Source organism: Streptomyces sp. 11-1-2 (genome assembly GCF_003595545.1).
Taxonomy (GTDB): Bacteria; Actinomycetota; Actinomycetes; order Streptomycetales; family Streptomycetaceae; genus Streptomyces; species Streptomyces hygroscopicus_B.
This window is the reverse complement of the sequence record NZ_CP022545.1, coordinates 9,267,031-9,382,373: the sequence shown is the minus strand read 5'-3', so window position 1 is coordinate 9,382,373 and position 115,343 is coordinate 9,267,031. Positions and strand designations below refer to the sequence as shown.

Annotated in this window: 86 protein-coding genes and 4 pseudogenes (2 of these 90 only partly in view); 34 read left to right on the top strand and 56 right to left on the bottom strand. The window is 71.5% G+C overall.

All coding sequences use genetic code 11. The annotated features are described in order from the left end of the window. Positions 1-4,365 carry the 5' portion of a type I polyketide synthase gene (locus CGL27_RS40390; protein ID WP_119992486.1) on the bottom strand. It extends 3,882 nt beyond the left edge of the window, so only the first 4,365 of its 8,247 coding nucleotides appear in the window; it begins with the start codon at positions 4,363-4,365; its stop codon lies beyond the left edge, outside the window. Between the two features lie 469 nt (positions 4,366-4,834). Here CGL27_RS40390 and CGL27_RS40385 point away from each other — a divergent pair, with 469 nt between their 5' ends. Further along, the gene (locus CGL27_RS40385; RefSeq protein WP_119992485.1) at positions 4,835-5,989 is read left to right on the top strand and encodes an SDR family oxidoreductase; all 1,155 of its coding nucleotides are present in this window, start codon (positions 4,835-4,837) and stop codon (positions 5,987-5,989) included. Positions 5,990-6,141: 152 nt separating this feature from the next. Here the strand turns inward: CGL27_RS40385 and CGL27_RS40380 are convergent, their stop codons facing one another. Further along, positions 6,142-7,473, bottom strand: a complete 1,332-nt coding sequence (locus tag CGL27_RS40380; protein WP_119992484.1) for a WS/DGAT domain-containing protein — start codon at positions 7,471-7,473, stop codon at positions 6,142-6,144. A 249-nt stretch (positions 7,474-7,722) separates the two neighbouring features. Here CGL27_RS40380 and CGL27_RS40375 point away from each other — a divergent pair, with 249 nt between their 5' ends. Beyond that, positions 7,723-8,319: a hypothetical protein gene (locus tag CGL27_RS40375; RefSeq protein WP_119992483.1), complete on the top strand. Its 597-nt coding sequence runs from the start codon at positions 7,723-7,725 to the stop codon at positions 8,317-8,319. Here the strand turns inward: CGL27_RS40375 and CGL27_RS40370 are convergent. Continuing rightward, positions 8,296-10,536, bottom strand: coding sequence for an MMPL family transporter (locus tag CGL27_RS40370; protein WP_119992482.1), 2,241 nt, complete (start codon positions 10,534-10,536; stop codon positions 8,296-8,298). The two genes, CGL27_RS40375 and CGL27_RS40370, sit on opposite strands and share 24 nt — an antisense overlap. A 419-nt stretch (positions 10,537-10,955) precedes the next feature. Between CGL27_RS40370 and CGL27_RS40365 the strand changes: the two genes are divergently transcribed. After that, complete coding sequence (locus CGL27_RS40365; protein WP_240450811.1) at positions 10,956-11,867, top strand: VC0807 family protein; 912 nt, start codon at positions 10,956-10,958, stop codon at positions 11,865-11,867. A 116-nt stretch (positions 11,868-11,983) separates the two neighbouring features. Further along, a complete protein-coding gene (locus CGL27_RS40360) occupies positions 11,984-12,781 on the top strand; it encodes an SAM-dependent methyltransferase (protein WP_119992481.1) in 798 nt (265 codons plus the stop codon). A gap of 38 nt (positions 12,782-12,819) precedes the next feature. Here the strand turns inward: CGL27_RS40360 and CGL27_RS40355 are convergent, their stop codons facing one another. The 7 genes and pseudogenes from CGL27_RS40355 to CGL27_RS40325 all read right to left on the bottom strand — a co-directional run bounded on the left by CGL27_RS40355 (position 12,820) and on the right by CGL27_RS40325 (position 23,411). Continuing rightward, entirely contained in the window at positions 12,820-13,413 is a 594-nt protein-coding gene (locus CGL27_RS40355; RefSeq protein WP_119992480.1) for a TetR/AcrR family transcriptional regulator, read from the bottom strand. A gap of 43 nt (positions 13,414-13,456) precedes the next feature. Next, positions 13,457-14,398 (bottom strand): zinc-binding dehydrogenase, encoded by a 942-nt coding sequence (locus tag CGL27_RS40350; protein ID WP_119992479.1) that lies wholly within the window; start codon positions 14,396-14,398, stop codon positions 13,457-13,459. Positions 14,399-14,742: 344 nt separating this feature from the next. After that, a pseudogene (locus CGL27_RS40345) lies at positions 14,743-15,126 on the bottom strand (MBL fold metallo-hydrolase); the annotation flags it as partial. A 270-nt stretch (positions 15,127-15,396) separates the two neighbouring features. Continuing rightward, positions 15,397-16,092, bottom strand: a complete 696-nt coding sequence (locus CGL27_RS40340; protein ID WP_078639644.1) for a rhodanese-like domain-containing protein — start codon at positions 16,090-16,092, stop codon at positions 15,397-15,399. 248 nt (positions 16,093-16,340) lie between these two features. After that, positions 16,341-17,930 carry an ABC transporter substrate-binding protein gene (locus CGL27_RS40335; protein WP_119992478.1) on the bottom strand — a complete coding sequence of 530 codons (1,590 nt, stop codon included), beginning with the start codon at positions 17,928-17,930 and terminating at the stop codon, positions 16,341-16,343. 6 nt (positions 17,931-17,936) lie between these two features. Further along, the gene (locus CGL27_RS40330) at positions 17,937-19,997 is read right to left on the bottom strand and encodes an ATP-binding protein (RefSeq protein ID WP_119992477.1); all 2,061 of its coding nucleotides are present in this window, start codon (positions 19,995-19,997) and stop codon (positions 17,937-17,939) included. A 195-nt stretch (positions 19,998-20,192) separates the two neighbouring features. Then, complete coding sequence (locus CGL27_RS40325) at positions 20,193-23,411, bottom strand: NACHT domain-containing protein (RefSeq protein ID WP_119992476.1); 3,219 nt, start codon at positions 23,409-23,411, stop codon at positions 20,193-20,195. A gap of 146 nt (positions 23,412-23,557) precedes the next feature. Here CGL27_RS40325 and CGL27_RS40320 point away from each other — a divergent pair, with 146 nt between their 5' ends. The 4 genes from CGL27_RS40320 (at position 23,558) to CGL27_RS40305 (ending at position 26,803) form a co-directional block, all read left to right on the top strand. After that, a complete protein-coding gene (locus CGL27_RS40320) occupies positions 23,558-24,286 on the top strand; it encodes a TetR-like C-terminal domain-containing protein (protein WP_119992475.1) in 729 nt (242 codons plus the stop codon). Between the two features lie 29 nt (positions 24,287-24,315). Then, the gene (locus tag CGL27_RS40315) at positions 24,316-25,470 is read left to right on the top strand and encodes an MAB_1171c family putative transporter (RefSeq protein WP_119992474.1); all 1,155 of its coding nucleotides are present in this window, start codon (positions 24,316-24,318) and stop codon (positions 25,468-25,470) included. Positions 25,471-25,779: 309 nt separating this feature from the next. After that, the gene (locus CGL27_RS40310) at positions 25,780-26,220 is read left to right on the top strand and encodes a helix-turn-helix domain-containing protein (RefSeq protein WP_119992473.1); all 441 of its coding nucleotides are present in this window, start codon (positions 25,780-25,782) and stop codon (positions 26,218-26,220) included. Between the two features lie 13 nt (positions 26,221-26,233). Further along, positions 26,234-26,803, top strand: a complete 570-nt coding sequence (locus CGL27_RS40305) for a toxin (RefSeq protein WP_119992472.1) — start codon at positions 26,234-26,236, stop codon at positions 26,801-26,803. Positions 26,804-26,825: 22 nt separating this feature from the next. On the opposite strand, the gene CGL27_RS40300 is transcribed toward CGL27_RS40305, so the two are convergent. The 15 genes from CGL27_RS40300 to CGL27_RS40230 all read right to left on the bottom strand — a co-directional run bounded on the left by CGL27_RS40300 (position 26,826) and on the right by CGL27_RS40230 (position 49,333). Continuing rightward, complete coding sequence (locus tag CGL27_RS40300) at positions 26,826-30,272, bottom strand: aminotransferase class I/II-fold pyridoxal phosphate-dependent enzyme (RefSeq protein WP_276147896.1); 3,447 nt, start codon at positions 30,270-30,272, stop codon at positions 26,826-26,828. Positions 30,273-30,298: 26 nt separating this feature from the next. Continuing rightward, complete coding sequence (locus CGL27_RS40295; protein WP_119992470.1) at positions 30,299-31,240, bottom strand: NAD-dependent epimerase/dehydratase family protein; 942 nt, start codon at positions 31,238-31,240, stop codon at positions 30,299-30,301. A 144-nt stretch (positions 31,241-31,384) separates the two neighbouring features. Continuing rightward, positions 31,385-32,950: an amidase family protein gene (locus CGL27_RS40290; RefSeq protein ID WP_119994784.1), complete on the bottom strand. Its 1,566-nt coding sequence runs from the start codon at positions 32,948-32,950 to the stop codon at positions 31,385-31,387. Positions 32,951-33,092: 142 nt separating this feature from the next. After that, the gene (locus CGL27_RS40285; protein ID WP_119992469.1) at positions 33,093-34,247 is read right to left on the bottom strand and encodes an ABC transporter substrate-binding protein; all 1,155 of its coding nucleotides are present in this window, start codon (positions 34,245-34,247) and stop codon (positions 33,093-33,095) included. A gap of 43 nt (positions 34,248-34,290) precedes the next feature. Beyond that, a complete protein-coding gene (locus CGL27_RS40280; protein WP_078647199.1) occupies positions 34,291-35,121 on the bottom strand; it encodes an ABC transporter permease in 831 nt (276 codons plus the stop codon). 71 nt (positions 35,122-35,192) lie between these two features. Further along, positions 35,193-36,020, bottom strand: coding sequence for an ABC transporter ATP-binding protein (locus CGL27_RS40275; RefSeq protein ID WP_078639655.1), 828 nt, complete (start codon positions 36,018-36,020; stop codon positions 35,193-35,195). Positions 36,021-36,132: 112 nt separating this feature from the next. After that, a complete protein-coding gene (locus CGL27_RS40270; RefSeq protein WP_119992468.1) occupies positions 36,133-38,061 on the bottom strand; it encodes a cellulase family glycosylhydrolase in 1,929 nt (642 codons plus the stop codon). A 127-nt stretch (positions 38,062-38,188) separates the two neighbouring features. Further along, entirely contained in the window at positions 38,189-40,483 is a 2,295-nt protein-coding gene (locus tag CGL27_RS40265) for a glycoside hydrolase family 3 N-terminal domain-containing protein (protein WP_119992467.1), read from the bottom strand. Beyond that, positions 40,480-42,414: a cellulase family glycosylhydrolase gene (locus CGL27_RS40260; protein WP_119992466.1), complete on the bottom strand. Its 1,935-nt coding sequence runs from the start codon at positions 42,412-42,414 to the stop codon at positions 40,480-40,482. The genes CGL27_RS40265 and CGL27_RS40260 overlap by 4 nt, the downstream gene beginning before the upstream one ends. 62 nt (positions 42,415-42,476) lie before the next feature. Continuing rightward, a complete protein-coding gene (locus CGL27_RS40255; protein ID WP_078639659.1) occupies positions 42,477-43,520 on the bottom strand; it encodes a LacI family DNA-binding transcriptional regulator in 1,044 nt (347 codons plus the stop codon). Continuing rightward, the gene (locus tag CGL27_RS40250; RefSeq protein ID WP_078639660.1) at positions 43,517-44,344 is read right to left on the bottom strand and encodes a carbohydrate ABC transporter permease; all 828 of its coding nucleotides are present in this window, start codon (positions 44,342-44,344) and stop codon (positions 43,517-43,519) included. The genes CGL27_RS40255 and CGL27_RS40250 overlap by 4 nt, the downstream gene beginning before the upstream one ends. A 17-nt stretch (positions 44,345-44,361) precedes the next feature. After that, positions 44,362-45,300 carry a sugar ABC transporter permease gene (locus CGL27_RS40245; protein ID WP_119992465.1) on the bottom strand — a complete coding sequence of 313 codons (939 nt, stop codon included), beginning with the start codon at positions 45,298-45,300 and terminating at the stop codon, positions 44,362-44,364. Between the two features lie 52 nt (positions 45,301-45,352). Beyond that, positions 45,353-46,642, bottom strand: coding sequence for an ABC transporter substrate-binding protein (locus CGL27_RS40240; RefSeq protein ID WP_078639662.1), 1,290 nt, complete (start codon positions 46,640-46,642; stop codon positions 45,353-45,355). A gap of 227 nt (positions 46,643-46,869) precedes the next feature. Further along, positions 46,870-48,363 carry a carboxylesterase family protein gene (locus CGL27_RS40235; protein ID WP_119992464.1) on the bottom strand — a complete coding sequence of 498 codons (1,494 nt, stop codon included), beginning with the start codon at positions 48,361-48,363 and terminating at the stop codon, positions 46,870-46,872. A 67-nt stretch (positions 48,364-48,430) separates the two neighbouring features. Beyond that, the gene (locus tag CGL27_RS40230) at positions 48,431-49,333 is read right to left on the bottom strand and encodes an MBL fold metallo-hydrolase (protein ID WP_119992463.1); all 903 of its coding nucleotides are present in this window, start codon (positions 49,331-49,333) and stop codon (positions 48,431-48,433) included. Positions 49,334-49,704: 371 nt separating this feature from the next. Here CGL27_RS40230 and CGL27_RS40225 point away from each other — a divergent pair, with 371 nt between their 5' ends. Beyond that, a complete protein-coding gene (locus CGL27_RS40225) occupies positions 49,705-51,078 on the top strand; it encodes an endo-1,4-beta-xylanase (RefSeq protein ID WP_119992462.1) in 1,374 nt (457 codons plus the stop codon). A 170-nt stretch (positions 51,079-51,248) separates the two neighbouring features. On the opposite strand, the gene CGL27_RS40220 is transcribed toward CGL27_RS40225, so the two are convergent. The 5 genes from CGL27_RS40220 to mhpD form a co-directional block, all read right to left on the bottom strand. Continuing rightward, positions 51,249-52,274, bottom strand: a complete 1,026-nt coding sequence (locus CGL27_RS40220; protein WP_119992461.1) for an LLM class flavin-dependent oxidoreductase — start codon at positions 52,272-52,274, stop codon at positions 51,249-51,251. Positions 52,275-52,563: 289 nt separating this feature from the next. Continuing rightward, on the bottom strand, positions 52,564-53,235 hold the full coding sequence (locus tag CGL27_RS40215; protein WP_162953179.1) for a TetR/AcrR family transcriptional regulator: 672 nt from the start codon (positions 53,233-53,235) through the stop codon (positions 52,564-52,566). Positions 53,236-53,410: 175 nt separating this feature from the next. Beyond that, positions 53,411-54,475, bottom strand: coding sequence for a 4-hydroxy-2-oxovalerate aldolase (dmpG, locus tag CGL27_RS40210; protein ID WP_119992459.1), 1,065 nt, complete (start codon positions 54,473-54,475; stop codon positions 53,411-53,413). Beyond that, entirely contained in the window at positions 54,472-55,437 is a 966-nt protein-coding gene (locus tag CGL27_RS40205; RefSeq protein WP_119992458.1) for an acetaldehyde dehydrogenase (acetylating), read from the bottom strand. Before CGL27_RS40205 ends, dmpG begins: the two co-directional genes overlap by 4 nt. Further along, positions 55,434-56,267, bottom strand: coding sequence for a 2-keto-4-pentenoate hydratase (gene mhpD / locus CGL27_RS40200; protein ID WP_205587831.1), 834 nt, complete (start codon positions 56,265-56,267; stop codon positions 55,434-55,436). The genes CGL27_RS40205 and mhpD overlap by 4 nt, the downstream gene beginning before the upstream one ends. A 311-nt stretch (positions 56,268-56,578) precedes the next feature. Between mhpD and CGL27_RS40195 the strand changes: the two genes are divergently transcribed. Continuing rightward, the gene (locus CGL27_RS40195; protein WP_078639670.1) at positions 56,579-57,379 is read left to right on the top strand and encodes an alpha/beta hydrolase; all 801 of its coding nucleotides are present in this window, start codon (positions 56,579-56,581) and stop codon (positions 57,377-57,379) included. Between the two features lie 13 nt (positions 57,380-57,392). On the opposite strand, the gene CGL27_RS40190 is transcribed toward CGL27_RS40195, so the two are convergent. Both CGL27_RS40190 and CGL27_RS40185 read right to left on the bottom strand, forming a co-directional pair. Then, the gene (locus CGL27_RS40190; RefSeq protein ID WP_078639671.1) at positions 57,393-58,514 is read right to left on the bottom strand and encodes a 50S ribosomal protein L11 methyltransferase; all 1,122 of its coding nucleotides are present in this window, start codon (positions 58,512-58,514) and stop codon (positions 57,393-57,395) included. A 550-nt stretch (positions 58,515-59,064) separates the two neighbouring features. Further along, positions 59,065-59,562 (bottom strand): annotated as a pseudogene (locus CGL27_RS40185) (3-beta hydroxysteroid dehydrogenase); the annotation flags it as partial. A gap of 287 nt (positions 59,563-59,849) precedes the next feature. Here CGL27_RS40185 and CGL27_RS40175 point away from each other — a divergent pair. From CGL27_RS40175 to CGL27_RS40160, 4 genes and pseudogenes are all read left to right on the top strand, one after another. Beyond that, positions 59,850-61,723, top strand: a pseudogene (locus tag CGL27_RS40175) (LamG-like jellyroll fold domain-containing protein). Between the two features lie 287 nt (positions 61,724-62,010). Continuing rightward, a complete protein-coding gene (locus CGL27_RS40170) occupies positions 62,011-63,567 on the top strand; it encodes an alpha/beta hydrolase (RefSeq protein WP_119992457.1) in 1,557 nt (518 codons plus the stop codon). After that, complete coding sequence (locus tag CGL27_RS40165) at positions 63,564-64,775, top strand: serine hydrolase domain-containing protein (protein ID WP_119992456.1); 1,212 nt, start codon at positions 63,564-63,566, stop codon at positions 64,773-64,775. The genes CGL27_RS40170 and CGL27_RS40165 overlap by 4 nt, the downstream gene beginning before the upstream one ends. 174 nt (positions 64,776-64,949) lie before the next feature. Continuing rightward, a complete protein-coding gene (locus CGL27_RS40160; RefSeq protein WP_119992455.1) occupies positions 64,950-66,074 on the top strand; it encodes an alpha/beta hydrolase in 1,125 nt (374 codons plus the stop codon). Between the two features lie 19 nt (positions 66,075-66,093). Here CGL27_RS40160 and CGL27_RS40155 read toward each other — a convergent pair whose 3' ends face one another. The 4 genes from CGL27_RS40155 to CGL27_RS40140 form a co-directional block, all read right to left on the bottom strand. Then, a complete protein-coding gene (locus CGL27_RS40155; RefSeq protein WP_119992454.1) occupies positions 66,094-66,714 on the bottom strand; it encodes a class I SAM-dependent methyltransferase in 621 nt (206 codons plus the stop codon). 390 nt (positions 66,715-67,104) lie between these two features. Then, positions 67,105-67,305: a DUF397 domain-containing protein gene (locus CGL27_RS40150; RefSeq protein ID WP_078639677.1), complete on the bottom strand. Its 201-nt coding sequence runs from the start codon at positions 67,303-67,305 to the stop codon at positions 67,105-67,107. Continuing rightward, positions 67,295-67,519, bottom strand: a complete 225-nt coding sequence (locus tag CGL27_RS40145) for a DUF397 domain-containing protein (protein WP_078639678.1) — start codon at positions 67,517-67,519, stop codon at positions 67,295-67,297. Before CGL27_RS40145 ends, CGL27_RS40150 begins: the two co-directional genes overlap by 11 nt. Position 67,520: 1 nt before the next feature. Continuing rightward, positions 67,521-68,384 carry a helix-turn-helix transcriptional regulator gene (locus CGL27_RS40140; protein WP_078639679.1) on the bottom strand — a complete coding sequence of 288 codons (864 nt, stop codon included), beginning with the start codon at positions 68,382-68,384 and terminating at the stop codon, positions 67,521-67,523. Between the two features lie 222 nt (positions 68,385-68,606). Between CGL27_RS40140 and CGL27_RS40135 the strand changes: the two genes are divergently transcribed. Continuing rightward, positions 68,607-68,918, top strand: a complete 312-nt coding sequence (locus tag CGL27_RS40135; RefSeq protein ID WP_119992453.1) for a hypothetical protein — start codon at positions 68,607-68,609, stop codon at positions 68,916-68,918. A gap of 7 nt (positions 68,919-68,925) precedes the next feature. Next, on the top strand, positions 68,926-70,029 hold the full coding sequence (locus CGL27_RS40130) for an NAD(P)-binding domain-containing protein (RefSeq protein WP_119992452.1): 1,104 nt from the start codon (positions 68,926-68,928) through the stop codon (positions 70,027-70,029). Here the strand turns inward: CGL27_RS40130 and CGL27_RS40125 are convergent. After that, positions 70,000-71,010 carry a LacI family DNA-binding transcriptional regulator gene (locus CGL27_RS40125; protein ID WP_078639682.1) on the bottom strand — a complete coding sequence of 337 codons (1,011 nt, stop codon included), beginning with the start codon at positions 71,008-71,010 and terminating at the stop codon, positions 70,000-70,002. The two genes, CGL27_RS40130 and CGL27_RS40125, sit on opposite strands and share 30 nt — an antisense overlap. Positions 71,011-71,359: 349 nt before the next feature. Here CGL27_RS40125 and CGL27_RS40120 point away from each other — a divergent pair, with 349 nt between their 5' ends. Together CGL27_RS40120 and CGL27_RS40115 are read left to right on the top strand one after the other, a co-directional pair. Continuing rightward, a complete protein-coding gene (locus tag CGL27_RS40120; protein ID WP_119992451.1) occupies positions 71,360-72,796 on the top strand; it encodes a sugar porter family MFS transporter in 1,437 nt (478 codons plus the stop codon). Between the two features lie 45 nt (positions 72,797-72,841). Further along, a complete protein-coding gene (locus CGL27_RS40115) occupies positions 72,842-73,201 on the top strand; it encodes a universal stress protein (protein ID WP_119992450.1) in 360 nt (119 codons plus the stop codon). Between the two features lie 84 nt (positions 73,202-73,285). On the opposite strand, the gene CGL27_RS40110 is transcribed toward CGL27_RS40115, so the two are convergent. The 8 genes from CGL27_RS40110 to CGL27_RS40075 form a co-directional block, all read right to left on the bottom strand. Next, a complete protein-coding gene (locus CGL27_RS40110) occupies positions 73,286-74,305 on the bottom strand; it encodes a LacI family DNA-binding transcriptional regulator (RefSeq protein ID WP_119992449.1) in 1,020 nt (339 codons plus the stop codon). Between the two features lie 155 nt (positions 74,306-74,460). Then, the gene (locus CGL27_RS40105) at positions 74,461-75,486 is read right to left on the bottom strand and encodes a LacI family DNA-binding transcriptional regulator (RefSeq protein WP_119992448.1); all 1,026 of its coding nucleotides are present in this window, start codon (positions 75,484-75,486) and stop codon (positions 74,461-74,463) included. 3 nt (positions 75,487-75,489) lie between these two features. Continuing rightward, positions 75,490-76,920, bottom strand: coding sequence for a BNR repeat-containing protein (locus CGL27_RS40100; RefSeq protein ID WP_119992447.1), 1,431 nt, complete (start codon positions 76,918-76,920; stop codon positions 75,490-75,492). Positions 76,921-77,013: 93 nt separating this feature from the next. Then, positions 77,014-77,334, bottom strand: coding sequence for an L-rhamnose mutarotase (locus CGL27_RS40095; protein WP_119992446.1), 321 nt, complete (start codon positions 77,332-77,334; stop codon positions 77,014-77,016). A gap of 13 nt (positions 77,335-77,347) precedes the next feature. Beyond that, on the bottom strand, positions 77,348-78,427 hold the full coding sequence (gene rhaS / locus CGL27_RS40090; protein WP_119992445.1) for a rhamnose ABC transporter substrate-binding protein: 1,080 nt from the start codon (positions 78,425-78,427) through the stop codon (positions 77,348-77,350). Between the two features lie 29 nt (positions 78,428-78,456). Next, a complete protein-coding gene (locus CGL27_RS40085; RefSeq protein WP_078639690.1) occupies positions 78,457-79,428 on the bottom strand; it encodes an ABC transporter permease in 972 nt (323 codons plus the stop codon). Further along, the gene (locus CGL27_RS40080) at positions 79,425-80,468 is read right to left on the bottom strand and encodes an ABC transporter permease (RefSeq protein WP_119992444.1); all 1,044 of its coding nucleotides are present in this window, start codon (positions 80,466-80,468) and stop codon (positions 79,425-79,427) included. Before CGL27_RS40080 ends, CGL27_RS40085 begins: the two co-directional genes overlap by 4 nt. Beyond that, positions 80,465-82,036 carry a sugar ABC transporter ATP-binding protein gene (locus tag CGL27_RS40075; RefSeq protein ID WP_119992443.1) on the bottom strand — a complete coding sequence of 524 codons (1,572 nt, stop codon included), beginning with the start codon at positions 82,034-82,036 and terminating at the stop codon, positions 80,465-80,467. The genes CGL27_RS40080 and CGL27_RS40075 overlap by 4 nt, the downstream gene beginning before the upstream one ends. A 285-nt stretch (positions 82,037-82,321) precedes the next feature. Between CGL27_RS40075 and CGL27_RS40070 the strand changes: the two genes are divergently transcribed. The 11 genes from CGL27_RS40070 (at position 82,322) to CGL27_RS40020 (ending at position 100,628) form a co-directional block, all read left to right on the top strand. Continuing rightward, positions 82,322-85,525, top strand: a complete 3,204-nt coding sequence (locus CGL27_RS40070) for an alpha-L-rhamnosidase (RefSeq protein WP_119992442.1) — start codon at positions 82,322-82,324, stop codon at positions 85,523-85,525. Positions 85,526-85,555: 30 nt separating this feature from the next. Next, the gene (gene rhaI / locus CGL27_RS40065) at positions 85,556-86,716 is read left to right on the top strand and encodes an L-rhamnose isomerase (RefSeq protein WP_119992441.1); all 1,161 of its coding nucleotides are present in this window, start codon (positions 85,556-85,558) and stop codon (positions 86,714-86,716) included. 620 nt (positions 86,717-87,336) lie between these two features. Then, positions 87,337-89,376 (top strand): bifunctional aldolase/short-chain dehydrogenase, encoded by a 2,040-nt coding sequence (locus CGL27_RS40060; RefSeq protein ID WP_119992440.1) that lies wholly within the window; start codon positions 87,337-87,339, stop codon positions 89,374-89,376. Between the two features lie 225 nt (positions 89,377-89,601). Further along, on the top strand, positions 89,602-91,170 hold the full coding sequence (locus CGL27_RS40055) for a rhamnulokinase family protein (protein WP_119992439.1): 1,569 nt from the start codon (positions 89,602-89,604) through the stop codon (positions 91,168-91,170). Continuing rightward, complete coding sequence (locus CGL27_RS40050; RefSeq protein WP_119992438.1) at positions 91,161-91,913, top strand: (Fe-S)-binding protein; 753 nt, start codon at positions 91,161-91,163, stop codon at positions 91,911-91,913. Before CGL27_RS40055 ends, CGL27_RS40050 begins: the two co-directional genes overlap by 10 nt. Before the next feature lie 115 nt (positions 91,914-92,028). Then, positions 92,029-93,498 carry a lactate utilization protein B gene (locus CGL27_RS40045; protein WP_078647201.1) on the top strand — a complete coding sequence of 490 codons (1,470 nt, stop codon included), beginning with the start codon at positions 92,029-92,031 and terminating at the stop codon, positions 93,496-93,498. 128 nt (positions 93,499-93,626) lie between these two features. After that, complete coding sequence (locus CGL27_RS40040; RefSeq protein ID WP_078647202.1) at positions 93,627-94,286, top strand: LUD domain-containing protein; 660 nt, start codon at positions 93,627-93,629, stop codon at positions 94,284-94,286. 165 nt (positions 94,287-94,451) lie between these two features. Then, complete coding sequence (locus tag CGL27_RS40035; RefSeq protein ID WP_078639698.1) at positions 94,452-94,643, top strand: hypothetical protein; 192 nt, start codon at positions 94,452-94,454, stop codon at positions 94,641-94,643. Between the two features lie 48 nt (positions 94,644-94,691). Continuing rightward, complete coding sequence (locus CGL27_RS40030) at positions 94,692-96,293, top strand: penicillin-binding transpeptidase domain-containing protein (protein WP_119992437.1); 1,602 nt, start codon at positions 94,692-94,694, stop codon at positions 96,291-96,293. Positions 96,294-96,465: 172 nt separating this feature from the next. Continuing rightward, positions 96,466-97,701 (top strand): ROK family protein, encoded by a 1,236-nt coding sequence (locus CGL27_RS40025; RefSeq protein ID WP_119992436.1) that lies wholly within the window; start codon positions 96,466-96,468, stop codon positions 97,699-97,701. Next, positions 97,698-100,628 carry a glycoside hydrolase family 2 TIM barrel-domain containing protein gene (locus tag CGL27_RS40020; RefSeq protein WP_119992435.1) on the top strand — a complete coding sequence of 977 codons (2,931 nt, stop codon included), beginning with the start codon at positions 97,698-97,700 and terminating at the stop codon, positions 100,626-100,628. The genes CGL27_RS40025 and CGL27_RS40020 overlap by 4 nt, the downstream gene beginning before the upstream one ends. Before the next feature lie 249 nt (positions 100,629-100,877). Here the strand turns inward: CGL27_RS40020 and CGL27_RS40015 are convergent, their stop codons facing one another. The 6 genes and pseudogenes from CGL27_RS40015 to CGL27_RS40000 form a co-directional block, all read right to left on the bottom strand. Further along, positions 100,878-101,333, bottom strand: coding sequence for a peroxiredoxin (locus CGL27_RS40015; RefSeq protein WP_119992434.1), 456 nt, complete (start codon positions 101,331-101,333; stop codon positions 100,878-100,880). 62 nt (positions 101,334-101,395) lie between these two features. Then, positions 101,396-101,704, bottom strand: coding sequence for a hypothetical protein (locus CGL27_RS40010; protein ID WP_119992433.1), 309 nt, complete (start codon positions 101,702-101,704; stop codon positions 101,396-101,398). Between the two features lie 37 nt (positions 101,705-101,741). Then, positions 101,742-102,179 carry an amidase family protein gene (locus CGL27_RS53670; RefSeq protein ID WP_346345765.1) on the bottom strand — a complete coding sequence of 146 codons (438 nt, stop codon included), beginning with the start codon at positions 102,177-102,179 and terminating at the stop codon, positions 101,742-101,744. After that, the gene (locus tag CGL27_RS53665) at positions 102,176-102,379 is read right to left on the bottom strand and encodes a hypothetical protein (protein ID WP_346345764.1); all 204 of its coding nucleotides are present in this window, start codon (positions 102,377-102,379) and stop codon (positions 102,176-102,178) included. The genes CGL27_RS53670 and CGL27_RS53665 overlap by 4 nt, the downstream gene beginning before the upstream one ends. Before the next feature lie 59 nt (positions 102,380-102,438). Beyond that, positions 102,439-103,014: pseudogene (locus CGL27_RS53660) on the bottom strand (amidase); the annotation flags it as partial. A gap of 28 nt (positions 103,015-103,042) precedes the next feature. After that, on the bottom strand, positions 103,043-104,125 hold the full coding sequence (locus CGL27_RS40000) for an AraC family transcriptional regulator (protein WP_119992432.1): 1,083 nt from the start codon (positions 104,123-104,125) through the stop codon (positions 103,043-103,045). A gap of 80 nt (positions 104,126-104,205) precedes the next feature. Between CGL27_RS40000 and CGL27_RS39995 the strand changes: the two genes are divergently transcribed. Continuing rightward, the gene (locus tag CGL27_RS39995) at positions 104,206-105,435 is read left to right on the top strand and encodes an MFS transporter (protein ID WP_240450808.1); all 1,230 of its coding nucleotides are present in this window, start codon (positions 104,206-104,208) and stop codon (positions 105,433-105,435) included. A gap of 75 nt (positions 105,436-105,510) precedes the next feature. Beyond that, on the top strand, positions 105,511-106,548 hold the full coding sequence (locus CGL27_RS39990) for a serine hydrolase (RefSeq protein WP_240450807.1): 1,038 nt from the start codon (positions 105,511-105,513) through the stop codon (positions 106,546-106,548). A gap of 46 nt (positions 106,549-106,594) precedes the next feature. On the opposite strand, the gene CGL27_RS39985 is transcribed toward CGL27_RS39990, so the two are convergent. The 4 genes from CGL27_RS39985 to CGL27_RS39970 form a co-directional block, all read right to left on the bottom strand. Continuing rightward, positions 106,595-107,464 carry a glycoside hydrolase family 16 protein gene (locus CGL27_RS39985; protein ID WP_119992431.1) on the bottom strand — a complete coding sequence of 290 codons (870 nt, stop codon included), beginning with the start codon at positions 107,462-107,464 and terminating at the stop codon, positions 106,595-106,597. Between the two features lie 100 nt (positions 107,465-107,564). Then, entirely contained in the window at positions 107,565-109,007 is a 1,443-nt protein-coding gene (locus CGL27_RS39980; RefSeq protein ID WP_119992430.1) for an ROK family transcriptional regulator, read from the bottom strand. Positions 109,008-109,136: 129 nt separating this feature from the next. Then, a complete protein-coding gene (locus tag CGL27_RS39975; protein WP_119992429.1) occupies positions 109,137-110,390 on the bottom strand; it encodes an ROK family transcriptional regulator in 1,254 nt (417 codons plus the stop codon). A gap of 186 nt (positions 110,391-110,576) precedes the next feature. Further along, the gene (locus CGL27_RS39970; protein ID WP_119992428.1) at positions 110,577-110,999 is read right to left on the bottom strand and encodes an ankyrin repeat domain-containing protein; all 423 of its coding nucleotides are present in this window, start codon (positions 110,997-110,999) and stop codon (positions 110,577-110,579) included. A 241-nt stretch (positions 111,000-111,240) separates the two neighbouring features. Here CGL27_RS39970 and CGL27_RS39965 point away from each other — a divergent pair, with 241 nt between their 5' ends. Both CGL27_RS39965 and CGL27_RS39960 read left to right on the top strand, forming a co-directional pair. Next, on the top strand, positions 111,241-111,435 hold the full coding sequence (locus CGL27_RS39965) for a hypothetical protein (protein ID WP_059146566.1): 195 nt from the start codon (positions 111,241-111,243) through the stop codon (positions 111,433-111,435). A gap of 1 nt (position 111,436) precedes the next feature. Then, on the top strand, positions 111,437-113,047 hold the full coding sequence (locus CGL27_RS39960; RefSeq protein ID WP_119992427.1) for a hypothetical protein: 1,611 nt from the start codon (positions 111,437-111,439) through the stop codon (positions 113,045-113,047). Positions 113,048-113,126: 79 nt separating this feature from the next. Here CGL27_RS39960 and CGL27_RS39955 read toward each other — a convergent pair whose 3' ends face one another. Continuing rightward, the gene (locus CGL27_RS39955; RefSeq protein WP_078639711.1) at positions 113,127-114,650 is read right to left on the bottom strand and encodes a PLP-dependent aminotransferase family protein; all 1,524 of its coding nucleotides are present in this window, start codon (positions 114,648-114,650) and stop codon (positions 113,127-113,129) included. Positions 114,651-114,746: 96 nt separating this feature from the next. Here CGL27_RS39955 and CGL27_RS39950 point away from each other — a divergent pair, with 96 nt between their 5' ends. Next, positions 114,747-115,343, top strand: the 5' portion of a protein-coding gene (locus tag CGL27_RS39950) for a hypothetical protein (protein ID WP_119992426.1). The gene runs 60 nt beyond the window's last position; only the first 597 of its 657 coding nucleotides appear in the window; its start codon is at positions 114,747-114,749; its stop codon lies beyond the right edge, outside the window.

The window sequence follows — 115,343 nt, the reverse complement described above, 5'->3', positions numbered from 1 at the left end:
CAGGGGTTCGAGCAGGGCGATCAGGGGGCGGTGCCGCTCCTCCATACCGGCCGCCACGAGGTCGTCGGCGGTGAACGGCGCGGCGGGGTCGGGCAGCAGGCGGGCCAGCGCGGCGGCGGCCGAGCGCGCGGTCAGCTCCTCGTCGTGCCGCGAGGTCAGGTCGTAGCGGGTCGTGCGCCACCGCTCCCGTACGGCGTCCAGGCGCGCTGCGGCGTCCCGGAGGATGGCCTCGGGGGGCGGCAGGGGTGAGGGCGCGGCCGGGAGGTGGGCGCGGGGAGCGGCTCGCGGAACGGTGTGGTGGAGAGTGACGGGGGTGGTGCGGGCGATCGGGAAGAGGCGCAGCCGGCACTCCTCCAGGCGGGCCGTGACGGTGCCGTCGGCGTCCGCGACCGTGATGTCCCAGCAGACCTCGCTGTCGGTGGCGTCGCGTTCGGTGACCCACATGATCCCGGTGGGCGACGGCGCCGACCACACCCGCACCGCGCCGATGGACGCGGGCAGATAGGCGCCCCGCTCCCGCAGCCGGTCGTAGAGGAGGGCGACACCGGTCTGGAGGGCTCCGTCGAGCAGCGCCGGATGTGCGGTGTACGGGGCGCCCGGGGCCTCGTGGCGGTAGGTGGCGACCGAGGTCCGCGCCCCCAGGCGCACCTCGTCCAGCGTGCGGAAGGCGGGCCCGTAGACGAGCCCCACCTCGGCGCAGGCGGCGTAGTGTTCCTCGCCGCTGACGCGCGTCGCGCACCGGGCGCGCAGCCGCTCCGGGTCGACCGGCTCGGGCCGGGGGCTCAGCAGCGGGCGCACCCGGGCCCGCGCGTGCGCCCGTGGCTCCGGGCCGCGCTCGTCGGTGCTGGTGACCGTGGCGAGCGTGGTGTCGGGGTCGAGGCCGACCCGCAGCCGTACGGCGGAGGCGTCGGCCCAGGGCACCACGAGGCTGGCGCTGACGTCGAGGTGTGCCACCTCCACCGGCCGTCCGTGCACGGCGCGCCCCGCGGCGAGGAGCGCTTCGGCGTATCCGGTGGCCGGCATGACGACGGATCCGCCGAGCCGGTGGTCGGCGAGCCAGGGCACGAGGACGGGCTCGATCGCGCCCTCCCAACTGGGGACGGCGGTGGGCATGCGCTCGCCGAGCAGGGGGTGGACGATGACGCCGTCCCCGCTGGAGTTGGCCCAGGAGCGGGGGGTGCCGGACCAGTGGGGCTCGTACTGCCACGGGTAGGCGGGGAGCCGGGTGACCCGGCCCGGCACCGGGAAGTGCCGGGTGAGATCGGCCGAGGCCCCGGCCGCGAGCGCTCCGGCCGCCGCCGCGCCGAGGGCGGCGGGACCGTCCGCCCCGCGGCGCAGGGTGGGCAGGACGACAGTGCCGCCGGTGCGAGTGCCGACGCCGGTCCCCATGCCGGTCCCGATGCCGTTCGCGATGCCGGTCCCGATGCCGGTCCCGATGCCGGTCCTTCCGCGCCGGGACGCCACGCGCCGGAGGTAGGCGCGCAGGACGGGATGGGGGCCGATCTCCAGGAGGATGCCGGCCCCGTCCGCGAGGGCGCGCCGCACCGCGTCCGCGAAAAGCACCGGGCGGCGCACGTTCTGCCACCAGTACGCCGCGTCCAGATCGGTGCCACGGGCGCGGAAACCGGTGACGGTCGAGTAGAACGGCACCCGGACCGGCGACGGCGTCACGTCGGCCAGGCGGGTGCGGAGTTCGTCCTCGGTGGGGTCCATGTGGCGGCTGTGAAAGGCGTAGTCGAGGCCCAGGTCGCGGAAGAAGACGCCCTCGGCGGCGAGTTCGGCGCCGAGCAGGTTCAGGGCCTCGGCGTCACCGGCCACCGTGACGTCCTCGGCGCTGTTGACACCGGCGATCTCCAGCTTCTCCCCGTATCCCGCGAGGGCCTTCGCGGCCCGGTCGGCGGACAGCCCGACGGCGGCCATCCGGCCACTGCCGACGGTGGTCCCTTGCACCCGGCCACGTTCGGCGATCACCCGCGCCGCGTCCGGCAGGGACAGCGCTCCGCAGATGTGGGCGGCGGCCACCTCCCCGACGCTGTGGCCGACGACCATGGCGGGCTCGATACCCCGGGCGCGCAGCACCGCGGTGATGCCCAACTGCACGGCGAACAGGAGGGGCTGGGCCACCTCCGTCGCGGCCAGGTCCGCCTCCCCGGCGTGCGCGGTGAGGCGATCGGCCACCGACCAGCCCAGACGGGGCGCGAGCTCGGCGTCGGCCTCGCACACCGCGCGACGAAAGACGGCGTCGGCGGAGAAGAGGTCCGCGCCCATGCCCGCCCACTGTGAGCCATTGCCGCAGAACACGAAGGCGACGCGCCCGCTATCGGCGGCGGCACTCACCGCACCGGGGGCGGCTGGCGCGTGAGTGGGGGCGGTCGGCTCTCCGCCGGACGCGGCCGATTCTCCGGTGGGGGCGGTCGGCTCGCCGGTGGGGGCCGTCGGCCCCGCGGTCAGCGCGACCAACTCCCCTTCGGACGCGATCGGTTCACCGGTCGGCGCGGCCGAGACCCTGCCGGGCGCGACCGGCTCCGCGATGGAGGCGACCGTCCCAACGATCGGCGCGACCGACTCCCCGCCGGACGCGATCGGTTCACCGGTCGGCGCGGCCGAGACCCTCCCGGGCGCGACCGGCTCCGCGATGGAGGCGACCGTCCCAACGATCGGCGCGACCGACTCACCGCTAGGCGCAGCCGATTCTCCGGTGGGCGCGGTCGGCTCCGCGGCGAGCGCAGTCGACTCCCCGGGCGCGGCCGACGCCCCACCGGGCGCGGTCGGCTCCCCGCCAGACCCGTCGACACCCGGCCGCCCCGGCTCGGGCTCCGGCGCCGTCAAGGCGCGCAGTGCGTCTGCCGCCTCACCAGGCGTGGTGGCCCAGACGACGGCGCGGTGTTCGTGGCGGCCGCGGCGGAGGCAGGAGGTGTGGGCCAGGTCGTAGAAGTCGGCGGGGGTCGTTTCGTCCAGGTGCGCGGCCGTGGCCTCGGCCGCCTCCGACAGCGCCTTGGCGGTGCGGGCGGAAACGAGCAGGGGCACCGGTGAGCGCGGGGGTCGCGGACGGTCCGGCGCGGGCGGCGGTTCGGCCACGATGGCATGGGCGTTGGCGCCGCCGAAGCCGAAGGAGTTGACCCCGGCGACGGCGCGCCCGCCGCTCGTGGCGGGGGCGAGGGCCGTGGACCGGGTGGTGAGCCGCAGCCCGAGGCCCTCGAAGTCGATGTCGGGGTGCGGCGGTTCGGCGTGGAGCGAGGCCGGTGCGGTGCGGTGCCGCAGCACCAGGAGGGCCTTGAGCAGCCCGGCCATGCCGGACGCCGGCTCCAGATGGCCGAGGTTGGTCTTCACCGAGCCGAGCGGGAGGGCGCCGGAGATCCGGCGTACGCCGAGGGCCCGGCCGATGGCGAGGGCCTCCAGCGGGTCGCCGACCGGAGTGCCGGTGCCGTGCGCCTCGAAGTACACCAGCTCGTCGGGGTGCACCCGGGCGCGGTCGTAGACCTCGCGCAGCAGCCGCTCCTGCGCGTCGGAGCTGGGCAGTGCCAACCCCATGGTCCTGCCGTCGCTGTTGCTGCCGGTGCCCAGGACGAGCCCGTGGATCCGGTCGCCGTCGGCCAGGGCGTCCGACAGCCGTTTCAGCAGCACCACGCCGCCGCCCTCGGCCCGTACGAACCCGTCCGCCTGTGCCGAGAAGGAGGCGCACCGGCCCCGCTGGGAGAGCATCGACGCCTGGGAGAACCCCACGTAATGGAACGGGCTGAGCAGCACATTGACCCCGCCGCAGACGGCAGCCCGGCCGCCGCCCTCCCACAGGGTGCGGCAGGCGCGGTCGAGGGCCACCAGGGAGGAGGAGCACGCGGTGTCGATCGCCATGCTGGGGCCGCGCAGATCGAAGGCGTGCGAGACCCGGTTGGCGGCGATCGACGAGGCGGCGCCCGACATGGTGTAGGCGCCCACCGTGCGCAGCGCGGACATCTGGAGCGCGCCGTAGGAGGCGTCGGAGATGCCGACGAAGACCGCGGTGTCCGAACCGGCCAGCATGGCGGGGTCCACGGCGGCGTCGTCCAGCGCCTCGGCGGTCATCTCCAGCAGCAGCCGGTGCTGGGGGTCCATGTGGGCCGCTTCCTTGGGGGAGATCCCGAAGTAGGCGGCGTCGAACCCGGCCACGTCGTCGAGGAAACCACCGGCCGCGGTGTACGACTTGCCCCGGCGCGGCACGGCGGGGTCGGTGAACAGGCGGGCGTCGAACCGGTCCGCTGGCACCTCCCCCACCAGGTCCCTGCCCTGCTCCAGGGCGTCCCAGAGCCCGTCCAGGTCCCGGATGCCACCGGGAAGCCGGCAGGCCGCCCCCACCACCGCGATCGGTTCGGCCTCGTCCTGACGCATACCGGGGCCTTTCTCAAGTCACTTCGCGACACCGGCGGGAAGCCCGCGTCACGCTCTCGGCAGCGACGCACACTAGGCCAGACGGGCCACCGCCGAGGCCGTCTGTACACCCGTTGGAGGGAACGGCGGCGAAGTGCACTCGGTGAGGTGAACGGCCCCGGCCCGGGCCGCTTAGCCCATTCGGGTGATGTGTGTCGACGGGGCCTGTGCAGAAGGCGCGTACAGAGCGCGTGTACGGCGGGCCCGGCGGCGCGGCGGGGTGCGGTCGGTGTGGTGTCCTCGGCACGCGCCCCGGCGGCGGTCCCGGCACGCGCCCCGGCGCGGTCCCGGTGCGGTTCCGGTGCGGTTCCGGCGCGGTTCCGGCGCGTTGGGATCCGCCGCCGGATCGCAAGGACCCTCGGATCCGCCGCCGGATCGCGCCGCCGGATCCCCATGCCCCTCACCCGCCCTTCGACGTCTGGAGCCCGCCATGGCCGTACTCCTCACCGGCGCGACCGGTTTCCTCGGCAGCCGCATCCTGCGCCACCTGCTCGCTGAGGACGGCGACGACCGGCCGGTCACCGTCCTCGGCCGGGGCGGGGGAGAGAGTCTGCGGGCGCGGGTCGAGACGGCCCTCGACGGGCTCGACGGCCTGGCGGGCGCCGCGACGCCGCGCGGGCGCCTGCGGTACGTGTCCGCCGACCTCACCCTGCCCGGCCTCGGCCTGACCGACGGCGAGCGCCGCGCCCTCACCGACATGTGCTCGGTGGTCTGGCACTGTGCCGCGCACCTCGCGCTGCACGACGACCCGGTGCCGCTGTTCAAGGCGAACGTCCTCGGCACCCGGCGCGTCCTCGACCTGGCCACGGAAGCGGCCGGGGCGCGGGTCGTCCACCTGAGCACCGCGTACGTCGCCGGGGGACGCGCCGAGGGGCACATCCGCGAGGACGACCTGGACGGCGGCCACGGCTTCCTGACGCCGTACGAGGAGAGCAAGTACACCGCCGAACGCGCGGTGCACGCCTGGAGCGCCCGCACCGGCCGGGGCGCCACGATCCTGCGGCCGTCGCTGCTCGTCTCGGACCGGCCCGTTCACGGCAGCGGGCAGCGCCAGCCGCTGGCGGTGCTGGCGTTCCTCATCCACGAGGCGCTGCGCCGCAGGGCCGAGGACGACCCGGCGCTCGCCTCCCTCCTCGACGGTGGCGACGCCCACGGCAGCGGTCTGCGGGTGCGGGTCCGCGCGGGGGTCGGCGGGGCGCTCAACCTGGTCCCGGTGGAGTACGCGGCCCGCGCGGCGGTGTGCGCCGCGCGGGCGGCGGCCCGTCCGGGCGCCACGGCGGGGGTGCGCACGGTGCACCTGACCCATCCGCACAACACGCCCTTCGCGACGGCGGTGAAGGTCCTGGAGCGGCTGTACCCGGGGCTGTCCCTGGACCTCGTGGACGACCTGGACGACCCGGATCCGTACGAGTCGCTGTTCGCTCACCACCTGGCCTCGCTCCTGGTCTTCACCGCGCAACGCAGGACGTACGACCGGAGCAACTTGCTCCAGGACACGGCGGGCCTGTCGGACCCCAAGCCCCTGGACGCCACCTACCTCGCCGACGCCGCCGGAGAGACGGTCGCCCCCGCCCCGGCCGCCTGACCAGTCCCCCACGACTCGGCGGCCCGGCGGGGCGCGGAGGTGGTGAAGCCGACGCTGCTCAACTCCACCGCCCCAGCCCGAGACGTACGACCGGAGCAACCTGCTCCAGGACACCCACTGGCCACCCGACCCCAAGCCCCCCCGGACGCCACCTACCTCGCCGACGCCGCCGGAGAGACGGTCGCACCCGCCTCCGCCGCCTCACCCCTCCCCCGCGGCCCCGCCGTGGCCAGCACTCGCAGCTCCCCCAGCCAGGCAGCGGCGAACGACTCGGCGGCCCGGCGGGGCTCGGTGGTGGTGAAGCCGGCCACGGCCTGGTCCTGGGCGGTGGCCAGGACGGCGGACAGGTGGTGTCCGGCCGGGAGGAAGTTCAGCGGCAGCACGCGCCGGACCCGCCGCCCGGCCACCACCAGCGGGGACGAGGGGCCCCGCACATTGCTGGCGAGCAGGGTGGCGCGGGCCGGGTCGAAGTACCGCTCGAAACACCATCCCCCGGCCGCGGCGGGGACGGACCGGAACACCGCGCGCACCAGCGGATGGCGCAGCGCGCGGGCCCGGCCCGCCGTGCGGGCGGCGACCAGGGCGAGGCGGCGTCCGGCGTCGGGCTCCGCCACGGGGAGCGGGATACGGAGCGGGATGTGGCGGTTGCGCAGCACGGCCGCGTCTCCCGGGCCCCGGACGTTCACCGGGACCAGGGCGCGCATCTGCCCGTCGGGGCCGTGGAGTTCGGGCCGGGTGCGCAGCGCCCCGCTCAGCGCGGCCAGGTATACGTCGTTGACGGTCGTGCCGTGGCGGCGGGCGATGCCACGCAGCAGGCCGAGGTCCGTCTCCGCGCAGGCGTAGGAGAGGGTGGCGGGCGGGCCACTGCCGGCTTCCGCCGCGCTGCCCCGGTGCCGCTCCAGCAGGGGCGTCCCGCACAGCCAGGCCGCGCGCAGCGGATCGGTGACGGCACGGTGCGGGGCGCCGCGCGCCCGCCATGGTTCGGCCCGCGCGGGGGACGCCGTGGCGGCGTCCGGGCCATGGGCGCCCGGGCCATGGGCGCCCGTCCAGGCGGCCAGTACGCCGACCACTCCCGCCCCGTCGAGCAGCCGGTGGTCGGCCCGCCAGACCAGGGCGGACGTGTCGCCGGGCAGCCCCGCCACCATGGAGCAGGACCAGCGGTGCGGCTCCAGCGGCCTGGCCAGCGCCTCGTGCGCCACGTCGGACAGGCCCCGCTCCGGACCCGCCTCGGCGTACCCGTCCGCGCCACTCCACGGGCCGTCGTCCGAGGGCCCGGTGCCCAGCGACTCCGCCACCGGCCGCAGCGAGGCGGCGAGTTGGCGCCGGTCGGGAGGAGGACCCTCCAGCTCCAGCACCACGCCGATGGTCAGTCCGGTGTCGGGATGCGCCTTCCCGTACGCCACGAGCGCCGCGTCCGGAAACGGCAGTTTCCCCGTCGGCTTCCCGGTCGGCCTCCCCGTCGGCTTCTCAGGCTTCCCCGTCATCCTCCACCACCCCTCCGCCGGTGACACCGACCGGCAGCCGGAACAACGCCCGGGCGGCGCCCAAGTCACCGCCAGGGGCTGCCGCGTCAGCGGCCGACGAGCGCCTTCACGACAACGGGTACACCTTGGTGACCGTGCGGGTGAATCACCCGCACGGACCAACGGCCACCGCTCCCCGGGCCGCCATCATCGGACGGATCAATCATCGGAAGTGGCCACTCTTCGGGTGGCCCGACCTGGGAGAAGTGCGTGACTTCAGCGAACGGGCGCAGGCGCGCCCTCGTCCATACGGCAGCCCTGGGGCTGCTGGCGGCCTCGGCGACCGCCGTGGCCTTACTGGGGCAGCAGCCCCCGGCCCGCGCGGCCGCCGAACCACCGGCCGTTCCCCTGCCGTTGACCTGCAAGGGCACGGCCACGGTGGAACCCACCAACCCCGACCTGGTGCTCGTACGCGACGAAAGCGGCGTCGCGGGCTACCGGGCCACCATCACCGGAAACTGCCTCGGCTCCGCCGTGGTCTCCAAGGTGCGGGTCACCCTGGAGGGCATGGCCGAGGGAACCTGCGGCGCGGCCATCGGCACCGGCACGGGAACGGCGGAGTGGATCGGGCCGGGCGGTGCGCGGGTCGGCACCAGCACCGGCGGCGGCAAGCTCCGCTTCACCAATGACGCCGACGGCAACGTCACGTTCAGGGCCGAGAACGTGCAGATCGCCAGGGGCCTCTTCGCGGGCTCCGTGGGCGTCGACATCACGGTGGACGACCACGGTGTGGGCCGGGACTGCTGGACGCAGGGCAGGCTGGCCGGCGGCTCGGGCAGCGGCTCAGCGCGGCTGACGTTCGGCTGACGCCTCGGCGGGGGCCGGAAGCCGTGCCGCGTGTTCCGGGGCGGCCTCCGGTCGCCCGCCCTTGCCGGTACGCGATTTCCGCCCGCCCCTGCCCGAGCGGGACTTCCCGGACTCGCCGGAGTTCCGGGAGAAGCCGGGCCACCACCAGTTCGCCGCGCCGAGCAGCCGCATGACGGCGGGTACCAGGACCGCCCGTACCAGCACCGCGTCGATCAGCACCGCCAGGAAGACACCGACGCAGATCTCCTTCACCATGACCACGCTGCTGGTCGCGAAGCAGGCCGTCACCACCAGAACGGCCGCCGCCGCGGCGCTGATCACCCGTCCCGAGCGCTCGATCCCCACCGCCACCGACTCCCGGTCGTCCCCGAGCAGGCGGTACTGCTCACGGATGCGCAGCAGCAGGAACAGCTCGTAGTCCATGGACACCGCGATGAGGAGGAACAGCATGACGATGGGTGCCAGCGCGTCCACGTAACCCGTCGGTTCGGCTCCGAGCAGCCTGCTGGCGTGTCCGTCCTGGAAGATCCAGGTGAGGGCGCCGAAAGAGGCGCCGATGGACAGGCCGTTCATCACCAGCGCCTTGAGGGGAAGCACGAGCGAGCGCAGCGCGACGGTGAGCAGCACGAAGCTCGTGACCACCATGAACGCGAGCACCCGGGGCAGCAGCCGGTAGAAGGTGTCCATGGTGTCCACGGCGAGGGCCGACGCGCCGCCCACCAGCACACCGCTGCCGCCGGGTACGGGCAGCGCGCGCACCGCCCGTACCAGTGACTTGGCCGAGTCGCTCTCCACCCGGTGGTCCTGGCCGACGTAGATGACGGCCTTGGTCCCGGTGGTCCCGGCCACCAGCACCCCCCGGGCGCCGGGCAGTTCGGAGACGTTCCGCGTCCAGGCCAGCAGGTCGGCATGGCCCCGGCCGCGGTCCACGGGGTGGTCGAAGGTGGCGATGGCCTGCAGGGTGCCGAGGCCCGAGACGGCGAAGTCGTGTTCCATGCGTTCGGCCGCCACCCGGGCCGGCGCCCCGGCGGGCAGCATCCGCTGGTCGGGGAAGCCGATGACGGTGTGCAGGAACGGCACCGCGAGGGCGAGCAGCAGCGCGGAGACGGCACAGGTGTAGGCGATGGGCTTCCGCATCACCGCACGGGCCACGCGGCCCCACAACGCGCCGTCCCGGCCACCGCCCTGGCGCCGCAGCCAGGCCGGTGAGAGCGCGTCCACGCGCTCGCCCAGGCAGAACAGCAGCGCGGGCAGCACCGTCACCGTCACCAGGGCTCCCACCAGCAGCCCGGCCGCCGCGCCGATGCCCAACGCGCGGACGAAACCGAGCGGGAAGAAGGCGAGGCCCACAGCGATGAAGGTCATGACGACGCCGGACAGTGCCACCGTCCGCCCGGCGGTGTCGACGGTGATGGCGACGGCCTCCGCCGGGGTGCGTCCCGCCCGCAGCTCCTCCCGGAATCTGCTGACGATGAGCAGACCGGCGTCGACGCCTGCCGCCAATCCGATGGCCACCACGAGGTTGACCGTCACATACGGGACCTCGATGACATCGGCCACGGCGCGCAGCGCGGCGAGGGCCGCGGCCGTCGCCAGGACTCCGGTGACCACCGGCAGCAGTGCGGCGACCACCCCCCGGAAGACGAACACCATCAGCAGCATCATCAACGGCAGCACCATCAACTCGGTCCGCACCAAGTCGCGTTGGGACCGCTGGACGATCTCCGAGATGATCGCGCTCGGCCCGGTCCAGGTGACCTCGAACCCCGGTGCGCGCAGGGTGTCCCGCAGCGCCAGATAGCTCTGGGTGCGGCCGGTCTCCCCGTCGCCCTTCAGCAGGATGGGCACCACGGTCGCGTGCTGGTCGAGGGAGACCAGCAGCGGATTGGCCGAGGACCAGGCCGTCGTCGCCCGGTCCACCGTGCCATTGGGCGCCCGGCGCAGCGCGTCCTCCACCGCTTCCCGGAAGGCGGGCCGGGCGGCGGTCAACTCCTTGCTGCGGAAGGTGACCAGGACATCCGCGCCACCCTCCCCCACCTCGGTCCGGATCGCGTCCGCCGCCCGGGTCGCCTCGGCGGCCGGTGCCATGAAGCCGCCGTAGCTGAGCCGCCCGGACAGCCCGGAACACGCCCAGCAGGAGACCACCAGCACCAGCACCGCCCCCGCGAGCACCCAGACCCTGCGCGCGACGTCGAAACGCCCCAGCCGGACGAACATGCCACCCTCCCTGGCTCACCGCGCCGGCGCCCACGGTGGGACGACCCGCGCAGGACGCCCAACGAACGACACTCCTCCAGGTCACCCAGGTGTACGGAGAAGCCCTGCAATGACCCGATATCAGGGGTAGCGGCCGGATTTTCCGGTGCACCCGTACACAACGGAAACTGTCGTTTACCGGATCGTGTTCGCAAAGGTCTTTTCTCAGGGCCTCTCACCACAATGGCCTTTGACGCCCCAAAACACCGGAGGGAGTTACGGAATACCGCTCCGAGCAGCCACTTGACCGATACCGGCCCCTTGAAACAACCTTCTGCCGAGATTTTGGCGACATTTGATGTCCCGACACTGTCCTCTTACGACATGGCTGCTTTACGTTTCTCTTTTCTCGCACCACCAGAAACGCTTACAGGGGAACCGTGCTCACTCAGGACACCACCACGCAAGGCGCTTCGAGCGCATCGGATCCACAAGCACCACCGATCAGCGACCGGCCGGCCGCGCCCGCCCGGTCCAGGGGCGCCGCCATTCTCGGCTGGGTCGTCACTCTCACCCTCAACGTCGCCGCACCGATCCTCACCTACAACGCGGTGCGCGACCACGGCTGGAGCGAATTCGCCGCACTGCTGCTCAGCAGCGCCTGGCCGGTGGTCGACGGCGCCGTCCACATCGCCTGGCGCCGGCGCCTCGACGAACTCGCCATCGTCACCCTGGTGTTCATCGTGATCACCGCCGTGGTGTCGACCGTCGGCGCGCACTCGGCCCGCGCCCTGCTGATCAAGGACTCGGCCGTCACCGGGCTGTTCGGGCTGCTGTGCCTGGCGACGCTGCTGACGCCGCGCCCGCTGATGTTCTACTTGGGGCGCAAGTTCGCCACCGACGGCACCGAGGCGAGCACCGCCTGGTGGAACGGCCTGTGGAAGGTCGATGGCTTCCGCAAGGCCATGCTGACGATGACGGCCGTCTGGGGCGTGGCCTACTGCATGGAGTCCGCGGTCCGGATCGTGCTGTCCTACACGCTGAGAACCGACACCATGGTGGTCCTGAGCCCGGTCCTGATCTACGCCGTGCTCGCCTCCCTCGGCGTGTGGACGGGCGTGTACGGCAAGCGGTCGCGTCGCAAGGGCCAGGCGCGCGCCGCCGCGGCAGCGGCAGCAGCGGCCGAGGCTGAGGCAGCAGCCGAGGCGGAGGCGGAGGCTGAGACAGTGGCCGAGGCTGAGGCTGAGACTGCGGCGGTGGCCGAGGCGGAGGCAGAGACCGAGGCAGCGGCGGCTGAGGGAACGCCCGCCGACGCAAAAGCCGCTGAGGCAAAGGCGGCCGAGCCCGCCTGACACCGCGTAGCCGGCCGCGGGGTGAACTCCGGCGGCCGGGCGCGGCGATATGGGAAGCTGTTCGACAGCCGGACACGCATGCGGGGGCCGTGACGGCCGTCGAGAGGAGCAACAGCGTGACGGAGAACGGCTTCCGCGCCGAGGAGATCGATACCAGCAGGCCGCACCCTGCCCGGATCTACGACTACCTGCTGGGCGGCAAGAACAACTACGAGGTGGACCGCGAGGCGGGTGACCGGCTCGCCACCGCGGCGCCCGAGGTGTGGAGCGGCGTACGGGCCAACCGCGCCTTCCTGCGGCGCGCCGTGCGCTACGTGGTCGGCAGCGGCATCCGGCAGATCCTCGACATCGGCACGGGGCTGCCCAGCTCCCCCAACGTGCATGAGATCGCCCGGGAGTTGGCGCCGGACGTGCGCGTCGCGTACGTCGACAACGACCCGATCGTCAACACCTACGCCAATGTGCTCCTCCGCGGCTCCGCCGCGACCAGCATCGCACTGGCCGACCTGCGCGACCCGCGGGCCATCCTGGACCACCCCGAGGTCCGCCAGGTCATCGACTTCGACGAGCCGGTGGCGTTGCTCCTGGTCGCCATCGTCCACTTCCTCACGGAGGCGGAGGAGCCCGAGCGGGTCCTCGCCACCCTGCGCGACGGGCTGCCGGCCGGGAGCTTCCTGGTGCTCTCCCACGCCACGGGCGACTTCGCCGACCGCAGCGCGGCCCAGGCCGTGTACGACAACGCCACCGCCACCCTGAACCTGCGGTCCCACGCCGAGGTCGAGCGGCTCTTCGACGGCTTCACCCTGGTCGAGCCCGGTCTGGCCGAGGTGCCGTTCTGGCGCCCGGACGCCCCGCCGCAGACCGGGCCCGGCGAGATCGGCTACTACGGGGGCGTGGCACGCAAGACGGGCTGACCGCCCGCGGGTGGCGCGCGGCTCGGCGTCGGCCGGTGTCAGCCGCGCTCCGCACAGCGGTGCGCGTCGTCCGTTCCCACCCCGCGGAGCACGGCGCGCGCGACGTCCTCGGGGAACTCCGGTCCGAGTCCGGAGTGGCCGAAGAGCGACCGGAAGACGATGGGGGCGGCGAACAGGTCCAGCACGAGGTCGACGTCGAGGCCGGGGCGGAGGTCGCCGCGTGCGACTCCCTTCCGCAGGGACACCTCGCACGCTTCCCGGCGAGGCGCCCAGACCGCGGTGAGGAAGGTGTCCCGCAGCTCCGGATCGTCCGCGAGGTCGGCCACGAGCGCCGGGAGCACATGGCCGAGGACCGGGTCGTCCATGGCGACCCGGAGCGCTTCCAGATGGCCGACGATGTCGCAGTGTGTGCATCCGGTGTCCATGTCCACGACTCCGGCCCGGTCCCGCGCCATGGCCTCGACGACCAGGTGTTTCTGGCTCTTCCAGCGGCGGCGGATGGCGGGTTTGGTGGTGCCCGCCCGCTGCGCGATGGCTTCCATGGTCAGGGCCGGGTAACCGACCTCCGCCACGAGTTCGGTCACCGCGGCCAGCACTGCGTGGTCGATCCGCTCGTCCCGCCGGCGTGCCATCGAACTCTCCTGGAACCACACGAAACCCTGTTGTCCAGCCACCCTACCGGGGAGCCAGGACGACCTTGCCGAACGGCTTTCCGCTCTCCACCAGCCGGAGTGCGGCATCGGCCTCGGTGAGCGGCAGACGACGGTCGAGCACAGCCGAGAGCCGGCCGTCCGCCAGCAGCGTCACGATCCTCGCCCAGGAGGCGCGAAGGTCCTCGGGGGACAGCGAGTTCAGGCTGAAGGCGTACAGCGTCGGCGCTGCGTGGAAGTGGCTCAGCAGCGGTGCGAACGCTTCCGGTCCGGGAGATCCACCGGCGCCGCCGCACAGGACGTAACGCCCGTTGGGCCGCAGGAGTTCGAGGTGCTTACCCAGGTCCGGTCCGGCGACCGTGTCCACGACGACGTCGTACTTCCCGCCGGGAAGGGCGGACCCGGTCCGGTCGACGACCTGTGCGGCGCCCAGCGCCCGCAGTCGTTCGCCGCGGGCCGGGGACGAGGTGACGACGGTGACCTCGGCTCCGCGCGCGTGGGCGATCTGCGTGGCGAGCACGCCGATCCCGCCCCCGGCGCCGCGCACGAGCACACGCTCTCCCGCGGCGGCTCCCGCCCGGTGCAGCGCGCCCTCGGCGACCAGCGCGTTCATTCCCAGCGTGACCACGTCGGCCGCGTCGGTGCCCGGCGGTGCCGGAAAGACCCGGTCGGCGTCGGCGACGACCTTCTCGGCGTAGCCGCCGAAGGCGGGCAGGGCGAGAACTCGCTGCCCGGCCAGTGCCTCGGGCGCGTTCGGCCCGACCGTCGTCACGCGGCCGACGACTTCCAGGCCCGGCACCGAACCCGCGCCGGGAAAGTAGGCGTACTCGCCCCGCCGGGCCATCACGTCCACGTAGCCGACGCCGATCGCGTCGATGTCGATGAGCACCTGGCCCGGTCCGGGACCGGGTTCCGGGGCGTCGACCACGGCGAGATCCCCGGACGACCTGACGATGACGGCCTTCATGGGCAGCTCCGTTCACCCTAACGTTCCGATCCGGATCGGAACGTTAGGGTGGAATCCGTCGAGCGTCAAGAGGTGTCGGTAAGAACCGCGTGACCAGCCGCAAACGGTGGTGATCTGGCGATGGCGTCACCCGTGTGGGTGAGTCCGTGACCGTACGGCTGCGGTGGGTGGAGCCCCGCGAGGACCATCGACAATCGTGGCCCATACCCCATTGGACCTGGATGAACTGCTGGAGCACTGGATGCTGCTGAAGGACGAGCAGGCGCTCGTGTCCGGCAAGCGGGGGCGACTAGGGGCCACGCAGAGAGTGCGGTTCGGTGTCACGCGATTTGACACTCGGGTTGAACCGCGCGGCCGTCCTCCTCCAGGACGTAGGAGGTGTGGTGCGGGGTGTGGCCCGGGGTGGCGATCGTTCGCAGCACCAGGTGCTCGTCCACCTCGGAGGTGTCGCCGTCTGTGACGGGAGTGCGAGGGAAGGAGACGTCGGCGCCGGCCGGGACCAGGTAGCGAGCGCCGGTGAGGCGGGCCAGTTCCAGCCCGCCGGTGACGTAGTCGTTGTGCACGTGCGTCTCCGCCACGTAGGCGATGCGCACCCCCCGCCGGGCGGCGGTGGCGATCACCTGGTCGACGTCTCGCGGCGGATCTACCACGACCGCTGTCTGCGGGCCGCCGACCAGGTAACTGCGGTTGCCCAGGCCCTCGAACTCCAGGGTGTCGACGAAAAACACGGTATGGCTCCTTTCTGGAATGGTGTAGCCGGGTGGGATTCCCGTCTCGGGAAATCGCCGACCACCGCCACCCCGACGCCACAGCTCCGAGACACTCGCACCACTCCGAGCCGGTCGTGACATCCACGGCTCTCACGCCATAGTCCATTTCACAAACGATCACCGTCTGAAATGGCGTAGGGAATTTCCCGAAGGATGCGAGGCGGATGGCGTGTCCGGACAGCCTCATGCTGGGGCGGGTGCGACGGTTATCCGCCGGTTCTGCTCTCGTCAGCCCTCGCGTACCGCGGCTTTGGCACAATCGCCGTTGTTCACCGCGCCCTCGCGGTCGGGGAGGGTGACCGGCAGCCCTGCTGCCTCCCATGCCTCAAGGCCGCCTGCCACGCTGTAGACGGAGGACCGGCCTGCGCGAATCGCCTGCGCGCCGCCTTGCACGCTGCGTGTTCCCGTGCGACATACGAAGGCCAGTGGGCCGTCAGGCAGATCTGACAGCGAGGCCGGCAACGTGCTGAGCGCGGCGTGGACGGCGCCGGCCGGGTGACGCGCTGTCCATTCATCGTCTTCGCGGACATCGACCAGCGTGAGTTTCCCGTCTACGGCGCGACGACGCGCCTCGGCAGGAGACAGGTCAGCGGGAGTGTGACCGTCGCCGGAGCCCAGGCTCTGCTTCGTGGCGGGCAGGACCGTCCGGATCGCCTCGTAGTTCGAGGCATGGGCGACGGCTATCTGCTGTCCCAGCATCGGGCAGACGTTCATCGCCTCTTCCCAGTGCGAGGTGGACTCCCATTCCGCCACGTTGACGAGAAAGAATTTGCTCCCCGGAACGATCGTGCGGAACATGTACGTCCGAATGAAACCGGGCTGAGCGGCCATCACTTCCGCGGCGTCCTGCCAGGCGTCGAGATACGAGCTTTCCTTCTCCTCGTCGATCTCGATCGGAATGATCACGACATGGCGATTTTCCATCTGCTGCTTCCTCGGGTATTTTGACTACCGACGTGCTGCTCGAGCCGGAGGTGCTCCCAGTGAATGCGGGAACACGACCGAGTCCGAGAGGTACCGGCTTTCGGCTGTGAGTCAAAACCTTCTGGAAGCAGCCTGCGCACACGTGTCCATGGGCGGCTAATTTCCTTGCTGAACTGGCAAGGCGGCGGCGTGTTGTTGTTGTGACAGGAGGTGTTGTGGCAGGAGGTGTTGTGGCAGGAGCTGTCGCGTCAGGAGGGGCAGGCGCTCTTGGAGCCGCCGCGGTAGGTGCGGTAGAGGGCGGCCGCGCCCGGGGCGCCGGAGCGGGCGCTCGACGGGTACTCGACCACGGGTACGGGTTTGCAGACGGCCCATTGGTCGTTCTTGCCCGGGCCCTCGAAGCCGTAGGTGCCTCCGGCGCCGACCAGGCAGGAACTGCACGAGTTGCCGCCGATGCTCGGGATGATGAGGGTGTTGTACACATCGTCCTTGGTCGGAATTCTCATCGCCTCCGGGGCCTTCTTGCCGCCCTCGTTGATCTCGGCGAAGGTGCGGTCCACGGCGCCCGCGAGCAGCGCGAAGGCGTCGTGGTACATCACGGCGTAGCCGTCATTCAGCGGGTCCCTGCCCAGCTTGTGCTGCTTCTGTATCTCCTCGAAGCGGTCGAGGAAGCGGCCGAGCGCCTTCTTGGGGTTGCTCTTCCCCGCCCACCAGGCGGGGTCGACGGAGGAGGCGTCCACGATCGTGGCCCGTGCCTCGTCCAGCCACCGGGTGGGCGCGTCCGCGGTGAGGGTGGGCTCCAGACCGATGCCGACCTTCAGGATGCGCAGCGTCGTGGTGCGCCCGCAGCTTCCCTCCTGCGCCAAGCGCTCCATGAACGCGGGCAGGTCCTGGTCGCGGCCGGCGAAGAAGACGGTGTCGGGCTTCTCGTTGCAGATCTTCTGCACGGCGTCGGTGAACCGCTGGGGGATGCCCTTGTCGGTTCCGGAGGTGCCGGTGAAGTTCGAGTTGTGGTTGGTCAGGTCGTACGCCGTGCCGAAGTGCCGCTCGAAGACGCTGCGCAGATTCTGGGAGTAGACGTCCTCGCTGCGGTTGTCCCAGACCAGGAAGCCCCGGTGCCCCGCCGGCTTCTTCTCCAGGTAGAGCTTGAGGGCGCGGGCGAACTGCTCGTTGTTCGGCGAGGTCTTGAAGAAGTACGGGGAGTTCATGTTGGCCGCGGTGATGACCGGGCCGACGGTGGGGATGCTGTGCTTGCTGAGCGCGGCGATCGCCTTCCGGGTATCCGGGGTGCTGCTCGGGATGCCGGTCACGCCGACCAGCGGCGCCCGGGTGTCCTTGGACAGCTCGGCGAGGCGATCGACGACGGGCTCCCAGCGGTCGAGGTTCCGGCCGTCGGGGGCGAGCAGGAGCTGGTAGTGCGGCCCGCCGAAGCGGTTGGCCTGCCGTTGGGCGGCCAGCGCACCGGCGAGTCCGCGGCGGATCATGTCCACCGTCATGGCGCTGTGGTCGTCCGCGGTGAAGGGCATCATCAGCGCGATCCGCACGTACGGGATCTTGGGTCCGCTCGGCGGATCCTCCCAGTCCTGCCGCACCCGCGCGTTCTCGTCCGCCACCGCCTCGATGAGGCTTTCGATGCCCGGGTCCGCCTCGAAGGCTTCCGCGGTGACGCCCACGCAGTCGCCCTCGATGTCCCGCAGATCGTCACCGCACCTGCCGGGGCCCTGCACCACGTTGACCACGATGGTGATCGCAAAGGCGACCAGGGCGCCGAATCCGACGACGGCCAGCCATTCGAGCGGCCCCCACTCGCGAGGGTGACGGCGGAACAGACGGAACAGCATGCTTCCTCACTGACCGGAGATAGGGAAGGGGCGCTTCTTCCGTGCCGCCGCGGGCCAACTGCGGGCGGCCTGACCCAGGACGGCGTGCCAGGACGGGTGGCGCGGGGAGAGGTAGGCCAGCTCTTCGCCGACCGCCTTGCACATATCGGGGTCCGGCTCGGCGTGCGGCTCGGACACATGCCACAGGGCGTGCAGCAGCCGGTTCACACAGCGCTCGATCTCATGCAGTTCGGCGTACCGGCCGTCGTGCGCGCCGAGGGCGATCTGCATCCGTTCGTCGGTCCACTCCGCGGCCGGTGGGGTGGGCGCGGTGGCGGCGTACCGCAGGCACAGCAGCCAGTGGGCGGCGGCCTGGGCGTCCTTCTCCGACTGGAACTCCTCCGTCAGCATGGCCACCACCGTCTCCGCGTTTCCGGCCGCGAGGGTGTGGCGCAGGGCGTCCGCCTCGCCGCTCTCCCCGCGCTGGGCGTGGTGCATCCGCAGAAAGCGGTGGATGTCCTGCCAGCTACGGCCGTCCTCGGCCCGTGACGAGGTGCGGCGCGCCTCGTGCACGAGCAGCGTCCGCAGCAGCGTGTCGGCGACCAACGGCTGGTCGGGCGGGGTGAGTTGCTGCCACTGCTGCTCTTCGAGGTAGTCGGTGGCGGAGTTGGCGGGGAGCTGGTCCGGGCCCTGGAGACGCAGATTCTCGGCCAGCGCCTCCGCCGCGGTGCTGTCGCGGGCGAGTGAGAGCAGGGTCAGCCGGTCGCGCTGGCGCCGGTTGGGAAGCAGCCGCTCCAGGAGCGCTTCGGTGACGGCGCGGCCGTCCTTGGCGTGCAGTTCGAGGAGGTCGCGCGGGCCCACGCCGCGGCCCCGCTTGGTGGCGTCCAGGACCGCCGCGCACAGCACGGTGGTCACCGCGGGATGCCCACCGGTCAGGGAGTGCACGGCGGAGGCCAGATAGGGGTGGAGCGGCCGGGCGGGCCAGTCCGGCACCAGGAGCGGAAGGATGTCGTCCCGGCTCAGCGGGGTGAGCGGCACGGCGAGCAGTCCGGCGGACGGGGCCAGGCCCTTGCGCTGCCAGCCGGAGGACTTCACCAGGTCGGGCAGGTCGCGGCGGATGGCGGCGGGCGCGTTCTCCGGTAAGCCGCCGAGGCGGGTGGCCACGACGACGAGCTCCTCGTGGTCGTGGCGTTCGGGCAGCGCGCGGTGCTCGAGCAGCAGGTCGAGGAAGTCCTGCCCCGGCGGGCAGTGGGCGTCGTCGAGCAGGATGAGCGGCCAGGGCTCCCGGTTCCACCGCTGCAGCCTGCCGTAGGAGGAGGCGACATCGTGGAGGAAGGCGGCCATCAGGCTCTGCTCGGCCGCGTGCCGGTAGTCGCCGCCCCGCTGGAACCACTCCCCGAGCAGCACCAGCGGATCCTGGCCGTCCGCGCCCCGTGGGAAGCGCCGCCGGTACCACTCCTGTGCCGCGGCCGGCTGATACCGGTCGGCGTACTCCGCCACCACCGCGGCGGTGACCGAATCCCGGCCCCACTCCGCGTCGGTCTGCGCGCCGATCGTCTCCAGACGGCCCTCGACGGCGGTGGCCCAGGCGTGTCTCAGCGCGTTCTCATCACCGTCGGCGAGGCGGCAGGCGAGCAGCAGCCGGGCGAACGTCAGGCACGCCACGTCGCGCTGCTCGCCATTGCCGCGGTACCAGCCGGAGACGGCGAACAGGCCGGGCACCAGGACCGGGAAGCGGCGGCGCACATCGGGGGCGAGCCCGCACACCAGCTCCGCGAGGATCTCGACGAGGGTCGAGGCGGTGGGGGCTCGGCCGTTGGCCGGGGCGGGCGGGAAGGTCTCGGGTTCGGTGGCCACGGCGCGGACGTGGGCCAGCGGCAGCCGGTCCCGGTAGCGCGCGGCGAGCTCTTCGAGCACCGCGCTGCGCCCCATGCCGTGGTATCCCGTCACCAGCACCACGGGCAGGTCGCCCTGGTGCTCCCGGCCCACCCGGGACCGCTCGTCGAAGGCCAGGCCGGTCAGCCGGGGAACGAGCGAGCGCAGCAGAGAGTCCCGGCCATAGAGCGGTGACCCTTCCGATACGCGCATCCTGCTGCGTCCCGCCTCAGTCGTCCTCTGCTGCCCGGCAGCCGTGACCTCGGAGACGGGCGGCACCGCTCCCCCGAGACATCAGCCGCTGACATCCGTACCAACTACGCCTACATTCATGAACTTACCCGTTGGGTAAACATCCCACCAGGTAATCGCGGCACCGGGTGTGAGCCGGGGGTGAGGTGGTGCCGGTCAGGGGTGCGGGTATATGTCGAGTTCCACGCTGTCGGGGAGCGAGTCCGCGCCACGGATCTCGCCCGGGTAGACGAGCCGCACCCGGCGCAGCCGGGGCAGCCCGGCGAGGGAGGCGAGATCGAGCTCCGCGACCTGCGACAGATGGATCTCCTCGAGCCCGGGAAGGCGCCGGGCGATCCGCCGCAGCGGTACCGCGGAACCGGCCCTGGCCCATACATCCAGGTGCGTGACCTGGGGGATCTCGGTGCGGGGGGCGAACAGCAGCATGCTGAGCTGCTGCGGCGAGAGCGTCAGCTTGCGCAACTGAGGCAACTCGGCGATGAGCGAGCCCCATTCGTCCGGCGCCAGGCGCTCGCTGGCGTCCTGCAGACGCAGCTCCTCCAGCCCCCGGCACTCCACGATCTCCGCGAGCTGCGCCGCCGACGACGGCAGGGAGAGCAGCCGCAGCTCGGCGGGGCGCGGGAGGTCGGGCAGACCGCGCCAGGGCACCTCCGGTCCGACGAGCAGCCCCTCCAGCCGGGGGCAGTCGGCCAGCTTCAGCAGGGGCTCGAACTGGGGGAGGTCCCGCAGCTCCAGCCTCCGCAGACGGGGCAGCCGGGTCAGCGGCGTGGGGTCCTTGACGTTCCGGCATCCCTGCAGGGCGACCGTCTCCAGCTCGGGGTAGGCGGAGAGCAGCGCGAGGTCCTCCAGTTGCAGAGTGCCCCGCAGGCGCAGCTCGCGCAGGTGGCGCGGGTCGAGCGCGGCGCGGATGTCCTCCGGGGCGAAGTCGCCGTGCAGGCCCACGCGTTGATAGCCGGAGATGGTGCGCAGCGCCTCCAGCTCGGCGGGTGAGCGCACCGTGACGATCTCCTCGGGGGCGGTGTCGAGGAGCGGCCGTACGATCTCCTCCGCGTACACCTTCGTGTCGAACCGGTCCCAGTGGGCGAGGAGTTGGGCGCGCACCGCGGGCTGGCCGGTGCCGAGGAACTCCCGGAGCCTGGGGATGGCGGCGTCCCCGCCGATCTGGCAGATCGCGTGGACGGTGGCCAGCTCCTCGTCGCCCTCCAGGTCCTTGGCGTCGGGCAGCAGGCCGAGGAGCAGCGGGCCCGTCTGCGCCAGTGACCTGGCCTCCCGCAGGCTGCGCGGCGGCAGCAGCCGAGCGGCCCGGTCCTCGATGGCCTCGCGCACCGTCGGCTCCAGGCGGGTGGCCTGTTCGAGGGAGGCGAGGGCGAGGAGCCGCAGCCGCGCCTGGACCGTGGCGTCCTGCTCCCGGTCGCCCCGCTCGCGCAGGCGGGTCAGCAGGTCGGCACGCTCTTGGTGTCGAGCCTGTGCGACGGCCATCTGCACCACGTCCTCCCACTGGTCCAGGTGTGCGTTGTTCACCAGCATGCCCATATCGCGCTCTTCCAGCACGGCCCTGGCGCCCAGGAAGTCCTGGAAGGTGCGGTGGATGAAGTCGACCGCGCCCGGGGCCGGTTCGCGCAGCAGACCGGAGCGCTCCAGCAGATGCTGCAGGGCCTCTTCCGCCGTTCCGACGTCCGCGAGGCGGGGGACGGAGGGCTGCAGCCGCCGCACCACGTTCACCGCGTCGGGGCGGTCCAGTTGCGTCCGCTCGTTGCGGATCAGCCAGTACGCGAGCCTCTGGAGCGGCTCGGTGGCCGACTTCTGGTCCAGCGCCGGACGGCCGCGGCCGTAGACCTCGCGCTCCAGGTCGCGGCGCTCCAGGAGCATGGAGAGCGCCGCCTCGTAGAGGGAGGCGCGGCCCTGGGGCAGGAAGCCGCGCCGCTCCCGGTGCAGGGCGCAGATCAGGCCGCACATCAGCGGATTGGTCGCCAGACGGCTCAGTTCGGGGCTGCTGCGCAGGGACAGTGAGAGGGACTCGCCGAGCTCCTGCGAGGCTCCGGCCGCGGTGTGCCAGCGCCGGATGAACTGCTTCATGTCGGCGGGCCGCATCGCGGCGAGCGCGAACTCCTGGAAGCCCTCGCGGGCCAGCCAGCCCCGTTCGAGGGCCGAGGGGCGGGAGGTGAGCAGCCACAGATTGCCGGGGAAGACGGCGAGCAGCTTCTTCAGCCAGGCCCGCACACGGCTCCGGTCGTCCTTCGGGATCTCGTCGGCCCCGTCGATCAGGAGCACGCCGCGCCCGTGCCGCAGCACCCGCGCGGCCCAGCCGTCGGGCTCGGTGCCCACCAGCGGGCAGCCGATCCAGCGCAGGAAGTCCTCGGGCATGGGCAGTTCGGTGTCCTTGCGCGCCAGGGTGCGCAGCGGCAGGACGAAGGGGACGCGCCCGAACAGCTGCGACAGGCCGCCCGGCACCCGTTCCTGCTGCGCCGTGGAGAGGGCCAGCCACTGGACGAGGGTGGTCTTGCCGGTGCCAGCGACGCCGCGCAGCAGGATGCGCTCATGGCTGGCGAAGACCGCCTCGGCGGGGCCCGCGGCCCGCTCGGCCTCGGTGTCCCGGTCGGCGCCGGGCTCGCCGTTGACCACCGGGACCCGGTCGGTGCCGTCGCGGTACGGCCTGGCCTCCAGGCTCAGATAGGCGGTCTCCAGCGGCCAGTCCTGGCCGTCCGGTTCCCGGAGGTCGACGCCGTAGATCGTGAGCCTGCCGTGGCACTCGACGACGTAGCGCGCGTACTCCTCCTCGAACTGGATGTCCTGGTGGCTGATGTCCGGCAGCCGCCGCAGGATTGAGTCCAATTTCTCGCTCTGCTCCCGGATCTCGCGGCTCTGCTCGATTTGGGCTCGGGCCGCGAATCCGGGCCGCTGGCTGAAGAAGCGCATGAGATGGAGGCAGGCCGTCTCCAGGAGCCGGTCGTGGAAGCGGGCGGCGTCGTCGCTCAGCAGCCTGCGCGTGTCGGGGCCCGCGCGCCGGGACAGCTCCGCGGCCAGCCGCTCGGGGCCGAGCGCGAAGGCGTGGACGTCGTCCATGTCGAGATCGCCGAGGGCGTGCAGGGTGCGGGTCAGCGCCTGCCCGACGGAGTCGTGCTCGTCGGCGCCGATCGGCGGATCGTGCGGCCCCGCGGCCCGCACGGCGCGGCGGACCAACTCGCGGGCGAGCTTGTGCAGATCGTCCTCGGTGAGAGTGCGGTGCTCCCGGGCGAAGGACACCAGCCGGCGGATCGGCACGGGCCGCTCGCCGTACTCCGCCCCCGGCGCGCTCGCGGGCGGCAGCAGCAGCCGTTTGACCACCGGCACGACCACTGCCGATGCGATCCGCAGCCCCACCGTGCCGCCGTCCACAGCAGCCCCTCCCTCGCGGCGTCGGCGCGCGTTCCCGGCCGAGCCCCGTGCAACCCCTCACCTCCCGCTCACCATAGCCGCGAAGACCCCTCCAGGGTGAGGGTCCACAGGGCGCGAAGCGCGGTCGCACCGGTACGGTTTGGCCCATGGATGTTTCCGGAACAGCTTCCGCCGATGAAAACACCAGGCCGCAGGCGGTCATCAAGACCACCGCGCGCCAACTGCTGGTGAAACTGGGGGCCGGAGGGCTGACCCTGGACGCCGTCGCCCGTGAGGGCGGACTCGCCGTCAGCGATGTGGAGGCCGTCTTTCCGCATCGGGACGACCTGCTGACCGCGCTGCTCATCGACGCCTACAACGACTCCGGCGCCGCGATGGAGCAGGCCGATCAGGCCGCCAGGGACGCCGGCGCGCCGGCGGGCGCGCGGCTCCTCGCGGCCACCCGCGCGCTACGGCGGTGGTCGTTCGCCAACCCCGCCGAGTTCACGCTGGTCTACGGCTCGCCCGTGCCGGACTACCACGCCCCGCAGGACACGGTCCCGCCCGCCTCACGCACCCCCGCGGTGCTGGCCGGCATCGTGCGTTCGGCGCTGGAGGCCGGTGAACTCACCGCGCCCCGGCGTCAGGTGCCGGGGCCGCCGCTGCTTCTGCCGGAGGCCGAGGCGCTCTTCGGCGGGGTGCCCGAGGCTCCGTTCTCGGACCTCATCGAGCGCGGCATCGTGCTGTGGAGCAGCCTGGTCGGGCTCCTGGTCTTCCAGGTCTTCAGCCGTACCCATGACAGCGTCCGGGACGAGACCGCGTTCTTCGACTACGCCATCGCGGTGGCGGCCGAAGGAATCGGGCTCGTGGTTCCCTTGGGCGAGCACACCGACTGAACCGTTCGGCACCTGTGGGGGAAAGGGCCGTGACCACCATCAAGACTCTCTGCTTCGTCATCGCGGCGCTCTCGTCGTATGCCGCGCTGATCTACCGACTGTTCCAGATCAGGCGCAGCTGGCGGGACACCGCCTACCGCACACTCGTGATCACCCTGCTGCTGCAGTGCCTCACCTTCACGATGGGTGCCTTCGCCATGGGGAGCGAGCGCTTCCTGGGCGTCGGCAACCTCGCGATCCTGGTGATGCATCTGTCGGCGGTCGCCTTCTGCGTCAGCGCGCAGATCATCCTGCTGCACTGGGCGTCCGCCACCGAGGAGTCGGGGCGCAAGGCCCGCTACTGGCTGATCATCGGCGTCGCCCTCGACGCGCTGCTGACGGCGCTGTTCTTCATCGCCGACGGCCCCGGGCGGCCGGCCGAGGACTTCAACACCGGGAGCGGCCAGCCGCTGATCCTCACCTACCTCCTGGTCTTCATGGTCTCCCAGGCGGTTCCGTGCCTGACCATCCTGCGCCAGTGCGTGCCCTACGCCCGGATGGCGGGCAGGACCTCGCTGGGGCAGGCGCTGCGGATGCTCTCCGTCGCCGCGGTGATCCTCTTCCTCTACTGCCTGGCCAGGGTGGTCAACGTCCTCACGGCCGCGGGCGGGCTCGACATCGGCGGCTGGACGCTGGCCGCCTCCGTCTTCAGCGCGCTGGGCATCGTCACCCTCTCGCTCGCCCTGACGATCTCCTCCTGGGGGCCCTCGGCCACCAGGCTGCTGGAGTGGGCGCGCGGTTACCGGTCCTACCGGGCCCTGTATCCGCTGTGGCGGGATCTGTACGAGTCCTCTCCGGACATCGTGCTGGAGCCGCCCGGGGCCGCGGTCTCCGACCTCAACTACCGGCTCCACCGGCGGGTCATCGAAATACGGGACGGCTGGCGGGAGTTGCGGCCCTATATCGACCGCACCTCGGGCGGGGACGACCAGGCGGGCTCCAAGGGGAGCGAGGAGTCCCGGCAGGCGTTCGCCGAAGCGGCGCAGATCAGGCAGGCGCTGCACGCCAAGCGCACCGGCACCATTCCCGATGACAACGCGGACACCGGCGACTTCGAGGACCGCGACACGGACAACTTCACCGCCGAGGTCGTCTGGCTCACCAAGGTGGCATCCGCCTACCGGCGGCTCGCCAAAGCGCGCTGAGAGAGGGATCCCGCCCGGTCTGCCCCCGTCAGGCCGAGCGGGATTTCCCCCGTGATTCCCCCGTTTTCCTCTTCCGGGCCGAGCGGGTGGCCCCCGCCCGGCCCAGCTCGGCACAGCCCCTGAGAGCCGGGCCGAGCCGGGCCGATAGGACTGACAACCCACTCGGCCACCCCCGTGAGCGGAGTTAGCTGGCAGCTATCGACGAGGTCCACGTTGGCGGAGTTGGGCCAGATTGTCAACTGACCGCTAATCTGCGAAACTGACGATTAGCCGGGGGCAAAGCCGAGGAGGTGAGGGAGGGAGATTCGCATGTCCGAGACTGACGACCGGCCCACGCTGGCAGTGCGTCTGGACAACCTCTTCAAGACGGTTCGTCCCAAAGGCAGGCACTGGACCAACGCCGAGGTGGCGGAGGAGCTGAAGCGGGCCAGCCCCGAGCTCAAGGTCGGGGGTGTGTATCTCTCGCAGTTGCGGACGGGCAAGCGCTCCAATCCCTCACCGGACCTGCTGGCCGCCCTGGCGCGCTTCTTCGGCGTGTCGGTGGCCTACTTCTTCGACGACCAGGTCGCCGAGTCGGTGCTCAGCGAGGTCGCCGCCATCGAGGCGCTCCGGCAGGCCGGGGTGCGCGCCGTGGCGATGCGGGCGGCCGGGATGAAGAAGGAGAACCTCGAGGCCATCACGACCATCATGGACCAGTACCGGCAGCTTCAGGGCCTTCCGCCCGTCACCGACACCTCGGACCAGGAATGAGGGGTGCGGCTGGGTGAGGGGCGCCAACAGGGGACGGTCGGCCGACCACGACCGGCGCAGTCAGCTCAAGAAGCTCCGGAAGGCCGGTGCGCGGCGGATCGCCGACCTCGACCTGCCGGAGGTGGCCGATGTGGCCGAACTCTGCCGCCATCTCGGCGAGGTCCGCGGCCGCCCCATCACGCTGGTCCCGATGCAGATGCCCGCGACGCACCCGTGCGGCATGTGGGTCGCCGCCCGCGACGAGGACCTCATCTTCTACGACGCCAACACGACCAGCGCGCATCAGGAGCACATCATCTTGCATGAGCTGGGCCACATCATCTGCTGCCATCGCGGGGCGGGTTGGCTGGACGAGGCGAGCGCCCGCCTCCTTTTCCCCAACCTCGACCCCGACCTCGTGCGTGACATGCTCCTGCGCGCGACCTACGACGACGTCCAGGAGCAGGAGGCGGAGATCATCGCCTATCTGCTCTCCCAGCGGGTGGGCGGCGCCGAGGAGCGGCATGGCACCGCCCCGGCCGAGAACTCCGGGGCAGCCGGACAGGACGCCATGCTCAGCCGGATCGAACGCACCCTGATCTGACATGGATCCGACGGTGTCCCCCTCATCCCCCGGCGGCTGCCACCTCCTCGGCGAGGATCGCCACGGTGCGGCGGATGTCGTCCTCACGGTGCTCGCTGGTGACGAAGAACCGCAGCCTGGCGAGCCCCTCCTCGACGGCCGGGTGGAAGATCGGATCGGCGATGACACCGCGCTCGAACAGCCGGTCCGCGACGCGCAGGGTCCGCGCCGAGTCGCCGAGGACACACGGCACGATCGGCGTGTGGGCGCTGGAGCCGGTCGCCAGACCGGCCGCGGCGGCCAGGCCCAGGAAGAGCTCCGCGTTGCGCCGCAGGGCGGCCACCCGGTGCGGTTCCGCGAGGATCAGCTCGGTGGCGGCCAGCGCCGCGGCCGCGTTGGCCGGGGTCAGGCCGACGCTGTAGACGAAGCCGGGCAGCGTATGCCGCAGCCACCGCACCATCCGGGCCGAGCCGCCGAGATATCCACCGCAGCTCGCGAAGGTCTTGGAGAGGGTGCCCATCCACAGATCCACGCCGGACCGGTCGACGCCGAAGAACTCGCCCACGCCACGGCCGCGTTCGCCCACGGTGCCGATGCTGTGCGCCTCGTCCACCATCAGCAGGGCGCCGTAGCGCCGCTTCAGCTCGATCACGGCGGGCAGGTCGACCAGGTCGCCGTCCATGCTGTAGGCGCCCTCGACGGCGATCAGCACCCGTCTGAACCGGGACCGGTTGCGCCGCAGCGCGTCCTCCAGCGCGTCGATGTCGTTGTGGGGGAACGGGCGCCGCGCCGCCCCGGACAGGGCGCAGCCCTGGAGGATGCTGTCGTGGGCGAGCGCGTCGTGCACCACGAGGTCGCGCGCGCCGACGAGATGCCCTATCGCGGTGACATTGGTGGCGTGGCCGCTCACCAGTGCCAGGCAGTCGGGGACGCCGAGGAAGTCGGCGAGCGCCAGCTCCAGCCGTACGGTCAGCTCCCGTTCGCCGGAGAGCACCCGGCTCGCGGAGACCGAGGTGCCGTACCGGTCCACCGCCTGGTGCACGGCCTCGTTGACCGCCGGATGGCCGGACAGCCCGAGGTAGTTGTAGCTGCCGAAGGACAGGTACGGCCGTCCGTCGATCATGGTCGTGTCGCGGATGTTGCCCTGATGGACCCGGAAGTACGGGAAGTCCGCGCCACTGCCGGCGATCGCGCTCAAGCGCTCCTCGAACTGCCGCACCTCGGGGAAGTCATCGGCGCGGGCACTCGCCGCGTCCCAGTCCGCCCGCGTCTGCTGGGGCAGCGGCGCACCGGCGGCCGGCTCCTGCGCGAGGTGCGGATCGACCAGCGCGACCAGCCGTTCCACGGTGAGATCGGGCGAGAAGATCTCCTCGGTGCGGAATCCCGGTATGCGCTTGCCGATGTTGACCTCCAGCTCCTGCAGCATCAGGGAGTCGAAGCCGAGATCGGTCACCAGCCCCATCCGCTCGGTCAGGTCGGCGAGCGGGAAGACGCCGGTCCGCGACAGCTCTTCGAGCACGATGGACCCGGCGGACGCCCCGTCGGCCCGCGCCGCCGCGGGCGAGCCCACCGGCCCCTCCCTCATCGCCCCGAGGTCGTGGGCGGTGCCCTCGTCCTCGGGAGCGCGCGCCGACTCGTCCACCACCCAGTGGTGGCGCGGGGCGAGCGGGCTCGGCGGCAGGGTGATGGGGGGTATGCGCTCCCGCACCGGGCGAAGCCCCTCGCCGGTGACCGCGCGCCGCGCGAGCTGGGCCAGTGCGGCCGAGTGCGCGTCGGCGGGCAGCGAGCCCGGCTCCGGTACGGCGGCCTCCGGCGGCTCACCGGGTGGCACGGTGCCGACCGCCAGCCCGGCCCCGAGATCTCCGGTACGGCCGGCCGCCACGGACTCGGCCGCCGCGGTCAGCCGGGTGGCGGCGTCGGCGGCGTCCTCCGCCACCAGGGCGAGGCGTTCGGCGAGGGGAGCCCGGCGGGCCAGGGTGTCCGCCACCCCGGCCAGCGGCGGCCGGTCATCGGCGAGGGTGTGTGCCAGCTCCCGGGCGTAACGGGCCAGCCCGGCCCGGTCGCGGGCGCTGAGCACCAGCAACTGCGGCCCGCCGTCCGGTGTGGGACGGGCCGGTGCCGTGGCGCACTCCTCCACCACCAGATGGACACCGGTGCCGCCGAAGCCGAAGGCGCTCACCCCCGCCCGGCGCGGCTGCCCGGCGTCGGGCCAGCCGGTCGGCTTCGTCGGGATGGTCAGCCGCGCGGCGTCGAGTCCGGAGCGGTCGGCCAGGTCGAAGTCCGGCTGCGGCGGTATCACCCCCCGGTGCACGGCCAGCACGGTCTTGACGAGTCCGGCGATCCCGGCGGCGTTGAGCGCGTGGCCGACGACCGCCTTCACCGCGCCGAGGAACGCAGGTGCGCCCCGCTCGCCCCGCAGCTCCCGCAGGACACCGACCTCGACCGGGTCGCCGACCGTGGTCCCGGTGCCGTGCGCCTCGAGGTATCCCACCGCCTCCGGGGCCAGGTCCGCGTCGCGGTAGGCCCGGCGCAGGGCTCTGAGCTGACCGGCCGCCTGGGGGTGCATACCGCCCTGCACGGTCCCGTCGTTGGCCGTACCCACGCCCCGGATCACCGCGTAGACCCGGTCACCGGCGGCCAGCGCGTCGGCCAGCGGGCGCAGCGCCAGGACCCCGGCGCCCTCCCCCAGGACGAAGCCATCGGCCTCCGCGCCGAACGGCAGGCATCTGCCGCTGCGCGAGATGGCGCCGATCCGGCACAGCCCCACCAGCAGGTCCGGGGCGAGGATCAACTGGGCGCCGCCCGCGAGCGCGATCCGGCACCGGCCCGCGCGCAGCGCGAACACGGCGTTGGCCACGGCCATGAGTCCACCGGAGCACGCCGAGTCCAGCGCATAGCTCTCGCCGTGCAGATCGAAGACCGAACTGACCGTGTTCGGCCCCATGTTGAGCAGCAGCCCGGCCACCGAGGAGCCGTGCAGCCCGTCCACCGCGCGGACCGTCTCCGGCCACCGGGGGTCGCTCGCCCGCGCCCCGAACTCGCCGCCGGTGAGCTGGCGCATCCGGATCTGCATGGTGCTGAGTTCGCGGTAGCCGCTCTCGGTGAGCGCCGTGATCACCGAGGTCTCCTCGCGATCGAAGCCCTCGGCCTCCCATCCGGCGTCCTGGATCGCCTCCCGGGCCAGGTCGATCAGCAGCCGGCCCTGCGGATCCATCGATCTGGCCCGCCGTGGCGGGATGCCGTAGTGCGCCGCGTCGAAGTGGCCCACGTCCGGCAGCAGGGCCATGGTGTCCGTATAGGCCGCGGACGAGTCACGTAAGTTGTCGCTGAGGAAGGTGGCGGTGCGCCACCGCGAATCGGGGACGGTGGCGAACTGCGCCCGCGGCTCGCTGAGGAGCCGCCAGTACTGGTTGACGTTGCGCGCCCCCGGGAACCGGCAGGCCATTCCCACGATCGCGACGTCATCACGCCGCGTACCAGCTGAACCCACTTCGGATCCCTTCGCTGTCACAGATGTCACCCGGCGGTGGACAGTCGTTGACGCCACCACTCGACCGTCGCCTTGACCTGATCGTCGACGGGGGTGGCGCGCACCGCGAACGCGGCTTCGTAGGCGCTCGCGTCCACGACGAAGGGACGGTCGAACTGGTAGCGGACCTCCTTCAGTTCACGCAGCAGCGGGGAGACCAGCGACGCGAGACCCAGCACGGCGGACGGCAGCCTGCGCACCGCGACCGGCCCGGTCTCCGCCTGCGTGGCGAGGCGGTCGACCATCTCCCGGGTGGACCGCGCGGGCGCCGTCGGTACGTGCCAGGCCCGGCCCCAGGCCCGCTCCTCGCCCGCGACCTCGGCCAGGGCGGCGGCCACGTCGGGGAGGTAGCTCCAGCTGTGCGGGGTGTCCGGGTCCCCGAGCGAGGAGACCGGCTTGCCGCGCAGCACCTTTGGCATCACCCGCGCGGCCAGGTGCCCGCCGTCGGTCACACCGGGCCCGAAGAAGTCCGACGCCCGTACCTCGACCGCCTTGATCCGGCCCTGCTCATGGAGGTCCCGCGCCTGCTCCCACACGGCGGCGCGCACCCGCCCCTTGGTGCCGGTCGCCGCGAGCGGCAGCTCCTCGGCCATGGGGCCGTCGACCGGGCCGTAGCCGTAGAGGTTGCCCAGGATGACCAGGACGGCCCCGGTCGCCTCGGCGGCCGCGCAGACCGACGAGGCCAGCGGCGGCCAGTCGCTCGCCCAGCGGTGGTAGGGCGGTGCGGCACAGTTGTAGATGGCGGCCGCGCCCTGCGCGGCCTCGGTCAATCGTGCGCTGTCCGTCGCGTCCAGCGCGACATGCTCGAGGCCCGGCTCCGGGCTTCGGCCCGATGTGGTGACAACCCGTACCGAATGGCCCTTTTCGGCCAGCAGCCGAGCGGTGGCCGCTCCGGCGGGCCCGAATCCTATGACGACATGAAGGCTCACGCGCGCACACTAGCGCGAGAATCTGTGGCCATCGGTGCAGACTTTCCGACACCCGTTCGGGTCCGGTGGAAGATGTCGCGATCTCGTCGGTGAACGATGGCGTCCGGCCACTGGTGCGGGGGCCGGACGCCACGGCCGGACCGTTCAGCGGGAGGCGCCGGTCCCCACCGACGGGAGGTAGCGCGGCGCCCGCCAGGCGTGAAGTCGCCGCTCCACCGCGGCCCCCAGCGACAGAAGCTCGGTGTCCGCGTGGTCACCGGCCATCAGGAGCAGGCCCACGGGCAGCTCGTCCACGAACCCGGCGGGCACCGACAGGGAGGGATATCCGGCCACGGCCGCGGGGGTCGAGGACGGGATCACGTCGTTGTCGCCCCGCGCGCAGTCGGTCGTCCAGGCGGGCGGGTTGGTCGGCGAGGCGATGGCGTCCAGGTGGTGGGTGGCCATGGTCTCGTCGACGGACCGCCGGGAGAGGTCCTTCAACTCGGCGCGCATGGCCCGGTATTCCGGGTCGGTGGTGGCAGGCGCGGCGAGGGCCTGCTCGAACAGCTCCTGGCCGGCGAAGCAGGTCTGCTCCGCCGGGTGGGTGCGGTTGAATTCGATCAGTTCGGCGAGGTTGCGCGGCCCCTCGCGGGTGGCGAGGTAGGCGTCGATGTCCCGGTGGAACTCGCTGAGCAGCGCGGGGAATTCGAGCTCGGACAGCCGCTGCTGATACGGGGGCGTCACCTCGACGACCTCGGCTCCCGCTGTGCGCAGTTGCTTCGCGGTACGGGTCATCACGGCGTCCACGTCCGGCCCGAGGGAGGGCAGCCGCCACAGGCCGATGCGCTTGCCGCGCAGCGCGCCGGGGTTGGTCGGCCCGTCCGCGGCGCGGCCGCCGCTGAGCACCGAGAAGGTGAGCGCGGTGTCGATCACGTTGCGCGCCATGGGCCCGGCGGTGTCCTGCTCGGCGGAGATCGGGACCACTCCGGCCTGGCTGACGAGGCCGAGGCTGGGCTTGTGGCCGACCACCCCGTTCATCCCGGCCGGGCACACGATGGAGCCGTCCGTCTCGGTACCGATCGCCACCTGCGCCAGCGACGCGGCGAGCGCGGCACCCGAACCGGCGGACGATCCGCACGGGTTCCGGTCCAGTACGTAGGGGTTGTTGGTCTGCCCGCCCACGGCCGACCACCCCGATGTCGGCTTCGTGGCGCGGAAGTTGGCCCACTCGGACAGGTTGGTCTTGCCGAGGATCACCGCCCCCGCGTCGCGCAGTCGCGTCACCAGGGCGGCGTCCGTGTCCGGCGGACTGCCGGCCAGGGCCAGCGACCCGGCGGTCGTGGGCAGGCCGCGGGTGTTCACGTTGTCCTTGAGCAGGACCGGGATGCCGTCGAGCGGGCCACGGGTGGCGCCGTGCCGGTGCCTGGTGTCGCTGGCGGCCGCCTGCCGCAGGGCGGTCGGGTCGGTGCGCAGCACCGCGTGGATCGTGGGGTCGATGGCCTTGATCCGCCGCAGATAGGCGCTGGTCAGCGCCGACGAGGTCAGCGAGCCGTCCGCCATGCGCGCCTGGAGTTCGGGGATCGTCACGGTGTCCAGATCGACCCCGAGTCCCGTCGACGAACCAGCGCCGCCGCCGGAGTCGGCGGCCTCCACACGCGGTTGCGGCGCGCCCGCGCAGAGCGAGCCCACGACCAGGATGGCGCTCAGCGTGGCCAGGCCCCGCTTCCTCATGACGCTCATGATCCTCACGCTCCTCATGCGGGTCAGCGCACTATAGGCCGGCGGCCCGGCGCAAGGGCCTTTCGCGCCGCCGTTCGCGTTTCCTCTCCCGCCGCGCGGGGGCGTGCCCGCAATAGCGCCAGTCAGAAGGGCCCTAGGGCTTGTGGCCGACCGCCTCCGCGTAGAACGAACGGTCCACGACCTCGTCCTCGGGCAGCGGGTCGCCCTCGACCACCCCGGCGGTGGCGTACGCCTTCTGCAGCCGGTCCACCGTGCCCTCGCGGATCTCCCAGTCCATGCGCAGCGACGGCACGGCGGCCAGTGTGTCCGGCTCGGTCTTGAGCGCTTCGCCGAGGTCGTCGAGGAACGCCTTGTCCTTCTTGTAGTCTCCGGCGAAATAGGTGTTGACGGTGCGGATGTAGGCGCGCAGGAACGCCACCCCCGCGTCCGGGTCCCCGGTCAGCAGATCGGGGCCGAACAGGAGCCCGCCGAGCGGTTCGCCGCGCGGCTGGCCGCCGAGGAAGGCGTAGCCCGCGTCGCCGTCCACCTGGCGCCACACCGGGTCGAGCAGCCATGCGGCGTCCACTCCGCCGTTCTTCAGCGAGGTGAGGACCTCGGCCGGGCCGAGCTGCTGGAAGCGGACGCTGTCCACGTCGGCCTGGTGCGCGGCGAGCACCTTCTCCATCGGGTACGTGATGACCGAGCCCTTGCCGATGAGCGTGCCGACCGTACGGTCCTTGAGGCTGACCTCGCCCGCCGTCTCCCCCGGTTTGAGCCTGGCCCAGAATCCGCTCTTGGAGCCGGGCGCGGGGGTGAAGTTGCCGGCGACCCAGCGAATGTCGAACCCCTGGCGGATGCCGTTGAGCACGGCGGCCTCCGGCGCCGCGTACTGGACGTCGATATCGCCCTTGGCGAGCAGCGGAAGCGCGTCCGGGGTGGGCAGCAGCTTCAGTTCGACGTCGAGCTTCTCCTTGCCGAACTCGCCCTTCTCCATGCCGATCCGCAGGGGTGCGAGGTACTCGGCGGTCAGCGTGCTGGCGGAGACGACGATCTTCGTCTTCTTCTTCAGCGGCTTCGGCGCGGGCGCGCCGGGCGCGCAGCGGGCGGGCGCGCGGGCGGCGGACGCGTCGGCAGGGTCGGTCCAGCCCTTGGCGCAGCCCGCGACGGGGGTGATCGGGCGGGGCTTGCCCGGTGTGCCGGAGCGCGCCGACTCCGAGGTCTGCGCGTCGCAGGCGGCGAGGGAGCTGAGGACGCCGAGCAGGGTCACGCCCGTGACCAGGGCGCGGGCGAGGGAGAGTCTCCGTGCCATGGGTGCCGCCTTCCGGGGCTGGGGGTCGGAGCCGGGGTGAGAGTCAGGGCCGGGGCCGGCCGCGGTCCCGCGGCGCCCAGGGAGTGAGCCGACGGCCGATGAGGCGGACGAGTTCGGAGAAGACCACGCCGAGCACGGCCACGCAGACGATGCCGACGAACATCACGTCGTTCTGGAAGAGCGTCCGCGAGTCGAAGATCAGGTGGCCGAGGCCGTCGTTCGCGGCGATCTGCTCGGAGGCGACGATGACCAGGACCGCCACTCCGGAGGCGACCCGCATGCCGACCAGGACCTGCGGCAGCGAGGCGGGCAGCAGGACATGGCGGAACATCTGCCAGGGACCGGCGCCGAATACCTGCCCGGCCTCCCGGTAGCCCTCGGCGACGCCCATCACGGCGGCCATGGTGGAGATCCATACGAAGAAGAAGACGGTGGTCGCGACGAGCGCGATCTGAGGGCCCTCACCGAGGCCGAACATATTGAGGAACACGGGGAGCAGCGCGAGCTTGGGCACCACGTACAGGGCGTCGAGCAGCGGTTCCAGCGCGGCGCGGACCATCCGCAGCGCGCCCATCAGCAGCCCGAAGAGATAGCCCGCGGCCGTGCCGAGTGCGTACCCGGCGACCACCCGCTGGAGCGTGGCCCATACGTCCGGCCACAGTTTGCCGTCGGCGGCGCGCTGCCAGCCGTCCGCCGCGATGGTGGACGGCGCGGGGTAGATGCGCGAGTCGATCCAGTGCTGATCCGCGGCGAGCTGCCACAGCAGGATCAGCGCGGAGGGGACGGCGAGGGCGAGGGCCAGCTCGATGCCGCGGCGCCGCCGGTGGGCGCGGACGGGATCGCGCTCCCCCGGTCCGGGGCGCCGCACCAGCACGGTCTCGACGGGCCCGCCGACGGTTTCACCGGGCCGGGCGGTCCGGGCCGAGGCGGGCGCGCTCTCGCCCTTCACGAGGACTTCCCCACCGTGTCCACCGCAGTGGCGGCACCGGCTCCGGCTCGCTGGACCTCGTCGCGCAGCAGCTCCCACAACTCGGACTGCAGCGCGGCGAACCGCGGAGCGCGGCGCATCGCCCCGGTGCGCGGGCGTTCGAACGGCGGGTGGCGTTCGGCGATCACCCTGCCGGGCCTGGCCGACATCACCACCACCCGGTCCCCGAGCACGATCGCCTCCTCCAGGCTGTGGGTGACGAACAGCGCGGTGGTACGGGTCGCCTGGCACACCGCGAGCAACTCGTCCTGGAGGATGGTGCGCAACTGGGCGTCGAGCGCGGCGAACGGTTCGTCCAGCAGCAGCACCTCCGGCTCCACCGCGAGCGCCCGGGCGATCGCCACGCGCTGCCGCATCCCGCCCGACAGGGTGGCCGGGTAGGCATCGGCGAAGTCGGCGAGACCGAGCCGGGCCAGCCAGTCCCTGGCCCGCGCGTCGGCGGCCTTGCGTGGCACGCGCTGCACATCGAGGCCGAAGCGGACGTTGGCCAGCACGGTCTTCCAGTCGTAGATGCCGTAGTCCTGCGGGATCATCGCGGCCGGATGGCGCCGGCCCGCGCGCAGCTCGACCTCACCGCCGCTGGGGCGGACGAGTCCGGCGACGATGCGCAGGAACGTGGACTTGCCGCATCCGGACGGGCCGACGATGCAGCAGAACTCCCCGTGCCGGATGTCCAGGTCGAGTGGTCCGAGGGCGTGCACCTGCCGGGTTCCGTGCCCGAAGGTGCGGGTCACCGCGCTGGCACGTACTTTCGGCGCGGTCCCGGGTGTGGTGTGCGGCTCCACCCGTAACTCCTGATCCGGTTCGGCGGGTGTCGTGCGACAACGGCTGCGCGCACCACCTCACGATATGACGGACCGTCAGATTCGGGCAAGGGTCGCGGAACGACTGGCGGACTCAGGACAGCCGGCGGCACAGCAGCGCGTCCGGGCTCCCGGAGCTGCCCACCCGCGTGGTGAAGGCGATCCCGGCGGCGTACTCGTCGGCCGCGCACTGGCCCTTGTAGGCGCCGTGCGCGAAGTCGCCCCCGGCGGCGTCGGCGGGCCGGTTGTCGGACCGGTCGAACCACACGGTGCGTCCCGTGGTGCCGAGCGGGGTGCGGGCCGGGGCGCACAGCGCGGCGGACACCCGGCCGCCGCGGCGGCTGTAGCCGATGAGGAAGTGGTCCGAGGGGCACTGGAACTTGGTGTAGCCGGAGGCCCAGTCGCCACCGGCGGGCACATACCGCTCGTCCGTGACGACCGTATGGGCGGTGCCGGGGGCGCGCGGGTCGTCGGCGCCGGTGTCGGTGCACAGTCCGCGCCCGGCGGTGTGGCCGAGGCCGATCAGCCGCAACCCGTCGGGGCAGGCGGCCTTGTAGGCGCCCGGATCCCAGTCGCCGTGGGTCCGCTCGATCAGCGACTGCACCTGGTCGCCGTGGTCGGTGGCGAGCATGCGCCAGGCGGGGACGGGGTCGACGGGCCCGGTGTGCTCGGGCGCGGTCATCAGCCGCTGCCAGGGCGTGGCGCGCCAGTCGCCCTGGTCGAGGATTCCGGTGCGGTGGCCCGCGGAGTCGTAGCGCAGCAGCGCCCAGTCGTCGCTGCCCTCCCAGCCCACCAGTGGCCAGTAGGCGAAGTCGGCGTCGTGGTCGGCGAAGTAGTCGGTGAGGTTGGTGAACCACGCGCGCGGGGCGGTGCCCGTCTCGGCCGAGCCGATGCCGAACTCGCTGATCCACACGGGTGCGGTGTAGTGCCGCCCGGTGTCCTCGGCGACGAAGAACGCCTGGTCGGTGAGGACTTTGCGGAGCTCGTCGCGGCTGAGGTCCTGGTACCGGGGGTCGTGGGTCTCGCCGACGCCGGTGGCGCCGCTGTGGCGGGGGCCGGTGTAGCCGTAGAAGTGCGCGGAGTAGACCAGCTTGTGGGCGTTCACGAGGGTGTGCGAGAGGGTGCGCGCGGGCGCCAGGGTGGGCCGTTCGTGGGGCAGCCCGTCGACCGGTATCCCCGTCCAGTTGATGCCCTCGATGACGATGAGGAGGTCGGGGTTGCCGTCGGTGAGGATGCGGTCGGCGGCTTGTTGCGCGGCGGCGTACCAGTCGTGCGTGTCGCCGAGCCCCCAGTTGGGGTCGTCCAGGATGTCGCGGCGCACCTCGTTGTAGAGGTCGGCGCCCACGACGCGTGGCTCATCGGCGTAGCGGCGGGCCATGAAGACCCAGTCGGCTATCCAGCGCTCGGTGGTCTGGCCGCTGTTCCACCGCTCGTTGCCGTCGACTCCGCAGCACCACCGGGTGGTGTTGGTGTGGTTGTTGAGGATGACGGCGAACCCGTCGCGGCCGAGGGCGGACACCACGGCGTCGAAGATCTGCAGCGGTGTCTTCCCGCGCAGTTGCGGGTTGGCGGCCACGGCACCGTCCGGCACGGTCGCGGCGGCGTGGATCATCTCGTTGGAGAACGGCAGCCGGATGCTGTTGATGCCGAGCCGGTGGAAGTCGGCGAGCAGCGTCGGCAGGGGGACCCGGTCCAGGCCGAGGGGTATGCCGTGGGAGTTCTGGCCGGCGTGGTGGTTGGCGGGGTCGTCAACGCTGCCGCTGCCCGTCCACGACCCCTGCGCACCGTCCCAGTTGGCCGACTTGAGCCGGAAACGGTCGCCCCTGGCGTCGACGATGTACCGGCCGCGGGTGGACAGCGGCGGCTGCCAGGTGTCGGCTGCGGGAGTGGCGGCCGGGGCGGTGGCGGGGGTGGCAGGCTCGGCGGGCTGTTGCGCGGCGGCGACCGGCCCCGGCGCCGCCGCCAGCAGCGCGAGGATCGCCGCGAGTCCCGTCAGATACCCGAGTGATCTCCTGATCGGCATGCGGCCTTCCCCTGGGTCAGCGGCCGGGCGGTCCCTGCCGGGCAGGTGACTGTAGGACGGCCCGCTCGAAGTGTCGAGTACGCCCACACCCGCCGGGCCCTGCCGGGCCGCCGCCGACCGGCCCGGATCAGCCGATCACCAGCCGCGCCCCCTGCGTCTCGGCGGAGGACGGACCGGTCTCCAGCATCAGTTCTCCGGGTTCGACGGCGAGACCGAGGTCCCGGGTGACGGAGGCGAGGGTGTCGGCGTCGATCGCGAACACGGCGTCGGCCTCCTCCCCCGGCCGCAGGTCGAGACGGGCGAAGCCGCGCAGCTCGCGGACGCGGGGCCAGGAGGAGCCGCCCGACAGCCGCCGCAGATAGAGCTGGACCGTCTCGCGCACCGGCCGCTCGCCGGTGTTGCGCACGGTGACCCGGCAGATGAGGGTCGGATCGTCCGGCGTGACGCGGGCGCGGGAGAGCCGTGGCGGCTCGTAGGCGACCGTGGTGTACGACAGGCCGTGGCCGAAGGCGTATCGGGCGGTGGCGGGCTGGTCCACATAGCCGCGGTAGCCATGGTCCTTGGCGTTGTAGAACACCGGAAGCTGCGCGGCCGACCGGGGAATCGACACCGGCAGCCGCCCCTCGGGCCCGACCGCGCCGAACAGCACATCGGCCACGGCCCGTCCGCCCCACGGGCCCGGGTACCAGGCGCTGAGCACCGCCCCGGCCGTGCCGGAGAGGTCGGGCAGGGCGTGCGGGCGGCCCTGGACGAGGACCACGACGACCGGCACGCCCGTGGCCGCCACCGCGTCCAGGAGCGCCAACTGCCCGTCGGGCAGGCGCAGCTCGGCCAGGTCGACGCCTTCGCCACTCGTCATACCGCCGGGGTTGGCGGAGGTCACGACGGCAGCGCCATTGGTGTCGAAGGAGGTGTCCTCCGAGCGCGCGCTGGACCCGCCCAGGACGAGGACCGCGATGTCCGCCGCTGCCGCCAGCGCGACCGCCTCGGGGACACCGGAGAGGTCGCCGCCGACCAGATCGCACCCCGGCGCATAGCTGACCTCGGTGTCCGGCGGGGCGGCCGACCGGATGCCGTCCAGGACCGTGACATGGTGGGAGCCGGGGCGCTGTGGCGCGGTGTAGTCGCCGATCTGCTGGGCGATGGAGTCGGCGTTCGGGCCGAGGACGGCGATCCGGCGGGTGGATGGCGCCAGCGGCAGGATTCCCCCGTCGTGGGCGAGCAGTGTGATGGACGCGCGGGCGATGCGTTCGCTCAACTCGCCTGGATCGGGGCGCTGTTCGGCAGCGGGTGTATGCGGCTCGGTTCGCTGTTCACCGGTATGCGCAGAGGGCTGTTCGAAGAGGCCCAGGCGGAACTTCAGCGTGAGGACCCGGGCCACGGCGGTGTCCAGGGTCCGCTCCGCGACGAGCCCCTGGGTGACCGCCTCGGCCAGCCGCGGAAAGCAGGCGTCCCAGAGACTCAGATCGCATCCGGCGTTCAGGGCGAGGGCGCCCGCGGCCACCGGGTCGCCCGTGAGCCGGACCAGCCGGTCGACGGCGGCGCCGTCCGCCATCACGATGCCGTCGAACTCCAGCCGCTCCCGCAGGAGTTCGGTAAGCAGCGGGCGGCTGGCGACACAGGGCAGGCCGTCGAATTCGTTGTAGGCCGCCATCACCCCGGCGGCCCCGGCGCGTATCCCGGCCCGGGCCGCCGCCAGATGGATCTCGTGCACTTCGCGGGCGCCCAGCTCGGTGGCCGCGCTGTTGCGTCCGCCGACCGTGGCCCCCTGTCCGGCGAAGTGTTTGAGCACGACGGCCACGTCGGCGGTGCGCATGCCGCGCACCAGCGCCTCGGTGAGCCGCGCCGCCAGGTACGGGTCCTCGCCGAAGCACTCCTCCGCGCGGCCCCAGCGCGGGTCGCGGACCAGGTCGAGGGCGGAGACGAGCGCCACATGGCCGCCCCGCGCCCGCACCTCCGCGCCGACGGCTGCCGCCGCCGCCTCGTAGAGCCCGGGGTCCCAGGTGGCGCCGACGGCGAGGTTGACCGGCAACACGGTGCCGTCCAGGGCCTGGTGGCCGTGGGGAACCTCCTCGACGAACAGCACCGGTATGCCCAGCCGGGTGTTCTCCACGACGTGCCGCTGCACGGAGCCCGCGACCCGCGCCCCGTCCGCCGCCGTGATGCCGTCGGCGAAGCCGACGCCGGACCACGCGTCGGCCCGCTGCAGCCCGTACAGGGCGCCCATCCCGCCGTACGCGGCGACCTCGGCGCGGAAGGCGTCGGTGAGCCGGTGGCCGTCGCCGTCCCGCTCGTAGGCGTGCCAGCCGTACATGCGCTGGTTGACCTGGCCGACCTTCTCGGTGAGCGTCATGCGCCCCAGCAGGTCGCGGACCCGCTCGGCCACGGGCGCGGCCGGGTCGCGGTAGAGGTGGCCGGTCACCGCAGCTCCAGGACGCGCACCCCGTACGGGCCGAGCGACACCTCCGCGACCGGTGCGCCGGAGGCGAGGTCGCGCAGGGTGCCGTCGGCGACGGGGCGGACGGTGAGCTCGTCGGGGCTCTGGCTGACCAGCCATACGAAGCGGCGCCCGTCGTCGTGGACGAGCAGGTCGGCGCCGGCATGGGGGCTGTCGACCGTCACCGGGCGGCGGGCCCCGGCGATGTCGGCGAGCGCCGCGTACAGCCGGTGGGTTTCCTCGGGGTTGGCACGCGCGGTGCGGGCGGCCATGTGCTCCAGGGGGTAGGTGGCCAGGACGGTGCGTCCGCGCCCGGTGTCGCGCACCAGGAGGGCGGGCCGCCCGTGGGCGTCGACGGCCACCACCCGGGCGTCCCGCGGCACGACCGGCAGATACGCCCGGCTGTCCTCGTTGCCCGCGACGGGGAAGCGCAGCGAGGTCCTGGCCGTCAGCCCGCCGAAGTCCTCGGTGAACGTCATCTCCAGGACGTCGTCCTCGATGGGCTCGGCGACACCGTAGGAGAGCTGCAGCTCGACGCCGAACAGCCCGTCCAGGTCGTCGAACCACGGGCCGCGGGTGCCGGGGTATTCGCCGGAGCAGAACGAGAGGTAGACCGTGGCGCCCGCGCGGGCGCGGCGTTCGAGCTCACGCCGGGTGCGCGTGGTGAGCTGGCGGGTGGCCGGCAGCAGGTACAGGGCCGCGTCGCCGGGCAGTCCGTCGGCCTCCCGGGTGAAGCCCACCGGCAGGTCGGCGGCGCGGGTGGCGACATAGCTCTGGTGCAGGGAGGTGAAGATCAACGGGCGGTCGGCGGGCCTGCTGTAGGGGTAGCCGCGCTCCAGGAAGGCGGGCACGACCAGCGCCGCGTCCGCGTCGGCGCGTCGGCAGTGTGCGAAGTCCACGTCCCTCAACACCTCGGCGAACGCGGCGAGTTCGAGCAGTGGGGCCTTGGGGGCACCGGTGCTGTCGGTGATGCCGAAGTGCATCTCGAAGGGGTGGTGGTCGTACGGCGAGCGGTCCCACAGGTCGTCGTAGTCGGTGTTGTTCCAGGCGATCCAGCCCGTGGCCCCGCCGAGCAGGGAGTTGTGCAGGGTCTGCCGGTAGTAGACCGCCGCGTTCCGGTCGGACACGGTGTCCGTGGAGAGGCCGAACTCCTCCAGGACGACGGGCTGTCCGGTGACCGACGCCAGTTCGCACTCGAAGGCGGCGCGCAGGTGCTGACGGGGCCGGTCGGTGTCCGAGCGGTACACATGCGGGCCCACGAAGTCCACGTACTCGGCGGTATCGCGCAGCGAGAAGCCGTTGTCGCGGCCGGTGACCTCGATGCCCCACGCGCCGTCGCCGAGCGAGACCGGCTGGGTGCCGCCGGCCGCCCGTACGGCGTTGCACATGGCCTGCGCCCAGGCCGTCACCACATCGGAGGAGGGCGGATCCACCTGGTAGATCCGGCCGTAGCCGGGCATCTCGTTGGTGATGAGCCAGCCCGTGACCGCCGGGTGGTCCTTGAAGCGGCGGGTCATCTGGGACACGAACCACGCCTGGCGGCCGACCATCCACACGTCCTCGTAGAGGTCGCGGCCCCCGCGCCAGGCGGGGTCCCAGTTCTCGCCCGACATGTGTCCGACGATGAAGGTGGGCACCGTCCCCATGCCGGTCTCGGTGTGGGCGTCGAGGAAGTCGCGGAAGCGTTCGCACAGCGTCTCGTCGACGCGGTCGGGCTGCGGATGGAAGTCGGGCCAGTAGAAGAACGACCGGGTCATCGTCAGGCCGTGCTCGCGCAGCACCCGCAGTTCCGCGCGGACCGTCTCCGGGTCGTAGTCGCGCCACATCAGGGGCCCGCCGGTGCGGGACCAGAAGTTGGCGCCGAGCCAGGGCAGGACGGCGGGGTTGTGGATGAGCTGGGCGCTGTGGCGTCGCATGGTCCTTCTCGGGTGTCGGTGGTACGGGTGGGGGGTGCCCGGAGCGGGGCCGGGGTCGGGCGTCAGCCGGGGGCGGGTCCGGTGGACTCGCGGACGACCAGCCGCGGCCGGTCGTCGAGCACCGTCTCCTCCACGTCCTCGCCGCAGCGTGCCAGGAGCAGCCGGGCGGCGGCCGCGCCGACCCGCCGCACCTGCTGGTCGACCGTGGTGAGCCGGGGGTGCAGCCAGCGGCCGAGCGTCAGGTTGTCGTAGCCGACGACGGACAGATCGTCGGGGACGCGCAGCCCGCCGCGCTGGGCGGCGCCGATGCCGCACATGGCCATGGAGTCGTTGGCGTAGACGATCGCCGTGGCCCGGTCGGCGGGCTCCAGCAGGGCCTGGGTGGCGGCGACGGCGGACACTTCGGTGAAATCGGTGTGCAGGACCGCGTAGGGCCGCAAGCCCGCTTGCCGGAGGGCCGTCTCGAAGACACCGCCGCGCAGCCGGGTGTGCCGCAGGTCGGCGGGGCCCGCCACATAGGCGATGCGCCGGTGTCCGAGCCCGAGCAGATGGCGGACGACCTCCTCGACGGCGGCGTCCTGGTGGCCGAGGCCGACGCGCGGCACGGCGGCGGCGCGGTCGGGAGGACCGAGCAGCACGGCGGGCAGGCCGAGGCGGGACAGCAGGGCGGGGCGCGGATCGTCGGCGCGGGCGTCGGTCAGGACGGCCCCGTCGACGCGGCCCTCGGCCGCCAGCCGCTTGTAGAGGGCGTTCTCCTCCTGCGCGCCCGCGACCAGGTGCAGCAGCAGACCGTAGCCGCGGGGCGCCAGTTCGCCCTCGATGCCGGTGATCAGCTCGCTGAAGTGCGGGTCCGCGCCGAGCACATCGGTGGGGCGCCTGACGACGAGGGCGAGGGTGCGGGTGCGGGCGCTGCGCAGGGCGGCGGCGGACGCGCTCGGCGACCAGCCGAGCTCCATCGCGGTGTCCAGGATGCGCGCCCGGGTCGCCTCCGACAGCCGGCCCTTGTCGTTGAACGCCTGGGACACGGCCGCGGTCGACACCCCGGCGGCGGCGGCCACCTGCTTGATGGTGGGGCGCCGGCCCTGCTTCACGGTGGGTGTGCTCACGCCTTGACCGCCCCGTTGATGAGCGCCTGCTGCATGCGCTTCTGGAGCACCGTGTAGACGACCCATACGGGGACCAGGGTCAGTACGGTACCGGCGGTGAGGACGCCGTAGTCGGTGCCGGTGATGGCCTTCAGGGTGGGCAGGGCCACCTGCACGGTGCGCTGTTCTGGGTCGGGGCCGATGATGATCAGCGAGTACAGGTACTCGTTCCAGAAGGTGAGGAAGTTCAGCAGGAGCACGGTCGCGATGCCGGGCAGGCACATCGGTATGTAGATGTGCCGCAGCACCGTGTAGGTGGACGCCCCGTCCATCCGGGCGGCCTCCTCCATCTCCCTGGGAATGGTCCGCATGAACTGCACCAGGATCACCACCGACAGCGGCATCGCCGTCGCGGGCAGGAAGAAGACCATGAACAGCCGGGTGTGGAACAGCCCCGTGGCGGCCGCGAGCAGGAAGGTGGGGAAGAGCGCCGCGAACGTCGGGATGAGGAAACCCAGCGAGAAGATCTTCTCCATCGCCGAGGCGAGCCGGCTCGTCGAGCGGGCGAGCGCGAACGCCGCGGGCAGCGCCAGCAGCAGGGTCAGCGCCAGCGCGAGGACCGTCACCAGCGCCGAGTTGACGACGGCCGTCCCCAGGTCGGCACTGTTGTAGGCGGTGCGGAAGTTGCCGAGGCCGAAGGACGAGGGGAGCGCGAAGGGGTGGGCGAAGATCTCCTCGTTGCTCTTGAACGCGGAGGCGAGGAAGTAGTAGAGCGGCACGATCAGCAGCACCGCGTAGGTCCACACCAGAAGGTGTGCGGGCAGCCAGCGTTTGCCGAGTTTCATGGTGAGCCGCCTTCGGGTCAGTAGTTCTGGCGGAACGCGCGGCGGATGGTGAGCAGCCCGACGAGCCCGGCCAGGAAGAGGATGACGCCGACGGTCTGGCTGTAGCCCAGGTCGGCCGCGATGAACGCCTTCTGGTAGACGAGGAAGGACAGCGTCGTGGACGAGCTGCCGGGACCGCCCTGGGTGAGCAGCAGGACGTGCTGGGCCGAACCGAAGAGGGTCCACAGGAACTGCAGCATGGTGACGACGCCGACGTAGTCGCGGATCACGGGGAAGTGGATGCGCCACATGGTCCGCCAGTGCCCGGCCCCGTCGAGCTGCGCCGCCTCGCCGAGGTCGTCCGGGACGCTGTCGAGCCGGGCGGCGAACAGGACGGCGGTGAAGCCGATCCCGCTCCACACGTCCAGGGCGATGAGACAGGCCAGGGCCGTCGACGGCGAGGCGAGCCAGGCGTCGGTGAGCGAACCGAGCCCCACCGACTGCAGCGCGCCGTTGGCCAGCCCGTCCGGGGACAGCGCCGCGTAGAACACCATCGCCTTGGCGGGGGTGGAGATCAGGCCGGGGATGAACAGCAGATAGCGGATGACGCGGTGCCCGGGCGGCTTCTGCGCCACGTAGTAGCCCAGCATGTAGGCGCACACGATCATGATCGGGAGCGCCACCGCCAACTGGACGGCGGTGTTGCGCACCGCGTCCCAGAACACGGGGTCGTCGAGGACCGTGCGGACGTTGCCGAGACCGGCGAAGGACACCGGCTGGAGCATGCCCGGCCAGTGCAGGGCGGCGATCACGAAGATGGCGATCACCGGGCCGATCATGAAGACCGCGTACCAGACCAGCGCCGGGACGGCGAGGATCGTGCCCCCCTGCCGGGGCGTGCCGATACGGCCCGTGGTGGCGGGCGGTGCGGGCTCACGGATCGCGGCCCCGCCCGGGGTCGACGTCAACGTCGTCATGAGGTGGCTCCCGTGGAGTCGGGCTCGGGATAAGAGCGAACGGGCGGGCGGTTCACGCGGAGCGGTACGCGGTCTCGAGCGCGGCGCGGACCTTCGCGGCGCTGGTGCCGCGGGTGAAGGACGTGCTGGTCGCGGTGATCAGCGGCTGGGCGGCGGCGGGCGGGACGTACACATCGGGCAGCAGCGCCTGGCTGACCGTGGAGCCGAGCCGCTGGGCCGCGGCGACCAGCGGGAAGTCCGTGCTGAGGGTGTCGGAGCGCAGCGCCATGTCACGGCCGCTCTCCTTGATGAACCGGGAGACGGTGTCCGGCCGGTACATGAAGCGCAGGAACTTCTCGACGGCGTCGATCTTCTTGGTGCCGTTCGGGCTGATCCAGAACCCGATCAGGGTGTAGGTCCGCAGGATGGTGGGCTTGTCGTGGACGGCGCCGCCGGTCAGGGGCCAGCCGCCGACCTCGGTGTGCCGGGCCACCTTCTCGGGCACCTTGGCCAGCGCCGAGGACATCGCCGACTCGATGGCCGCGGCCTGGGTGTTGAACTGCGTGGTCATCGTGTCCGAGGTGAGGCCCTGGGCCTTGTCGGCGAAGACGCCCGCGTCGCGCAGCGTCACGAAGTAGTCGATGCCCTCCCGGGCGCCCCTGCTGCCGAAGTCCCCGGTGGTGTAGGCGTGCCGGGCCTCGTCCTCGGTGAGGAAGGTCTGGATGATCTGGGCGAGCAGCTTCTGCCCGGTCCAGTCGTTGCCGCCGACGGTCACGGGCGCGATCCCCTTGGCGCGCAGCTTGCGGGCCGCGGCGATCAGCTCGTCGCCCGTGGTGGGTATCGCGTCGACGCCCGCCCGGTCCAGCAGGGCCCTGTTGTAGGCGATCGGCCAGTTGGTGGCGAAGTAGGGGAAGGCCCGCACCCGGCCCTTGGCGTCGGTCCACTCGGCCAGCGCCTGCGGGAGCACGCGCGTCCGGAGCCCCCAGTCGTCCAGATAGCGCTTGACGTCGACCGTGGCGCCGACGTCGGTCCATGCCAGCGTCTTGTCGTAGAGGTTGACCATGACGACGTCCGGCTCCTTGCGGGCCAGCCGCGAGGTCTCGTAGACCTGCGCGAGGTCGTCGCCGTTGATGAGGTTCTTGACCTTGAGTCCCGGATTTTCCTTGCGGAACCGGTCCAGGGCCGCGAGGTAGGTCGGCGATCCCGGGGCGGTGGTGCCCAGCTGGCTGTGCACGACGAGCGTATCGGGATCGGAGTCCGCTCCGGTCAGCGCGGAGCAGCCGGACAGGCCGGGCAGGACGGTCGCGGCGGCCAGGCCGGAACCGGTGGCGAGGAAGCCGCGCCGAGTCAGCGGTGAGTGCACTGCGGGGGTCTCCAACCAGGCGGTTAACAAGTGGTTAATCGTTCTACCTCGAGGGTGAGAGGAATGTAGGAGCCACTTCGCCTCTGGTCAAGCCCTTGCCGGGGCCGAAAAACACCTCACCGGGGACGGCGGGTACGGAGAAACGGAACGGCGCCCACCGGGAGGTCCCGATGGGCGCCGAAGCCGAGCTCGCTGTGATGGCGGCGGTACGACCGTCCGCGCGGGCGCTATTCCCAGGCCCGCCGTATCCGGGCGCCGGGGTCCGCCACCTGCGTCCATGCCTCGGCGATGCGCATGGTCGTCCGGCGCACGCTCTCGTACGGCGGCCAGCCGGGGTCGCCCGTCCTCGCGAACCGGATCCAGGTGGCGTGGAGGCGGGACGCGAGACCGGCGGGCGGCTCGGCCGGACCGAGGATCGCCTCGGGACCGTGGAGCCGTGGCAGATCGGTGCGGTCGAACACGAACGGCAGCTCCATGACGTGCGTGGCGCCGAGCCGCCCGTCCAGGGCCCGCGACCGCCAGGCGAACTCGTAGACGTGCGTCCGCGCCGAGGGATGCTGGGCGTGGGCGGCCGCGAGCCGCCGCGTGCCCGCGCCGAACAGGGCGTCCGTCATGATGGCGGACCGCAGTTCCCCGGCGGAGGCCCCGGGCCGCTCGCGGCGGTAGACCTCCACCAGCTTCTCCGGGGCGGGGTGGGAGCGTGCCGCCACGGCGTGGACGTCCTCCTCGGTCGAGGACGCCAGGTGGCCGAGCGGGGCCAGATAGAGGTTGCCCTCCTCGGCGTTCGTGCCGAGCAGCAGGTCGATGCCCGCGCCGCGGCCGGCGGTCACGGCCGCAGCCGGCTGCTGGTCCAGGACGAGGCTGAACGGGCTCAGGCCGATCAACGGATCGAAGTGCCCGTCGACCCTGAGATCGATGCCCGCGAGCTGGGGCATGGCCTCGACGAAGCGCTCATCGGGGACCGACGCCAGCGCCGCCGCGGTCGGGGCGGTCCCCAGGATGCGGGCGAGGGCCTGGGTGACCCGGTCGGCCTGGGCGGGGGCGAACGCTCCCAGGCCGTTGCCGCTCTGGATGATCGCCCGCTGGAAGAGACCTTCGGCCCGCGGGTCGGCCACCACCGCGCCCACGATCGTGGCGCCCGCCGACTGCCCGAAGAGCGTCACCCGGGACCGGTCGCCGCCGAAGGCCGCGATGTTCTCCTCGACCCAGCGCAAGGCCGCGATCACATCCAGCAGACCCCGGTTGCCGGGGGCGTCGGGGAGGTGCAGGAATCCGGGCACGCCGAGCCGGTAGTTGAGGGTGACCAGGACGACGCCGTCACGGGCGAAGCCGGTGCCGTCGTAGAGCTCCGACCGGGTCGACCCGGCCACGAATCCGCCGCCGTGCACGAACACCATCACCGGCAGGTCGTCGCGTGTGGTGTCGGGCGTCCAGACATTCACCGCGAGGTAGTCCTCGCCCGGGACCCAGCCCTGCCCGAAGTACGGGGACATGTCGAGGTCGCCGAACGCGTCGCGCTTGGGCTGCGGTGCCGTGGGACCCGCGGCGGTGGCATCCCGGACACCGTCCCATGGCGGGTGGGGCGTCGGCGGGGCGAACCGGGTGGCGCCCAGTGGCGGGGCGGCATAGGGGATGTGCCGGAAGACGGTGGCGTGCTCCTCCTGGCGGCCGCGGACGGCGCCTTGGGAGGTGGCCACGATGGGGGCGAAGGTGTTCGTCATGTGCGGGGTGTGTCTCTTCCTCGGTTCCTCGGTATCGCTCCGGCCCGGATCACAGGCGGGTCCGGGGTCACAGGCGCGCGAAGGCCGCCCATTCCTTGATGGCGAACCCGCCGCCGTCGCGCCGTACCTCCGCGGCGCCATGACCGCCCAGGTGGGCGGGGAAGACCAGGGTGTTCTCCTCGGCCGCCCGGCCCAGGATCCGGCGGCGGGTGGCGCGGGATTCGGCCGGGTTCTCGCAGAAGCAGCTATTGGTGTCGGGATCCGCGATCTGCACCGGGTTGTGCAGCATGTCCCCCACGAAGAGCGCGCGATCGCCTCGGGAATCGAGCGCGAGCACGGACGATCCCGGTGTGTGTCCGGGGGCGAGTTCCAGTCGCAGATTGGCGTCGATGTCGAGGCTGCCGTCCCACAGCACCGCCTTGCCCGCTTCCTGGATGGGGGCGACGGAATCCTCGAAGACATTCTGATTGCCCCTGCCGAACACTGTCTTGTGCTCGTTCTCCGGATTCCAGAACTCGAAGTCGCGCTCCGGCATGAGATAGGTGGCATTCGGGAAGGTCGGCACCCACTGCCGACCGTCGAGCCGGGTGTTCCAGCCCACGTGGTCGACGTGCAGATGCGTGTTGATCACGACGTCGACGTCCTCCGGCCGCACTCCGGCCCTGGCGAGATTCCCCAGGAAGTCGGTGTTCAGATAGCCCCACACCTGGGCGTAGGGCCGGTGCTTGTGGTTGCCCACACCGGTGTCGACGAGAATGGTCTTGCCCTCGCTGCGCAGGACCCAGGTCTGAATCGCGGATCGCACATTGTCGGCGGCGGGGTCGTAGAAGTCAGGGACCAGCCAGGACGCGTTGTCCTCCCAGACCTTCTCCGGGCTTTCCGGGAAGAATGCCCGGGGCGTCAGGTCGACCGGGCCGTAAAATTCCTCGACGCGTGTGATGGTGACATCGCCCAGCGTTATCTGCTGCATGGATATTCGCCTCATGTGTCAGAAAGTCGATTACCAGCAGAATCCTCGCCGGAGGGGGCCGGGGGCGGTATCCGTCACCTGACTGCACCTGCCCTCCGACGACGGCCGCGTGGCCGATAACACATCACCACCGCTCCGAAAATTTTTCGTAGACCAGCCCGGAGAGATCCTCTTTACCGCCGATAGCCGCACGTACACGCCGAAGACCAGCAGCTCAAAGGCGGGGATGCGGAGGTGCCGGCGAAGTCTTCTACCGGAAGAGTTCCGGAAGGAAGCGTTGACGTTGCGTCAGTCCCGCAGCATACTCCGCAGCGATCGTTGCCCATCGGCACACCACTGCCACCCGCTCGGCCTTCGAAGAAGGGACAGCAATGGTCATCAATTCCCGTCAGGAACACAGAGATCGGCGTCCTCGGTTACGCGTCCGAAGGGCGTTCAGCCTCGGTGTCGTCGGCTTCCTCACCGCGGCCAGTGTTCTGGCCTTGTCCGGCCCCGCCAGCGCCGCGAGCACCCTCGGCGGTGCGGCGGCGGCCAAGGGCCGGTACTTCGGTGCCGCCGTTGCCGCGGGCCACCTCGGCGAATCCCCGTACGCCGCCACGCTGGACACCGAGTTCAACGCCGTCACACCCGAGAACGAGATGAAGTGGGACGCCGTCGAAAAGTCCCGGAACTCGTTCACCTTCGGCTCCGCGGACCAGATCGTCGGCCATGCTCAGGGCAAGGGCATGAAGATCCGCGGCCACACACTGGTCTGGCACTCCCAACTGCCCGGCTGGGTGGGCGGTTTGAGCGCCACCGAGCTGCGCTCGGCGATGAACAACCACATCACCAAGGTGATGCAGCACTACCAGGGCAAGATCTACGCCTGGGACGTGGTCAACGAGGCGTTCCAGGACGGCAACAGCGGTGCGCGGCGCAGTTCGCCGTTCCAGGACAAGCTCGGCGACGGCTTCATCGAGGAAGCGTTCCGCACCGCCCGTGCGGCCGACCCCAACGCCAAACTCTGCTACAACGACTACAACACCGACGGTCAGAACGCGAAGAGCAACGCCGTCTACAACATGGTGAAGGACTTCAAGGCCCGTGGTGTGCCGATCGACTGCGTCGGCTTCCAGTCACACTTCAACAGCCAGTCCCCGGTGCCCGGTGACTACCAGCAGAACCTCCAGCGCTTCGCCGCCCTCGGCGTCGATGTGCAGATCACGGAGCTGGACATCGAGGGTTCCGGCACGGCCCAGGCCGACAGCTACCGCCGCGTCACGCAGGCGTGCCTGGCCGTGTCCCGCTGCACCGGCATCACCGTATGGGGCATCCCCGACAAGTACTCATGGCGCGCCAGTGGCACCCCGCTGCTGTTCGACGACAACTACGGCAAGAAGCCCGCGTACAACGCGGTGCTCGCCGCGCTGGGCGGCACCAGCGATGGTGGCGGCGGCGGCCGGACGTGCACCGTGTCGTACGCCGAGACGCAACGGTGGGGCGACCGTTTCAACGGTGAGGTGACGGTGCGGGCGGGCACCTCCGCCATCAGCGGCTGGACGGTGACGGTGACCGTGCGTTCCGCGCAGAGCGTCGCCACGACCTGGAACGGCAGTCCCACCTGGGACGGCAGCGGCAAGGTCATGACGATGCGGCCCAATGGCAACGGCAGCCTGGGCGCCGGAGCGGCGACCAGCTTCGGCTTCACGGTCATGGCGAACGGGGACTGGTCGGCCCCCACCATCGGTTCGTGCACCGCCTCCTAGCCGACGGGCAGCAGCATCCTGATGCACGACGGCGCCCCCATGTTCGCCACCGTGGCAGGCGGTGCGCGACGGGGGCGCCGGCCACAGGCGCTGCGGGCCGCTCATCTTCGCGGGGGTCACGGCCAGGGCGGCCGTGCGCGGGCCACGCCGGACCAGTTCCTCCAGTACGCTCACCGACCGGCTTCCGGCCGCAGGGCGGGCAGCACCTCGGAGCCGACGCTTTCGATCAGCTCGGTGGGCGGGTCGTAGGAGCCGACGTGCTGGAGGAACACATCGGTCACCCCGTCGGCGTGCAGCGCGGTGAGCCGTTCGGCGATCTCCTGGACGGTTCCGAACAGGCAGAACTCCTGGGCGAACCGGAGCACCGCCGCATCGCTCACCCAGGCCGAGCAGATCTCGACGGCCGCGTCCCAGTCCTCGGCGTGGACGAGGTCCGGATAGACCCCCTCCACCCGTGCGGGTACGTCCAGTTCGATCCCGGCCAGGGCGAGGAACGGCGCTCCGCCGTTCTGGGCGATCGAGGCGCAGATCGGCTTGAGCAGCCGGGCTTCGGCCTCGATGTCGTCGGTCACCGCGCAGAACGCCGAGACCGTCAGCGGGATGGCCGCCGCGGTGCGGCCCGCGGCCTCGGCGCCCTCCCGCACCCGGGCGGTGGCACTGGCGAGAGTGTTCCGCGAGACGCCGCTGAGCAGGATGACACCGTCGGCGATCTCCCCGGCGAGCCGCAGATTGCGGGGGCCGCTGGCGGCCATATGGATCGGCACGTTCGGATCCGGGTCCCGCAGCCGGGACCGTACGCCGTTGAAGTCCCACTCCTCCCCCGCGAACAGCGCCCGCAGCGTGGCGAGCCCGTCGCGCAGCTCCGCCCCGGTGCTCTGGCGCATGCCGATGGGGCCGACCGAGCTGTTGCCCACGCCGAGGCCGAGCGTGAACCGGCCGGGTGCCAGCTCGGCGACGCTGCGGGCGGCCGAGGCGACGACGGCCGGGTGCCGGGTGGCCAGGTTGGTGACCGCGCTGCCCAGGCCGATCCGCTCGGTGCCCAGCGCGGCGGCGGTCAGGACCGTGAACACGTCCCGCCACAGTAGCTGGGAGTCGGGGAACCACACCTGGTCGAAGCCCAGTTCCTCGGCCCGCCGGGCGGTCCTGGCCAGCCGGTCCACTCGGTCGCACGGCGGTATACGGACTCCGATGCGCATCTTGCTCTCCTCCGGTGTGTGCACGCTTTAGTACTATGTACGGTACGACGTACGAGAGTCAATGGACCTCTGTGCGGTGCCGCTGTCGGCCACGTCGTACGGAGCCGGATCGCGCGGCGGGACGCCTGGGGCCGAATCGAAGTCGGCTCAGCGATCGCAAGTGGTCGTACTATGTACCGTTCGGTGTATGCCGTCAAGGGATCCCGACAGCACCCATGGTGGATACGGAGAGAAGACAGCTCAGCCCCGGGCCGAAGGACCCGGGGCCGGTGAAACCAGGCAGCGCGTCTCAGTCGCCGGTCTGCCGCAGGACGCCCGCGATGAGGCAGTCGAGCCCGAAGAGGAACTGTTCGTCGCTGGGCAGAGTGGTCATGTCCTCGGCGAGCTCCACCATGTTGGGGAAGTCCTCACGTGGCAGGGCTCCGTAGAAGTGCCTGCGGCGGCGCCGCAGCTCCTCGGCCTCGGGATGGTCCGCCTTCCCCCACGGGCGGGGGGCCTGGTAGCTGGCGAATCCCAGGCTGTACTGCACGATCAGGCCGTAGACCCGCACCGCCTCCCGGTCCGCGAACCCCGCCTCGCGCAGCCTCCCGATGACCGCTTCGAACGCGCCCCGCATGGACTGCGGACCGGTGCTCACCCGCGTGGAGAAGAGCCGCACGATGCTGGGGTGCTCCCGCATCATGTCGAGGAAGGCCAGCGCCAGGGCCCGTACGACCGCCTCGGGCGAGGTCTCCTCGGCGGTGGGCAGCCGGAAGTTCCCCATGACGTGGTCGGCGATGCCGTCGAGGATCTCCTCCTTGCTGCGGAAGTAGCTGTAGAGCGTCATCGCGCCCACGCCGAGGTCCGAGGCGAGCCGCCGGATGGTCAGCACCTCGATGTCTTCCTCGTCGCAGATCCGGGTGGCGACCTCGATGATCCGCTCAGCAGTGAGCGCCCTCGCACGCGACCGCGGACCCGCCACCTGGGCTCTCCTCTTCTCACACCACCGGAATCCGGCGACGCGCCCGGCGCCGTCGTACCGCATACCGTACAGCCGCCCTCGGGCATTTTCCCCCTCGGGCGAACCGCCGGTCCGGCGGGCTGTGAGACGTCGACAAGACGCGGACGAGAAGAGGTGGCCGGAGCCGATCGGGCGGTCAGGAGGCGGAGTTCGCGCGGGCGGCGAGGTCCAGGGCGATGTCCGTGATCATGTCCTCCTGGCCGCCGACCATCTTGCGGCGGCCGACCTCGACCAGGATCGCGCGGGTGTCCAGACCGTGGCGGACCGCGGCGGCCTCCGCGTGGCGCAGGAAGCTGGAGTACACGCCCGCGTAGCCGAGGGTGAGGGTCTCGCGGTCGACCCGGACCTCGCGGTCCTGCAAGGGCCGGACGACATCGTCGGCGGCGTCCATGAGGGGGAACAGATCGCAGCCGTGCTTCCAGCCCATCAGGTCGGCGACGGCGATGAACGCCTCCAGCGGGCAGTTGCCCGCCCCCGCGCCCTGGCCCGCGAGGGAGGCGTCCACGCGCGTGACGCCGTTCTCGACGGCGACCACGGTGTTGGCCACCCCGAGGGCGAGGTTGTGGTGGGCGTGGATGCCGAGTTCGGTGTCCGGGTCGAGCACCTCGCGGTAGGCGCGGAAGCGGTCGCGGACACCGTCCATGGTCAGTCGGCCACCGGAGTCGGTGACGTACACGCAATGGGCGCCGTAGGACTCCATCAGCTTGGCCTGGCGGGCGAGTTCGGCCGGTTCGGCCATATGGGACATCATCAGGAACCCGGCGACGTCCATGCCCATCTCGCGGGCGGCGGAGATGTGCTGGGCGGAGATGTCGGCCTCGGTGCAGTGGGTGGCGACGCGCACGGAGCGGATGCCGAGGGCGTGGGCCCGCCTCAGGTCGTGCAGGGTGCCGATGCCCGGCAGCAGCAGCGTGGTGGGAATCGCCTTGCCGGAGGCCCCGACGACGGCCTCGATCCAGTCCCAGTCGGTGTGGGCGCCGATGCCGTAGGTGACGCTGGAGCCGGACAGGCCATCCCCGTGGGCGATCTCGATGGCGGCCACCCCGGCGGCGTCCAGGGCGGCGGCGATGGTGCTCGCCTGCTCGACGGTGTACCGGTGGCGGACGGCGTGCATGCCGTCCCGCAGGGTCACGTCCTGGATGTACAGGGCGGGCGGGGCCGACGGGGTGGGGGCGGTTGCGCCGGCGTCGGTCGTGGTCATCGTGCGGCCTCCTCGCCGGAGCGGTATGCGGCCAGGCGCTCCGCGGTGCGCAGCGCGGCCGAGGTCATGATGTCGAGGTTTCCGGCGTAGGCCGGGAGGTAGTGGGCGGCGCCCTCGACCTCGAGGAAGACCGAGACCTTCACCGCGTCGGTGTGCGCGGCCCCGGCGGGCAGCAGGGAGCGCAGCGGGTCGTCGGCGCCCACCTGGTCGAACTGCACCTTCTGCTTGAGGCGGTATCCGGGCACATACGCCTGGACCCGGCCGACCATCTCCTCGACGGAGGCGGTGACCTCCTCGGTGTCGCAGCCGGAGACCAGGCAGTGCACGGTGTCGCGCATGATCAGCGGCGGCTCGGCCGGGTTGAGGATGATGATGGCCTTGCCGCGGGCGGCGCCGCCGACGCGCTCGATGGCCGAGGCGGTGGTCTCGGTGAACTCGTCGATGTTCGCCCGGGTGCCGGGGCCCGCGGAGCGGGAGGAGATGGACGCGACGATCTCCCCGTAGTGGACGGGGGTGACCGCGCCCACCGCGGCGACGATCGGGATCGTGGCCTGGCCGCCGCAGGTGACCATGTTGACGTTCGGCGCGCCGAGGTGGGCGTCGCCGTTGACCGGGGGCACCACATAGGGGCCGATGGCCGCCGGGGTGAGGTCGACGAGGGTACGGCCGAGGGGGCGCAGCACCTCTTCGTGGCGCTTGTGGGCACCGGCGGAGGTCGCGTCGAAGACGATCTCCACGTCCGCGAACTCGGCCAGCTTCACCAGCCCGTCCACGCCCTCGTGGGTGGTGGCCACCTTCAGCCGGCGGGCGCGGGCCAGCCCGTCGGAGTCGGGGTCGATGCCGGCCATCGCGGCGATCTCCAGGGTGTCGGAGAGCCGCAGCACCTTGATCAGGAGGTCGGTGCCGATGTTGCCGGATCCGATGATCGCCACCTTGGTGCGGGTGTTCGTCTCGCTGCTCACCGGTTGTCTCCTTCCGCGGCGAACCCGACTCCTACCGCGCCCAGGTTCGAGATACGGGCTTGGAACACATCGCCCGGGGCGGCCGGGACCATCGGCCCCAGGGCCCCGGTCAGGACGAGGTCGCCCGCGCGCAGCGGGTCGCCCCGCTCGGCGAGGGCCGAGGCCAGCCAGACGGCCGCGTTGAGGGGGCCGCCGAGGCAGTCGGCGCCGGTCCCCTCGGAGACCAGCTCGCCGTTGCGCGTCATGGTCATCTGCACGGAGCGCAGGTTGACCCCGGTCAGCGGGACGGGGAAGGCGCCGAGGACGTACATCCCGCAGGAGGCGTTGTCGGCGACGGTGTCGACGATGGAGATGTCCCAGTCCCGCACCCGGCTGTCGACGATCTCCAGCGCGGGCAGCGCGAAGTCGGTGGCGCGCAGCAGGTCGACGACGGTGCACTGGGCGTGCGGCAGGTCGCTGCCGAGCACGAGCGCCACCTCGGCCTCCACCTTGGGCTGGAGCAGCCGCCCGGCGGGCACCTCGCCACCCTCCGGCACGGCCATGTCCGCGAACAGGGCGCCGAAGTCCGGCTGGTCCACGCCGAGTTGGCGCTGCACGGCGAGCGACGTCAAACCGATCTTCCGGCCGACGATGCGGCGGCCGGTGGCCTGCTCGCGTTGCAGGTTCAGCCGCTGCACCGCGTAGGCGGCCTCGATGTCGCCGTCGTCCAAGAGTGTGCGCACCGGTGGGCAAGCTGTCCCGCCGCGGGCGGCCTCCGCCAGTGCGTCGGCGGCCTTGACCACGGCCCCGGGGAAGGCGTCCGTCGGGACGCGGTCGGGCACATTCGGCACGGGCTACCTCCTGAGGTGGAACGTGGGTGCCGGGCCCCCGGCGCTCCCCATGTGGCCTCCGGTATAGACGCGCGGGCCGCCATGAGCCAACTTTTGTTCCGTTACGCGGAACGCGGTGGGCACTGGGATATCGAACGAGGCGGCGCTGACCTGCCATACCCGCATCCGGCCGGACGGGCGTACCGCCGCACGGAACTCCCTCGGCGAGGGGCCTGCCTCCGCCGCTCGGCTCTTGACGCCACCCAAGGAGTTCCGTACAAAGTACGACCAGGACCGCGGGCTCGCCAACCCGCCACATCGGGAGAGTGCATATGCTGACCGCCCACTACACCTCCAGCCGCTTCGGCCAGCTTCACCACGTCGAGTGCGGTGAGGGCGAGCCGGTGCTGCTGCTCCACCAGACCCCGCGGTCATGGACCGAGTACCGCGATGTGCTTCCGCTGGTCGGCGCCACCCACCGAGCGATCGCGATGGACACCGTCGGCTACGGTGCCTCGGCGAAACCCGCGGACGATCAGAGCATCGAGATGTTCGCCGACGGGGTCGAGGACCTGGTGGCCGGGCTGGGGCTGGAGTCGTTCCACCTGGTCGGCCACCACACCGGCGGAGTGATCGCGGTGGAGGTGGCGGCGCGCCTGGGCTCCCGGGTGCGGAGCCTGGTGCTCTCGGCGACCCCGTTCATCACCCCGGAGAAGCGCGCCCGAGCGGCGTGGAAGCGCCCGGTCGACTGGGTGCAGCCGAAACCGGACGGCTCCCACCTCATGGAATTGTGGAACCGGCGCAGGCACTTCTACGAGCCGGGGCAGGAGGCCGCGCTCAACCGGTTCATGGCCGACGCCGTGCGGGTGCTGGACCGGGCGGAGGACGGCCACATCGCCGTTCGGCTGTTCGCGATGGACGAGCGGCTGCCGCGGATCACCGCCCCGGCCACGGTCATCTGCGGGCAGGACGACGATCCGTCGATGCCCAGCTTCGAGCCCATGGTGAACGCCCTGTCCGCCACGGGGCACATCGTGCCCCGAGCAGGTGTGCCGTTCCCCGAACAGCGGCCGGAGGAGTTCGCCAGGCTGGTGCTGGACGCCGTCGCATCAGCCGGGGCGACGGACCGCTGACGATGGCGTGGCCTCAGGGCGCGGGGAACAGCGAGCGGTAGAAGGGCGTCTCACGGAAACCGTCCCCGTGATGCGTCGAGCTCCAGCTCAGTGGCACCGCCGGGCCACCGGCCCGGTACAGCTCGCCGACGAGCGCGTAGTCGGGGTGTACACCGTCATCGCTCATCGCCGTGGTGAAGTCGAACTCGAACCGGTCGCCCGGCCGTACCCGCAGACCCTCCTCCGACAGCGGGGCGTACACCGGGGTCCAATTGCTCGACTGGACCAGCGAGTCGAGCGGCTCGTCACCCTCGGCCACCCACAGGCGCACGCCGAGCGCGAGCCCGGAGAAGCGGCCCTCCCGGGTGAAGGTCAGCTCGACGGCGTCGACGCCCTCCGGCTGCAGGTCGCCGTTGTACTCCAGCGGCTCCACCTCGACGGCATCGGACAGATACGACCGCTGCCGCACCCTCGGGTTGTCCTGCAGCCCTTCGAGGACCACCCGCAGATCGAAGGGGCGGCCCACCGACGCGAACACCTCTTCCACGTAACGGAAGACGAGGGGCGGAAAGCCGGGGAGCGTGCCGAGGTTCGCGCTGTTCAGGTCCAGGGCAACGGCGGTGGTGGCACTGCGGTGCGGGATGAACACCCCGCCGGGCTTCACCAGGCGCTCCCGCGCGTCCCGCAGGACGGCCCCCGCCCCTTCCGAGCCGCCGAGCGTGCCGATGATCTCGGAGACGCACATATCGACGGGCTCGGGCAGCTCGATCTCGGTGGACAGCCCCTCCACCACCGTGATCCGGTCGGCGAAGCCTGCCTTTTCGATGTTCTTCCGGGCGATCCGCGCGGACTCGGGGATGACCTCCACGGCCCACACGTGCCGCGCTCCGGCGCGGGCGGCGGCCAGCGCCCACACCGCGTCCTGCCCCGTGCCGATGTCGAGCACCGTCCGGCCGGGGGCGTAGCGCCGGACGGCTTTGGTGTATGCGCTCATCCGCCGCTCGTCGTTGATCATCGCCTCATACGCGACGTCGTCGTACACCGGATACTCGCCGATCGAAGCGAACAGCCACACCGGGCTCGACTCCAATTCGCACGCCCGTACCGGCACCTTGCGACCCGGTGCGGACAACTCTGCGAGGAAGGAACGCGGCATCTTCAGACCTTTCCCTGGAGTGACTTTTCACGACCAGCATGCCAGGCAGGAAAACCTGGAATCCCTAGCAATTGAACTCGCCATGGGTGAATAAAGTCCGAATATGGCCCGGTTAAAGCAATGTAAAAGTCAGAGAAGCGAGGCGATCGATGCTCGATGTCGCCGCCGCCCGGCCACGGCGGCGGCCACGCCCGTGATCGCGCGCCAACAACGGCCATCGAGGGACCTTGTGCCGCCACGAGGCGGTCTCATCGAACAGACGTGCCCCAATAATTGGCATGTTCGCGATCAGACGAGGGTTGCTTGTGAAGGGAAAATCGGCTTGATTTCGCGGATGGAGCCCCGGATTCCGGCGCTGGACCGTCCGAAAGTAATCGGAACTCATATCCAAGCTGGTTATCCGTAGTAATTGGCGAGACAGGCACTCATGCCCGCCGCGCCGCCAACGGACCATCGCCCGTTGGCGGCGTGCGGAAATATGAAAGTTGAACGGATTCCGCCGAACGCGATGTCCGCGGCCCGCGATGTCAGCTCCGCCGGAGCGGGACCGTCAATCGTTGAAATAGTGACCTTCCGCGATGTCCGCGATCAGCGCGGGACGCGTCGGCCGCCACCCCAGGCGTTCCCGCGTCCCCGCGCTCGACGTCGGGCTGTCGAGCGACACCAGGGGGCCGAGGAAGCCGAGGTGGTCGCCCGCGTCCTCGGGCGCGACCCCGGCCACCGGCACTCTCAGCCGACGGCCGATGGCCTCGGCGATCTCCCGGAACGTCACCCCCTCATCGCCGACCGCGTGCAGGCGCGAGCCGGCCGGGGCCGCCTCCACCGCCAGCCGGTACGGATGCGCCGCGTCCAGCCGGTGCACCGCGGGCCACCGGTTGGATCCGTCGCCGACATAGGCGGACACGCCCTTCGCGCGGGCGATGCCGATGAGAGTCGGTGTGAAGCCCTTCAGGTCTCCCTCGCCGTGCACCAGCGGCGCGAGCCGCAGCGCGGCCGAGCGCACACCGCGCTCCCCCATCGCGATCACGGCGTGCTCGGTCGGCACCCGCAGGGCCCACCGCGGCACGCGAACTGCGCGACCGGCGCCCCGCCGCCGAGGTGCGCACCCTGCATCTGGACTTCCGCCAGGTGCGAGCGGCCCTCCTGGACCGCTCGTGGCGGACTTCCTCGCCATCGCCGTGCACCAGCTCACCGGGCCGCGTCGGCTCCGCCGTACGGCTGTTCCGCCCGCAACGGATCAGGCGCCGTTCACCTGACCGCCCCTGTGTGGTCACGGACCTTGACCACAGTGCGGTCCGGGGTCACCGGTTCTTCACACGATGCGCGGGAGTGTCAATGGACGCAGCGGGGCGCGCCCAGCTCGGCAGACGGACGCTGTTGCGGGCCACCGCCGTGATCCCGGCCGCGGGCACCGCCGCCGTCGTATCGGGTACGACACCCGCTCACGCGGCCACCGCGAAGGCCGGCGGCCACCGGTACGCCCCCGAGTCACCGCGGTTCAGCCTCGCGGTGCTGCCGGATACGCAGTACCTCTTCGACGCCGACAGCTCCGACCCGGAGCCGCTCCGGGCCACCTTCCGGTACCTGGTGTCCCAGCGCGAGGACGCCAACATCGCCTTCATGGCGCACCTGGGCGATGTCACCGAACACGGCTCGCGGGAGGAGATCACGCTGGCCGCGACGACATTCGGGACCATCCACGGCAAGGTCCCCTACAGCGTCCTGGCCGGCAACCACGACATCGACTCCGGCACCGACGACCAGCGCGGCGACAGCGCCTATCTCGACGCCTTCGGTCCGCGGCGGTACTCCGCCATGCCCACCTTCGGCGGCGCCTCGCCCGACGGCTACAACAGCTACCACGTCCTGCCCGCGGGCGGGCGTGAGTGGCTGGTCCTCGCGCTCGACTGGCGGATCTCCGACTCCGGACTGCGATGGGCGCAGAAGGTGCTCGACGCCCACCCCACCCTGCCCGCCGTCCTCACCACCCACGACCTGGCCTGGGCCGACGACGAGGGCAGCGCACAACTCTCGGACAACGGCGGGCGGCTGTGGGACGGCCTCGTCCGCGGCAACGACCAGATCTTCCTCGCCCTGGGCGGACACTACTGGCCCCCCGGGCGCACCGTCCTGACCAACGACGCCGGGAACGACGTCCACATCCACATCACCAACTACCAGGACCGGTACTACGGCGGCGCCGGAATGATCCGCCTCTACGCCTTCGACCTCGTCCGCGGTGTGATCGACGTGGAGACGTTCTCGCCCTGGTTCCTCAGCCGCGACCCGGAGAAGAGAACACCTCTGGAGGCGGAGACCATCGAACTGACCGGCCCCGTCGACCGGTTCAGCCTCGGCATCGACTTCGAACGCCGCTTCTCCTCCTTCGCGCCGGTCGTACCGCGCAAGCCGCGCCCGGCCTCCGCCGTCATGCCGCGCGGCACCCTCGCGTACTGGCGCTTCGACGCCTCGGGAACCGCCTCCCGCGCGGGCGCGGACGGACCGGTCGGCGCGGATACGGTGCTCCGCGACCTGTCCGGCCACGGCAACGACCTCCGGGTGACGCGCCTGCACGACAGCGAGCCCGACATCCTGACGTGGTCCGGCGAGCACCACGGCGACCAGCCGGCCCATGCCAGTCTGCGCTTCGACGGCGGCAAGGCCCCCGACCGCGGTGCGGTCCTGACCACCTCCGCCACCGCTCCGCTGAACTCCGAGAAGTTCACCGCTGGTTACACCATCGAGACGTTCATCAAGCTCCCGGACCCCTTCGAAGGCGACCACGCCTGGATGGGCATCCTGAGCTGGCAGGGGCGCAACGGCGACGCGGGGAAGACCACCGGCTGGTCGCCCGACGAGCCGACGTGCAGCCTCAATGTGACCCCGAGCGCTTCCTGCAGTTCGTGGTCTACCCCCATGTGCAGGACGCCGATCCCACCTCCTGGAGCCACGCACTGCCGGTGGGCCGGTGGACCCACATCGCCGTCGTCAACGACGGCCATCACACCGTGGTGTACGTCGACGGCTCGAAGATCGCCCGCAACCCCTCCCAGCCGGCGACGGGGATCGCCACCCTCGGCAAGCCCTTCGTGATCGGTGGCACCCAGTTCGAGGAGAAGTTCGGCCAGGGCTTCTACGGCTGGATCGGCGACACCCGCATCGTCGAACGAGCCCTGGGACCAAGGGACTTCATGACCGCCCCCGCCTAGTCCCACCATCTTTCACAGGTGGGGAAACGACCGGCTTCCACGCCATGGGCCGTTCGGCCCCACTCCGTGTCCGTAAGGTCGCCGCGCCTCACAAACCCGTGAACGAGCCGCGGTACCGGCGCGTCACTCGACCCGTCGGACAGGCTCCAGTCCGCTTCTCGGGGGTGGAGTCCGCTGCCTGTCAATACCGCACTCACCAGGAAGTGTGAACCGGCCAGCCGCATGGTCCGGCGTCATGTGCGCTCGTAGCGTCGTGGGTGACAGCTTCGTCCGATCCGAGGAGCACCATGCGCGTCCCGTCCGCGGTCACCATCAGCCTGGGTCTGGCCGGTTTACTCACCGCGGCCGCGCCCGCCACGGCCACACCACGTCAACCCACTGACGGTGCCCCTGCCCACCACCAGCGCCTCGTCTGGGGGCCCTGCTCAAAGGCGCAGACGGAGCTGAACGCGGCGGGGGCGGAGTGCGCCAAGGTGACCGTCCCCCTCGACTACTCCGACCCCGGCGGCCGTACCATCCAGGTCGCGATATCGCGGATCAAGGCTACGTCCACGGCCGGTAGGCGCGGCATTCTGCTGTCCAACCCCGGTGGTCCCGGCGGGACCGGTCTCGCCAACACCCTCGCGCTGCGCCCGGCGCTGAAGGAGGTGGCGGACCACTACGACCTGATCGGCTTCGACCCGAGGTTCCTCGGCGAGAGCACCCCCATCCGTTGCGCGCCCGGACGTCCCTCGCCGCCACCCGGCCCGGTCACCTCCCCGCGCGAGGACTTCGAGGAGACGGTCCGGTCCGCGCGGGACACGGCTCGGCGCTGCCAGGAGTACGGGGACAACGCGGAGTTGCTGCCGCATGCCTCGACCCGGAACGTGGCCCGCGACATGGACGCGATCCGGGCCGCGCTGAGCGAATCCAGACTGTCCTACTACGGCGTCTCCTACGGTGCCGACCTGGGCGCCGTATACACCCAGTTGTTCCCCCGCCGGGCCGACCGCGTGGTCATCGACTCCTCCACCGACCCGTCCGCCACCCAGTACGAGCTGTTCCAGCGGGCCGGCGACCCGCTGGAGGCGGGGCTGGACGAGTGGGCCGGATGGGCCGCCCGGCACAACGACCGGTACCGGCTGGGCCCGACCGGTAGCGTGGTGCGGGCGACCGTTCAGGAGCTGCTCGACCACGCCGAGCGCCGACCGGTGGCGGTCAGCGGACAGCGGCTGAACGCCCCCGTGCTGCGGCTGTTGCTCCGGCAGCTCGTCCAGCACCAGGAGAGCGACGCCGCCCTGGCCTCGGTGGTGCGCGATCTGGCCGACGCCGACGCCGGGAAGCCGATCGAGCCCGGCCCGGAGCTCGCCGCCATGCTCCAGTTGCTCAACTCGCCGGACCTCGAGGACAGCATGGTGGGCGGGGCACTGTTCATGTGCGGTGACGGCGGCTGGCCCGCTGGAGGCTGGCCGAAGAACCCGGAGACGTACTGGTACAACAGCGTTCGCAGTCGCGCCACGCAGCCGGTCTTCGGCCCGGTGGTCAACGGGATGATCGCACCGTGCGCGTTCTGGAAGACCGAACCGCGCGAGCCGGGCACCTCCATCCACAACAACGTGCCCGTCCTGATGCTGCAGGCCCGTCGCGACAACAACGTCCCCTACGACGGCGCCCTGGCACTGCACCGCAGGCTCACCGGCTCGCGACTGGTGACCGCGGACATCCGCTCGCACGGTGTCTACGGGCGGGGCATCGACGGCCATCAGCCCGTCCCCTGTGCCGACCAGGCCGTCAACGACTACCTGCGCGGCGGAACGCTGCCGACCGACGACATCACCTGCGCCCCCACGGGAGCCGCCCGATGAGCCCGAGGGGACCGGTCATCAGCCGGCGCAGGGGTATGGCGGCTGCCGCGGCGGCCGTTCTGGTGGGCGCCGGCTCCGGCACCGCCTCCGCGGTGCCACCCGCCGCGCGGCCACGCCGAAACGACGCCCTCCAGGCCGACGTGGACGCGATCCGGGCGACCGGGGCCACCGGAGTGCTGGCGGAAGTGCGCAGCGCGCAGGGGCGCACCCTCGCGCGGGCCGGCACAGCGGATCTGACGGCCGGTCGCCCGGTGCCCTGGGACGCCTATTACCGCCTCGGCAGCGACACCAAACCCTTCACCGCCACCATCGCCCTGCAGTTGGCCGGCGAAGGCAGACTCGCACTGACCGACGCCGTCGAACGGTGGTTGCCAGGGGTGGTCAAAGGGAACGGCAACGACGGCGGCAAGATCACCATCGCCAATCTGCTCCGCCAGACCAGCGGCCTGAACGACTACCTCGCCGCAGCGGGCGGAGAGGACGTGTTCACCCCCGAGGGCTACCTCAAGACACGGTTCCGGGCCTCCACGCCGCGGGAACAGCTGGAGGCCGCCCTGAGCCGGCCTCCGCTGTGGGTGCCGGACGCCGCCGACCCGGCGGAGGAACAGCGCTGGGGCTACTCCAACACCAACTACGTCATCGTGGGCCTCGTCATCGAACAGGTCACCGGACGCCCCTGGGCCCAGGAGATCCACGAACGCATCATCGAACCGCTCGGGCTCAGGAACACCCTCATCCCGGGCACCTCCGCGTATGTCCCGCGGCCGACCGCGACGGCATACACACAGTTCCCCGGCAGCCCGCACCTGACCGACACCTCCCTCGCCACCGGCGGCGGCGCGGACGGCGGCATCATCAGTACCACCCACGACCACGCCGTCTTCCTGCGCGCGCTGCTGGGCGGCCGACTGCTGCGCCCCGCCCAACTGTCCACGATGAAACGGACCGTGGCGGCCGACGGCTGGATTCCGGCCGACGGCGTGCGCTACGGCATGGGCATCGCCTGGCGGCCCGGGGGACGGAACCGCGAGGGCATCTGGTTCCACGGCGGAACCCACCTCGGAATCGTCTCGGAGAGCGGCGTCACAGCCGACGGCAGCCGCGCCGCGACCACCGCCACTTTCACGCTGCGCACCGACGAGGCACCAGCCGAGGCCCAGGCCGGGGCCACCCTCCGCCTCGTCGACCACGCCCTGGCCCACCAGTGATAGCCGTGAAGGCGTGGCGAGGGGAGCACGTGACCGAGGGCCGAGGAATCGGCCTTGGTGCCGGGGCGCAGGCCGACCCATCGGACACGGCCCAGTGTCTTCTGGATCAGAGGGGGTAGGTGGCGTTCGTCCCGCCCGATCGCCCCGCCCTCCCCCTATGACCAGGAGAGACACGTGCCCAGAACGCTTGTCACGGGTATCGCCGCCACCGCCGTCGCCACCGTCCTGCTCACGGGCTCCGGAGCCGTGAGCGCCACCGCCACGGCCACCGTGCCACGTGAGCCGCACGCCACCGATGTCCACCGGGTCCGTATCCAGGACGACTTCGACTCGCTCGGCCCCGAGGTGCGGGGGATGAAACTGGACTCGGGGCGCACCGCCCACTACATCGACGAGGGACCCCGGGACGGAAAGCCGGTTCTCTACCTCGGCGGCACGGGCACCAGCGCGCGGGTGGCCCATATGACGGACTTCCTGCGCAGCACCCGGGAGTCCCTCGGGCTGCGGCTGATTTCGGTCGAGCGCAACGGCTTCGGGGACACCGAGTTCGACAAGAGCCTGGGGAAGGCCGACTTCGCCAAGGACGCGCTTCAGGTGCTGGACCGTATCGGGGTGCGCAAGGTCAGTGTGGTCGCCATCTCGGGCGGCGGTCCGTACGCCGCCGAGTTGGCGTCCCTGGCCCCGGACCGTGTCCAGTCACTGCACCTGGCCGCCGCCCTGCCGCCGTACGGCGCGAAGCGTCCGTACTGCTCGATGTCCGACGAGGAGCTGGGCAAGTCGTTGGAGAAACAGATCGCCGACCCCCGCGTCTGGTGGGCGTTCCCGGACGACAGCCCGACCAAGCGCATCCCCGGCTTCGCCGACACCGCCTTCGAGGACGGCGCCCGCACCTACAACCAGCGCGGCCAGAAGTCCGACCCCGCGCCTCAGGTGCATGAGCAGAAGCTCTACTGCCAGCGGCCCGGCCCCGATCTGTCAAAGCTGACGGCCCCCGTCACCATCTACAGCGGGAAGAAGGACACGACCGTGCCGCCGAGCACGATCGACACCTGGAAGGAGCACCTGCCCGGCGACCCGGCCGTGCGCAGCTACGCCGACTCGGGGCATGACGTGCAGTACCGGCACTGGGACCAGATCCTCGTCGACCTCGCCGGGCACACGGACCGCACGGTGATCTGCTACCGGGGCCACAGCTCCATGCCACCTGCCCGGATCGCCGACCCGCTGGTCGAGAAGGGCCGGGCCACGCTCGGTAGCTGCGCCTGGCAGAAGTCCGATGGGGACGGCCCCGTCGACTGAGGCGGGATCCCGAGACACGTCACGGCCGCCGCGCCCAGAACAGGGCGTGGCCGCCGTCGCCCTCGGGGGCGAATTCCTCTCCCTCGACGGTCAGTCCGGCCCGGGTGAGCCAGTCCCGGTAGGTCGCGGCGTCGGCGTGGCTCCACCACATCGTGGCGCCACCGCCGAGCCAGTTGTCATCGGTGCCGGTCCAGGCGGTGTGCCCGGTGGTGGCCAGGAGCCAGCCACCCGGGCGTAGCCAGGTGGCGATCCTGGCGAGGAGGGGAGGCTGTTCCGCCAGGGGAATGTGGATCAGGGCGTAGAGGGAGACCACGGCGTCGAAGGAGGCGGCCGGGAAATCCACGGCCGTGGCATCGGCCTGGCGGAACTCGGCCTCCGGCACCAGTTCCCGCGCCCGGCGGATCTGCTCCCCGCTGATGTCGACACCGGTCACCCGGTGTCCTGCGGACGCCAGCACCCGGGCGACCGGGATGCCGCAGCCGCACCCGAGGTCCAGCACCGTGGCGGCGGGCGGGATGCGCTGCTGGAGTGCCCCGAGCCAGGGCTGGTACTTGGTTTCGGTGGCATAGGACTGTTCGTAGTGGCGGGAGAGCGCGTCATACCCGCGCCTGACCACGTCCTTGGGATCGTCGATGTCCACGGCGAGGCACGCTAGTTGGGGGCGAGTGCGTTCCGCGAACGGTTTTCGTGCGTCGGTGCGGCGCCGTTCGCGCCTTCGGCGCCTTTGAGCATGGGTCCGGGGGTGCCCTGGCCAGGCCCCGTCGCCGACCACCGGGCCGGTGGGGGCGAGGCCCGGTGGCGGCCCCCGTCGGCCCATGGTGAGGACCGGTCCGGACTGCGGCGGAGGGGTGGGGGTACCTCTGGAAAACGTTTGATAAATTAGTTGCGCCAGATCAAGCATTTCTGAGGGGATACCCGGGAGAGGCTGCCCCGCCGGCCCGGCGGACGGCGACGGCGCCGTGCCCCCGCCCCCGCCGCCGCTGCTCACATGCGCCGAAGGCGCGAGACGATGCCCGCGCCTGGGAGCCCGTCAGATGTTCCGCACCACGGCGACGAACTCCGCCCAGGCCCCGGCGGGGACGACCAGGGCAGGGCCGTCCTTGACCTTGGAGTCGCGGATACCGACCTGGGCGGTGTGGGGGAGGTGGGTGATCTCCACGCACGCGGTGCCGTTCGCCTCGCTGTAGGAGGACTTGAACCAAACACTCTCCGGCGCAACATCAGATGACATGCCCCGCCTCCCGTATCTGCTCGATGAACTCCGCCCAGGCCGTGACCGGAACGACCAACGCGGGGCCAACCTTGTTCTTCGAGTCGCGGATGCCTACCTGGGCGGTGCGGGGCAGGGGGGCGATCTCCACGCAGCCGGTGCCGTTGTTCTCGCTGTACGAGGACTTGAACCAGGCGCTCTCTGGGGCGACGTCAGGCGCTACGCGGTAAGTCATGTCAGATCTCCCGTGCTAGTTGTTGTAGAAACGCCGGTGTCTCGCCGGGGGCGAGGGCACCTGCCCGCAGAGCCTCGAACCTGCGGGAGAAGGACCAGATGGTCGTCTCCTTGTCGCTGATGTCCGACCCGTCGATCGCATCGCTCTGCACGACTGTCGGCAACGGACTGCCGAACTCCCACAGATTGAAGTTGGCGCCGGTCCTGTACGTGGCCGTGGCCATGGGAAGGATCTGGACCGTCACATTGTCGAGCCCGGCCAGGGTCTGAATCTCCTCGTACTGCTCGCGCATGATCTCCGGGCTGCCCACCACTCGTCTCAGCGACGCCTCGTCCTGGATGACCCAGAGTTCCAAGGGGCTGTCTCTGCGCCTCAGGGCCCGTTTCCGCTCACCACGGATCTGGATGTGGCGCTCGACGAACTCGGTGTTGGTTTCTTCGACCGGCTTGGCGGCCAGGAACATCTCCCGGGTGTAGCGCTCCGTTTGCAGCAGGCCGAAGATGACGTGGGGCTGCCACGTACGGCTGGTGCGGGCTCCGCTTTCCAGGCCGATGTACATCCCCATGCCCGACGGCAGCACACTGCGATAGATGGACCACCATCCCCGGTTGAGGGAGTCGCGATGGATCTGTAGGAGGAAGTCCGCGTCTTCCTCGTCCTCGACGCCATATCGGTCCAAGAGGGCCTTCAGGTCCGCGGCCTTGGGCAGGGCCGAGAGACCGTTCTCGACGCGGAACAGTTTTGTGGTGGAAAACGTCAACCCGTCCACCGCCTCCGCCAGGGTGAATCCGGCCTTGTCCCTCAACCGCTTGAGCTCCCAGCCGAGTTGCATGCGACGGACCGTCGGTCCCGTTGGTGCTGCCACGAGTATGCCTCCCGCTGGGTCGAGCCTGCCATGCCGCCGTGCGAGTTCTGAGTCTGACAAGGACAGCCCGCCACATCAGGCCATTTGCCCACTCGGTCACATATGCCATCTGAAGCGGAAATTAGCTGTCATCTTGCGCGCCAGCTTCCGCGCATCCGAAGCTGTTTCCGCCACCGCGCCATCACTCGCGGTAGCCGAACCTCGGAACGCCATGGAGCCCTCATGCCTTCATCACGCCCCCGTCTGCTGCCCTGGCCCGGACTGAACGGGCAGCCCTGCTTCCTCGTCAGCGACGACACCGGCACCAGCCACCTTTCACGGCTGGCCGACGAGATGGAGGCCGTACAGCTACGGACCGGGGCCGAGCTTCTCGGGCATGCCCGGCCGCTGCTCCGGGACCGCAAAGCCGACGCCTGTGAGCTGCGCTTCGTGGGGCATCGGCTCGCCGAGGCGCTGCATGACGCGCTGCGGGTGGCGGAGAGCCGGGGGCAGCGGCTGGAGGACCGGGAAGAGACCGCCCCCGAGCAGAGTTAGTAGAAGCATGAACAACAGCGTGGACGTCGTGGTCATCGGTGCCGGACAGGCGGGGTTGTCCGGGGCCTATCACCTGAGGCGGGCCGGGTACGAGCCCGGTACGGGCTTCGTGGCGCTCGACCACGCGCCCGCGCCCGGCGGGGCGTGGCAGTTCCGGTGGCCGTCGCTGACGTACGGCAAGGTGCACGGGATGTACGACCTGCCCGGCATGCGGCTGACCAGCGACGACGCGGATCCCGAGCGGCCTTCGTCCGAGGTGATCCCGGCGTACTTCGCACGGTACGAGCGCGCCTTCGAGCTGGGGGTCGTCCGGCCTGTGCATGTCACCGCCGTACGGGACGGGGACGACGGGCGGCTGCTGGTGGAGACCTCGGCCGGGACATGGTCCGCCCGCGCGCTGATCAACGCGACCGGGACCTGGGACCGGCCCTTCTGGCCGCGCTACCCCGGGCAGGAGACCTTCCGGGGGCGGCAACTGCACACCGCGCGGTATCCGGGGCCCGAGGCGTTCGCCGGGCAGCGGGTGATCGTCGTCGGGGGCGGTACGTCCGGGGTGCAGCATCTGCTGGAGGTCGCGGAGGTGGCGGCGGAGACGACCTGGGTGACACGGCGCCCGCCGGTGTTCCACACCGGGCCGTTCGGCCAGGACCAGGGGCGCGCCGCCGTCGCGCTGGTGGAGGAGCGGGTCCGGCGGGGGCTGCCGCCGCAGAGCGTGGTGTCCGTGACCGGGCTGCCCATGACGGAGGCGATGGAGCGGGCCCGGGCCAAGGGCGTGCTGGAGCGGCTGCCGATGTTCGAGCGGATCACCCCGTCCGGGGTGGCCTGGGCTGATGGGCGTCATGTCGACGCGGACGTGATCCTCTGGGCCACCGGCTTCCGCGCCGCGATCGACCATCTCGCCCCGCTGCGACTGCGCGAGCCCGGTGGCGGGATCGCCGTCGAGGGCACCAGGGCGGTCCGGGATCCGCGGGTGCATCTGGTCGGCTACGGGCCGTCGGCCAGCACGGTGGGCGCCAACCGGGCGGGCCGGGCCGCCGTACGGGAGATCCAGGAGCTGCTGGACACGCGCGACGGCCGGCGGTCACCGGAGAGGATCGCCGTCGGGCCTTGACCGAGTGCGGGGTGGGCCGGTGCTTCCCCGGACGACGAGGGTGGGGTTGAGGACGATGTCCCGGTCGGCGGTGCGCCCCTCGTCGAGTCGTTCGACGGCTGCCCGGACGGCGGTCTCCGCCGCCTCGGCGGCGTCCTGGCGCACCGAGGTGAGGTCGATGAAGGACAGCCGGGCGAGTTGGCTGTCGTCGTAGCCGACGATGGACACGTCCTCGGGCACCCTGACGCCCGCGCGCAGGAACGTGCCGAGCAGACCGTGCGCACAGCGGTCGTTCCCGGCGATGACCGCCGTGGGCAGCTCGGGCAGCGCGAGCAGGTCCCGGGCCGCCTGGGCGCCGGATTCCTCGGTGTAGTCGCCGGGGTGGACCCGGATGTGATCGGCGAGTCCGTGGCGGCGCATGGCGGCGCGGTATCCGCGTCGCCTCTCGTCGGCGCCGGGCATGGCGCCGCCTTCGATGTGCGTGATGGCGCGGTGCCCCAGCGTGACGAGGTGGTCGACCGCTTGGCCCATCCCCTTGCGCTCGGCGGTCCGGACGACATCCACACCGGCGGCTCTGGTGCGCGGGCTGATCTCCACGATGGGGGTCCGTCCGACGCCCGTGGTCAGGTGTTGCCGACTGGACGTCGCGCCGATGGTGATGATGGCTTCACTGCGCAGTCCGAGCAGCTCTTCCACCCCCTGACGCTCGTCGCGGGTGGCGAACATGGCGTTGAGCACGAGGGTGTAGCCGTGCTTCTGGGCGGCGGGGTAGAGGGCCTCGACGATGCCCACGTCGTGTGGCTGGCGCACGGTGAACAACACGCCCAACTGCCGGCTTCGCGTGCGCCGCAGAAGCTGGGCGGCGGTGTCGGGACGATAGCCGAGTTCCTCGGCCGCTTGGAACACGCGTCGGCGCGTCTCGGAACTCGCGCCGGGCTGGTTGCGGAACACCAGTGACACCAGGGCCTGCGAGACACCGACACGCGCGGCGACGTCGGACATGGTCGGACGCTTGGGGCGCCCCACTGAGGTTCCCGGCTCACCCGTCCGGCCGGCGCCCCCCGGATCCCTCATGTGGACCTCCTCGTGTTCATGTCTTGACATGCGTCACACCGCGCTCCCATAGTACGTAGCACTTGTACGTACTAGTTGTACTGACAAACAGACAAAGGCCCTCCGTAGCCGCGCGATCGCGGCTGGGCAGCCACGAGACCGCGCGGCAGGCGACCCCTGCCGAGATGGCTGCGCCGCCGCACCGGGCCCAAGCACGCCCCCACTCAGTCGACACCGGGATACCACCGCACGTGTCGGGGCGCCACCACGACCTCCGCTGCCTCCACGAGGAGACACGATGAACACCCGACTCGACGCCGAGAACTCGGGCATCGCACCGCAAGAACCCGAACTGCCGCCGGACACCAAAGGCCCCCATTCACGACGACTCGGCCTGGTCGCCGTCATCGTGACCTTCGGCGGGCTGCTGTTCGGCTACGACACCGGCGTCGTCAACGGCGCCCTCGATCCTCTCACCGACGACCTCGGACTGACCGCGCTCACCGAGGGAATCGTCGTCAGCAACCTCGTCTTCGGTGCCGCCTTCGGCGCCATGATCGGCGGAGTGCTGTCGGACCGGCACGGCCGCCGCCACAACATCCTGCTGCTGTCCCTGGTGTTCATGGTCGGCACCGTGGGCTGCGTCCTGTCGCCGAACTGGCAGGTTCTCGCCCTCTTCCGCTTCATCCTCGGCCTCGCCGTGGGCGGTGCCTCGGCGACGGTTCCGGTCTATCTGGCCGAACTCGCCCCGGTCGAACGCCGCGGCTCCATCGTCACCCGCAACGAGGTGATGATCGTGTCAGGCCAATTCGCCGCGTTCGTCATCAACGCGGTCATCTTCAGTCTCTGGGGCGAAACCGACGGCATCTGGCGGCTCATGCTCCTGGTCGCCGTGCTTCCGGCGATCGGGCTGTTCATCGGCATGCTGCGGCTGCCGGAAAGCCCGCGCTGGCTGGTCGCCCAGGGCCGTGACGACGAGGCACTCGCGGTCCTGTCCCAGGTCCGCACCCCCGAGCGGGCCCAGGCGGAGATGGCCGAGGTCCACCGCCTCGCCGAGGAGGAGCGGGTCGCCAAGACCGCGGGCCGGGTGGATCTCGGAGTGCGATGGGTGCGTGTGCTCATCCTGATCGGGGCGGGCCTCGGCATCTGTCAGCAGTTCACCGGCATCAACTCCGTCATGTACTACGGTACGCAACTGCTCGGCGACGCCGGGTTCTCGGGCGACTCCGCCATCATCGCGAACACCCTCAACGGCGCTTTCAGCGTCATCGGCATCGCGGTGGGCGTGTCGGTCATCAACAAGATCAAGCGACGCACCATGCTGCTCGGCGGGTTCACCCTCACCACGACGTTCCACCTGCTCGTCGGTCTTTCCGCGATGCTGCTGCCCGAGGGCGGTGCGAAGGCGTGGTTCATTCTCGTGTTCGTCGTGCTCTTCGTCTTCTCCATGCAGGCCACCATCGGTCCGCTGGTCTGGCTCATCCTCTCCGAGATGTTCCCGCTGAAGATCCGCAGCCTGGCCATCGGTGTCAGCATCTTCGTGCTGTGGATGGCGAACGCCCTGGTCGCCCTCGGCTTCCCGCCCGTCGTGAAGGCCCTGGGGATCTCGAACACCTTCCTCGGCTTCGCCGCTTTCGGTGTGCTGGCCATCATCTTCATCGCAACCTGTGTTCCCGAGACCAAGGGCCGCTCGCTGGAAGAGCTGGAAGACGACTTCCGCGCCCGCTACTCCTGATCCGCCCTTCCCCGTCCCGTCCGTCCCGAGAGGAGGGCCCGCACCATGACCGTCATGACCGCTATCGCCGAGGGCCGCGAGGGAGACCACGCGCTGACCGCGGGAATCGCCGAGGCCCGTCTGCTGGGCACCGATCTGGTATTGGTCAATCTGCGTCTGTCAGCACTGGACCGCTCCGACCTGCCCGAGGACCTGAAGATCACGATCGTCGAGCGCAGTGGTCCCGGTGACCGCGACCCCGTCGACGCCGTTCTGGACGAAATCGAGGCCCGGCCCGATGTCGACCGGCTGGTCATCGGCATCCGCCGACGATCGCCCGTGGGCAAGGCGCTGCTGGGCAGCGTGAGCCAGCGGCTGCTGCTGGAGAGCAGCGTCCCCGTCGTCGCCGTCAAACCCCCGGTCTGACCGGGCCCCGGCGTCGGGAAGGGCCCCTGGAATTCGCCCGTGCCGGGCCCCTTCCCGATGCCGCGGAGACCGGTGAACCCGAGGTCACGCCCCCGGCCTCGGCGCGAACGTCGATTCCCTGACCACCAGTTCGGGCTGCAGGACGATCCGCCGGTGCTGATGGTCCTCCGCTTCCTCACCGGTCTCCTCGATGAGCAGCTCCGCCGCCGTCCGCCCCATCCGGAACGCCGGCTGGCGCACCGACGTCAGCGGCACCGCGGCCGCCGCCGCGAACTCGATGTCGTCATACCCCACCAGCGCCACCTCCCCCGGCACCGACACCCTGGCCGCGAAAAGGGCCTGCAGCACTCCGAGCGCCAGGAGGTCGTTGGCGCAGAACACGGCTGTTGGGCGCGGTGAGATGCCCAGCAGCCGCGCGCCCGCGTCCCGGCCCGAGGCCACGTCCAGCCGCTCGGCCTCGATGTGCACCATCGCCTCCGTCGCCAGCCCCTCCTCCGCGAACGCGCTGAGCAGCCCGGCGCGCCGGTCCTGGCACTGCGGGAGCAGCATCGGACCGCTGACGTAGACCACGGAGCGGTGTCCCTGGGCGATGAGGTGACGGCCGGCGAGCGCCCCGCCCTCGATGTCGTCGACCGACACCGAGCAGCCGTCGGCGCTGGGCACCTCGCGGTCCACGAAGACGAACGGGATGTCGTGGCGCCGGAAGCCCTCCAGGTTGGCCCCGGTGACATCGGCCGGGGTGACCAGCACCCCGCGCACCCGGTGCTCGGCGAAGAGGCCGAGGTAGTCGGCCTCCTCCTCGGGGCTCTGGGCGCTGTTGCACACCATCACCCCCAGCCCCGCCTCCCGCGCCGCACGCTCCGCACCGCTCGCCACGTCCACGAAGAACGGGTTCGCCATGTCCAGCACCAGCAACGCGATGATGCGGCTGCGCCCCGCGCGCAGTTGACGCGCGGACTCCTGGCGTACGTAGCCCGTGCGCTCGATGACGGCCTGCACCCGGTCGCGCGTGGCCTCGGCGACCATCTCGGGCCGGTTGATCACGTTCGAGACGGTTCCGACGGATACTCCCGCCTGCCGCGCGACGTCCTTGATCCCCACCATGCGTCCCACGACCCGGAGCCTCCGTCTTCCCGCGACCCACCGCGGTCGCGGGAACATGGTAGTGCTCTGTTCGACCGGTCGGGCAGGACCGGGCCGCCGCTGCGGGCCGCTCGGCACCGCTCCGGAGCCGCTCCGGGCCACCGCGGGGCCCCGTCTCAGCCGCGGGGGCGGACCAGGCTCGACCCGCGGACGACGAGTTCGGGCTGGAGGACGATCCGCTGGTGGCGGTGGTCCGCTGCCCGCTCCTCCGTCTCCTCGATCAGCAGCTCGGCCGCCATCCGCCCCATCCGGAACGCCGGCTGGCGCACCGACGTCAGCGGCACCGCGGCCGCCGCCGCGAACTCGATGTCGTCGTACCCCACCAGCGCCACCTCGCCCGGCACCGACACCCCGGCCCCGTACAGCGACTGCAGCACCCCCAGCGCCAGCAGGTCGTTGGCACAGAACACCGCCGTCGGCCGCGGTGACATGCCCAGCAGCCGCGCCCCCGCGTCCCGCCCGGACGTCACATCCAGCCGCTCCACCTCGACATGGCGCAGCGCGGACTCGCCGAGCCCCTGCTCGCGCAGGGCGCGCAGCGCACCCTCACGGCGGTCGCGGCACTGGGCCAGCCGCATCGGCCCGCTCACATAGGCGAGGGTGCGATGGCCGAGGCCCAGCAGGTGGCGAACGGCGAGTTCGCCGCCGGTGACATCGTCGACCGACACCGAACATCCCTCGGCGCTGGGCAGCACCCGGTCGACGAGGACGAACGGGATGGGCTGCCGCCGGAAGGAGGCGAGGTTGCGCCCGGTCATATCGGCCGGGGTCATCAGCACCCCGCGCACCCGCTGTTCGGCGAAGAGCCCGAGGTAGTCGGCCTCCTCCTCGGGGCTCTGGGCGCTGTTGCACACCATCACCCCCAGCCCCGCCTCCCGCGCCGCACGCTCGGCGCCCCGCGCCACGTCCACGAAGAACGGGTTCGCCATGTCCAGCACCAACAGCGCGATGATGCGGCTGTGTCCGGCCCGCAGTTGACGCGCGGACTCCTGGCGTACGTAGCCCAGGCGCTCGATGGTGGACAGCACCCGGGCCCGGGTCTCCTCGGACACCGACTCCGGGCGGTTGATGACGTTGGAGACCGTGCCGACCGAGACCCCGGCCTCGCGCGCCACCTCTTTGATGCCCACCCCGGGTGCCATCCGTCAGGAGGGGAGCGTGAAGTCGATGACGCGGAGGGCGGAGGGTGTGGTGCCGCTGGACCTCCGCTGGTACATGAATGACAGGACGCCGTCCTGCGCGAGCCGGGTGTCGTCCACGACGACCTCGCCGAAGGCGCTGAGGCCGCTGCCGTCGAAGAGGGCCTTCCAGTCCGTCCAGCCGGAGGACTTGGACGCGGCCACGATCCGGCCGTACGGCATCACGGCGTAGGCGTTGTCGTAGCGGTCGAAGACCAGGTGGCTGCGCTGGGTGGAGCCCGGCGGCACCGGGATCTCGGTCTTCTTCCAGGTGCCGGCTGCGTCCTTGAAGAGGTGGAAGGTGCGGCCGTTGGCCTTCCGATCGGCCGCGTAGTCGGTGGTGCACTGTCCGAAGCGGCCGGGGACATAGCTGATCAGGGCGTGCGGCACTCCGGCGGAGTCGGTGGCCTGGCTCTCCTGGTTCATCAGCGAGTGGTCGGGGTTCAGCGGGTCGACGACGGTTCCGGCGTCGCCGACCGCCACCGCGTCCGAGCCACCGGTGGTGCCGACGACGGTGCCCGCCGCGGTGCGCCAGGTGCGGCCTCGGTCGGAGCTGTAGACATAGCCGGTGTCGTGGTTGGTGAGACCGCCGCTCGCGCACATCACCGCGTTGTTCTGCTCGCGCCAGGTGTAGAAGGCTTGCAGCCGGCCGTCGGGCCCGTAGTCGATGCCGTGCAGATACATGTTGCGGGCGGTGCTGGAGCCGTGCTCGCTGGTGTAGGTCCCGGTGGCGGAGGACCATGCGCCGAGCGCCGTCCACTTGCTTCCGTCGTACTCGGCGAGCGCGTTGCGGCCGTTGCCGGAGACGCCGGAGCGGTAGCTGAGCTGGAGCCGGCCCTCGGGGGTGGCGATGAACTGGGGGTAGGTGAACTGGGAGGTGAGCGTCAGGCCGTCGAGGGTGGTCTGGACGGCGCCGAACTGGCCGGTGGTCCAGGGGTGCCCGGCGGGGTCGTCCACCAGCCCGGCCACCGACTTCACATAGAAGAAGCCGCTGCTGTGGGAGTCCATGTTCAGATGCAGTCGGCCGTCGATCCGCGAGATCCCCATGGAGATGACGTTGTGGGAGTCGTCGGCAGTGAGCCGGTGCGGCAGGGTGACGGTCTGCCACCTCTGCTGGGCCAGGGCGCGGCGGCCGATGACCGCGCTGCGGTCGGCGGTGTACCAGACGGCGTACTGATAGCCCTTGTAGGTGAGCAGCCCGTTCTTCTGGAAGGCGTTGTTGTTGACCAGGCCGTCGAACGACTCGAAGTAGACGGCCTTGGCGTCCAGTTGGGTGTCGGCGACCTGGTGCACGGCCGGGCCGGGCGCGGCGGCGGCGCCCGCACCGGGGGGCGCGGCGCCGAGCAGAGCGGTGGCGAGCAGGGCGGTGGCGAGCGCGACGGCGGCCGGGGGTCTCATCTGGGGTCTCCGTTCTACGTCGGTGGACGGGCCGTGGAGCGGTCCGCCCGGCGGGTGCGGAGCGGGTCCGGGGCGTGGGCCCCGGACCGGGACCTATACGAGGTGGAAGACCTCCGTGAGCGGCTTCATCGCCTCGTCCGGTTTCGCGCCGTCGAGCGCTTCGAAGAAGGGCGCCATCTCGGCCTGCCAGCGGGCGTTGACCTCGGTGGCGGCCATCGCGGCCTGGGCCGCCTCGAAGTCCTCGGTCTCCAGGTAGCCCGCCAGCAGCCCGTCCTCGCGCAGGAAGAGCGAGTAGTTGTGCCAGCCGGTCTCCGCGAGCGCCGCCCGCATCTCGGGCCAGACAGCTTCGTGCCGCTCGCGGTACTCCTCGATCCGGTCCTGGCGGACCTTCAGCAGAAAACACACCCGCCGCATCGCCGGACCGCCCTCAGAAGTCGAACTTGTCGATGTTGGACTTGTCGAAGACGGTGGGCGGGCCGAGGATGATCTCGCCGTTCTTGCCGACCGTGTACTCGCCCAGCTTCCCGGCCTTGAACTTCTCCCCCTCGGCCCCGGTGATCTGCCCGGAGGCGAGCGCGGCCGCGGCGTACGAGCCGAGGTAGCCGAGCTTCTTGGGGTCCCAGAGCGAGAACTGCGCGACGGTGCCGTCCTTGACGTACTTGCGCATCTGGTTGGGCGTGCCGAGTCCGTTCAGCACGACCTTGCCCTCGTACGAGGAGCCGCTGATGTAGCGGGCGGCCGCGGCGATGCCGACCGTGGTGGGCGCGATGATGCCCTTGAGCTTCGGATACGCCTTGAGCAGACCCTGGGTCTCCTGGAAGGACTTCTGGTCGTCGTCGTCCCCGTACACCGTCTTGACCAGCTTCATGTTCTTGTAGGCGGGCTTGCGCAGCTCGTCCTGCATGAAGCGGATCCAGGTGTTCTGGTTGGTGGCGTTCTGGGTGGCGGACAGGATCGCGATCTCGCCCTTGTAGTCGAGCTGCTTGGCGAGGTGCTGGACCTGGCTGCGGCCGATCTCCTCGGAGCCGGCCTGGTTGATGAAGAGCTGACGGCAGGCCGGGGCGGTGTCGGAGTCGTACGCCACCACCTTGATGTCCTTCTTCATCGCCTGCTTGAGCGGGCCGCAGACCGCGTTGGGGTCGTTGGCCGCGATCAGGATGGCGTCCTGGCGCTGCTGGACCAGGGTGTTGATGTACGTCACCTGGGAGGAGGCGCTGGCGTCGGACGGGCCGACCTCCTTGCCCTTGCCGCCGAACTCCCCGGCGGCCGTGATCCCCGCCTGGTCGATGAGCTTCTCGTACGGGTTGTTGATCTGCTTGGGCAGAAAGGCCAGCTTGAGGCCCTTCTTCAGGGGTGCGCCGGGGTCGGCCTTGGCATCGGTCTTGGCGGGGCCGCTGTTGTCGTTGTCCTTCTTGGTGGTGCCGCCGCAGCCGGCCAGGGCCACGGCCAGGGCACAGACCGCGGCGGCGGTGGCGGCGGCGCGGCGGCGCGCGGGAGAGCTCTTCATGGGGAGACCTTTCGCGGTGCGTGGGTGGATCAGCTGGTCGAGGCGGCGGCGCGCCGGTGACGCCAGGCGCTCACGGTGGTGATCAGGCGGGGGGTGAGGACGGAGGCCACCAGCAGCAGCCCGGTGACGATCACCTGGACCTCGTTGGCCACGTCGTTGAGGGTCAGCAGGTTCTTCAGGACGCCGATGAGCAGCACTCCGGCGACGGCCCCGAACAGCGTGCCCTTCCCGCCGTCGAAATCGACGCCGCCCAGCAGGACGGAGGCGATGACGAGCATTTCGAAGCCCTGGCCGTTGTCGGCCCGCGCGCTGCCGTACCGCAGGGTGAACACGACCCCCGCGAAGGCCGAGATCAGCCCGCTGACGACGAACAGCAGCAGCTTGACGCGCTTCACGCGGATGCCCGCGAAGTACGCGGCGTCCTCCTGGGCGCCGATGGCGAACAGCGACCGGCCCAGGCCCGTGGCGTGCAGCACCACGGCGGCGATGGCGGCCAGCACGATGAACAGCACCACCGGATAGGTGAGGAAGGTGCCGGGCACGGTGGTGGTGTCCACGGCCCACTTGGCGTACGTCTCGGGGAAGTCGGTGATGGCGCCCGTGCCGAGCACCACCGAGGCCAGCCCCCGGTAGAGGGCGAGCGTCCCGATGGTGACGGCGAGCGAGGGCAGCCCGACCCGGGTCACCAGCCAGCCGTTGATCAGCCCCCCGGCCACCCCGACCAGCAGCACGACCGGCACGATGGTCTCGAACGCCCAGCCCGCGTCCCACAGTTGGCCGGTGAGCGCGCTCCCCAGGCCGAGCATCGAGGCCACCGACAGATCCACCTGCCCGGCCACCACCAGCAGCGTCATCGGCAGCGCCATCAGCGCGACCTCGGCGATGTCGTTGAAGGCGAAGGCGAGGTTGTCGCGGCTCGCGAAGCCGTCCGTGGTGCCGAGGCCGGTGAGGAAGACGGCCACCAGCAGCACCCCGACGGCGGTGTCCCACCTGAGCTTCATCGAGCGCTCCTCTTCCTCAGCGCACGGGTCATGCGCACCCTCACGATCCGGTCCACGCTGATGGCCGCCAGCAGCAGCGCACCCGCGATGGCGTCCTGCCAGAAGGAGTCGACCTTCAGCACGGCCAGGGCACTGCCGATGGTGGTGAGCAGCAGCGCGCCCAGCGCCGCGCCCCACACCGTGCCGGTGCCGCCGACGATGGCGACGCCACCGACCACCACCGCGCTGACCACGGTGAGTTCCCAGCCGTGGGCGTTGTCGGCGACGACGGTGCCGAAGCGGGCCAGCCACAGCGCGCCCGCGAAGCCCGAGACGGCGCCGGAGAACAGATACGCACCGAGCACCCGCCGCCGGATCGGCACCCCGGCCAGCCGGGCGGCCTCCGGGCTGGAGCCGATGGCGTACAGCTCACGGCCGCTGCGGTAGGTGCGCAGGACGTACGCGGTCCCGGCGAGCACCGCGAAGGCGATCAGCGGGAGATACGGAATGCCCAGCACGCTGCCGCTGCCCAGGTCCAGCACGGGCTGCGGCACATCGGCCGCGTTGATCTGCTCCCCTTGCGCCCACCAGTAGTCGACGCCCTGGATGATGTAGAGCATCCCGAGGGTCACCACCAGCGCGGGCACCCGGCCGAAGCTCACCAGCGCACCGCTGACGATGCCGCAGCCCGCGCCGACGAGGAGGCCGAGCAGCAGAACCGTCAGCACCCCGTGGTCGGTGCCGGAGACGAACTTCCCGCAGGCGAAGGCGGACAGGCCCACCACGGAGCCGACCGACAGATCGATATTGCGGGTGATGACCACCACCGACTGCCCGACCGCGAGCAGCACCAGGATCGCGGCGTTGAGCAACAGGTCCTTGATGCCCTGGTCATTGAGGAAGCGCGGCTCGGCGATCCAGGTAAACAGCACCAGCAGCAGGAGGGCGCCGGCGATGCTGATCTCCCGCGCACGGAAGACGGCGTCGACGAGCGAGCGCGCCGAGCGCGCCGTCTCGGGCGCGGCGGCGGGCTTCCCCGGTTTCTCGACGGTCACGCTCACGTCCGTGTCCTTTCGCCGGTGAGGCCCGTGACGCCGGTGTCGCCGGTGTCGCCGGTGTCGCCGGTGAGCCCTGTCGCGGCGGCCATGACGGACTCCTCGGTGGCCTCGGCGCGCGGGATCTCGGCGACCAGCCGGCCCTCGTGCATCACCAGGACCCGGTCGGCCATGCCCAGCACCTCGGGCAGATCGGAGGAGATCATCAGCACCGCGAGGCCGTCGGCGGCCAGCGACGACAGCAGCCGGTGCACCTCGGCCTTGGTGCCGACGTCGATCCCGCGCGTGGGCTCGTCGACGATGAGCACCGTGGGCTCGGTCGCCAGCCACTTGGCGAGCACGACCTTCTGCTGATTGCCACCGGACAGCACCCCGACGTGGTCTGCGAGGCTGCCGTACTTCAGCTGGAGCCGGACCGCCCAGTCGGCCGCCCGGCCGCGCTCCAGCGCCCGTCGCACCAGCCCCGCGCGGCCCAGTTGGTCAAGGCCGGTCAGCCCGATGTTCCGTTCGATGGACATCTCCATCACCAGGCCCCGCTGGCGCCGGTCCTCGGGGACGAGCGCGAGCCCGGCGTCCATGGCGGCGGTCGGCGAACCGGGCCGCAGCACCGTCCCGTCGACCCCCACCTCGCCCGCGTCCGCCCGGTCCACGCCGAAGACGGCCTGGGCGACCTCGGTGCGCCCGGCGCCGACCAGCCCGGCGAGCGCGACGATCTCACCGCGCCGCACCTCGAAGGAGACGTCCCGGAAGACGCCCTCACGGGTCAGCCGCCGCACCGACAGCGCGGTTTCGCCGACCCGGCTGTCCTGCTTGGGGTAGAGCTCGGCCAGGTCCCGGCCGACCATGCGGCGGACCAGATCGTCCTGGGTCAGCCCCGTCAGCGGCTCGGAGGCCACCCACCGGCCGTCCCGCAGGATGGTGACCCGCTGGCACAGCTCGAAGATCTCCTCCAGGCGGTGGGAGATGAAGAGCACGGCGGCGCCCTCGGCGCGCAGCGTCTCGACGACCGAGAAGAGCCGGGCGGTCTCGCTTCCGGTCAGCGCCGCCGTCGGCTCGTCCATGATCAGCACCCGGGCGTCGAAGGAGAGCGCCTTGGCGATCTCGACGATCTGCTGATCGGCGATGGACAGGCCCCGGGCGGGCCGGTCCGGGTCGAGGTCGACGCCGAGCCGCGCCATCAGGGCGGCGGTGGAGGTCCGTACGGCCTTGTGGTCGATCCGGCCGAGGGCCCGGCGGGGCTGACGGCCCATGAAGATGTTCTCGGCGATGGACAGATCGGGGAAGAGCGTGGGCTCCTGGTAGATGACGGCGATGCCGACGTCGCGCGCGTCGGCGGGGCCGTGGAAGACCACCGGCTCGCCGTCCAGCAGCACCCGGCCGGAGTCGGGCCGGTGCACCCCGGCGAGGGCTTTGATCAGCGTCGACTTACCCGCCCCGTTCTCACCGGCCAGGGCATGGGCCTCACCGGCGAAGAGCTCGAGCGAGACATCGCGAAGGGCCCGTACGGCGCCGAAGGATTTGTTCACCCCCTCGAGGGCGAGGACCGGCACACCGGTCGAAGCAGGCTGGCTCACGGAGTCTCCTGACGCATACCCAGGGCGGGAAATGAAATGTTTCAATGCTGGATTCCGGGAAGCTAGCCGCGCACTTTGCGGCCGTCAAGGGGGTGTGCACGGGATATACCCACATCGATTCAGCCCCCTTGACGCACCGTGAACTCCGGCCCTACGGTCCAGGCGCCTTGGGTTGAATCGTTTTCATCCCATCGTTGCCGCCCGTCGTTTCTGCCCGTCGTTTCTGCCCATCGTTCCTGCCCGTCGTTCCTGCCAGCCGTACCCAGCCGTTATGGGAGGACGCTCGTGATCAGCAGACGTCACCTGCTCGCCACCACCGCCGCCACCGGCACGGCCCTCACGGGTCTGCCCGCTCTCACCCCGTCCGCCGCCGCCGAGGACCGCCCCACCGCCGGGCTGCGGGTCCGGAGCACGACGGTGGAGTACGCGCCCCACCCGCTCGGCCTCGACACCCCCCACCCCCGCCTGAGCTGGATCCTCGACTCGGACGCCCGCGACCAGTCGCAGAGCGCGTACCACATCCGGGTCGCCACCTCCCCCGACCGGCTCGGCGACCCCGACGTCTGGGACAGCGGCAAGCAGACCTCGCGCCAATCGGTCCTGGTCCCCTACGACGGTCCGGCCCTGCGTCCGCGCACCCGGTACCACTGGTCGGTGCGGGTCTGGGACGACCACGGCCGCCCCTCCCCGTGGTCCGCTCCCGCCTGGTGGGAGACCGGGCTGCTGGGCGACGGGCAGTGGCAGGCGCGCTGGATCACCGCGCCCGCCGCGCTGACCGCGCCCCCGGCCCTGGACGGCGCCTCCTGGATCTGGTTCCCCGAAGGGGATCCGGCCACCGAGGCCCCGGCGGCCACCCGGTGGTTCCGCGCCGCGGTTCAGGCCACGGGCACCGTCCGGCGCGCCCGGCTGGTGGTGGCGGCCGACGACGGCTTCACCGCCTATGTGAACGGCACCGAGGTCGCCGCCCGCGAGGCGCTGGGCGTGCTCAAGGCATGGAGCCACCCGGCCACCGTCGATGTCACCGAATTCCTGGGCCGGGGCGCCGCCACCCTCGCCATCTCGGCCACCAACGCCGAGAAGGGCCCGGCGGGGCTGCTGGCCACTCTGGAACTCACCACCGAGGACGGCACCACCACCCACCACCACACGGACGCCACTTGGCGCACGACCGACGCGAAACCCCCCGCCGCCTGGCCGGCCCCGGACTTCGACGACAGCGGCTGGGCCACCGCCAAGAAGCTGGCCGCCTGGGGCAGTGGGCCCTGGGGCAAGGTGCTCCCCCTCCAGGCCCCCGCCCAACTGCGCCGCACCTTCCGGCTCACCAAGCCCGTCGCGCGCGCCCGGCTCCACTCCACGGCACTGGGCCTCTACGAAGCGCACCTCAACGGCGTCCGCGTCGGCCGCGACCAACTGGCGCCCGGCTGGACGGATTACCGCAAGCGGGTGGCGTACCAGACCTACGACGTCACCGACGCCCTCCAGCGCGGGGCCAACGCCCTCGGTGTGGCCCTGGCCCCCGGCTGGTACGCCGGGAACATCGCCTGGCTCGGCCAGGCCCAGTACGGCGACCACCCCGCCCTGCTCGCCCAGTTGGAGGTCGTGTACGCCGACGGCAGCACCGAGCGCATCACCACCGACCAGCAGTGGCGCGCGGCCGCCGGTCCGCTGCTGACGGCCGACGTGCTGATGGGCGAGGAGTACGACGCCCGTAAGGAGACACCGGGCTGGTCCTCACCGGGCTTCGACGACACCGGCTGGCAGCCCGCCGTCACGGCCGCGGACATCACCGCCGAGGTCGTGGCCCAGACCGACGCCCCGACCCGCGTGGAACGCGAGATCAAGCCCGTCAAGGTCACCGAACCCGCCCCCGGCGTTCACCTCTTCGACCTGGGCCAGAACATGGTCGGCAGCGTCCGCCTCACCGTCTCGGGCCCGGCCGGCCGGAAGATCCGGATCCGCCACGCCGAAGTGCTCAACCCGGACGGCACCGCCTACACGGCCAACCTGCGCACCGCCCGCCCCGTCGACACGTACACCCTCAAGGGCGGCGGCCCCGAGACCTACGAACCGCGCTTCACCTTCCACGGCTTCCGCTACGTCGAGGTCACCGGCTACCCCGGAAAGCCCTCCCTCGACGCGGTCACGGGCCGGGTCATGCACACCGCCGCGCCGTTCACCATGTCCTTCCACACCGACTCGGCGATGCTCAACCAGCTCCACTCCAACATCACCTGGGGCCTGCGCGGCAACTTCCTGTCCATCCCCACCGACACCCCCGCGCGGGACGAACGGCTCGGCTGGACCGGCGACATCAACGTGTTCTCCAGCACCGCCACCTACGCCATGGAGTCCGCCCGCTTCCTCACCAAGTGGCTCCAGGACATGCGCGACGGCCAGACCGACGACGGCTCCTTCCCCAATGTGGCACCCAACCTCGGCGACGTCGGCGACGGCGTAGCGGGCTGGGGCGACGCCGGGGTGACCGTGCCCTGGAACCTCTACCAGGCATACGGCGACACCCAGGTGCTGCGCGAGAACTGGCCGGCCATGCGCCGCTGGATCACCTATCTGGAGCAGCACAGCACCGACCTGCTGCGGCCCGCCGAGGGCTACGGCGACTGGCTCAGCGTCGAGGCGGAGACCCCCAAGGACGTCATCGCCACCGCCTACTTCGCCCACGCCACCGACCTCGTCGCCCGCACCGCACAGGTCCTGGACGAGGACCCGGCCCCGTACGAAGACCTCCTGGCCCGTATCAAGACGGCCTTCAACCGCGCCTACGTCGCCGCCGACGGCAGGATCAAGGGCGACACCCAGACCGCGTACGTCCTGGCGCTCTCCATGGACCTGCTCCCCGCCGCCCTCCGCAAGCCCGCCGCCGACCGGCTCGTGGCCCTCATCCAGGACCGCGACTGGCATCTGTCCACCGGCTTCCTCGGCACCCCGCGGCTGCTCCCGACCCTCACCGAGACCGGTCACACCGACGTCGCCTACCGCCTGCTCCACCAGCGCACATTCCCCTCCTGGGGGTACCAGATCGACCGGGGCGCCACCACGATGTGGGAGCGCTGGGACTCCATCAAGCCGGACGGGAGCTTCCAGGACGTCGGGATGAACTCGTTCAACCACTACGCCTACGGCTCGGTCGGCGAGTGGATGTACCAGAACATCACCGGGATCGCCCCCGCCGCCCCCGGCTTCCGCGAGATCCTCATCCGGCCCCGCCCCGGCGGCGAAGTGCGCTCCGCCGAGGGCCGCTACGACTCCCGCTTCGGCCCGGTCACCACCCGCTGGTCCCAGGGCGAGGACTTCACCCTCACGGTGTCCATCCCCGTCAACACCACCGCCCAGATCTGGGTCCCCGCACGCCGCGCATCGGACGTGACCCGTCGCGGGGGCCGCCTGCTGCGCATGGCGGACGGCTGCGCGGTGTTCGCCGTGGGCTCGGGGACCCACCACTTCTTGACGCGTGGCCGACCGCGCGACTAGGTTTCTTGAATCGTTTCATGAAGGAGATTCATGTCTGACGTTCCAGCCGTGAAGGCGGCCCTCAAGAGCCAGGCGGTCGAGACGCCGTCATGGGCGTACGGCAACTCCGGAACCCGGTTCAAGGTCTTCGCCCAGCCCGGTGTGCCGCGCTCCCCCCAGGAGAAGCTGGACGACGCCGCCCAGGTGCACGCCCTCACCAAAGTGGCGCCCACCGTCGCCCTCCACATCCCCTGGGACCGGGTCGAGGACTACGGGGCGCTCGCCAAGTACGCGGAGGAACGCGGCCTGAAACTCGGCGCCATCAACTCCAACGTGTTCCAGGACGACGACTACAAGCTGGGCTCGGTCACCCACCCCGACCCGGCGGTCCGCCGCAAGGCGCTGGACCACCTCCTGGAGTGCGTCGACATCATGGACGCCACGGGCTCCCGCGACCTCAAGCTCTGGTTCTCCGACGGCACGAACTACCCCGGCCAGGACGACATCGCGGCCCGCCAGGACCGCCTCGCCGAGGCCCTGAGCGCCGTCTACGACCGCATCGGCGACGACCAGCGCATGCTGCTGGAGTACAAGTTCTTCGAGCCCGCCTTCTACACCACGGACGTCCCGGACTGGGGCACCGCCTACGCCCACTGCCTGAAGCTCGGCCCCAAGGCGCAGGTCTGCGTCGACACCGGCCACCACGCCCCCGGCACCAACATCGAGTTCATCGTCGCCCTCCTCCTGCGCGAGAAGAAGCTCGGCGCCTTCGACTTCAACTCCCGCTTCTACGCGGACGACGACCTCATGGTGGGCGCCGCCGACCCCTTCCAGCTCTTCCGCATCATGTACGAGGTGGTCCGCGGCGGCGGGCTGACCTCGGGGGTCGCCTTCATGCTCGACCAGTGCCACAACATCGAGCCCAAGATCCCGGCGATCATCCGTTCCGTCATGAACGTCCAGGAAGCCACGGCCAAGGCCCTCCTGGTCGACGGTGACGCCCTGGCCGCCGCCCAGCGCACGGGCGATGTGCTCGGCGCCAACGCGGTCCTGATGGACGCCTACAACACGGACGTACGGCCGCTGCTCGCCGAAGTCCGCGAGGAACTGGGCATCGGGCCCGACCCGATGGCGGCGTACCGGGGCTCGGGGTGGGCGGAGCGGATCGTTTCGGAGCGGGTGGGTGGGCAGCAGGCGGGGTGGGGGGCGTAGCGCCTGCGGCGGGCCCTTCCCCACCCCGCCCCTTCCCGAAACCGGGGGCAAGCCCCCGGGCCCCGGGAACCCGGGGCTGCGCCCCGCACCCCCTGGGGCGCTGCCCCGAGCCCCCTGGGGCTCCGCCCCAAACCCCGGGGCGCTGCCCCAGACCCCTGGGGCTGCGCCCCGAACCCGACGGGGCTCCACCCGAACTCGCCGGGAAACCGCGCCGAACCCGCGGGGCTCGGACCCGGGCCCCCAGGGCTTCGCCCCGAACTCCCGGGGCGAAGCCACAAACCCCGGAGCACTACCCCAGACCCCAGGGGCTCCGACCCGAATCCGACGAGGCTCCTCCCGAGCACCCCAGACAGCCGCCCCAAACACGCGGGGCTCCGACCCGGGCCCCAGAGGTTCGCCCCCACGCCCCCGGGGCGCTGCCCCGAACTTCAGGGACTCCGCCCCGAGCCCGATGGGGCTCCACCCGAGCACCCCAGACAGCCGCCCCAAACACGCGCGGCTCCGACCCGAACCCCTTGGCGCCACCCCCGACCACTGTCGGCACCCAAGCGCACCCCTGCGGCACACGCCTCCCGCCGCCACCGAAACCCGCTGAGACCGGTCCACACAAAGAGGACGACATGACCGCAGAACCCCACCCCGAGGCGGCCACGCTCCTGGAGCGATCGCACCGCCTCGGCGCCGACCCCCGCAATACCAACTACGCGGGCGGAAACACCTCCGCCAAGGGCACCGCGACCGACCCGGTCACGGGCCAGGACGTCGAGCTGATGTGGGTCAAGGGCTCCGGTGGCGATCTGGGCACCCTCACTCACTCCGGGCTCGCCGCGCTCCGGCTGGACCGGCTCCGCGCGCTCACCGAGGTCTACCCGGGGGTGGAGCGCGAGGACGAGATGGTCGCGGCCTTCGACTACTGCCTGCACGGCAAGGGCGGGGCCGCGCCGTCCATCGACACCGCCATGCACGGCCTGGTCGACGCCGCCCATGTCGACCACCTCCACCCCGACTCCGGCATCGCCCTCGCCTGCGCGGCCGATGGCGAGGCGCTCACCAAGGAGTGTTTCGGCAACCACGTCGTATGGGTGCCCTGGCGCCGACCCGGCTTCCAACTGGGCCTGGACATCGCCGCCATCAAAAAGGCCAATCCCCAGGCCATCGGCTGCATCCTCGGCGGCCACGGCATCACCGCCTGGGGCGACACCTCCGCCGAATGCGAGGCGAACTCCCTCCGCATCATCCGCACCGCCGAGGAGTTCCTCACCACACGCGGCAAGGCGGACCCGTTCGGCCCCGTCGTCCACCCCACCCTCCCCGAGGCCGAGCGCCGCGCCCGCGCGGCCGCCCTGGCCCCCGTGATCCGCGGCCTGGCCTCCACGGACCGCCCTCAAGTGGGCCACTTCACGGACAACGACACCGTCCTGGACTTCGTCTCCCGCGCCGAACACCCACGCCTCTCGGCCCTCGGCACCTCCTGCCCGGACCACTTCCTCCGTACGAAGGTCCGCCCCCTGGTCCTGGACCTCCCGCCCGACACCCCCCTCGACGAGACGGTCACCCGCCTCAGCGAACTCCACGCCGCGTACCGCACCGACTACGCGGCCTACTACAACAACCATGCCACCCCCGACTCCCCTCCCATGCGCGGCGCGGATCCTGCCATCGTGCTGATCCCCGGCGTCGGGATGTTCAGCTACGGCAAGGACAAGCAGACCGCCCGCGTGGCAGGCGAGTTCTACGTCAACGCCATCAACGTCATGCGCGGCGCGGAAGCGGTCTCCACCTACTCCCCCATCGAGGAGTCGGAGAAGTTCCGCATCGAGTACTGGGCGCTGGAAGAGGCCAAGCTCCAGCGCATGCCGAAGCCGAAGCCCCTCGCCACCCGCATCGCCCTGGTGACCGGCGCCGGCTCAGGCATCGGCAAGGCGATCGCCCACCGCCTGGTGGCCGAGGGCGCATGCGTCGTCGTGGCAGACCTGAACACGGAATCGGCGCACACCGTGGCCCAAGAACTGGGCGGCCCGGACAAGGCCACCGCCGTAACCGCCGACGTCACCTCCGAAGAGCAGATCAAGGCGGCGTTCGCCCAGGCAGCCCTGGACTTCGGCGGGGTGGACATCCTGGTCAACAACGCCGGGATCAGCATCTCCAAGCCCCTCCTCGAAACAACGACCGACGACTGGGACCTCCAGCACACCATCATGGCCCGAGGCAGCTTCGTGGCCTCTCGCGAAGCGGCAAGGACCTTCATCGCCCAGAACATGGGCGGCGACATCGTGTACATCACCTCCAAGAACGCCGTGTTCGCGGGCCCGAACAACATCGCGTACTCCGCGACCAAGGCCGATCAGGCACACCAAGTCCGCCTCCTCGCGGCCGAGTTGGGCGAGCACGGCATCCGTGTCAACGGCGTGAACCCCGACGGCGTAGTCCAGGGCTCCGGCATCTTCGCGAGCGGTTGGGGTGCGCAACGCGCGGCCGTGTACGGCGTCCCCGAGGAGAAGCTGGGCGAGTTCTACGCCCAACGCACCCTGCTCAAGCGCGAAGTACTCCCGACCCACGTGGCGAACGCGGTCTTCACGCTCGTGGGCGGCGACCTGACCCACACCACGGGTCTGCACATCCCCGTCGACGCGGGGGTCGCGGCGGCGTTCCTGCGCTGACACGCACGTGAGGGGGGCGGGGTCGCAGGGGTGGGGTCCTGGACGCTCGGGGTTCCCCATGCCGAAGGCCAGGGGCGTATTTGTGGCGCCGATCTCCGGCCCACCCAACGCCCCCGGTCAATGGCGCCGTAAATATGCGGTCCAGGGCCCCGCCCCGGAGGCCCCGGCCCCCGCCCCGACGAACCACAGCAACCACCCACGCACCCCACCCACCACGAGGTCCACGTGTCCACCAAAGAGCACCGCTTCGCCGCCGTAGACCTCGGTGCGTCCAGCGGGCGCGTCATCGTCGGTGAGGTCGCCCCCGAACGGCTGACCCTCCACGAGGCGCACCGCTTCCCCAACCAGCCCACCCGCGTCCTGGGCACCCTGCACTGGAACATCCTGTCGCTCTACCAGGGCGTACTCGAAGGGCTCAAAGCAGCCGCAGCGCACACCGCAGGCAATGGCCTGACCAGCATCGGCATCGACACCTGGGCCGTGGACTACGGCCTACTCGCCGCCGACGGCACCCTCCTCGCCAACCCCGTGCACTACCGCGACGCCCGCACCACCGGCGCCGCCGACAAGGTCGCGGAAGCACTCTCGCCCCAGGCCCTCTACGCCGCCACCGGCATCCAGCACCTCCCCTTCAACACCGTCTACCAGCTCATCTCGGCCCAGGGCACCCCCGCCCTCACCGCCGCCCACCGCCTCCTCCTCATCCCCGACCTCATCTCGTACTGGCTGACCGGCGAGCCCGGCACCGAGCTGACGAACGCCTCCACCACCCAGCTCATCGACCCCCGCACCCGCGACTGGGCCACTCCCGTGGCGCAGGCCCTGGGCATCGATCTGACGCTCTTCCCGCCCCTGCGCCACCCGGGCGACCCCGCCGGAACCCTGCGCCAGGAAGTTCTCGCCGAGACGGGCCTCACCACCCCCCTCCCCGTGACCGCCGTCGGCTCGCACGACACCGCGTCCGCCGTCGTCGGCGTCCCGGCCACCACGCCCGACTTCGCGTACATCGCCACCGGCACGTGGTCCCTCGCCGGGCTGGAGCTGGACGCGCCGGTGCTCACGGAGGCGAGCCGCGCGGCCAACTTCACCAATGAGCTGGGCGTGGACGGCACGGTCCGCTATCTGCGCAACATCATGGGGCTGTGGATGCTCCAGGAATGCGTCCGCGCCTGGGAAGCCCAAGGCACCACAGCCACCCGAGGCACCCGAGCCACCACAGCCACCCACACCGACCTGACCGCACTCCTCCAAGAGGCAGCCCAAGCCACCCCCCTCCGCTCCGTCGTCGACGCCGGCGACCCCGCCTTCATCGCCCCGCACCACATGCCCGACCGCATCGCCGACGCCTGCCGCCGCACCGGCCAGCCCGTCCCCCGTACCCCTGCCGAGACCACCCGCTGCGTCCTGGACTCCCTCGCCCTGGCCCACCGCCGCGCGATCGACGACGCCGCGCGGCTGTCCGGCCGTACGGTCCGCACCGTCCACATCGTCGGCGGCGGTGTGCACAACGCGCTGTTGTGCCAGCTCACCGCCGACGCCTGCGGGCTCCCCGTCATCGCGGGTCCGGCCGAGGCGGCGGCCCTCGGAAACGTACTGGTCCAGGCCCGGGCGGCCGGAGCGATCACCGGTGGTTTGCCAGAATTGCGCGCGCTCCTTCACAGCACCCAGCCACTGAGGCAGTATGAGCCCACAGGTGATCATTCGGCGTGGGACCGGGCAGCCGCCCGGCTGGCGGACGCACAGGTCACAAGGGCCACCACCGGCCTGGGCGACGAGGAGGAACCGTGCGCGTAGCGCTCTTCATCACCTGCGTCAACGACACCCTCTATCCACATACCGGCCAGGCCGTGGTCACGCTCCTCGAACGGCTCGGCGTGGAGGTCGGCTTCCCGGAGGGGCAGAGCTGCTGCGGCCAGCCGCAGTTCAATACCGGCTACCGCCACGAGACCGAACCACTGGTGCGCCGCTACGCGGCCGCGTTCCGCGACTACGACTACGTGGTGGCCCCCTCGGGTTCGTGCGCGGCGATGGTGCGGGACAACTACCCCCGGATCGGCGCCAAGGCCGCCGCCGAGGGTCGTGGCCAGGAGCTCGCGGACGCGGCGGCCGAGGCCGTCCCCAAGACGTACGAGCTGACCGAATTCCTCACCGACGTCCTGAAGGTCACCGACGTCGGCGCGTACTACCCGCACACCGTGACCTACCACCCCACCTGCCACGGGCTGCGGATGCTGGGGCTCGGCGACCGCCCGCGGTCGCTGCTCGCCGCCGTGCGGGGGCTGAACCTGGTGGAGCTGCCGGGCGCCGACGAGTGCTGCGGCTTCGGCGGTACGTTCGCCGTCAAGAACGCGGCCGTCTCGGCGGCCATGGGGGCGGACAAGGCGCGCAACATCACGGCGACCGGCGCCGAGGCCGTGTGCACGGTCGACAACTCCTGCCAGATGCACATCGGCGGCACACTCGCCCGCCAGGGCTCCACGGTCCGCCCCGTCCACATCGCCGAGATCCTGGCCAGCACGGAAGGAAACGTCTGGTGAGCGGACACCATCAGGTGAAGGCAGGCCATCAGGCGAGCGGACACCTTCGGGTGAGCGAACCCCATAGGGAAGGAAACGACTGGTGAGCGGAACCCACCAAGCCACCTACCTGGGGATGCCCGCTTTCCCGGCGGCGGCCGACGCCTCGACCCGGAACACCCAGCTACGCGCCAACCTCCGCCACGCCACCCACACGATCCGCGCCAAGCGCGCCACGGCGGTGGCCGAACTGGACGACTGGTCGCCGCTGCGCGCCGCGGGCGCGGCCATCAAGGACCGTACGCTGCGCCATCTCGACCACTATCTGGAGCAGTTGGAGAGCGCGGTCACGGCGGCCGGCGGCCACGTCCACTGGGCGGCGGACGCGGACGAGGCGAACCGGATCGTCACCGAGCTGGTGCAGGCGACGGGCGAGCGCGAGGTCGTCAAGGTCAAGTCGATGGCCACGCAGGAGATCGGTCTGAACGGCGCCCTCGCCACCGCCGGGATCACGGCGTACGAGACCGATCTCGCCGAGCTGATCGTGCAGCTCGGCGACGACCTCCCGTCGCACATCCTGGTCCCGGCGATCCACCGCAACCGCGGCGAGATCCGCGACATCTTCGCGGAGAAGATGGCCGAGTGGGGCCGCCCGGCCCCGGAGGGGCTGACCGACGCGCCCGCCGATCTGGCGGAGGCCGCGCGGCTGCACCTTCGCGAGAAGTTCCTGAACGCCAAGGTGGGGATCTCCGGCGCCAACTTCATGGTCGCGGAGACCGGCACACTCGTGGTCGTGGAGTCCGAGGGCAACGGCCGGATGTGCCTGACCCTCCCCGAGACGCTGATCTCCGTCGTCGGCATCGAGAAGGTGGTCCCCACCTTCCAGGATCTGGAGGTCTTCCTTCAGCTCCTGCCCCGCTCCTCGACCGCCGAGCGGATGAACCCGTACACCTCCACCTGGACCGGCACCACGGACGCTGACGGGCCCCGCACCTTCCACCTCGTCCTCCTGGACAACGGCCGTACCGACACCCTCGCGGACACCGTGGGCCGCCAGGCGCTGCGCTGCATCCGCTGCTCGGCGTGTCTCAACGTGTGCCCGGTGTACGAGCGGGCGGGCGGCCATGCCTACGGATCGGCGTATCCGGGGCCGATCGGCGCGATCCTCACCCCTCAACTGCGCGGCATCCAGAGCGAGCTGGACGCCTCCCTCCCGTACGCGTCGTCCCTGTGCGGGGCGTGTTACGAGGTGTGCCCGGTCGCCATCGACATCCCGGAGGTCCTGGTCCACCTCCGTGAGCGCGTGGTCGAGGGCGGGCCCGTCTCCATCCGTGGCACCCGCACCGTCATCAAGCCCGCCAAGGGCCACGCGGCCGAGCGCGCCGCGATGCGCGCCGCCCGCTGGGCCCTGGACCACCCCCGGGTGCTGCGCACCGGCCAGCGCCTGGCCTCCCGCACCCGCCGGTTCCATCCGCGCCGACTGCCCGGTCCGGGGCGGGCGTGGAGCGATACGCGGGAGCTGCCGAAGGTGCCGGAGGAGTCGTTCCGCGACTGGTGGCAACGCACCCGGGGCGAGAGCGGCACGGAGGGAAGGAAGACCACATGACCCCGCAAGACCCCGGCAGCCAAAGCACCCAGCGCCCCGGCACCCAAAGCACCCAAAGCGCCCAGAACCCCGGCGCCCACAGCACCGAGGCCCCCGACACCCAGGGCCCCGGCTCCCGCGCCCTGGTCATGGCCCGTATCCGCCGCGCTCTGGCCGATGTGCCGCGCGCCGAGACGCCCGACGCGGTGCCGGTCGAGCGCACCTACCACCGCGTCCACGGCGACCGCACCCCCACCGAAACCGTGGACCTCCTCGCCGAGCACCTGGCCGACTACCGCGCGATCGTCCACCGGGCCGACGCCCCCTCCCTCCCCGCCCTGATCGCCCGCCTCCTCGCCGATCGGGGCGCGACCAGCGTCGCCGTACCCCCCGGCCTCCCCGACTCCTGGCTGTCCGCCGTCCCCGACGCGGTGCGCCGGGTCCCGGACACGGCGGAGCTGACGCCGCACGACCTGGACGCGGTCTCCAGCGTGGTGACGGCCTGCGCGGTGGCCATCGCCGAAACCGGCACCGTCGTCCTGGACGCGGCCCCCGACCAGGGCCGCCGCCGCATCACCCTGGTTCCCGACCACCACATCTGCGTCATCCGGGTGCCCGACCAGGTCGTGGACTCCGTCCCCGAGGGCCTTGAACGCCTGGACCCGGGCCGCCCGTTGACCTGGATCTCGGGCCCGTCCGCGACAAGTGACATCGAACTCGATCGCGTCGAAGGCGTGCACGGCCCCCGCACCCTCGAAGTGATCCTCACGGGGTCGCCGGCCGGGCCGGAAACCGCTGGTCAGAGCTGACAAGGCACGGGACGCATACCCGGGCCACGGCGGGGCATATGCCATAGGGGCAGGCGAAGGAACACCCGTGCGGGCGATGCGGTCTTCCTCACATACCGCCGGTAACACCGCAGTTGGGCGGTTTACGCCGATGCCGTTGTCGGTAGGGGCCTCTACTCTTATGGCATGCGTCCGATTCCTACTCAACAACCTGCCTTACTGACCACCTCCTCCACCGACCAGGCCAACGAGGCGATTCGCGTCTTTCTGCGGGCCCGGGCAGGCCGGGCACTGCGGCCTTCGGAGCGGGCCGAGTACAGCCGGTTGCTGAACGTCTACACACGGGCGCTGCGCGGCGAGGTGGAGAAGGCCGCCTGAGCGGCACGAGCGGCACGAGCCGACCACATCTGAAAAGCGGGGGACGCCATGGGGGCTGTGGGCAAGGTCGTCTTCGGAACGGTGGCGGCGGGGCTTCTGGGCGTCGCCGGGTACGGCGGATACAACCTCTACACGGGCGTGACCAGCGGCGATACCACCGCGGCCCATGACGGTCCGGTGACCGCGGACGAGACCCGGCGGACCGCCCGGGAATTCCTGGACGCATGGGCGGACGGCAATGACATGCTGGCCGCCGGGCTGACCAACGACGCCGAGGCGGCCATCGGCGCGCTGAGCGGCTATCGCGACGACGGCCATGTGCAGAAGGTGACGGTCACCCCGGGCACGGCGCGGGGCACCATGGTGCCGTTCACCGTCAAGGCCGAAGTGGTCTTCGACAAGACCCGTTCGAGCTGGACGTATGCGTCACGGCTGACCGTGGTGCGCGGCCGGACGACCAAGAAGCCGCTGGTCGACTGGCGGCCCTCGGTCCTCCATCCCAAGCTCGCGGCCAATGAGTCCGTACGGACGGACCTGGCGGACAATCCGCCGGTGCGGGTGCTGGACCGCGACGGCAAGGAGCTGCGGCAGGGCCGTTATCCCTCGCTCGACCCGGTACTGATCGCGCTGCGGGCGAGATACGGAGCGGACGCCGGGGGCACGGCGCGGGTGGAGGTGTCGGCGGTCAAGGCCGACGGGACCGCCGGAGCGATGCTTCATATGGTGAAGAAGGGCACGCCGGGCACGCTGCGCACCACCCTCGACGCCGGGGTGCAGAAGCGCGCGGAGAAGGCGGTGGCCGCGCGCAACGGCGCCTCCGTGGTGGCGCTCAAGCCCAGCACCGGGGAGATCCTGGCGGTGGCCAACTCCGACCAGGCCGAGTTCAACGCCGCGCTGCAGGGGCAGACGGCGCCGGGGTCGACGTTCAAGATAGTCACCGCGGCCACCCTGTTGGAGGCGGGCAAGGTCAGCCCGGGCCACCTGGTGCCGTGCCCGAAGACGGCGGCGTACGCACAGGGCATGACATTCCACAACGTCGAGGACAGCGAGAACCCCGGCGCCACCTTCGCGCAGGACTTCGCGGCGTCCTGCAACACCGCGTTCGTCTCGCTCGCCGGGGCCGTGCCCGATGGCGCGGTGACCCAGGAGGCGCGGACCGTGTTCGGCCTCGGGCTGAACTGGCGGGTGGGCGTCACCACGTTCGACGGCGAGGTGCCGGGCGGAAGCGGCGACGACAAGGCCGCCGCCATGATCGGCCAGGGCACGGTCCAGATGAACCCGCTCACTATCGCCTCCATCGCGGCCACCGCCCAGACCGGCACCTTCAAGCAGCCCGTCATCGTGCCGCGCTCGGTCGACCACCGGGAGATCGCCACCAGCGACCGCAGCCTCAGCCCGGCCACCAGGTCGCAGCTCAGGGCGATGATGCGGCTGACCGCGACGAGCGGCACCGCCGCCCGGGCGATGTCCGGGCTCACCGGCGACATCGGGGCCAAGACGGGTTCGGCCGAGATCGACGGCCAGCCCAAGACCAACGCCTGGTTCACCGCCTACCGGAACGATGTGGCAGCCGCCGCCGTGGTCACCGGCGGCGGCCACGGCGGGGATGCCGCCGGACCCGTCGTCCGCGCGGTACTCACAACCGGCTGACGCACGGTGCTCAAAGCCACTACCCCATGGCCTCCCCCGCTGCCCCAGCCCTTCGTACAGGGGTTGGTCTAAGGGGTTGTCCATGGTCTGGCCCACGCTCTAGCCTGGCGCGGCAGCCGGCAGAGCACGGCACAGCACGGCTCCGCATCTGCCGCGCAGAGGGGATTCCGGCGTGAAGCGCACATCCCGCGATATACGCACCGCCAACCGCTACGGAGTGCTGCGCCATATCGTCGCCCAATCCCCCGTCTCCCGGCAGGAGGTGGCCGCCGCGACCGAGCTGAGCCTGGCCACCGTGGCGAATCTCGTCGGTGAGCTGCTCGACCTCGGGATGCTGGTCGAGGTCGGCTACGAGGACTCCGACGGCGGCCGGCCGCGCGGTCTCATCGCGGTCAACTCCTCGGGCGCCGCGCTGATCGGCGTGGATGTGGCGGAGACGTATATCCATGTCGAGCTGTTCGATCTGGCGCTGACCGTCCTGGCCCGCGCGGACGAGGAGTTGCGCCCGGAGGAGAACGACCCGGGCAAGGTGGTGGCGCGTATCGCGGACGCCGTGTCCTCGGTGGTCGGGCAGGCGGGCGTGGCCGCGGACCGGGTGCTGGGCGTCGGCGTCAGCATGCCGGGGCAGGTGGACCGCGAGGGCGGGGTCTCGGTCTTCGCGCCCAACTGGGACTGGCATGACGTCCCGCTGCTGCGGCTGCTGGCCGAGCACATCCCCTATCCCCTGCACCTCGACAATCCGCTGCGCGCCTGCACCGTGGCCGAGCAGTGGTTCGGGGCGGCGCGCGGGCGGAACGACGCCGTGGTGGTCAACCTCGGTACGGGCGTGGGGGCCGGGCTGGCGCTCGGCGGCACCCTGCACCGCGGGGTCAGCAACAGCGCCGGGGAATGGGGGCACACCACCCTCATCCTGGACGGACGGCAGTGCCACTGCGGCAACCAGGGATGTGTGGAGACCTATGTCGGCGCCCCCGGCATCATGCGGAATCTGCGCGAGCTGAGCCCGGACAGCCCGCTGCTGCGTCCGGACGACCAGACGGCCACCATCGAGGCGCTCGGCCGGGGCCTTACGGCAGGCGATCCGGTGGCCGTGCAGGTCGTGCACACCACCGCGCGCTATCTCGGCGCCGCCCTCGCCGATCTGATCAATCTGCTCAACCCGGAAGTGATCGTGCTCAGCAGCTGGGTCGCGGCCGCCCTCGGGGAGCCGCTGCTCGCCGAGGTGCGCGCGGCGGTGGCGGTGCGCGCGCTGCGCCGCCCGCTGGCGAACACCGAGATCGTGCTGTGCCCGATCCCGTCCAACCCCGTGAGCCTCGGCGCGGCGACCTTCGCCCTGGAGGGCTCGCTCGCGTCGGTGGGACTGAAGAACCGCCGCACCACACCAAGGAACCGCGGAGGAGAACGATGAGCTCCACGCAGCACACACCACTGCCCTACTACGAGGACGTCTCCCCCGGTGCGGGAGCGCTGCCGCCCCGCCCCTGGACTCCATCCTCCGACGCCGCGCGGCTGAGCCTGAACGGGACGTGGTCCTTCCGGCTGTCGCCGACCGCCACCGCCGAGGACGACTCCTTCGCCCGCCCCGGCTACGACGCCCGCGGCTGGGACGAGCTCCCGGTGCCCGGCCACTGGGTGCTGCACGGCCACGGGGCGCCGATCTACACCAATGTGCTCTATCCCTTCCCGGTGGATCCGCCGCACGTCCCCGCCGAGAACCCGACCGGCGACCATCTGCGCGTCTTCGACCTGCCCGGCGACTGGCCGGAGGGCGGGGAGGCGGTGCTGCGCTTCGAGGGCGTCGAGTCATGCGCCCGGGTCTGGCTCAACGGCGAGGAGCTCGGCACCTTCAAGGGCAGCCGGCTGCCGCATGAGTTCGAGGTCGGGGGTCTGCTCAAGCCGTCGGGGAACGTGCTGGCCGTCCGCGTCCACCAGTGGTCCTCCGGGAGCTATCTGGAGGACCAGGACCAGTGGTGGCTGCCCGGCATCTTCCGTGAGGTGACGCTGGAGCACCGCCCCGAGGGCGCGCTCGCCGACTACTTCGTCCACGCCTCGTACGACCACACCACCGGCGAGGGCACGCTGCGGATCGACTCCGACCCCGGCGGCCGGATCACCGTCCCCGAACTGGGTCTTGACCTGGCCACCGGGGAGAGCGCCACCGTCCCCGTCGAGCCGTGGACGGCGGAGACGCCCCGGCTGTACGAGGCGCGGCTGACCACCGTGGGCGAGAGCGTCTCGCTGCACGTGGGCTTCCGTACCGTGGTGGTCGAGGACGGGCTGCTCAAGGTCAACGGGCGGCGGGTGCTCTTCCGCGGCGTCAACCGGCATGAGTTCCACCCGGAGAACGGGCGGGCCGTGGACCTCGCGACCATGCGCCGCGATCTGGTGCTGATGAAGCAGCACAACATCAACGCCGTGCGCACCAGCCACTATCCGCCGCATCCGGCCTTCCTAGGGCTCTGCGACGAGCTGGGGCTGTGGGTGATCGACGAATGCGATCTGGAGACCCATGGCTTCGGCGTCCTGGACTGGCGGAACAACCCGGTGGACGACGACCGCTGGACCCCGGCGCTGCTCGACCGCGCCGAGCGCATGGTCGAGCGCGACAAGAACCACCCGTCCATCGTGATGTGGTCGCTGGGCAATGAGTGCGGCACCGGACGCGGGCTGTCCGCCATGGCCGACTGGATCCGGGAGCGCGACCCGTCCCGGGTGATCCACTACGAGGGCGATCTGTCCTGCGCCGATACGGACGTCTACTCGCGGATGTACGCGCCGCACGAGGAGGTCGACCAGATCGGCCGGCGCACCGAGGCGCCGTGGGGCGATCCGGAGCTGGACGCCAAGCGCCGGGCGCTGCCGTTCATCCAGTGCGAGTACGCGCACGCCATGGGCAACGGGCCGGGCGGACTGGGCGAGTACCAGCGGCTGTTCGAGGCGCATGAGCGCTGCCAGGGCGGTTTCGTCTGGGAGTGGATCGACCACGGCTTCACCCGGCGCGCCCCCGACGGCCGCTTCTACCACGTGTACGGCGGGGACTTCGGCGAGGAACTGCACGACGGGAACTTCGTCTGCGACGGGCTGGTCTTCCCCGACCGCACCCCCTCCCCGGGGCTGATCGAGTACAAGAAGGTCATCGAGCCGGTGCGGATCGAGGGCGACGGGGCACAGGGCACGGTCCGGATCACCAACGGCCATGACTTCGCCGGTCTGTCCCATCTCGTCTTCTCCTGGAGCTATGAGGCGGAGGGCGAGGCGATCGGCTCGGGTGAGCTGGCGGTGGAGCCGCTGCCCCCGGGCGAGTCCGCCGATCTGAAGCTCCCGGCACCGCCCGCCGCCGAGGCGGGGGCGGAGACCCGGTGGACCGTCGAGGCGCGGCTCGCGGCGGCGACGGCGTGGGCCGAGGCGGGCCATACGGTGGCCTGGGCCCAGTTCCCCGCCGCCGCTCCCGGCACCGGCCGGGCGCGTACCCTCGCCTCGGGGGAGGCGCCGCGCCGCGACGGCGACCGGATCGTGCTCGGCCCGGGCGTCTTCGACGCGGCCACCGGCGCCCTGACTGCGCTCGGCGGGCTGCCCGTCACCGAACCGCCCCGGCTGGACATCTGGCGCGCGCCCACGGACAACGACAACGGCGCGTCCTGGCAGCCGGACGAGCGCTGGGGCCTGATCTGGCGCCGGTTCGGGCTGCACCGGGTGCGGCACCGGACCGACGCGGTGGAGACGACGCCGGACGGCGCGCTGACCGTCCGTACCCGCGTCGCGCCCGCCGCCGTCGACTTCGGTCTGGAGACGGTCTACCGCTGGACCGCCGATGAGGACGGACGGCTGAGCCTGGCGGTCTCGGTCACCCCGCTGGGCGAGTGGACCTGCCCGCTGCCACGCCTGGGCCTGCGGTTCGGGGTCCCGGCCGCGCTGGGCGAGGCCGAGTGGTTCGGCGGCGGCCCCGGCGAGGCGTACCCGGACACGCGTGCCGCCGCGCGGGTGGGGCGATGGGCGCTGTCGGTCGACGAGCTCCAGACGCCGTACGTCCGCCCGCAGGAGAACGGCGCCCGGATCGATGTCCGCTGGGTGCGGCTGACCGCGCCCGACGGCTCGGGGGTGCGGATCGAGGGCGAGCCGGCCTTCTGGTTCACCGCGCGCCGCTGGACCACCGAGCAGCTCGACGCGGCCGAGCACACCCCGGATCTCGACGCGTCGAACGAGACGGTGTGGGTGAACCTGGACCACGGGCAGCAGGGCATCGGCACCCAGTCCTGCGGCCCGGGGGTGCTGGACGAGCACCGCCTGGACGTGGCGCCGGCCGAGTTCTCGTTCACGTTCTCGCGGCTGAGCTGACACTCGCGTCGCCCGCACCGCGCCCGCTGGTCACAAGAGTGCGGGGGCAGTCCAAGAGGCTGCCCCCGCCGGGGGTTCGGGGGCGGAGCCCTCAGAACGGGGTCTGGGGCGTAGCCCGAGCGGGGGCCGGGGCAGCGCCCCGGTTCGGGAAGGGGCGGGGTGGGGGAAGACCCCCCCGCGCCTCACCTCCGCCAACACCCCCGCCGGCACGTGTCTTCGGCCTGCCGTACGCGGCCGCGTCAGGCGGCCTTACGCGCTCCTGGCGCGCAGCGCCTCGAGCGCCCGGTCAGCGTGCACGCTCATCCGGAACTCACTCTTGACGATCTCCAGCACCTTGCGGTCGGTGTCAATCACAAAGGTGACCCGCTTGGTCGGCACCGCCGCGATCCCGCGCTTCACCCCGAACCGCTGCCGTACGGTCCCCTCCGGATCCGACAGCAGCGGATAGCCGAAGGAGTACGCATGGGCGAACTCCGCCTGCTTTTCGACCGAATCGGCGCTGACCCCGACCGGCTGGGCGCCGAGTTCCTTGAACTCCGCCGCGATGTCCCGGAAGTGGCACGCCTGTTTGGTACAGCCGGGGGTGAAGGCCGCCGGATAGAAGAACAGCACCACCGGACCGTCCGCCAGCAGCCCACTGAGTGAACGGGCGGCGCCGTTCTCGTCCGGCAGCTCGAAGTCCTCGACCACATCACCGATGTCCATGGGTGCACGCTACCCGCCACCCGCCCGGAGCGGCGGGGGAACCGGACGTGCGCGGCGGCACGTCAGCAGCGCAGCCGGGCGGTATGGCCGTCGATGCGCAGGATGCATTCGGTGAACAGCGTCATCGAGGGGCTGTCGTCCGTGGGGACCAGCCGCAGCCCGAGGTCCATGATGGACCGGATGACGTGGGCGGTACGGCTTCCGTCGGGGTCCGGTCCGCGCAGTGCGGACCATGCCTCGAAATGCGCCCGGACGGCTTCCCAGGCCGGTCCCGGCGTGAAATGGCACAGAAAAACCGGGTGGTCGACCCCGTACTGGCGTAACTCGCCGACTGCGGCCTCACCTTGCATAAGCCACCATGTGGCACTCATCTCGTCCCCAACTCCGTACAATGGGAGTGGATACCCATCATACGGGTGTGGACGACCCGACGAGGGTCGACTCCAGATCGAGGGCCCATCCCAGCAATCGCTCGTCCGCCCCCGGCCGGGCCACGCACTGCACGCCCAGCGGAAGTGAGTTGGCCGCCCGCCCCGCGGGCAGGGCGAGGGCCGGGACTCCCGCGTAGCTCCAGGGGAGGCTCATCACGGAGTCGCCGGTGCTCTGCAGGCCGTATGGCGCGGGGCCCGTGGCGGCCGGGGTGATCCACAGGTCGATGCCGTCCCGGTCCATGGCGGCCACCAGCCGGTCGCGGAAGGCGGCACGGGCGCGCAGCGCCGCGGCGTACGCGTCGTCGCCGATCCGCTGCCCCTGCCGGATCGCCTCGGCGGTCTGCTCGCGGTACCGCTCCGCGTAGCGCGGAAACCATACGGCGTGGGTCCGCGCCAGTTCGTAACGGCCGATCACCACCCGTTCCGCACGACCCGGTCGAAGTCGTCCGGGAAGGGCACGCGGCGGACCGTGAAACCGGCCGCCTCCAGGCGCCCCGCCCGCTCCTCGAAGGAGCTCCTGGCCTCGGCGTCGGCGCGGTCGAGGTACGGGCCGAGCGGGATGCCGAGCACCGGCCGCCGCCCCGTCGCCCCCCGCCGTCGCCGGACGGCCGCCATCCGTCGCACAGCACGGCCGCCGCCGGGGCGAGAGTCGCCACGTCGGGAGCGAAGAGGCCCACGGTGTCGAAGGTCGGGGCGTTGGCGATCACGCCGTCGGAGGGGACGCGGCCGTGGGTCGGCTTGAAGCCGACGACCCCGCAGTAGGCGGCCGGGCGGATCATCGAACCGATCGTCTGGGTCCCGACCGCCAGCGGCACCATCCCCGCCGCGACGGCCGCGGCCGAACCGCTGCTGGAGCCGCCCGGGGTGTGGCCGAGATGGTGCGGATTACGGGTGGGACCGGGAGCGGTCACGGCGAACTCGGCGGTGACGGTCTTGCCCGCCACCAGCGCCCCCGCCGCCCGCAGCCGGCCAATGAGCGACGCCTGCGGCCCGGCCAGCGCCTCGGCCGGAACGTCCGAACCGGCCCGCGTGGGCAACCCGTCGACGTGCACGATGTCCTTGACGCCCACCGGCACGCCGAACAAGGCCGGCCGCCCGCCCGAACCGTCCCACCGCTGGTCGGCCATCCGCGCCTCACGCAACAACCGCTCACGGCGGCCGGGTTCGGGGACGAAGGCCCGAATCTCCCCGTCAGCGTCCTCGATCCGGTCACAGACCCGCGCGGCCGCGGTGGCACAGAAGGTGTCCATGAACCCCGAGGCCACGCCGCCCCCTGCGTCAGTCCACCTCCTCGGCAGCCCTTGACCGTGGGGCGTCCCTGCTGGCGCCGGGCGGCCGGCCGGTGACGCGTTTGAAGGCACGGCTGAAAGCGGCCTGCGAGGTGTAGCCGAGGCGTTGCGCCACGGACTGGATCGGCACGGTGTCCTGGGCCAGCCACTGCCCGGCGAGGAGCATCCGCAGCTCCGTGGCGTAGCGGAGGGGCGGCATGCCGATCGTGGTTTGGAATCGGTCCGCGAAGACGGACCGGGAGACATTGCATTCCGCCGCCAGCTCGGCCACGGTCCAGTGATGCCCGGGCTGCCGGTGCAGGGCCAGGATGGCGCTGGACAGGCGGGGGTCGCGCAACGCGGCCACGAGGCCGGAGGTGTTGTCGCATCCGCATTCGACCCAGCCCCGCACGATCATGGCCGCCGCCACTTCGGCCAGACGGGCGAGGATCCCGGCGAAGCCCACGCGTCCGGCGCAGACTTCGCGCCTCATGGACGTCAGGATCGGCATGAGCCCGGGGTAACGCTTCCCCTCGGCATCGACCAGCATGACATCGGGCATCAGCCGGCTCAGGCCCTGCATTCCGCCGAGGTCGAAATCCATGAAGCCGTTGAAGAAGATGGCGCTGGGGGTCGGGTTGGTGCTCGGGCAGGCATCCACATCACACACCGCATTGCTGAGCGGGACCGCGTCGAAACTGTCTATGCCCCGGACCGGTATATCCGGACCGGAGAGCAGCTGATGGGACTCGCCATGGGGCATGAATACGGCATTTCCGGCCGAGAGCTCGTGGACAGTTCCGTCCTCGGTGCGCAGGACGGCGGAGCCGACGGCGAGGAAATGAAAATAGGCGCGTCCGGGCTTGGCATCGAAATTGAGGCCGAACCGCGGGCCAGCATGGACACGACGATACCGGACACCGCGCAGCCGCATGCTGGTCAGCAGTTCGCTGATGAGGTCGGACGACAGGGCGAACTGCCCCGCAGGCCCTCCACCCGCAGACCCTCCACCCGCAGGTGCCCCATCCGCAGGTGCCCCGCCCGGAGTCCCCCCGCCCGGACTCCCGGTCAAATATCGCAGACGTTCTGTCATAGCTCATCCTGAAATTCGTGCTTAGCCTTGACTCGAAGCTCTCATGCGATTCAGGGAGAAGCAAACAGTTGAGTAGCGATGTGCGCACCACCGTGCCCGATGCCAACCCTGGCGAAGCGGCCGATGGGGAATTGGTACCACCCGAACCGGCCGCACCGTCCTGGGCGGCGGTGTTCTCGCTGGCGATGGGTGTATTCGGATTGCTCACGGCGGAATATCTGCCGACCAGCTTGTTGACTCCGATGGCCGCCGACCTAGGAGTATCGGAAGCTCTGGCGGGGCAGGCGGTGACGGTAACGGCGGCGGCCGCGATGATTTCCGGATTGCTGACGGCGAGCCTGACCCGGAGAATCGACCGACGGATGGTGTTGCTCGGCTTCACCGTCCTATTGATCATATCCAATCTGCTGGTGGCCGTAGCCACCAATATGGCAGTGCTGATGCTGATGCGGATCCTGCTGGGTATCGCACTCGGTGGCTTCTGGAGCATGGCCGCGGCGGTGGCGATGCGTCTGGTGCCCGCGGCTCTGGTTCCGCGGGCGGTATCGATCATCTTCAGTGGCATCGCGGTGGCGACCATCGTGGCGGTGCCGCTCGGCAGCTACCTCGGCGAGCTGGCCGGCTGGCGCAGCACCTTCCTGGCGGCGGCCGGACTCGGGGTCGTGACGTTGGTGTTCCAGCTTTTCACGCTGCCCCGGATGGCGCCCCATGGCACGGCACGGCTGGGCACCTTGTGGGAGGTGCTGCGCCGCCCGGGCTTCGGGGTGGGCATCGTAGGAATGCTGCTGGTTCACATTGGGCACTACGCGCTGTTCACCTATATCCGGCCCGCTCTGGAAAACGTGGTGAAGGTCGACGTGGATGCGTTGGCGCTGCTGTTGTTCGTCTTCGGAGTGGCGAACCTCGTGGGCACACTGGTGTCCGGATGGCTTCTGGAGATCAGCCTGCGCCTGACGTTGACACTGACGCCGGCGCTGATGGGCGTCGCGGCACTGGGCGTGGCGCTCCTTCCCGCCGGGCAAGCCGGGTACGTATTTCTGGTGGTCCTCTGGGGTCTGGCCTTTGGCGGCGTGTCGGTGGCGTGGTCGAACTGGGCGACTCGCATGGTGCCCGACCAGGCGGAAAGTGCGGGCGGGCTCGTGGTGGTGGGCGTGCAGTCCGCTATCGCCGGCGGGGCCGCCGCGGGCGGTCTGATATTCGGTATCGGCGGCGTCGTCACCGTATTCACTGTTTCCGGCGTCGTGTTGCTCGCCTCCGCGTTGCTGATCCTCCTGCGGGTCAAGGCGCCCCGGCGCCTGGTAAGAAACTGACATCGAGCGCAGGAGAGCGAGCGGTTGACGGGGGACGGCATTGTCACGAAAGGGAAGCCCCTGGAGGATGGCTCGGTGAGTGATGCCTGGGCGGGGGTCGACCCCGTCGCGCTGGAAGGTGCCGTGCGGGAGCGGGCCGGGCGGCCCGTGGCCGGGGTCGAGGACATGGAGAGCTATCTCGCGGCGCAGGTGGCGGACGCCTCGCACCGCGAGGTGCTCGGGCCGCTGCTGAGCGGAGACGGCCCCAGTGGTGTGGTCCTACGGCGCGGAGAGGTGCTCGCCCGCTGGGGCGACCCGAACCGGGTGGAGATGGCCTTCAGCGTGACCAAGAGCGTGCTGTCCCTCGTCGCGGGCGTCGCCTTCGACGAGGGACTGCTGTGGCCGGACGAGCCCGTGCACACCTCCGTGGAGCTGCCCCAGTTCGCGGACGAGCACGGGCGCCGGATCACCTGGCGCCATCTGCTGGACCAGACGAGCCAGTGGGAGGGCGAGCTGTGGGGGAAGCCGACGCGCGTGGACGCCCAGAGCGTCCGCGAGGGCACGGAGTCGGCGGGCGGCCCGCCCGGTGAAGGGTGGGCCTACAACGACGTCCGGGTGAATCTGACGGCGCTCGCGCTCACCGTCCTGGTGCGGCGTCCGCTGCCGGAAGTGCTGCGCACCCGTGTCATGGAGCCCATCGGGGCCTCCGCCTCATGGTCATGGCACGGCTACGCCAACTCCCACGTGGACGTCGGCGGCATCCGCCTCCCCGTGGTGTCCGGCGGCGCCCATTGGGGCGGCGGGCTGTGGATCAGCGCGCTCGACCTGGCGCGCGTCGGCCAACTCTGCCTGCAGGGCGGGGAGTGGGCCGGGCGCCGGGTCGTGTCCCGACACTGGACCGCGGAGCTGTGGACGCCGTGTTCCGTCAAGCCGGAGTACGGGCTGTCCTGGTGGCTCAACGACGGCCGCGTGGTGTGGCCACAGGCCCCGTCGACCGGGCGCTGTGCCCGGGGCAACGGCGGCAACCACCTCTTGTGGGTGGACCCGGCCCGTGACCTCACGCTCGTCTCACGCTGGGGAGCCGATGTGGAAGCCCTGATCGTGGCGGTCTCGGAGGCGGTCCGCCCCGGATGACGGCCTGAGGCCACCGCTCAGCGGGCTTCCACATCGGCTGTCTCCGTCAGCTGCCGCCCGTCACCTTGACGTAGTCGACGACCAGCTGCTGCGGGAAGGAAGTGTTGCCGTCCGGGTCGCCGGGCCAGTAGCCGCCGACGGCCAGGTTGAGAATGATGTAGAAGGGGTGGTCGAAGACCCAGCGGTTGCCGTTCAGGTCGGCGGGGGTGCGGGTCTGGTAGACGTTGCCGTCGACGGACCAGGTGATCTTGTTGGGCGACCAGTCGATGGCGAAGGTGTGGAAGGCGTCGGAGAACTTGCCGCCGTTGGGGAGGGTGTAGCCGGCGCCGATGCCGCCCGAGCCGGAGTAGCCGGGGCCGTGCAGGGTGCCGTGGACGGTGCTGGGCTCGAAGCCCACGTTCTCCATGATGTCTATCTCGCCGCAGTTGGGCCAGCCGGCGCTGCCGATGTCATTGCCGAGCATCCAGAAGGCGGGCCACATGCCCTGGCCCTGGGGCAGCTTCATCCGGGCCTCGACATGGCCGGAGGCCGTGGTGAACTTCTGCGAGGTGTTGAGGCGGGCGGAGGTGTACTCGCACCGGCCGTACCAGCAGTTGTAGTTGGCCGGGTTCTCCTTGCGGGCGGTGATGACGAGGTTGCCGTTGCCGTCCAGCGCCGCGTTCTTGTTGCCGTCGGTGTAGTACTGACGCTCGTGGTTGTTGACGTTGTCGCCGGTCTCCACGCCCCACTTGGAGCCGTCGACCCCGCTGCCCGCCGCGCCGTCGAAGTTGTCGGTGAACTCGGCGGCGGCTGCGGTGTTGGCTTTGGTGTCGGTGGCCTTGGGGGTGGCCGTGGCCGGGGCGGTGAGCCAGGGAGTGGCGGCGAGCGCGGTCGCGGAGAGCAGACCGATCACGGTGTTGCGCACAGTTTTTCTCATGGAGCGGTGGTGCCTTCCTGTGTGGGGGATGGGACCGGTGGGTGCCGGTCCGGTGGGGGGAAGGTGTGCGTCCGGCGGCTGGGGGCCGGGGTCCGCGGCGCTATGGCACGGGCGTACGGGTGGGAGGGGTGCCCATCAGCGCTCGTCGGGGAGTGGCGGTCGGGGGACGGTCGGGAGGGGTGCCCGTCAGCGCACGTCGGGGGGCGGTGGCCGGGCGACGGGCGGGACGGTGCGCGTCCTCGGTGAGGAAGCGGCCGACGGGGACGGTGGCGGCGCCGAGCGCCACGGCGTGGGGGCCGACCCGGCACAGCCCGATGGTGGTGTGGGCGTACGGCCGGCGCAGCGCCTGCGCGGCGACCGTCTCGCGGATCCGGGGCAGCATACGGGCGCCGAACAGCAGCCCGGCCCAGCCGCCGAGGATGATCCGCTGCGGGTTGAAGAGGTTGACCAGGTTGGCGATCCCGGCGCCCAGATACACCGCCGCCTCCTCCAGCACGCGCTGCGCGGCGGATGAGGTGTCGGCGGCCGCGAGCAGCCCGGCGAACGTGGACTCCTTGTCGACGCCGGGGATGGTACGGCCGCGCCGGGCCTGCCGGAAGCGCTCCAGGACCGCCTCGGCGCCGACGTACGCCTCCAGGCAGCCGCGCGCGCCGCACCGGCAGCGGCGGCCCCCGGCCTGGACGGTGGTGTGGCCCCACTCGCCCGCGCTGTTGGTGGCGCCCCGGTAGGGGGCGCCGTGGGTGATGACGCTCGCGCTGACGCCGGAGCCGATGACCGCGACGACGGCGTGCTGGACGCCGCGTCCGGCGCCGAACCACATCTCGGCCCGGCCCATGGCCTCGGCGCCGTGGTCGATGTGCAGGGGCAGTGCGGTGCCGGTGCTCAGCAGCCGCTCCAGGGGGAGGGCGTTCCAGCCGGTGGCCGATACGCCGATACCGACGCCGAGGATGTGCCCCTGGGGGATCCCGGCTTCCTCGATGACGGCGTCGAGACCGGTCAGGATGTGGCCGACGACGGTTTCGGCGTCGCGCTCTTCGGAGGGTAACGGGTAGACGACACCGGCCCGTTGGGTGAGGGCGAGGTCGAACAGCCCGACGCGGACCCGGGTGTCGGCGACCTCGACGCCGATGACGTACCGGTGCTCGGGGACCAGCCGCAGCCGTGCCCCGGCCCGGCGGCCCACCGCGACGAGGGCCGATTCCGCCTCGGTGACGACGCCTTCGGTGACGATGCCTTTGGCGACGGCGTCTTTGGTCGCGGCGTCTTTGATGACGGTGCCGCTGGTGACGGTGCCGCTGGTGACGGCGTCTTGGGTGATGAGGCTTTTGGTGACGGCGCCTTCGGTGACGACGCCTTCGGCGATCAGTTTGCCGATGGCCGTGCGCACGGTGGTGGCGCTGAGCCCCGTACGGCGGACGAGCTCCTGCCGGGTGAGCGGGGCATGGAAGTACAGCGTCCACAGCAGTGAGGCGCGGCTGCCGTGTCGCGGATCGCGCACGGTGGTGCGCAGCGAGGGCTGGGCTGCCTGCGCCTGGGCCGTCATCGGTCACCTCCGGGGAGACACAATGTCCAGCCCTGTTCGAGTCATGTCAATAGGTCTGGACCTTCTTGTCTCAAAGAATTTGAGACGGGCCCTGACCCAACTCCCCCTGAACCGACAGAAGTCGAACCCTCAGCGCGCTCCGCCGGTGGCGAGGAAGTGTGCCAGCGGGAGGGTGGCCGCACCCAGCGCCACGGCGTCGGGCCCCAGTTCGGCCAGCCCGATCTCGGTCTGCGCGTACGGCCGGTGCAGCGCGTAGGAGGCGGTGGCGGCCCGGATTCTGGGGAGGCCCCGGCCGCCGAGGAGCAGTCCGGCCCAGCCGCCGAGGATGATCCGCTCGGGGTTGAAGAGGTTGATCAGATCGGCGATACCGGCGCCGAGGTAGGCGGCGGTCTCCTCCAGCACCTCGCGCGCCCGCGCCTCGGTTCCGGCGGCCCCTACGACCGCGGCGAACGCGGCCTGCTGATCCTCACCGGCACCGTCCGCGCCGCCTTCACCGGCACCGTCCGCACCACCCGCCCCCGTGCGGTCGCCGCGCGCCGCGCGCCCGTAGCGGTCGAGCACCGCCTGCGCCCCCACGTACGCCTCCAGGCAGCCGACCGCACCGCATCGGCAGGCGCGCCCGCCGACCTGGACGACCGTGTGCCCCCACTCCCCCGCGCTGCTGGTCGCGCCCCGGTACGGCGCCCCGGCGGTCACGATGGCCGCGCCGACGCCGGAGCCGATCAGCGCGATCACCGCGTTGTCCGCGCCACGGCCCGCCCCGAACCACATCTCGGCCTGCCCCTGCGCGGTGGCGCCGTTGTCGATGAACAGCGGCAGATCGGTGCCGGTGCGCAGCAGCCGCTCCAGCGGCACCGCGTCCCGGCCGGCGGTCGGGCCGTGGACGAGGACCTCGTCGCCCTGTTCGACCACACCGGGGACACCGACCCCGACGCCGATGACCGCCTCCGGCTCCGTGCCGCTCTTGGCGACGACCGCTTCGAGGCCGGTCAGGATGTGGCCGACGACCGGCTCCGGGTCCCTCTCCAGCCCGCCGGGCGTCAGCGGATGCTCCCACCGCGCCAGTTCGGTCAGCATGAGGTCGAACAGCTCCACGCGCACATGGGTCTCGCCGACGTCGACCCCGATGAGATGGCCGCTGCCCGGCGCGACCCGCAGCAGCGTACGAGGGCGGCCGCCGTCGGACTCGACGGACCCGGCCTCCTCCACCAGTGCGTCGGCGAGCAGTTCGCCGACGACGTTGCTGACCGAACCGGAGCTGAGCCCGGTGAGCGTCCCCAGTTCCTGACGGCTCACCGGGCCCTGGAAGTACAACTGGCGCAGCAGCGTCGAGCGGTTGCCGCGCCGCAGGTCGCGGACGGTCCGTCGGTTCATCTGACCCATCGGGCTCCTTCCCCCTGCCCGAACCTACCTGACGCGGCCGCTCTTGACGCCGACTGGTTTCATCGCTTAACTCACGGTCTGAATGAAGTCTCGCGCTTCACCTTTTGAACGGTCAATGGCGTCCGACCGTCAAGGGCAACCGACGGGCCGACGGAAGCCGCCCCTGGCCGCCGCCGCGCGGCCCCGCTACTCCGCGCCCGGCGCCTGGAAGAGCGCGAGCAGATCCTCCCGCCCGAACATCCGCGCCGTCTCGACGGCCGAGGGCGATCCGGAGCGCGGGTCGGCGCCCTTGGCCAGCAGCACCCTCAGCACCTCCTCCTCGCCCTTGAACGCGGCCCCGGCGATGGGCGTCTGGCCCCGTTCGTTCACCCGATTGGGGTCGGCGCCGCGCTCCAGCAGGGCCGACACCGCCGCGGGGTGGCCGTAGTAGGCCGCGAGCATGAGCAGGGAATCGCCCTTGTCGTTGGTGAGGTTGGCCGGGACGCCCGCGTCCACGTAGGCGGCGAGCGTATCGGTGTCACCCTGCCGGGCCAGGTCGAAGACCTTGGCCGCCAGTTGCAGCACCTCCGGGTCGTGGGCGGGCTCGCTCTCGGGGTTCGATTGGGTCATGACCTGTCGCCTCCGGCTTCGCTACCTCGGTATGTGATCACCCACCCTAAGGACGGCGACCGAGCCGCCCGAGGAGGTGGCCACCCCCGCGGGAGGAGGCGGTCGGCTCGGAGCACCACGCCTCCAAGGTGATGATTACACCGATAATCCACCCAATTGCACCTTTCGCCCGATGGATACATGCTGTGATCCTGGAACCACTCATGGTGACTGACCGTCCCCCATCAGCCAGGAGACCGTGATGATCCTGTCCATTTCCGGCGTCGTACTGCTCGGCATCGTTGTCTTCATCTTCTTCCGCAAGGACGGGCTGAAGGGGTCGCACGCCATCATCTGCGCGCTCTTCGGCTTCTATCTCGCGTCCACCGCGATCGCGCCGAGCATCAAGGCAGGCGGTGCGAGCCTCGCCAGCCTCCTGGGCGGGATCAAGATCTGACGTGGCACGGAGACCGCTCCCCCGACTCCGCCTCGGCGGCGCCGAAGGCACCCCGCTCATCCCGTTCCTCCGTGGCCGCGCGTTCGCCCGCACCGCGGCCGACGGCGTCGCCGATGTCCTCCACCCTCTGGTCGCGCTCTCCCGGGGGATGCGCCTGCTCGCCGCCACCGGGCGGCGGAAGTGGATGGAACTGCCGGGCGACCGCCGTGGACCGGTGTTCGTCCTCGTGATCGCCTGCGGCTTCGTCCTCTTCCTGCTGCCGTACGGGCCACTGACGGCGGCGATCAGCCTGATCGGCGCGGCGGGCTGGGCCGGGCGGGGGCGCGCCCCCGCCGCGTCGGGGACGCCCGGCACGGACGGGGCCGAGCGGCTGCGCACGCTCTACGAGGCCCTGGTGCCGTACTTCTCCGCCTCCGAGGACCCCAGCCCGCTCTACAGCCACGGCGGCGACTGGTCCACGGTGTTCGACTCCTTCGCCTTCGACGAGGACGGACGGCTCACCCGACTGCGGCTCCGCTACCCCGCCTACTTCACCGACGGCGAGCCCGCGGCCCGCACCCGGGTCGAGCAGTTGCTGTACGCGAAGTCGGGACGCGGCCGTGAATATCTGTTCGAGTGGGACGAGGAGGCCAACGGCCTCAACCTGACCGTGCTGCCGGCCCTGTCCACCGCGATCCACGCCCAGCGCTTCGTCACCGCGCCCGGCGAGACGGTGCTGGGCTTCACCGACCCGTCGTCGGTGCAGCGGACGCTGCCGGTACTGGCGGAGCCGGAGCGCTGCGAGGAGAGCACGGGGGTCGAGCGGGCGGCGGGGGACGGACCGGAGACCCATGACGTACCGCCGGTGGTCTGGCGCACCGGCCCGCGGTCGACCGAACCGCATCTGCTCGCGCTCGGCCAGCCCGGAAGCGGCACCACGACCCTGCTGCGCTCCATCGCGCTGCAGGCGCTGCCCCATGGCGAGGTGCTGGTGGTGGACGGCGGCGGCACCGGCGAGTACGCGTGTCTGGGCGGGCGGACGGGGGTGCTCGCGGTGGAGTCCGGGCTGGCCGGGATGCTGGCCACGCTGGAGTGGGCGGGCCATGAGACCGAGCGCCGGCTGATCGGCGCCAACCGCGCCCGCCAGTTGGGGCATTCGCCGCCGGACGACATCCAGCGCCCGCTGTGGATCCTGCTGGACCGGCCGTCGGTGATGAGCCAGCTCGCGGCGGCCGACGGCCGCACCGACCCGCAGGAGCTGCTGGCCGTGCCGCTGCGGCACGGACGGGCGGCGAACGTACGGGTCGTGGTGGCCGATCAGCTGGATGCCGCGGAGGGCCTGAGCGACGCCGTGCGGCGCCACACCCGGGCCCGGGTGGTGCTGGGCCCGGTCTCCTCCGAGCAGGTCACGGCCGTCCTCGGGACGCCGCCGCACACCACGCCGACGCCCGAGGTGCCTCCCGGCCGCGGCTATGCCCGCCTCGGCGCGGGCCCGGTGCACCGCCTCCAGGTGCCGGCCACGCCCGATCCGTACGACGAGGCGGTGAGCGAGGCCGAGCGGCAGGCGGTGCTCCGGCTGCTCCCCGCTCCGGACCCGGCGGCGCCCACGGCCCCGGCACCCGTCGGCAGATGACCCGTCGGGGTGACCGGCCGGAGTGACCCGCCGAAGCACGTCCCGGCGGGTCACGTCGCGGCGGGCACGTCCCGGCGGGTCAGGCCACATACGTACGGGGCGACTCGGCCTCGATCGTGGCGCCCGAGGCCACCAGGTCGGCGGCGGCGGCGAGCCGGGTGGCGGCCTTCTCGGCGACCGCTCCCCCGACGGTGAACGGAAGCCGTACGTACCCCTCGAACGCGCCGTCCACCCCGAAGCGGGGCCCCGACGGCACCCGGACCCCCAGCCGGGCGCCCGCCTCCGCGATGCGCGAGCCGGAGAGGCCGCCGGTGCGGGCCCAGAGGGTGAGCCCGCCGTGCGGGACGGTGAACTCCCAGTCGGGCAGATGGCGTCGGACGGCGTCGACGAGCGCGTCACGGTTGCCGCGGGCGAGTGCCCGGCGCACCTCGATGGCCTCCTCCCAGCCACCGGTGTTCAGCAGCCAGGCGACGGCGAGCTGTTCGATGACGGGGGTGCCCAGATCCGCGTAGGCGCGGGCGGCGACCAGGCTGCGGATGACATCGGGCGCGGCGCGCACCCAGCCGATGCGCAACCCCGCCCAGAACGACTTGCTCGCCGAGCCGACGGTGATCACGGTGCTGCCCCCGGGGTCGAAGGCGCAGACCGGGCGGGGCAGCGCCACCTCGTCGTCCAGGCGCAGCTCGGTCATGGTCTCGTCGGCGATCAGGATCGTTCCGGCGGCGCGGGCCGCGTCGACGAGCTGCCGGCGCTGCTCCTCGGTGGCCAGGGCGCCGGTGGGGTTGTGGAAGTCGGCGATGACATAGGCCAGCCGGGGCGCGGCGGCGCTGAGGACCTGGCGCCAGGCCGGGATGTCCCAGCCCCCGAGTTGGTCGGCCACCGCGACGGGTACCAGCCGGGCGCCCGCCTCCCGCATCAGCTGGAGGATGTTGGCGTAGCTGGGTGATTCGACGGCGACCCGCTCCCCGGGCCGGACCATCAGCCGGCAGGCGGCGGCGACCGCCCCCATGGCGCCGGTGGTGACCATGATCTGCTCGGGCATGGTCGGTATGCCGCTCGCGGTGTAGCGGTCGGCGAGCGCCTGGCGCAGGGCGGGCAGCCCGGCGGGGTAGTCGCCGTGGGTGCGGGCGTAGGGCGGCAGTTCGTCCAGGGCGCCGTGCATGGCGCGGGTGAGCCACGGTTCAGGGGCGGGCAGCGCGGCACAGCCGAGGTCGATGACGGACGCCGCGGCCTCGGGCGGGAGCGGATCGAGCCCCCGGGTGGGCAGCGGGCTTCCGGCGGGCATGGCGGTCCAGCTCCCGGCGCCGCGCCGGGACTCCAGGAACCCCTCGCCGCGCAGCGCCTCATAGGCGGCGGCGACGGTGGTGCGGCTGACCGCGAGCGCCGCGGCGAGCTCGCGCTCGGCGGGGAGGCGTGCCGCGACCGGAACCCGGCCCTCCAGGATGAGCAGCCGTACGCCGTCGGCCAGGGAGCGGTAGGCGGGGACGCGGCGGCCCCCGGTCAGTGAGGCCGCGGCCCCGGCGGCCACGCCGTCACGGGTGTGCTGCGACCCGAGCAGCCGGGCCAGTTGGGGTGCGCCGACCGCGGACGTCCATGGACTCATCGAAAGCGGTCCACCTTTCGGAAATTGGCCGTAGAACTGGACTGGTTCCAGGCCACAGAGTGACATGCCGCAGGCCACTCACACCAGGAGCTCGCATTGTCCGATCGCCTTCCACGCCGCCTTGTCCAGCTCTACGTGGGGCTCGTCCTGTACGGCGCGTCCATGGGGCTCCAGTTGCGCGCCGCCGTCGGTCTCGACCCCTGGGACGCCTTCCACCAGGGCATCGCCGAGCACACCCCGCTGTCGATCGGCACGGTGACGGTCGTCGTCGGCCTCGTCGCGCTGCTGCTGTGGATCCCGCTGCGTGAGCGACCGGGCCTCGGCACAGTGTCGAACGTGATGGTGCTCGGGCCGGTGATGGACGCCACCATGTGGCTGATACCGGAGCAGGAGTCGCTGGCGGTGCGGATCCCGATGCTGCTCTTCGCGATCGTGCTGTGCGGCGCGGCCACCGGGCTCTACATCTCGGCGCGGTTCGGGGCGGGCCCGCGGGACGGGCTGATGACGGGGCTGCACCGGCGCACCGGGTGGTCGCTCCGGCTGGTGCGGACCGGGATCGAGCTGGCGGTGCTGGCCACCGGCTTCGCCCTGGGCGGGTCGGTGGGACTGGGTACGGTGCTGTTCGCGCTGACCATCGGGCCGCTGTCGCAGTTCTTCCTGCGTGTCTTCGCGATTCCCGCGCCCACCGGGACG

What these genes read in the sequence shown, in the direction of transcription:
- CGL27_RS40385 (WP_119992485.1), top strand. Translation starts at nt 4,835, where the DNA reads ATGGCCGTACTCCTCACCGGCGCGACCGGTTTCCTCGGCAGCCGCATC.
- CGL27_RS40380 (WP_119992484.1), bottom strand. Translation starts at nt 7,473, where the DNA reads ATGACGGGGAAGCCTGAGAAGCCGACGGGGAGGCCGACCGGGAAGCCG.
- CGL27_RS40370 (WP_119992482.1), bottom strand. Translation starts at nt 10,536, where the DNA reads ATGTTCGTCCGGCTGGGGCGTTTCGACGTCGCGCGCAGGGTCTGGGTG.
- CGL27_RS40355 (WP_119992480.1), bottom strand. Translation starts at nt 13,413, where the DNA reads ATGGCACGCCGGCGGGACGAGCGGATCGACCACGCAGTGCTGGCCGCG.
- CGL27_RS40350 (WP_119992479.1), bottom strand. Translation starts at nt 14,398, where the DNA reads ATGAAGGCCGTCATCGTCAGGTCGTCCGGGGATCTCGCCGTGGTCGAC.
- CGL27_RS40340 (WP_078639644.1), bottom strand. Translation starts at nt 16,092, where the DNA reads ATGGAAAATCGCCATGTCGTGATCATTCCGATCGAGATCGACGAGGAG.
- CGL27_RS40335 (WP_119992478.1), bottom strand. Translation starts at nt 17,930, where the DNA reads ATGCTGTTCCGTCTGTTCCGCCGTCACCCTCGCGAGTGGGGGCCGCTC.
- CGL27_RS40330 (WP_119992477.1), bottom strand. Translation starts at nt 19,997, where the DNA reads ATGCGCGTATCGGAAGGGTCACCGCTCTATGGCCGGGACTCTCTGCTG.
- CGL27_RS40320 (WP_119992475.1), top strand. Translation starts at nt 23,558, where the DNA reads ATGGATGTTTCCGGAACAGCTTCCGCCGATGAAAACACCAGGCCGCAG.
- CGL27_RS40310 (WP_119992473.1), top strand. Translation starts at nt 25,780, where the DNA reads ATGTCCGAGACTGACGACCGGCCCACGCTGGCAGTGCGTCTGGACAAC.
- CGL27_RS40290 (WP_119994784.1), bottom strand. Translation starts at nt 32,950, where the DNA reads ATGAGGAAGCGGGGCCTGGCCACGCTGAGCGCCATCCTGGTCGTGGGC.
- CGL27_RS40285 (WP_119992469.1), bottom strand. Translation starts at nt 34,247, where the DNA reads ATGGCACGGAGACTCTCCCTCGCCCGCGCCCTGGTCACGGGCGTGACC.
- CGL27_RS40270 (WP_119992468.1), bottom strand. Translation starts at nt 38,061, where the DNA reads ATGCCGATCAGGAGATCACTCGGGTATCTGACGGGACTCGCGGCGATC.
- CGL27_RS40260 (WP_119992466.1), bottom strand. Translation starts at nt 42,414, where the DNA reads ATGCGACGCCACAGCGCCCAGCTCATCCACAACCCCGCCGTCCTGCCC.
- CGL27_RS40250 (WP_078639660.1), bottom strand. Translation starts at nt 44,344, where the DNA reads ATGAAACTCGGCAAACGCTGGCTGCCCGCACACCTTCTGGTGTGGACC.
- CGL27_RS40245 (WP_119992465.1), bottom strand. Translation starts at nt 45,300, where the DNA reads ATGACGACGTTGACGTCGACCCCGGGCGGGGCCGCGATCCGTGAGCCC.
- CGL27_RS40235 (WP_119992464.1), bottom strand. Translation starts at nt 48,363, where the DNA reads ATGACGAACACCTTCGCCCCCATCGTGGCCACCTCCCAAGGCGCCGTC.
- CGL27_RS40230 (WP_119992463.1), bottom strand. Translation starts at nt 49,333, where the DNA reads ATGCAGCAGATAACGCTGGGCGATGTCACCATCACACGCGTCGAGGAA.
- CGL27_RS40225 (WP_119992462.1), top strand. Translation starts at nt 49,705, where the DNA reads ATGGTCATCAATTCCCGTCAGGAACACAGAGATCGGCGTCCTCGGTTA.
- CGL27_RS40220 (WP_119992461.1), bottom strand. Translation starts at nt 52,274, where the DNA reads ATGCGCATCGGAGTCCGTATACCGCCGTGCGACCGAGTGGACCGGCTG.
- dmpG (WP_119992459.1), bottom strand. Translation starts at nt 54,475, where the DNA reads ATGACCACGACCGACGCCGGCGCAACCGCCCCCACCCCGTCGGCCCCG.
- CGL27_RS40195 (WP_078639670.1), top strand. Translation starts at nt 56,579, where the DNA reads ATGCTGACCGCCCACTACACCTCCAGCCGCTTCGGCCAGCTTCACCAC.
- CGL27_RS40190 (WP_078639671.1), bottom strand. Translation starts at nt 58,514, where the DNA reads ATGCCGCGTTCCTTCCTCGCAGAGTTGTCCGCACCGGGTCGCAAGGTG.
- CGL27_RS40170 (WP_119992457.1), top strand. Translation starts at nt 62,011, where the DNA reads ATGCGCGTCCCGTCCGCGGTCACCATCAGCCTGGGTCTGGCCGGTTTA.
- CGL27_RS40165 (WP_119992456.1), top strand. Translation starts at nt 63,564, where the DNA reads ATGAGCCCGAGGGGACCGGTCATCAGCCGGCGCAGGGGTATGGCGGCT.
- CGL27_RS40150 (WP_078639677.1), bottom strand. Translation starts at nt 67,305, where the DNA reads ATGTCATCTGATGTTGCGCCGGAGAGTGTTTGGTTCAAGTCCTCCTAC.
- CGL27_RS40145 (WP_078639678.1), bottom strand. Translation starts at nt 67,519, where the DNA reads ATGACTTACCGCGTAGCGCCTGACGTCGCCCCAGAGAGCGCCTGGTTC.
- CGL27_RS40135 (WP_119992453.1), top strand. Translation starts at nt 68,607, where the DNA reads ATGCCTTCATCACGCCCCCGTCTGCTGCCCTGGCCCGGACTGAACGGG.
- CGL27_RS40130 (WP_119992452.1), top strand. Translation starts at nt 68,926, where the DNA reads ATGAACAACAGCGTGGACGTCGTGGTCATCGGTGCCGGACAGGCGGGG.
- CGL27_RS40125 (WP_078639682.1), bottom strand. Translation starts at nt 71,010, where the DNA reads ATGTCCGACGTCGCCGCGCGTGTCGGTGTCTCGCAGGCCCTGGTGTCA.
- CGL27_RS40120 (WP_119992451.1), top strand. Translation starts at nt 71,360, where the DNA reads ATGAACACCCGACTCGACGCCGAGAACTCGGGCATCGCACCGCAAGAA.
- CGL27_RS40115 (WP_119992450.1), top strand. Translation starts at nt 72,842, where the DNA reads ATGACCGTCATGACCGCTATCGCCGAGGGCCGCGAGGGAGACCACGCG.
- CGL27_RS40110 (WP_119992449.1), bottom strand. Translation starts at nt 74,305, where the DNA reads ATGGTGGGGATCAAGGACGTCGCGCGGCAGGCGGGAGTATCCGTCGGA.
- CGL27_RS40105 (WP_119992448.1), bottom strand. Translation starts at nt 75,486, where the DNA reads ATGGCACCCGGGGTGGGCATCAAAGAGGTGGCGCGCGAGGCCGGGGTC.
- CGL27_RS40100 (WP_119992447.1), bottom strand. Translation starts at nt 76,920, where the DNA reads ATGAGACCCCCGGCCGCCGTCGCGCTCGCCACCGCCCTGCTCGCCACC.
- CGL27_RS40095 (WP_119992446.1), bottom strand. Translation starts at nt 77,334, where the DNA reads ATGCGGCGGGTGTGTTTTCTGCTGAAGGTCCGCCAGGACCGGATCGAG.
- rhaS (WP_119992445.1), bottom strand. Translation starts at nt 78,427, where the DNA reads ATGAAGAGCTCTCCCGCGCGCCGCCGCGCCGCCGCCACCGCCGCCGCG.
- CGL27_RS40085 (WP_078639690.1), bottom strand. Translation starts at nt 79,428, where the DNA reads ATGAAGCTCAGGTGGGACACCGCCGTCGGGGTGCTGCTGGTGGCCGTC.
- rhaI (WP_119992441.1), top strand. Translation starts at nt 85,556, where the DNA reads ATGTCTGACGTTCCAGCCGTGAAGGCGGCCCTCAAGAGCCAGGCGGTC.
- CGL27_RS40060 (WP_119992440.1), top strand. Translation starts at nt 87,337, where the DNA reads ATGACCGCAGAACCCCACCCCGAGGCGGCCACGCTCCTGGAGCGATCG.
- CGL27_RS40045 (WP_078647201.1), top strand. Translation starts at nt 92,029, where the DNA reads ATGCCCGCTTTCCCGGCGGCGGCCGACGCCTCGACCCGGAACACCCAG.
- CGL27_RS40040 (WP_078647202.1), top strand. Translation starts at nt 93,627, where the DNA reads ATGGCCCGTATCCGCCGCGCTCTGGCCGATGTGCCGCGCGCCGAGACG.
- CGL27_RS40035 (WP_078639698.1), top strand. Translation starts at nt 94,452, where the DNA reads ATGCGTCCGATTCCTACTCAACAACCTGCCTTACTGACCACCTCCTCC.
- CGL27_RS40030 (WP_119992437.1), top strand. Translation starts at nt 94,692, where the DNA reads ATGGGGGCTGTGGGCAAGGTCGTCTTCGGAACGGTGGCGGCGGGGCTT.
- CGL27_RS40020 (WP_119992435.1), top strand. Translation starts at nt 97,698, where the DNA reads ATGAGCTCCACGCAGCACACACCACTGCCCTACTACGAGGACGTCTCC.
- CGL27_RS40015 (WP_119992434.1), bottom strand. Translation starts at nt 101,333, where the DNA reads ATGGACATCGGTGATGTGGTCGAGGACTTCGAGCTGCCGGACGAGAAC.
- CGL27_RS40010 (WP_119992433.1), bottom strand. Translation starts at nt 101,704, where the DNA reads ATGAGTGCCACATGGTGGCTTATGCAAGGTGAGGCCGCAGTCGGCGAG.
- CGL27_RS53665 (WP_346345764.1), bottom strand. Translation starts at nt 102,379, where the DNA reads ATGGCGGCCGTCCGGCGACGGCGGGGGGCGACGGGGCGGCGGCCGGTG.
- CGL27_RS40000 (WP_119992432.1), bottom strand. Translation starts at nt 104,125, where the DNA reads ATGACAGAACGTCTGCGATATTTGACCGGGAGTCCGGGCGGGGGGACT.
- CGL27_RS39985 (WP_119992431.1), bottom strand. Translation starts at nt 107,464, where the DNA reads ATGAGAAAAACTGTGCGCAACACCGTGATCGGTCTGCTCTCCGCGACC.
- CGL27_RS39980 (WP_119992430.1), bottom strand. Translation starts at nt 109,007, where the DNA reads ATGACGGCCCAGGCGCAGGCAGCCCAGCCCTCGCTGCGCACCACCGTG.
- CGL27_RS39975 (WP_119992429.1), bottom strand. Translation starts at nt 110,390, where the DNA reads ATGGGTCAGATGAACCGACGGACCGTCCGCGACCTGCGGCGCGGCAAC.
- CGL27_RS39970 (WP_119992428.1), bottom strand. Translation starts at nt 110,999, where the DNA reads ATGACCCAATCGAACCCCGAGAGCGAGCCCGCCCACGACCCGGAGGTG.
- CGL27_RS39965 (WP_059146566.1), top strand. Translation starts at nt 111,241, where the DNA reads ATGATCCTGTCCATTTCCGGCGTCGTACTGCTCGGCATCGTTGTCTTC.
- CGL27_RS39955 (WP_078639711.1), bottom strand. Translation starts at nt 114,650, where the DNA reads ATGAGTCCATGGACGTCCGCGGTCGGCGCACCCCAACTGGCCCGGCTG.